The 115,343-nt window shown below is 45.6% G+C and carries 111 protein-coding genes (1 of these 111 running past the window's edge); 76 read left to right on the forward strand and 35 right to left on the reverse strand.

Annotation, left to right across the window (positions count from 1 at the left end; translation table 11 throughout):
• Positions 1-274: the 3' portion of a TatD family hydrolase gene (locus G6R11_RS14300; protein ID WP_163133766.1), read on the forward strand. It extends 509 nt beyond the left edge of the window; 274 of the gene's 783 nt are visible here — the last part of the coding sequence; its start codon lies beyond the left edge, outside the window; its stop codon occupies positions 272-274.
• A gap of 33 nt (positions 275-307) precedes the next feature.
• Here G6R11_RS14300 and G6R11_RS14305 read toward each other — a convergent pair whose 3' ends face one another.
• The gene (locus tag G6R11_RS14305; RefSeq protein ID WP_163133767.1) at positions 308-814 is read right to left on the reverse strand and encodes a hypothetical protein; all 507 of its coding nucleotides are present in this window, start codon (positions 812-814) and stop codon (positions 308-310) included.
• Between the two features lie 293 nt (positions 815-1,107).
• Between G6R11_RS14305 and G6R11_RS14310 the strand changes: the two genes are divergently transcribed.
• The 8 genes from G6R11_RS14310 to G6R11_RS14345 all read left to right on the forward strand — a co-directional run bounded on the left by G6R11_RS14310 (position 1,108) and on the right by G6R11_RS14345 (position 9,183).
• Positions 1,108-2,025, forward strand: a complete 918-nt coding sequence (locus tag G6R11_RS14310; protein ID WP_163133768.1) for a hypothetical protein — start codon at positions 1,108-1,110, stop codon at positions 2,023-2,025.
• Positions 2,022-3,965 (forward strand): methyl-accepting chemotaxis protein, encoded by a 1,944-nt coding sequence (locus tag G6R11_RS14315; protein WP_163133769.1) that lies wholly within the window; start codon positions 2,022-2,024, stop codon positions 3,963-3,965. The genes G6R11_RS14310 and G6R11_RS14315 overlap by 4 nt, the downstream gene beginning before the upstream one ends.
• A gap of 325 nt (positions 3,966-4,290) precedes the next feature.
• Entirely contained in the window at positions 4,291-6,525 is a 2,235-nt protein-coding gene (locus G6R11_RS14320; protein ID WP_163133770.1) for an alkaline phosphatase, read from the forward strand.
• A 46-nt stretch (positions 6,526-6,571) separates the two neighbouring features.
• Positions 6,572-7,048, forward strand: coding sequence for a DUF3299 domain-containing protein (locus G6R11_RS14325; RefSeq protein WP_163133771.1), 477 nt, complete (start codon positions 6,572-6,574; stop codon positions 7,046-7,048).
• 67 nt (positions 7,049-7,115) lie between these two features.
• Entirely contained in the window at positions 7,116-7,772 is a 657-nt protein-coding gene (locus G6R11_RS14330) for an FMN-binding negative transcriptional regulator (RefSeq protein WP_163133772.1), read from the forward strand.
• Positions 7,765-8,406 (forward strand): DUF1294 domain-containing protein, encoded by a 642-nt coding sequence (locus G6R11_RS14335; protein WP_163133773.1) that lies wholly within the window; start codon positions 7,765-7,767, stop codon positions 8,404-8,406. Before G6R11_RS14330 ends, G6R11_RS14335 begins: the two co-directional genes overlap by 8 nt.
• On the forward strand, positions 8,403-8,873 hold the full coding sequence (locus G6R11_RS14340; RefSeq protein ID WP_205472835.1) for a GNAT family N-acetyltransferase: 471 nt from the start codon (positions 8,403-8,405) through the stop codon (positions 8,871-8,873). Before G6R11_RS14335 ends, G6R11_RS14340 begins: the two co-directional genes overlap by 4 nt.
• Positions 8,874-8,973: 100 nt before the next feature.
• Positions 8,974-9,183, forward strand: a complete 210-nt coding sequence (locus tag G6R11_RS14345) for a hypothetical protein (RefSeq protein ID WP_163133774.1) — start codon at positions 8,974-8,976, stop codon at positions 9,181-9,183.
• A gap of 41 nt (positions 9,184-9,224) precedes the next feature.
• On the opposite strand, the gene G6R11_RS14350 is transcribed toward G6R11_RS14345, so the two are convergent.
• Complete coding sequence (locus G6R11_RS14350; protein ID WP_163133775.1) at positions 9,225-9,647, reverse strand: organic hydroperoxide resistance protein; 423 nt, start codon at positions 9,645-9,647, stop codon at positions 9,225-9,227.
• 115 nt (positions 9,648-9,762) lie between these two features.
• Here G6R11_RS14350 and G6R11_RS14355 point away from each other — a divergent pair, with 115 nt between their 5' ends.
• From G6R11_RS14355 to G6R11_RS14365, 3 genes are all read left to right on the forward strand, one after another.
• Entirely contained in the window at positions 9,763-10,209 is a 447-nt protein-coding gene (locus G6R11_RS14355; protein WP_163133776.1) for a MarR family winged helix-turn-helix transcriptional regulator, read from the forward strand.
• A 132-nt stretch (positions 10,210-10,341) separates the two neighbouring features.
• The gene (locus G6R11_RS14360; RefSeq protein ID WP_163133777.1) at positions 10,342-11,679 is read left to right on the forward strand and encodes an MATE family efflux transporter; all 1,338 of its coding nucleotides are present in this window, start codon (positions 10,342-10,344) and stop codon (positions 11,677-11,679) included.
• Positions 11,680-12,018: 339 nt separating this feature from the next.
• Complete coding sequence (locus G6R11_RS14365) at positions 12,019-13,290, forward strand: O-acetylhomoserine aminocarboxypropyltransferase/cysteine synthase family protein (RefSeq protein WP_163133778.1); 1,272 nt, start codon at positions 12,019-12,021, stop codon at positions 13,288-13,290.
• 64 nt (positions 13,291-13,354) lie between these two features.
• Here the strand turns inward: G6R11_RS14365 and G6R11_RS14370 are convergent, their stop codons facing one another.
• Positions 13,355-13,702, reverse strand: coding sequence for a hypothetical protein (locus G6R11_RS14370; protein WP_163133779.1), 348 nt, complete (start codon positions 13,700-13,702; stop codon positions 13,355-13,357).
• Between the two features lie 365 nt (positions 13,703-14,067).
• On the opposite strand from G6R11_RS14370, the gene G6R11_RS14375 reads away from it, so the two are divergent.
• The 5 genes from G6R11_RS14375 to G6R11_RS14395 all read left to right on the forward strand — a co-directional run bounded on the left by G6R11_RS14375 (position 14,068) and on the right by G6R11_RS14395 (position 19,374).
• Positions 14,068-15,735, forward strand: a complete 1,668-nt coding sequence (locus G6R11_RS14375) for a glycoside hydrolase family 5 protein (RefSeq protein ID WP_163133780.1) — start codon at positions 14,068-14,070, stop codon at positions 15,733-15,735.
• A 119-nt stretch (positions 15,736-15,854) separates the two neighbouring features.
• Complete coding sequence (locus G6R11_RS14380) at positions 15,855-16,532, forward strand: ABC transporter substrate-binding protein (protein WP_163133781.1); 678 nt, start codon at positions 15,855-15,857, stop codon at positions 16,530-16,532.
• A gap of 203 nt (positions 16,533-16,735) precedes the next feature.
• Positions 16,736-17,299, forward strand: a complete 564-nt coding sequence (locus tag G6R11_RS14385; RefSeq protein ID WP_163133782.1) for a PepSY domain-containing protein — start codon at positions 16,736-16,738, stop codon at positions 17,297-17,299.
• A gap of 55 nt (positions 17,300-17,354) precedes the next feature.
• The gene (locus tag G6R11_RS14390) at positions 17,355-18,035 is read left to right on the forward strand and encodes a response regulator transcription factor (RefSeq protein ID WP_163133783.1); all 681 of its coding nucleotides are present in this window, start codon (positions 17,355-17,357) and stop codon (positions 18,033-18,035) included.
• A complete protein-coding gene (locus G6R11_RS14395) occupies positions 17,974-19,374 on the forward strand; it encodes a HAMP domain-containing sensor histidine kinase (protein WP_240352478.1) in 1,401 nt (466 codons plus the stop codon). Before G6R11_RS14390 ends, G6R11_RS14395 begins: the two co-directional genes overlap by 62 nt.
• A 483-nt stretch (positions 19,375-19,857) precedes the next feature.
• On the opposite strand, the gene G6R11_RS14400 is transcribed toward G6R11_RS14395, so the two are convergent.
• Genes G6R11_RS14400 through G6R11_RS14415 form a run of 4 tightly spaced genes read right to left on the reverse strand, consistent with a single transcriptional unit; the run spans position 19,858 to position 24,575 of the window.
• Positions 19,858-21,030: an ABC transporter permease gene (locus G6R11_RS14400; protein WP_163133784.1), complete on the reverse strand. Its 1,173-nt coding sequence runs from the start codon at positions 21,028-21,030 to the stop codon at positions 19,858-19,860.
• Complete coding sequence (locus G6R11_RS14405; protein WP_163133785.1) at positions 21,027-22,208, reverse strand: ABC transporter permease; 1,182 nt, start codon at positions 22,206-22,208, stop codon at positions 21,027-21,029. Before G6R11_RS14405 ends, G6R11_RS14400 begins: the two co-directional genes overlap by 4 nt.
• Position 22,209: 1 nt before the next feature.
• Positions 22,210-23,196, reverse strand: coding sequence for an HlyD family secretion protein (locus G6R11_RS14410; RefSeq protein WP_163133786.1), 987 nt, complete (start codon positions 23,194-23,196; stop codon positions 22,210-22,212).
• A gap of 8 nt (positions 23,197-23,204) precedes the next feature.
• Positions 23,205-24,575: a TolC family protein gene (locus tag G6R11_RS14415; protein WP_240352479.1), complete on the reverse strand. Its 1,371-nt coding sequence runs from the start codon at positions 24,573-24,575 to the stop codon at positions 23,205-23,207.
• A 536-nt stretch (positions 24,576-25,111) separates the two neighbouring features.
• Here G6R11_RS14415 and G6R11_RS14420 point away from each other — a divergent pair.
• Positions 25,112-25,465: a DUF805 domain-containing protein gene (locus G6R11_RS14420; RefSeq protein ID WP_163133788.1), complete on the forward strand. Its 354-nt coding sequence runs from the start codon at positions 25,112-25,114 to the stop codon at positions 25,463-25,465.
• Between the two features lie 20 nt (positions 25,466-25,485).
• Here G6R11_RS14420 and G6R11_RS14425 read toward each other — a convergent pair whose 3' ends face one another.
• From G6R11_RS14425 to G6R11_RS14445, 5 genes are all read right to left on the reverse strand, one after another.
• Positions 25,486-25,989, reverse strand: a complete 504-nt coding sequence (locus G6R11_RS14425; protein ID WP_163133789.1) for a M48 family metallopeptidase — start codon at positions 25,987-25,989, stop codon at positions 25,486-25,488.
• Between the two features lie 81 nt (positions 25,990-26,070).
• Positions 26,071-27,012 (reverse strand): DMT family transporter, encoded by a 942-nt coding sequence (locus tag G6R11_RS14430; RefSeq protein ID WP_163133790.1) that lies wholly within the window; start codon positions 27,010-27,012, stop codon positions 26,071-26,073.
• A 315-nt stretch (positions 27,013-27,327) separates the two neighbouring features.
• A complete protein-coding gene (locus tag G6R11_RS14435) occupies positions 27,328-27,957 on the reverse strand; it encodes a PEP-CTERM sorting domain-containing protein (RefSeq protein ID WP_163133791.1) in 630 nt (209 codons plus the stop codon).
• A 167-nt stretch (positions 27,958-28,124) separates the two neighbouring features.
• On the reverse strand, positions 28,125-29,390 hold the full coding sequence (yjeH, locus tag G6R11_RS14440) for an L-methionine/branched-chain amino acid transporter (protein ID WP_163133792.1): 1,266 nt from the start codon (positions 29,388-29,390) through the stop codon (positions 28,125-28,127).
• A 103-nt stretch (positions 29,391-29,493) separates the two neighbouring features.
• On the reverse strand, positions 29,494-30,135 hold the full coding sequence (locus tag G6R11_RS14445; RefSeq protein ID WP_163133793.1) for an ABC transporter substrate-binding protein: 642 nt from the start codon (positions 30,133-30,135) through the stop codon (positions 29,494-29,496).
• A gap of 490 nt (positions 30,136-30,625) precedes the next feature.
• On the opposite strand from G6R11_RS14445, the gene nirB reads away from it, so the two are divergent.
• From nirB to folE, 10 genes are all read left to right on the forward strand, one after another.
• Positions 30,626-33,184, forward strand: a complete 2,559-nt coding sequence (nirB, locus tag G6R11_RS14450; protein ID WP_163133794.1) for a nitrite reductase large subunit NirB — start codon at positions 30,626-30,628, stop codon at positions 33,182-33,184.
• Entirely contained in the window at positions 33,184-33,510 is a 327-nt protein-coding gene (gene nirD, locus G6R11_RS14455) for a nitrite reductase small subunit NirD (protein ID WP_240352489.1), read from the forward strand. Before nirB ends, nirD begins: the two co-directional genes overlap by 1 nt.
• A gap of 32 nt (positions 33,511-33,542) precedes the next feature.
• On the forward strand, positions 33,543-34,355 hold the full coding sequence (locus tag G6R11_RS14460) for a formate/nitrite transporter family protein (RefSeq protein ID WP_163133796.1): 813 nt from the start codon (positions 33,543-33,545) through the stop codon (positions 34,353-34,355).
• 159 nt (positions 34,356-34,514) lie between these two features.
• Positions 34,515-35,291: a uroporphyrinogen-III C-methyltransferase gene (gene cobA, locus G6R11_RS14465; protein ID WP_163133797.1), complete on the forward strand. Its 777-nt coding sequence runs from the start codon at positions 34,515-34,517 to the stop codon at positions 35,289-35,291.
• Positions 35,292-35,488: 197 nt separating this feature from the next.
• Positions 35,489-35,914: an Lrp/AsnC family transcriptional regulator gene (locus tag G6R11_RS14470; protein ID WP_163133798.1), complete on the forward strand. Its 426-nt coding sequence runs from the start codon at positions 35,489-35,491 to the stop codon at positions 35,912-35,914.
• A gap of 8 nt (positions 35,915-35,922) precedes the next feature.
• Positions 35,923-36,129, forward strand: a complete 207-nt coding sequence (locus tag G6R11_RS14475; RefSeq protein WP_163133799.1) for a DUF3565 domain-containing protein — start codon at positions 35,923-35,925, stop codon at positions 36,127-36,129.
• A gap of 78 nt (positions 36,130-36,207) precedes the next feature.
• Positions 36,208-36,753, forward strand: coding sequence for a DUF3833 domain-containing protein (locus G6R11_RS14480; protein ID WP_163133800.1), 546 nt, complete (start codon positions 36,208-36,210; stop codon positions 36,751-36,753).
• Between the two features lie 109 nt (positions 36,754-36,862).
• Complete coding sequence (gene folX, locus G6R11_RS14485) at positions 36,863-37,288, forward strand: dihydroneopterin triphosphate 2'-epimerase (RefSeq protein ID WP_205472843.1); 426 nt, start codon at positions 36,863-36,865, stop codon at positions 37,286-37,288.
• Positions 37,278-38,012, forward strand: a complete 735-nt coding sequence (gene folM / locus G6R11_RS14490) for a dihydromonapterin reductase (protein ID WP_163133801.1) — start codon at positions 37,278-37,280, stop codon at positions 38,010-38,012. The genes folX and folM overlap by 11 nt, the downstream gene beginning before the upstream one ends.
• A 64-nt stretch (positions 38,013-38,076) precedes the next feature.
• The gene (gene folE, locus G6R11_RS14495; protein WP_163133802.1) at positions 38,077-38,757 is read left to right on the forward strand and encodes a GTP cyclohydrolase I FolE; all 681 of its coding nucleotides are present in this window, start codon (positions 38,077-38,079) and stop codon (positions 38,755-38,757) included.
• Positions 38,758-38,800: 43 nt separating this feature from the next.
• On the opposite strand, the gene G6R11_RS14500 is transcribed toward folE, so the two are convergent.
• On the reverse strand, positions 38,801-40,153 hold the full coding sequence (locus G6R11_RS14500) for a DEAD/DEAH box helicase (protein ID WP_163133803.1): 1,353 nt from the start codon (positions 40,151-40,153) through the stop codon (positions 38,801-38,803).
• A 166-nt stretch (positions 40,154-40,319) separates the two neighbouring features.
• Between G6R11_RS14500 and G6R11_RS14505 the strand changes: the two genes are divergently transcribed.
• Genes G6R11_RS14505 through G6R11_RS14520 form a run of 4 tightly spaced genes read left to right on the forward strand, consistent with a single transcriptional unit; the run spans position 40,320 to position 42,203 of the window.
• The gene (locus tag G6R11_RS14505) at positions 40,320-40,781 is read left to right on the forward strand and encodes a RidA family protein (RefSeq protein WP_163133804.1); all 462 of its coding nucleotides are present in this window, start codon (positions 40,320-40,322) and stop codon (positions 40,779-40,781) included.
• Entirely contained in the window at positions 40,781-41,110 is a 330-nt protein-coding gene (locus G6R11_RS14510; RefSeq protein ID WP_163133805.1) for a TfoX/Sxy family protein, read from the forward strand. Before G6R11_RS14505 ends, G6R11_RS14510 begins: the two co-directional genes overlap by 1 nt.
• Before the next feature lie 36 nt (positions 41,111-41,146).
• Positions 41,147-41,695, forward strand: coding sequence for a GNAT family N-acetyltransferase (locus tag G6R11_RS14515; protein ID WP_163133806.1), 549 nt, complete (start codon positions 41,147-41,149; stop codon positions 41,693-41,695).
• 52 nt (positions 41,696-41,747) lie between these two features.
• Complete coding sequence (locus tag G6R11_RS14520) at positions 41,748-42,203, forward strand: YaiI/YqxD family protein (RefSeq protein ID WP_163133807.1); 456 nt, start codon at positions 41,748-41,750, stop codon at positions 42,201-42,203.
• Positions 42,204-42,279: 76 nt separating this feature from the next.
• Here G6R11_RS14520 and G6R11_RS14525 read toward each other — a convergent pair whose 3' ends face one another.
• Both G6R11_RS14525 and G6R11_RS14530 read right to left on the reverse strand, forming a co-directional pair.
• A complete protein-coding gene (locus G6R11_RS14525) occupies positions 42,280-43,758 on the reverse strand; it encodes a methyl-accepting chemotaxis protein (protein WP_163133808.1) in 1,479 nt (492 codons plus the stop codon).
• A gap of 4 nt (positions 43,759-43,762) precedes the next feature.
• Positions 43,763-44,608: an ABC transporter substrate-binding protein gene (locus G6R11_RS14530; RefSeq protein WP_163133809.1), complete on the reverse strand. Its 846-nt coding sequence runs from the start codon at positions 44,606-44,608 to the stop codon at positions 43,763-43,765.
• Between the two features lie 188 nt (positions 44,609-44,796).
• On the opposite strand from G6R11_RS14530, the gene G6R11_RS14535 reads away from it, so the two are divergent.
• On the forward strand, positions 44,797-45,369 hold the full coding sequence (locus G6R11_RS14535) for a pyridoxamine 5'-phosphate oxidase family protein (protein ID WP_163133810.1): 573 nt from the start codon (positions 44,797-44,799) through the stop codon (positions 45,367-45,369).
• A gap of 23 nt (positions 45,370-45,392) precedes the next feature.
• Here the strand turns inward: G6R11_RS14535 and G6R11_RS14540 are convergent, their stop codons facing one another.
• Positions 45,393-45,884 (reverse strand): MarR family winged helix-turn-helix transcriptional regulator, encoded by a 492-nt coding sequence (locus G6R11_RS14540; protein ID WP_163133811.1) that lies wholly within the window; start codon positions 45,882-45,884, stop codon positions 45,393-45,395.
• Between the two features lie 145 nt (positions 45,885-46,029).
• On the opposite strand from G6R11_RS14540, the gene G6R11_RS14545 reads away from it, so the two are divergent.
• From G6R11_RS14545 to G6R11_RS14565, 5 genes are all read left to right on the forward strand, one after another.
• Positions 46,030-47,022 carry an ABC transporter substrate-binding protein gene (locus tag G6R11_RS14545; RefSeq protein ID WP_163133812.1) on the forward strand — a complete coding sequence of 331 codons (993 nt, stop codon included), beginning with the start codon at positions 46,030-46,032 and terminating at the stop codon, positions 47,020-47,022.
• 63 nt (positions 47,023-47,085) lie between these two features.
• The gene (locus G6R11_RS14550; protein WP_163133813.1) at positions 47,086-47,985 is read left to right on the forward strand and encodes a proline/glycine betaine ABC transporter permease; all 900 of its coding nucleotides are present in this window, start codon (positions 47,086-47,088) and stop codon (positions 47,983-47,985) included.
• Positions 47,978-49,195: a glycine betaine/L-proline ABC transporter ATP-binding protein gene (locus G6R11_RS14555; protein ID WP_163133814.1), complete on the forward strand. Its 1,218-nt coding sequence runs from the start codon at positions 47,978-47,980 to the stop codon at positions 49,193-49,195. The genes G6R11_RS14550 and G6R11_RS14555 overlap by 8 nt, the downstream gene beginning before the upstream one ends.
• A 76-nt stretch (positions 49,196-49,271) precedes the next feature.
• A complete protein-coding gene (locus G6R11_RS14560; protein ID WP_163133815.1) occupies positions 49,272-49,757 on the forward strand; it encodes a GNAT family N-acetyltransferase in 486 nt (161 codons plus the stop codon).
• Between the two features lie 20 nt (positions 49,758-49,777).
• Positions 49,778-50,200, forward strand: a complete 423-nt coding sequence (locus G6R11_RS14565; RefSeq protein WP_163133816.1) for a GNAT family N-acetyltransferase — start codon at positions 49,778-49,780, stop codon at positions 50,198-50,200.
• A 65-nt stretch (positions 50,201-50,265) separates the two neighbouring features.
• Here the strand turns inward: G6R11_RS14565 and G6R11_RS14570 are convergent, their stop codons facing one another.
• Together G6R11_RS14570 and G6R11_RS14575 are read right to left on the reverse strand one after the other, a co-directional pair.
• Entirely contained in the window at positions 50,266-50,781 is a 516-nt protein-coding gene (locus tag G6R11_RS14570; protein WP_163133817.1) for a hypothetical protein, read from the reverse strand.
• Positions 50,782-50,903: 122 nt separating this feature from the next.
• Positions 50,904-51,401 (reverse strand): hypothetical protein, encoded by a 498-nt coding sequence (locus G6R11_RS14575; RefSeq protein WP_163133818.1) that lies wholly within the window; start codon positions 51,399-51,401, stop codon positions 50,904-50,906.
• A 205-nt stretch (positions 51,402-51,606) separates the two neighbouring features.
• Here G6R11_RS14575 and G6R11_RS14580 point away from each other — a divergent pair, with 205 nt between their 5' ends.
• The 3 genes from G6R11_RS14580 to G6R11_RS14590 are packed head-to-tail and all read left to right on the forward strand — an operon-like array spanning position 51,607 to position 53,108.
• Positions 51,607-52,146: a GNAT family N-acetyltransferase gene (locus G6R11_RS14580; protein ID WP_240352480.1), complete on the forward strand. Its 540-nt coding sequence runs from the start codon at positions 51,607-51,609 to the stop codon at positions 52,144-52,146.
• A 2-nt stretch (positions 52,147-52,148) separates the two neighbouring features.
• On the forward strand, positions 52,149-52,397 hold the full coding sequence (locus G6R11_RS14585) for a DUF2164 domain-containing protein (RefSeq protein WP_163133819.1): 249 nt from the start codon (positions 52,149-52,151) through the stop codon (positions 52,395-52,397).
• Between the two features lie 18 nt (positions 52,398-52,415).
• Positions 52,416-53,108: an aspartate/glutamate racemase family protein gene (locus tag G6R11_RS14590; protein ID WP_163133820.1), complete on the forward strand. Its 693-nt coding sequence runs from the start codon at positions 52,416-52,418 to the stop codon at positions 53,106-53,108.
• A gap of 116 nt (positions 53,109-53,224) precedes the next feature.
• Here G6R11_RS14590 and G6R11_RS14595 read toward each other — a convergent pair whose 3' ends face one another.
• Positions 53,225-53,425 carry a cold-shock protein gene (locus G6R11_RS14595; protein ID WP_016399963.1) on the reverse strand — a complete coding sequence of 67 codons (201 nt, stop codon included), beginning with the start codon at positions 53,423-53,425 and terminating at the stop codon, positions 53,225-53,227.
• Positions 53,426-53,729: 304 nt separating this feature from the next.
• Here G6R11_RS14595 and G6R11_RS14600 point away from each other — a divergent pair, with 304 nt between their 5' ends.
• From G6R11_RS14600 to G6R11_RS14625, 6 genes are read left to right on the forward strand one after another with little or no spacing between them, the layout of a single operon-like run.
• Positions 53,730-54,521 (forward strand): PhzF family phenazine biosynthesis protein, encoded by a 792-nt coding sequence (locus G6R11_RS14600; protein ID WP_205472847.1) that lies wholly within the window; start codon positions 53,730-53,732, stop codon positions 54,519-54,521.
• Between the two features lie 30 nt (positions 54,522-54,551).
• Positions 54,552-54,908, forward strand: a complete 357-nt coding sequence (locus tag G6R11_RS14605) for a VOC family protein (protein WP_163133821.1) — start codon at positions 54,552-54,554, stop codon at positions 54,906-54,908.
• The gene (locus tag G6R11_RS14610) at positions 54,901-55,785 is read left to right on the forward strand and encodes a DMT family transporter (protein ID WP_240352481.1); all 885 of its coding nucleotides are present in this window, start codon (positions 54,901-54,903) and stop codon (positions 55,783-55,785) included. The genes G6R11_RS14605 and G6R11_RS14610 overlap by 8 nt, the downstream gene beginning before the upstream one ends.
• A gap of 1 nt (position 55,786) precedes the next feature.
• Positions 55,787-56,389, forward strand: coding sequence for a glutathione S-transferase N-terminal domain-containing protein (locus G6R11_RS14615; RefSeq protein ID WP_163133823.1), 603 nt, complete (start codon positions 55,787-55,789; stop codon positions 56,387-56,389).
• Positions 56,389-56,805: a DUF1801 domain-containing protein gene (locus G6R11_RS14620; protein ID WP_163133824.1), complete on the forward strand. Its 417-nt coding sequence runs from the start codon at positions 56,389-56,391 to the stop codon at positions 56,803-56,805. The genes G6R11_RS14615 and G6R11_RS14620 overlap by 1 nt, the downstream gene beginning before the upstream one ends.
• 26 nt (positions 56,806-56,831) lie before the next feature.
• Complete coding sequence (locus tag G6R11_RS14625) at positions 56,832-57,872, forward strand: Solitary outer membrane autotransporter beta-barrel domain (protein ID WP_163133825.1); 1,041 nt, start codon at positions 56,832-56,834, stop codon at positions 57,870-57,872.
• A 45-nt stretch (positions 57,873-57,917) separates the two neighbouring features.
• Here the strand turns inward: G6R11_RS14625 and dbpA are convergent, their stop codons facing one another.
• The 5 genes from dbpA to G6R11_RS14650 all read right to left on the reverse strand — a co-directional run bounded on the left by dbpA (position 57,918) and on the right by G6R11_RS14650 (position 68,890).
• Positions 57,918-59,306 carry an ATP-dependent RNA helicase DbpA gene (dbpA, locus tag G6R11_RS14630; protein WP_163133826.1) on the reverse strand — a complete coding sequence of 463 codons (1,389 nt, stop codon included), beginning with the start codon at positions 59,304-59,306 and terminating at the stop codon, positions 57,918-57,920.
• Positions 59,307-59,512: 206 nt separating this feature from the next.
• Positions 59,513-59,986 carry an NYN domain-containing protein gene (locus G6R11_RS14635; protein WP_163134060.1) on the reverse strand — a complete coding sequence of 158 codons (474 nt, stop codon included), beginning with the start codon at positions 59,984-59,986 and terminating at the stop codon, positions 59,513-59,515.
• A gap of 139 nt (positions 59,987-60,125) precedes the next feature.
• A complete protein-coding gene (locus tag G6R11_RS14640) occupies positions 60,126-65,456 on the reverse strand; it encodes a family 31 carbohydrate-binding protein (protein WP_163133827.1) in 5,331 nt (1,776 codons plus the stop codon).
• Positions 65,457-65,861: 405 nt separating this feature from the next.
• The gene (locus G6R11_RS14645) at positions 65,862-66,488 is read right to left on the reverse strand and encodes a hypothetical protein (RefSeq protein WP_163133828.1); all 627 of its coding nucleotides are present in this window, start codon (positions 66,486-66,488) and stop codon (positions 65,862-65,864) included.
• 344 nt (positions 66,489-66,832) lie between these two features.
• Positions 66,833-68,890 carry a serine/threonine-protein kinase gene (locus tag G6R11_RS14650; RefSeq protein ID WP_163133829.1) on the reverse strand — a complete coding sequence of 686 codons (2,058 nt, stop codon included), beginning with the start codon at positions 68,888-68,890 and terminating at the stop codon, positions 66,833-66,835.
• A 421-nt stretch (positions 68,891-69,311) separates the two neighbouring features.
• Here G6R11_RS14650 and tagH point away from each other — a divergent pair, with 421 nt between their 5' ends.
• From tagH to G6R11_RS14770, 24 genes are all read left to right on the forward strand, one after another.
• Complete coding sequence (gene tagH, locus G6R11_RS14655) at positions 69,312-70,745, forward strand: type VI secretion system-associated FHA domain protein TagH (RefSeq protein ID WP_163133830.1); 1,434 nt, start codon at positions 69,312-69,314, stop codon at positions 70,743-70,745.
• Complete coding sequence (gene tssJ, locus G6R11_RS14660) at positions 70,742-71,206, forward strand: type VI secretion system lipoprotein TssJ (RefSeq protein WP_163133831.1); 465 nt, start codon at positions 70,742-70,744, stop codon at positions 71,204-71,206. Before tagH ends, tssJ begins: the two co-directional genes overlap by 4 nt.
• 21 nt (positions 71,207-71,227) lie before the next feature.
• Positions 71,228-72,553, forward strand: a complete 1,326-nt coding sequence (gene tssK / locus G6R11_RS14665; protein WP_163133832.1) for a type VI secretion system baseplate subunit TssK — start codon at positions 71,228-71,230, stop codon at positions 72,551-72,553.
• Positions 72,554-72,577: 24 nt separating this feature from the next.
• The gene (gene tssL, locus G6R11_RS14670; protein WP_163133833.1) at positions 72,578-73,882 is read left to right on the forward strand and encodes a type VI secretion system protein TssL, long form; all 1,305 of its coding nucleotides are present in this window, start codon (positions 72,578-72,580) and stop codon (positions 73,880-73,882) included.
• A gap of 21 nt (positions 73,883-73,903) precedes the next feature.
• Positions 73,904-77,443: a type VI secretion system membrane subunit TssM gene (tssM, locus tag G6R11_RS14675; protein ID WP_163133834.1), complete on the forward strand. Its 3,540-nt coding sequence runs from the start codon at positions 73,904-73,906 to the stop codon at positions 77,441-77,443.
• The gene (tagF, locus tag G6R11_RS14680; protein ID WP_163133835.1) at positions 77,425-78,111 is read left to right on the forward strand and encodes a type VI secretion system-associated protein TagF; all 687 of its coding nucleotides are present in this window, start codon (positions 77,425-77,427) and stop codon (positions 78,109-78,111) included. Before tssM ends, tagF begins: the two co-directional genes overlap by 19 nt.
• Positions 78,112-78,140: 29 nt before the next feature.
• On the forward strand, positions 78,141-78,929 hold the full coding sequence (locus G6R11_RS14685; RefSeq protein WP_240352482.1) for a PP2C family serine/threonine-protein phosphatase: 789 nt from the start codon (positions 78,141-78,143) through the stop codon (positions 78,927-78,929).
• 4 nt (positions 78,930-78,933) lie between these two features.
• Complete coding sequence (tssA, locus tag G6R11_RS14690; protein ID WP_163133836.1) at positions 78,934-80,043, forward strand: type VI secretion system protein TssA; 1,110 nt, start codon at positions 78,934-78,936, stop codon at positions 80,041-80,043.
• Positions 80,044-80,090: 47 nt separating this feature from the next.
• Positions 80,091-80,606 (forward strand): type VI secretion system contractile sheath small subunit, encoded by a 516-nt coding sequence (tssB, locus tag G6R11_RS14695; RefSeq protein WP_163133837.1) that lies wholly within the window; start codon positions 80,091-80,093, stop codon positions 80,604-80,606.
• Positions 80,603-82,096 carry a type VI secretion system contractile sheath large subunit gene (tssC, locus tag G6R11_RS14700; RefSeq protein WP_163133838.1) on the forward strand — a complete coding sequence of 498 codons (1,494 nt, stop codon included), beginning with the start codon at positions 80,603-80,605 and terminating at the stop codon, positions 82,094-82,096. Before tssB ends, tssC (G6R11_RS14700) begins: the two co-directional genes overlap by 4 nt.
• Before the next feature lie 34 nt (positions 82,097-82,130).
• Positions 82,131-83,687, forward strand: coding sequence for a type VI secretion system contractile sheath large subunit (gene tssC / locus G6R11_RS14705; protein WP_163133839.1), 1,557 nt, complete (start codon positions 82,131-82,133; stop codon positions 83,685-83,687).
• A 4-nt stretch (positions 83,688-83,691) separates the two neighbouring features.
• Positions 83,692-84,501: a type VI secretion system accessory protein TagJ gene (locus G6R11_RS14710; protein ID WP_163133840.1), complete on the forward strand. Its 810-nt coding sequence runs from the start codon at positions 83,692-83,694 to the stop codon at positions 84,499-84,501.
• Positions 84,501-84,980, forward strand: coding sequence for a type VI secretion system baseplate subunit TssE (tssE, locus tag G6R11_RS14715; protein ID WP_163133841.1), 480 nt, complete (start codon positions 84,501-84,503; stop codon positions 84,978-84,980). Before G6R11_RS14710 ends, tssE begins: the two co-directional genes overlap by 1 nt.
• A gap of 3 nt (positions 84,981-84,983) precedes the next feature.
• Positions 84,984-86,813 carry a type VI secretion system baseplate subunit TssF gene (gene tssF / locus G6R11_RS14720; protein ID WP_163133842.1) on the forward strand — a complete coding sequence of 610 codons (1,830 nt, stop codon included), beginning with the start codon at positions 84,984-84,986 and terminating at the stop codon, positions 86,811-86,813.
• Complete coding sequence (gene tssG, locus G6R11_RS14725) at positions 86,810-87,787, forward strand: type VI secretion system baseplate subunit TssG (protein WP_163133843.1); 978 nt, start codon at positions 86,810-86,812, stop codon at positions 87,785-87,787. Before tssF ends, tssG begins: the two co-directional genes overlap by 4 nt.
• A 33-nt stretch (positions 87,788-87,820) precedes the next feature.
• The gene (gene tssH / locus G6R11_RS14730; protein ID WP_163133844.1) at positions 87,821-90,406 is read left to right on the forward strand and encodes a type VI secretion system ATPase TssH; all 2,586 of its coding nucleotides are present in this window, start codon (positions 87,821-87,823) and stop codon (positions 90,404-90,406) included.
• A gap of 197 nt (positions 90,407-90,603) precedes the next feature.
• Positions 90,604-91,083, forward strand: a complete 480-nt coding sequence (locus tag G6R11_RS14735; protein ID WP_016399934.1) for a type VI secretion system tube protein Hcp — start codon at positions 90,604-90,606, stop codon at positions 91,081-91,083.
• Between the two features lie 65 nt (positions 91,084-91,148).
• A complete protein-coding gene (locus tag G6R11_RS14740; RefSeq protein ID WP_163133845.1) occupies positions 91,149-92,963 on the forward strand; it encodes a type VI secretion system Vgr family protein in 1,815 nt (604 codons plus the stop codon).
• Between the two features lie 8 nt (positions 92,964-92,971).
• Positions 92,972-93,259 carry a PAAR domain-containing protein gene (locus G6R11_RS14745; RefSeq protein ID WP_016399932.1) on the forward strand — a complete coding sequence of 96 codons (288 nt, stop codon included), beginning with the start codon at positions 92,972-92,974 and terminating at the stop codon, positions 93,257-93,259.
• Positions 93,260-93,261: 2 nt separating this feature from the next.
• A complete protein-coding gene (locus G6R11_RS14750) occupies positions 93,262-94,134 on the forward strand; it encodes a hypothetical protein (RefSeq protein ID WP_163133846.1) in 873 nt (290 codons plus the stop codon).
• A 17-nt stretch (positions 94,135-94,151) separates the two neighbouring features.
• Positions 94,152-98,312, forward strand: a complete 4,161-nt coding sequence (locus tag G6R11_RS14755; RefSeq protein ID WP_163133847.1) for an RHS repeat-associated core domain-containing protein — start codon at positions 94,152-94,154, stop codon at positions 98,310-98,312.
• An 11-nt stretch (positions 98,313-98,323) separates the two neighbouring features.
• Positions 98,324-98,893: an SMI1/KNR4 family protein gene (locus tag G6R11_RS14760; protein WP_163133848.1), complete on the forward strand. Its 570-nt coding sequence runs from the start codon at positions 98,324-98,326 to the stop codon at positions 98,891-98,893.
• 51 nt (positions 98,894-98,944) lie between these two features.
• On the forward strand, positions 98,945-99,736 hold the full coding sequence (locus G6R11_RS14765; RefSeq protein ID WP_205472849.1) for a glycoside hydrolase family protein: 792 nt from the start codon (positions 98,945-98,947) through the stop codon (positions 99,734-99,736).
• 1 nt (position 99,737) lies between these two features.
• The gene (locus G6R11_RS14770) at positions 99,738-100,187 is read left to right on the forward strand and encodes a lysozyme inhibitor LprI family protein (RefSeq protein ID WP_163133849.1); all 450 of its coding nucleotides are present in this window, start codon (positions 99,738-99,740) and stop codon (positions 100,185-100,187) included.
• Positions 100,188-100,212: 25 nt separating this feature from the next.
• On the opposite strand, the gene G6R11_RS14775 is transcribed toward G6R11_RS14770, so the two are convergent.
• Positions 100,213-100,509, reverse strand: coding sequence for a hypothetical protein (locus tag G6R11_RS14775; protein WP_163133850.1), 297 nt, complete (start codon positions 100,507-100,509; stop codon positions 100,213-100,215).
• Between the two features lie 770 nt (positions 100,510-101,279).
• Positions 101,280-102,566 (reverse strand): hypothetical protein, encoded by a 1,287-nt coding sequence (locus G6R11_RS14780; protein WP_163133851.1) that lies wholly within the window; start codon positions 102,564-102,566, stop codon positions 101,280-101,282.
• 739 nt (positions 102,567-103,305) lie between these two features.
• On the opposite strand from G6R11_RS14780, the gene G6R11_RS14785 reads away from it, so the two are divergent.
• Positions 103,306-104,465 (forward strand): IS3 family transposase gene (locus tag G6R11_RS14785; RefSeq protein WP_163133852.1). Its coding sequence is split into 2 segments (ribosomal slippage): positions 103,306-103,576 and positions 103,576-104,465, totalling 1,161 coding nucleotides; the frame shifts between segments, so codons are not numbered across the junction.
• 524 nt (positions 104,466-104,989) lie between these two features.
• On the opposite strand, the gene G6R11_RS14790 is transcribed toward G6R11_RS14785, so the two are convergent.
• The 5 genes from G6R11_RS14790 to G6R11_RS14810 all read right to left on the reverse strand — a co-directional run bounded on the left by G6R11_RS14790 (position 104,990) and on the right by G6R11_RS14810 (position 110,190).
• The gene (locus G6R11_RS14790; RefSeq protein ID WP_163133853.1) at positions 104,990-106,177 is read right to left on the reverse strand and encodes an NAD(P)/FAD-dependent oxidoreductase; all 1,188 of its coding nucleotides are present in this window, start codon (positions 106,175-106,177) and stop codon (positions 104,990-104,992) included.
• A 62-nt stretch (positions 106,178-106,239) separates the two neighbouring features.
• Positions 106,240-107,766: a hypothetical protein gene (locus tag G6R11_RS14795; protein WP_163133854.1), complete on the reverse strand. Its 1,527-nt coding sequence runs from the start codon at positions 107,764-107,766 to the stop codon at positions 106,240-106,242.
• Between the two features lie 21 nt (positions 107,767-107,787).
• Complete coding sequence (locus tag G6R11_RS14800; RefSeq protein WP_163133855.1) at positions 107,788-108,582, reverse strand: Cof-type HAD-IIB family hydrolase; 795 nt, start codon at positions 108,580-108,582, stop codon at positions 107,788-107,790.
• A gap of 40 nt (positions 108,583-108,622) precedes the next feature.
• A complete protein-coding gene (locus G6R11_RS14805; protein WP_163133856.1) occupies positions 108,623-109,627 on the reverse strand; it encodes an alpha/beta fold hydrolase in 1,005 nt (334 codons plus the stop codon).
• A 107-nt stretch (positions 109,628-109,734) separates the two neighbouring features.
• Positions 109,735-110,190, reverse strand: a complete 456-nt coding sequence (locus tag G6R11_RS14810; protein WP_163133857.1) for a DUF2214 family protein — start codon at positions 110,188-110,190, stop codon at positions 109,735-109,737.
• A 135-nt stretch (positions 110,191-110,325) separates the two neighbouring features.
• Between G6R11_RS14810 and G6R11_RS14815 the strand changes: the two genes are divergently transcribed.
• Positions 110,326-111,246, forward strand: a complete 921-nt coding sequence (locus tag G6R11_RS14815; RefSeq protein WP_163133858.1) for a DMT family transporter — start codon at positions 110,326-110,328, stop codon at positions 111,244-111,246.
• Here the strand turns inward: G6R11_RS14815 and G6R11_RS14820 are convergent.
• Positions 111,193-111,561: a DUF2500 family protein gene (locus tag G6R11_RS14820; RefSeq protein WP_163133859.1), complete on the reverse strand. Its 369-nt coding sequence runs from the start codon at positions 111,559-111,561 to the stop codon at positions 111,193-111,195. The two genes, G6R11_RS14815 and G6R11_RS14820, sit on opposite strands and share 54 nt — an antisense overlap.
• 196 nt (positions 111,562-111,757) lie before the next feature.
• Here G6R11_RS14820 and G6R11_RS14825 point away from each other — a divergent pair, with 196 nt between their 5' ends.
• The 3 genes from G6R11_RS14825 to G6R11_RS14835 are packed head-to-tail and all read left to right on the forward strand — an operon-like array spanning position 111,758 to position 114,003.
• Positions 111,758-113,512 carry a YdbH domain-containing protein gene (locus tag G6R11_RS14825; protein WP_163133860.1) on the forward strand — a complete coding sequence of 585 codons (1,755 nt, stop codon included), beginning with the start codon at positions 111,758-111,760 and terminating at the stop codon, positions 113,510-113,512.
• Positions 113,482-113,670: a YnbE family lipoprotein gene (locus tag G6R11_RS14830; RefSeq protein ID WP_016399913.1), complete on the forward strand. Its 189-nt coding sequence runs from the start codon at positions 113,482-113,484 to the stop codon at positions 113,668-113,670. The genes G6R11_RS14825 and G6R11_RS14830 overlap by 31 nt, the downstream gene beginning before the upstream one ends.
• A gap of 9 nt (positions 113,671-113,679) precedes the next feature.
• Positions 113,680-114,003, forward strand: coding sequence for a YdbL family protein (locus tag G6R11_RS14835; RefSeq protein WP_163133861.1), 324 nt, complete (start codon positions 113,680-113,682; stop codon positions 114,001-114,003).
• A gap of 21 nt (positions 114,004-114,024) precedes the next feature.
• Here the strand turns inward: G6R11_RS14835 and G6R11_RS14840 are convergent, their stop codons facing one another.
• The 3 genes from G6R11_RS14840 to G6R11_RS21715 form a co-directional block, all read right to left on the reverse strand.
• The gene (locus G6R11_RS14840; protein ID WP_163133862.1) at positions 114,025-114,348 is read right to left on the reverse strand and encodes a hypothetical protein; all 324 of its coding nucleotides are present in this window, start codon (positions 114,346-114,348) and stop codon (positions 114,025-114,027) included.
• The gene (locus G6R11_RS14845; RefSeq protein ID WP_163133863.1) at positions 114,345-114,656 is read right to left on the reverse strand and encodes a DUF1820 family protein; all 312 of its coding nucleotides are present in this window, start codon (positions 114,654-114,656) and stop codon (positions 114,345-114,347) included. Before G6R11_RS14845 ends, G6R11_RS14840 begins: the two co-directional genes overlap by 4 nt.
• Positions 114,657-114,917: 261 nt before the next feature.
• A complete protein-coding gene (locus tag G6R11_RS21715) occupies positions 114,918-115,070 on the reverse strand; it encodes a hypothetical protein (RefSeq protein ID WP_205472853.1) in 153 nt (50 codons plus the stop codon).
• Between the last annotated feature and the right edge of the window lie 273 nt (positions 115,071-115,343).

Raw genomic sequence — 115,343 nt, forward strand, 5'->3', positions numbered from 1 at the left:
CTACATTGGCATTACCGGTTGGGTGTGCGATGAACGCCGCGGGCAAGACTTGCAACAACGGGTCACCGAAATTCCTAATGAGCGTTTATTGTTGGAAACTGATGCGCCTTATCTATTGCCGCGAGACCTAAAACCAAAGCCTAAAAGCCGTCGGAACGAACCATGCTATTTGCCGCACATATACAACAAAATTGCAGAGTTGCGTAAACAATCGTTAGTTGAGCTGCAGCAGCAAGTTGGTCAAAACGTCGAGCGTTTATTCCATATCGCTTGAAATGGTTTTAGCTCCGTTGATGTGCTTAAGAAGCTAAGGTTCTAATCGAGGTGGGCGGCCGTATCGCTCTTCATACACGAGGTTAAATCGAGGTGTAGCTTCAATTGGAACACCTAAGACTGCTGCGATTTTTGAGCTATAAAGGTCTATATTCTCTTCGTTTTTTTCAGCGTAGTTACCTTTCAAAGAAACTCTTCCTACTCCGTCGCTCATTTCCGCAGTAAGCGTTATAACGATATTACTTCCACCTCCATCGACGTTTTGAGAGTCGATGCCGAGATTTATGCACCTAACGTTGTTGTATACCTTTGTGCGCTTAAAATAGGGAATTCCAATCTTAGAGGTTATTTTCCCAAAGCTAAGCTCAATCTCCCATGACAGTAGAATGAGAGAGAGCATCAGTCCAAAAAGTACCGCTAGAAATAAAACCTCTCCGGGCTGCAGGTTTTCTGTGAGGATGAATTTAATAGCAATTACTATTGAAAAAAATGTACCCACAACCTTTGGAAACATGAAAGAACGAGAGTTCGATATTTTCAAAATGATTTTCCACCGTAGACTTGTTTTGGAAGCGCTGTGTTTAGATTACATTTATAACACTGATGGGAAATGAAGATGTTATATTTTTTATACTTGTTGATACTTGTTGATACTTGTTGATACTTGGGGAAACTAGATAAAAAACAAATTTCTGTGACTAGGGTGTCTTGTTGGTTTAACTCTTGCTTGGCTTTATTCTTAAAAGCTTTCTATGCTTGAAAGATAAGTCTGAGACTTAACGAAAGCGACTAGCGATTTTGCTATGAATAGCCGTTCAGGGAAGAGAAAAAACTTTGATTAAATTTTCAGCAATGTTAAGGCAATGGCGCTTTTTATGCTGGTGCATACTGCTAGTAAGCCCCAGTAGTTTTGCCGCAATTGTTAATAACAATCACTTATATCAAAAAGCACAGTTTATTAGTCAGCAGTTGCAGGCTATTCGTGCCCAGCAAAAACTTACTGAAGTGCAGCCAGAGCCGCAAATATTTGCTGATAAACTGGCTGTGCATTTGGTTTTTAAAACCCGCCAATTAAGTTCTTTAGCGGCCACCCTGCAAAGCCAACAAGGCTTAAGTGCTAGCGAGCTCGCTCCCGCGGAATATCGGGTGATTCGCCCGCGCAGTGTCATGCCTTATCTCAAAGAGCTAGAACAGCAGCTGCTAGAAATAAGCAAAAAATTAGGCCTGCCAGCAGGCCAGGAAATAGAGCGTCCCTTAGGAAAATCGGTTAACGACGTTTATCAGCAATTAGTGATCATTGAGCACCTGTTTGACGGTTTGGTAGAGCGCCAGCCACAACAGGCTTTAGCCAATAATGTTGCGCGGATTAAAGCTGATTTACAACAAATTAGCCAAGCGCGCGAGCTGCCTTTGCAGTTTGCTGGCGAAACTTCGGTAACTGGCCGAGAGACTACCGACGTAAACATTGTTGCCCTGCAGTGCTTGTACCTATTAGAAAGACTGTTTCGCCAATTGGAGATTGAGCCCAGTAAACCAGGGCGATTGCCTGCGGGAGAGTCTAAAGAGTATCAGGTGGTGGATACCAGTGTGAGTTTGCTTGCTGAGCTGCATCGCGCCAAAACCATTCTGCAAATTGAACAAGATAGCCAGGTTAATCCAAGCTCCGCATTTGCCGACGCTAATCAAGCCTATGCGGCTTGGGTGAGTGTGCGCAGCGGCTTGTTGGTTATGGTAGGAGCGGCGGCCTTATGATGGATAAACTCAGCCTTAGTCAAAAAATTGCACTTATCCCAAGCGGCATAGTGTTGCTACTCGCCTTAATGTTATGGAACAGCCATTACTCTCTCGGCGGTGTTGAGCAGCAAGCAGAAGAGTTTTCTAGCACTGTGGAGCCTAGTGCTCGCTTAGCCGGAGAGTTATCGGTAAATGCTTTGCAGCGTTTGGTTATTCAATCGCGCTATAGCCAAAGTGAAGATCCACGCCTATTGCAGCAATATCAGCAGCTGGCAGAGCAAGCTCAGAGTTTAGCGCAAAGCCCTCATTTAGCTAACTTTGAAAATGCCGAGCAAATCACGGGCAACAGCCAACTCTTAGATCAACATTTTGTTGATGAACTGGTGCCATTATTGGCAGAGGTGAGTGACTTAGAAAACACCGTATTGCGCCAACTAGTGCCACAAGCCTTGGCCAAAACTGCAGATATTCACGCTACCCTAGACTTACTCAATTCTGGGCGTTTGCCTGCTTTAACGGTAAGTTTGGCGAATCATATTCAAGCGGCATCTATTGGCCTAATGAGCCATTTAAATCGCCAAGATAGCCGCAGTAAAGATCAATTCTATTTAGAGCTTTTTGGCGCTGAAAACGACCTTATTGATTTGAAGAAAGGCTTGAATCGAGAGCACCACAAAGCGTGGATTACTGAAGTAGAACAATATGTTAAGCAGCTTTCGTTAGCCGCAAATAGCATTTTTGAGCTCTTAGAAGAGCAACAGCTTCTAATGAACGATTTGCTCAACCCCGCCGCCGAACAAGTGGTGCAAGGTGCCGGCGATAGCCAACAAACCCAGTGGCAAATTTTGGGTGAATCTAGCCATGCGATTGCCCAGCAGCTGCATCAAACCGCAAGTACTAGTTTGGCTTTTGGTGTGTCAATTGTGGTGATCTCCCTTATCTTGGCCTGGGTCATAACCCGGCTGATTCGCCAACCGGTGGTAACCATGGTGCAAGCCATGCAGGCCATCGCTCAAGGGGATGGTGATTTAACTCAGCGCTTGCGGGTAAAAGGTAAAGACGAGCTGGCTCAGTTGGCAGCAGCGTTTAACCAGTTTATTGAGCTGCTGCAAGGCACAGTAACCAGTATCAATCAGCATGTAGCAACCTTAAATGATGCCGCCAGTCAGCTCAATCAGCTGGCGCAACAATCTAAAGGGCAAGTGGGTCAGCAGCAACAAGTGGTTGCGGAAGTGAGTGAGCATATTGGCCAGCTATCGCAGGGTTTTAATGAGGTGGCAAACCATGTGCGTAATGCCGACCAATCGGCAATTGCCATCGACGAAGCCTCGATGCAGGGTAATCAGCTAACTCAGTCTGCAACCAACGAAATAGAAAACTTGGTGACTCAGGTTGATACCGCCTCGGTAGACATGCGCGAGCTGGCGCAAAACAGTAAAGACGCCAGCAAAGTTTTAGAAGTGATTAACGGCATTGCCGAGCAAACTAATTTGTTGGCCTTAAATGCTGCAATTGAATCTGCTCGAGCCGGTGAACATGGCCGAGGCTTTGCAGTAGTGGCCGACGAAGTGCGTAACTTAGCCAAACAAACCCGCGGCTCAACCGATCAAATTGAACAGATGATGAATGATTTGGTCAAGGGCGCCGAGAAAACCGAAGGGCAAATGCAGCAGGGTAAGGCGCAGGCTAGTACCAGTTTTGAGTTAATGTCTGAAATGCAGGTATCGGTAGAGAAAACCCACCAATTAGTCTCTGACATTACTCGCTTGCTGGACGATGTTAGTGCCGCCTGTGACGCTCAGCTGTCTACTTCGGAAACCGTAGTTACCGAGATGCAGGGCATTGAGTCTGCCGCCCAAATGAGCTTAGAAGGCACCGAGCAAACCGCTGAACAAGCTCAAAAGGTGGGCCAACTAAGTAGCCTTATTCAAGCCAGTATTGCTAACTTCAAGGTATAAATAGTCACAAGCCTTATTGGAGTTTAAAGGGAAGTGTTTACTTCCCTTCAAACTTTTCATCTCTCATCGTCACATATAATTCTTATTTTTTATTTCCTACTTTTTGAAAATGCTTTCTATGCCTTGTGAAAAGCCTTTCGCAATTTTTAGCTAGCGTAATCTTTCTCTTTTTGATCTTTAGGTGAGCTAAATTGCCCATTTGTTTGGCTTCTAATCTACTTGTAATTCATAGGCTTAATAAAAGTGTCATGACTCAAGGCTAGCTTTCCCGCGGTATTTATTTCGATGTATCCGCAAGTTAATCAGTACTTAATGAGGAAATGTAATGCGTTTAGGGAAAGTATTAAAAGTAGTAGCGGGAGTGTCTATTGCCTCTGCTGTTGTAGGTTGTAATAGTGATACCGAATATGTGTATCTCGATCCACCTATTGCCGACAGTATCGATCTTGGTCCATTTAAATGTAGTGACGAAGAAATCGCCGCCGATGCTAGCAAAGATTGCCGTTTGTACATTAAAGGCTCGATGAATAGCTGGTCTTCACGTCCAGAAGCGCAGTTGCATTACCAAGGCGACGGTGAATACATTGCTTTGTTTAGCATGCAGCCAGGTGAGTACTCATTCAAAATATCTGACCCAAGTTGGAGCGCCGAGCGTGACCTCGCCATTGGTGAAGATGCTGATGCCGAAGTGGTATTTGATATTCCAATGGAACTGCAACGCAAATACGACGACTTTGGTAACCAAAACATGGATATCACGGTGGCTAGCGATGAAGACCAAGTGTATCGCTTCACCTTAGATTCGTCGGCCACCATTAACAACCCAACCTTGTTAATCGAAAACATCACCGACAGCGACGTTGATAACCTAAGCCAAGCGATGTACCTAGTGGGTACATTCAACGATTGGACGGCCGATGATAGCAGCCAATTTAGCTATGCCGGCGCAGGTAACTACCAATTGCAAATGAACTTTGCCGAAGCTGGAACCATTAGCTTTAACTTACACCAAGGCATGGATTCACCGCTGGTTTATGGCTCTTTAGATAACCAGCCGATTAGCTTAACCGAAGGCGAATCGTCACTAACCACCTACCCAGGCGGAAAAATGTCGGCTCAAGTAGAGGCGGGCAGTTACGTATTTTCACTGTCTACCTTGGGTGATGGCCAGCAAGCGGTTCCACTAACTTTAGCTAAAGTGCGCGCAGTAGTAGGCCACGACACGGTAACAGTGGTCAACTTGCCAACCAGCTTAACCGCTGACGGAAGTACTTTTGCTCAAAGCTACAGTTGGGACACTGAAGGTGACATGACCGTTACCTTGACTGATGATGATAGCCAAACCATTAGCGATGTTCGTAAGTTAGCCAACGCTGATGCGACTGGTCGTTATCAAGTAAACCTCACTACCAACCAAGGTTTAGCAACTCAAGCCAGCGCTAGCCAAGAGATTGATGTCATTGACCTTGAATCAGCTAACAATATTGTGATGATGATTGGCGACGGTATGGGTTATGGCCAAATTGATATTACCCGCGCCTATATGGGTGAAGCGCTATTCCTAGAATCGGGTAAGCACCGCGGCGACATTAAAACCTCCAGTGCCGATACCTTGGGTTACGAGAATTTAGCTGACCTAGGTATGAACTACTACACCGATTCTGCTGCTGCAGCAACGGCCATTTCTACCGGTCGTAAAGCTATCTCAGGCACCATTGCTCAAGCTCGCCCAGGCGATGGTTCTGATTTAGAAACCATTTTGGAATACGCGCAAAAGCAGGGTAAGTCGGTAGGTATTGTTGCCACTTCACACTGTGTTCACGCTACTCCAGCGGCTTTTGCCTCGCACGGTCCTAACCGTAATGACTTTGTTACGCTTGCTACAAGCATGTTTGGTGACGTTCAACCTAACGTGGCGCTATGTGGCAGCAAGCAAGTGGATGGCGTAGATGTGATTAGTCAGCAAGCTGGCTTAGGCGGCTACACCGTGGTTAAAACTAAAACCGATTTAATCCCTGCTGTTGCAGCGTTACCAGCTACAGATCCTGATGCAGAAATTTTGTTTGCCGGTATCTTTGGTGAAGACGAAATCCCTTATGTATTGCCATTGGATGGACAGAAAAGCTATGAAGATCAAGACATTCCTCAGCTGAATGAAATGACTGAAGTGGCTATCGAAATATTGTCGAAAAACCCTAACGGCTTTGTATTGATGGTAGAAGGCTCACAAATTGATTTTGCTGGCCACCTTAACGATGAAGAGCGACTAATTCATGAAACCGTTGCTTTTGATAAGACAGTGGAAGAAGTGGTTAATTGGTCTGATTTGCGCAGCGACAGCATGGTGATTGTAACTGCAGACCATGAAACCGGCGGTTTGGCGCTTGAGAAAACCAACGGTATTGGCGTGATTCCAGAAGTTAGTTGGAAGTGGGGAAGCCACACCAATGTAGACGTACCAATTGCATCTTGGGGTTTAAACTCTCACGCTTTTGTTGGTCGTACTGTTGATAACACGGCTATTTACAATGTAATGCGTGGCGCCTTAGACGCTAACTAACTCTCTACGCTAAGCCCGGCATAAGCCGGGCTTAAAGGTCTTTATTATGTTGCGTATTTTATATTTAAGTTTAGTTGTTTTGGTCAGCCCAAGTGCGCTGGCTGCGGCGAATCCTTGGCAAACACTTATTCCTGAACTGGAACGCGGCCAACAGCTGGCACCGATCAATCATGATGTGCAGCTAGAGGAGCGCGCTCCGCAAATTAAAAGCGGCGGTTTGGTGCATGCTTTGGATGGGCAAGCAATGCGAATGCCGGGCTTTATTGTGCCGCTAGAAAGTGACGGCAATAAAATTACCGAGTTTTTTTTAGTCCCGTTTTTTGGCGCATGTTTGCACCTACCCCCACCGCCGCCGAACCAGATTATTCATGTAAAACACCCTCAAGGCATCGATATGATAGAACCTTGGGAAGTGGTGTGGTTGAGCGGTGAGATGCAGGTAAAAGCCACCGATATTGAAGGCTTGGCCAGTGCAGGTTACGCCATGACACTCTCTAAAGCGCCGGAAAAGTACGCGCCATAAACAAACACTAGTGCAGTGCTCCCATTCCATGAGAACATTGAGTTAATCAACAGGGAGCAATGTAACGGTGCACATTCCAAAGCATTTTAAGCAAGACGATTGGCGTGAAGTTTCGCGGCTAATCCAGCAATATCCGCTGGCCTGCGTAAGCACCTATAGCGATCAGGGTTTAGTGGCCGATCATGTTCCCTTGATACTGGCTAAAAATGCCGATCACCAGTGGTGTTTGCAAGGGCATATCGCGCGCATTAACCCCTTAGCAAAACGCTTAGCTACGCCGCTGGCTGGCTTGGCAGTATTTCAGGGTGAAGATGCCTATGTATCACCCAATTATTATCCGTCTAAGCAAAGCAATCCTAAAGTAGTGCCTACTTGGAATTATCAAGTAGTGCATGTAAATGGCACTTTGCACAAGCGTGATGAACTCGACTTGAAGTTAAGCTTGTTGCAAAGGCTTACCGAGCAAAACGAACAAGCTCAGGCCAAACCTTGGCAAGTGAGTGACGCGCCAGATAAATTTATTGAACAGCTAAATAAGGCCATTGTGGGCTTTGAAATAAGCATCGACAGCTGGCAGGCGCAGTTTAAGCAAAGTCAAAATCATAGCCTAGAAAACCAACTGGGCGTGGCTAAAGGTTTGGCCGACGAGAAGCCGCTGATGGCGCAACAAATTGAGCGCTTTGTCCAAAGCCTGGCGAGCAATGGCCGAGGTGACAATGACTAAAGCAAAATTGGCTTCGTGGAACCGCGCTAAAGGCTTTGGTTTTCTCAGTTTGAGTGGCGAGCCCAAGGCTAAGCAGTTGTTTGTGCATGTCAGTGATTTTTCCGATAAAAAGCTCGACCCAGAAAAACTAGTAGGTCATTGGTTTAACTATACTTTAGCAAAGGATAAGCAAGGTCGACCATGCGCCAAGCGGCTAAGTTTGGTGGGAGCCAAGCCTGTATTTTCTGGCAAAAGTAACGATGCTGGTAAACGGGCTGGCTTATCTGCCTTGGCTTTTTTCGCTTTGTTAGGCGCTTTGGTGCTGCTGCAAAAGCTGCCAATTGCTTTACTGGTGTTCTATTGCGTGGTGAGTGTGGTCACTTTTGCATTATACGCTCTGGATAAATCGGCGGCTCAAGCTGGCCGTTGGCGAGTTCAAGAGGCCAAACTGCATGTGTTTGCGCTAATGGGTGGCTGGCCGGGCGCCATGCTGGCACAACAAGTATTGCGCCATAAAACCCAAAAGCAGTCTTTTCGCTGGGGCTATTATTGTACGGTGCTGGTCAATATAGCGGCTTTGTTATATTTGCTTAGCCCCTATGGCGAGCCAATGCTGTTACAAGTTAATCACGCGTTATCGAGCATATTGCCGTGAACTTAAGTATCGCGACTTATAGCGATGAATATTGCCACGCGGTGGCAGACTTGTTTACTCAATCCGTGCATGCAATTGATAACGCGCTTTATTCCAAGGAGCAAAAAGCTGCCTGGGCACCGCTGGATATTGATTACTCTCGCTGGCAACAGCGCTTGAAAGCCAAGCGCTGTTTTTTGGCTTTGGCCGACAAGCAGTTGTTGGGATTTATAGAGTTAGACGATGACTATATAGATTGCTTTTATGTAGCGCCGCAGCATCAGGGTCAAGCAGTGGGTAGGGAACTTTATCAACACATTGAAAAAATTGCTCGCGAAAAGAAACTAGCAGGTTTGCGGGTTGATGCATCCTTAGCAGCGAAAGACTTCTTTGCTCAGCAAGGCTTTGCAGTGGTTTCGCACAATCAACTATTACGGTTAGGGACAAAGCTTGAGAACATTAGTATGTTCAAAGGTTTTTATACTTAAGTTAATGCAGTGAATTCACTTGCTGACAATTCTCATAAGGAAGCTGTCGACATATTTGCCTAACATTATTGCTTATAGGCAGAGTGGGAGGGATTCAGCCATGCGAAACATACTGATTGTGTTTAGTGTAATGGTAGTCAGTGCTTGTAGTCAGCAGCAGGCTTACCAAGCCATGCAGGGCAACCAGCAACGCCAGTGCGATAAACATACTAACCATCAAGACTATTTAACTTGTATGGATCAGGCTGATGTAAGCTTTGAAGAGTATCAGCGCCAACGCCAAGCCCTGCTAGAGGGTGACGAGCAGTAAAAAAACCAAGCCTTGGCTTGGTTTTTTTATATCTGCAGAACTTAAATGGCAGTGCCGTTTACCGATAGTTTTACATCAATATTGCCACGGGTAGCGTTTGAGTAAGGACATACTTGGTGGGCAACTTTTACCAGCTCTTCTGCCGCAGCTTGCTCTAATTCAAGCTCTACTGCTAGGGCAACGGTTAACGCAAAACCACCATTGTCATTTGGACCAATACCCACAGTAGCAGTGGTTGGCGCAGCATTAATTGCTACCTTGCCTTCACGAGCTACATGTAAAATAGCGTTAGAGAAACAGGCAGCATAACCCGCCGCAAACAGCTGCTCTGGGTTAGTGGCTTCGCCACTGCCGCCCATTTCTTTTGGGTAACTAAGTGCTAGATCTAGTTTTTTGTCATCGGTACTCACTTGACCATTACGACCGGCTAATGCGGTAGCTGATGTTGTGTATAGGGTTGTCATAATATTCACCTTGTGATTTATATTGTGTGCAATTTAATTGTTTGCAACTTTAGTTGAGGTGAAAATGAATTGCAAGTATATTGTGCACAATTTATTTTATAGCGAGAGAATGATGATGTCTGAACAGCCAGAACAAAGTGTTAGCCTGCGTTTGGATAAGCAGTTGTGCTTCTCATTGTATAGCGCATCTAATGCCATGGGACGTGCCTATCGCCCTTTGCTGGATAAACTGGACCTCACTTACTTGCAATACATCGTAATGATGGTGTTGTGGGAGCACGATAGTGTAAGTGTTAAAGCCTTGGGTGAGCGGGTGCACTTAGACTCTGGCACGCTAACCCCATTGCTTAAACGCCTTGAAACTAAGGGCTTAGTGCGCAGAGCGAGAAGTGAGCAAGACGAGCGTGTTCGGGTAATTAGCCTAACGCCGCAGGGCCTAGCGTTACGTGAACCAGCAGAGGCTGTGCCTCAAGCAATGTTGTGCCAAGCTGATTTACCGCTAGAGGAGTTACAAGCCCTTAAAGCAGGCTGCGATCGTTTATTAGCAAAGTTAATGAAATAGCATGCATAAGGTTTAAGGATAATATGTGCTTGGCTACAAACACGATAAAAATAAGCGTTAAACCGAAAAAAGTAAGCTTATTGATACGCCAGCTAGCTACAATGTATTGTTGCCCTCGATTGGAGCTATTGGATGCCGCAAGCCGCTGTAAATAAACTAAAACTATTTAGCTTGGCTTGGCCGATATTAGTTGAGCAGTTAACTGGTGGCATTGTGGTGATGGCCGACATTTACTTTCTTAGTCTATTGGGCGAAGAAGCCGCCGCTACCGCTGGCTTGCTAATGCCCTATTTGTGGATAGGCTTTTTTGTATTGCCCATGCTCTCCACCGGAGGCACTGCAGCCGCCTCTCAATATTACGGCGCTAAAAAGCTCGACAAGGTTGTTCCGGTATTTATGAACAATGTCGCGCTACTAAGTTTAGCTGGCTTGGCCTTTGGGGCATTTACCTACCTTAACTATGACAATATTGGCTTGTGGCTAAACTTCCCTTTGCAGATGCAAGGTTACGCTGAAGAATACCTCGCCATAATGGCTTTTACCTTTGGCTTTTTTGGCCTGCGCTGCGCCTATGGTTCTATCCTTGCCGCCAAAGCAATGACCAACTGGAATATGTTGGCTTCGCTGCTTACCAACGTAATGAACATTTTCCTTAATGCGACCTTCTTTTTTGGCTGGTTTGGCCTAGATCCGATGGGCTTAAAGGGCATCGCCTTAGGCACCGTGCTGTCTTACGCCTTTGCGTGTTTAGCAGTAATGCTAATTGTGCACCGAAAAGCACAAGTGCGTTTTGAGTTTAACTGGACCATTTTGCCGCGTATGCGTGCGGTATTTAAACCCTTAATGAAAATTGCCATCCCCTCGGCCGCAGAGCCGGCTAATTACACCTTGCAACAAATAGTGGTGGCTGGCATTTTGGCCAGCTTGGGCGTATTGGCGGTATCGTCTTACACCTTTGTATTGCGTTTCTTATTTGTTTCCATGGCGGTGAGTTGGGCATTGGCGGTGGCCGGGCAAATTATCATGGCGCATTACATGGGCGCACGAAAGCTGGACGAGGTGGACGCCACCTACCATCGCTGCTTAAAGCTAGCGATGCTATTCGCATTTGTGAATATGAGCCTATTTGCTTGGTTTTACCAGCCACTTATCAGCCTGTTTAGTGACGATCCTCAGGTGGCCTTTTACGCCAAGTGGTTGCTGATTATTTGCATTGTGATGGAGCCGTTTCGCGCCATCAATATTGTTGCTGGCATGGCCTTAAAAGCTGTAGGCGATGGGCGTTTTGCTGCCAGCGTAGGAGTCGCCTTTATTTGGGGCGTGGTACCGGTAATCTACTTGTGCTCCATTTCTTGGCAGTTAGGTATTATTGGTGCCTGGGCCTGCTTTGCGCTTGATGAAGTTATTCGCGGTTTAATTAATCACTGGCGCTGGAAAACCTACCGTTGGCACAACAAAGGAATTACTTAAATTTGCTCTCTTAGCTTACTTAGTGAAGGGTCTTACAAAGCAATCGCGCCAAATGTGTTTTTATTCATCGATAAGCAATACGGCGTAATTGCTAAGCCGCGGTTAAGAAATGCCAGTATTTTTCACAACATGAAAATTATCAAACTGAGCTGACAAAGTTTGCCTAGCGATGGATCACAAAGCGCGATACTTCTATTATCTTTTCAGGCCTAGTTTAGGCTACAACTAACACTTTACGTTGATCCTCGGTTTATTGTTGGTGGCCAGCAATAAATGGAATTGCCAGCTAAGAGCGCTGACAAACAGGGTTGTTATATTCCTTTAGTAGCGAGAACAGTAATGAAATTAGAGTCTTTAGCACTTCACCATGGCTATGAGTCAGAAGCGACCACCAAAGCGGCCGCGGTGCCTATTTATCAAACCACTTCGTATACTTTTGATGATACTCAGCATGGTGCCGACCTGTTTGATTTAAAGGTTCCAGGGAATATTTATACCCGCATCATGAACCCAACAACTGATGTGCTAGAGCAGCGCGTTGCGGCCATGGAAGGAGGCATTGCGGGTTTGGCTTTGGCCTCTGGCATGGCGGCAATTACCTATGCAATTCAGTGTATTTGTGAAGTAGGCACTAACATTGTGAGCACTAGCCAGCTGTATGGCGGAACTTACAACCTGTTTGCTCATAGCTTTCCTAAGCAGGGCATTGATGTGCGCATGGTATCGGCTGATGACTACGCAGGCTTTGAAGCCGCTATTGATGAGAATACTCGAGCAATTTTCTGTGAATCTATCGGTAACCCAGCAGGTAACATCGTAGATTTGGTTAAGCTGGCTGAAATTGCTCACAAGCATGGCTTGCCTTTAATGGTAGATAATACCGTTGCTACGCCGTTTTTATGTCGTCCTATTGAGCTTGGTGCTGACATCGTCATTCACTCGCTAACCAAATACATTGGTGGTCACGGTACCTCGATCGGCGGCATTATCGTTGATTCTGGTAAGTTTGACTGGGTGGCTAATAAAGAGCGTTTCAAAATTCTAAACGAGCCAGATCCTTCCTACCATGGCGTGGTTTACACCGAAGCACTCGGCCCTGCTGCTTATATTGGTCGTTGCCGAGTTGTTCCTCTACGTAATACCGGCGCAGCTATTTCTCCAATGAATGCCTTCCAAATTATGCAAGGTTTAGAAACACTGGGCTTGCGTATGGAACGCCACTGCGAAAACGCCGAAAAACTCGCTGCTTACTTAAAACAGCACCCTAAAGTTGAGTGGGTAAACTATGCTGCTTTACCAAGCAGCCCATACCACGACGCTTGTCAGAAAATCTCTGGTGGCAAGGCCTCAGGCATTCTGAGCTTTGGGATTCAAGGCGGCAAAGAAGCTGGCGGTCGTTTCATCGATGCATTAGAGATGATTTTACGTTTGGTGAATATTGGCGATGCTAAATCATTGGCCTGCCACCCTGCGTCTACTACTCACCGTCAGTTAAATGATGAAGAGCTTGCTAAAGCTGGGGTAAGTGCCGACTTGATTCGCATCTCAGTGGGCATTGAAAACATCGATGATATTATTGCGGATGTTAGCCAGGCGCTAGATAAAGCTTAAATTCTTAGGTTGCTTAAAAGTAGAAAGCCGACGTACTGTCGGCTTTTTTGTAGGCTAATTACCGCTATTTATCGATGCGGAAGTCATACACCTTGCAGTTACTCCAAGATTCTACGCGAGCTGAAACTTGCTTGTTGTTCATGGAAGACGCCAGGAACAAAGTTATTAGGTTTTGATCGTTCTTGTCGATGTAGCAAAAACCGCCATTGGCGTGTCCAGAGATATCTGGCCCACACATCTCACAACTGTTAACTGCTTCACCACTGCTGTTGGTATGCTGAACTTTAAAGTTCAAATACTCATTTCGATAATGAATGTTGCTAATTTCACCTTCTTGGATGGCCTCAGACGCTCCAGCAACAGGAACGATTGATGTACTGAACAGAATTGCGCTGATTAGTAATGACTTCATTTGTTTTCTCTTTTTATAATATATTTCATGGCGTTAGGGATTATTGATGCAAATGAATGTTTGATGCAACGCTGACTAAAAGTTGATATTTTCTCGCTTCGCTTCTGTTTCGTGTTTTTATTTCAATATTGCATTACCTTTCGACTTATTAAGGCTTTCTTGGTGGTGCCTACTAGAGCTTTACGCTTTTTTGGCCATTTCCTGTTTGTTTGTCCGTTCTGTGCTATTGATTGCTATTGTTGGCTTTATTTAACCAAGTCTAACGATTTTTCATATTCTTCAATTAGTTGAACTTGGCTTCAGTTTCTCTTTGTAGTGCTGCTTATAATCGCAATGTGGTTTTGCTAGCCTAAAAAGGAAGAGTCATGCGGCTTGTTTTATCAGTAATAGTTGCAGCGGTACTATTAAACTTGCTGGCCTGCAGTGCAGCAGGGGGTAAGCCGGAGTTGGCACTGGAACAGGTTCAAACCTATCAAGCCGCAAGCCCATATGATGACAACTTACGACTGCGCGTAGATGGCCGTTTTATTGTGAATGGCCAAGGTGAAAAGATACGTTTAAAAGGCGTGGCTTTTGGTAATGAAGTTTGGGCGAATACTCGGATTCCTAGTCAGCATCACAACGAGCAAGATTTTATTCGCCTTAAGCAAATGGGCTTTAATAGCATCCGTTTTTATCTAAATTATCAAACCTTTGAAAGCGATAGCGCGCCTTATGTTTATCATCAGTCGGGTTGGGATTGGTTAGACAAAAATGTGCAATGGGCAGAAAAACATGGCATTTACCTTGTACTTAACATGCATGTTCCTCAGGGCGGATTTCAGTCTAATGGACGTGGAGAAGCACTGTGGGATGAGCCTAGCAATCAGCAGCGTTTAATCAAGTTATGGCAAGCCATTGCCAAGCGTTATAAGGGCCACCCTAATGTCGCCGCATTAGATTTGCTGAATGAGCCAGTGACTACCCAAAGCAAGCAACAATGGGAAAATTTGGCCAGCGAATTGGTAGCCGCTATTCGCCAAGTTAATCAGCAACAGATGATTTTTGTCGAGCGCTTACTGGCCGTTAAGGGGCAGTGGCAAATAGATGAGCAGCAGAACTTCTTTAAGTTAGATGATCCCAACATCGTCTATCAATACCACTTTTATGAGCCCATGGCATTTAGCCATCAGCAAGCTTCATGGTTACGCCAATATCAGGTTCCGGCCACTTACCCAGACCCTAATCGCGTAAAAGTAATTGGTTCGCCCAACTGGTATGGCGCTCAGTTTGATAACCCTTCTATAAGTAGCGATAGCGATTGGCAGTATGTCGAAGGCAAAAAACTGCAACATCAAGACTCAAAAGTAGATCTTATTTATCCGGCTTTAGTTTCTGCAAACAATGCGGGAGATAGCTGGTTTAAACAGGTAGTGATTAAGGAATATGCGCCCGATGGTGAAACCTTGTTACGAGAGATTGAAATCGATCTAAGCCGCCAAGCCGATTGGTATTTGTGGTCTGCTAATCAGCGAGGCCGTTCACAGCATCTTCGCCAAGGTGGTGAAGACATATTGCAGATTAGCGAGACGACTAGCGATGCCAACAATGGTAGTTCGCAGCAATTTGTAGTGCCTAAGCTTGACCATTATTATCAGATTTCAGGTTGGATAAAAACTCGAGGAACAGGAGCGAGCAGCCATGTTCAGCTACGATTAGATTTTCAAAATGGTGTTAGCGATATTGTTGCGTGGGACAAGCCCTTAATCGAGAGAATCATTGCGCCTATAGAGCAATGGGGCGAGCAACAGCAGGTGCCACTCTATTTAGGTGAGTTTGGCTGTATTCGAGGTTGTTTCGAGCAACAACGTGGTGGCTTGCAATGGATGAGCGATGTGCTGGATGTGGTAGACCAGTATCAAACTCACTTTAACTTTCACAGCTACCATGAAGACGCCTTTGCTTTATATTATGGCTATGGACGCTTGCCAACGGAGAGCAATGCAAATCAGCCCTTAATTGAATTGTTTAAGCAGCGTTTGGCTAAGCCCTAATTAACTTAGGTCAATAAATGAACATGTTTATCAATATGGCGGCTTGATTTAGCCAGTAATTAGCTACAATAAAAAGTAGATTGTCAGTTATTACTTCCTTTTTAGGTTAAGGAAATAGCATGCGAACTGCCTGTTTGTTTATGCTAACACTCTGGTGTGCTGGGGTGAGTGCTGAGCCCAGTTTACGCATCTCTACCGCTGAAACCATTGCTGCTTATCCTCAAGTACGTGATACGGTAACAGCTGCCTATTCAGAGCTTGGTTATACAGTGGAAATTGTTCCTATGCCTGCCAAGCGCTCTTTGCATCATGCTAGAGATAATCACCATATTGATGCCGAGCTGGCCAGAACCCGCTACGCTAGCGCCTACCTCCCTAATCATATTTTAATCCCGGTAGCGGTGGGGCATATCACCATTGCTGCTTTTGTTAAAAAAGATAAAGCAGTGGTGACGGATTGGCAAAGTTTGCAGCAATACCGGGTGGCCGGGGTGCGTGGCCATTTGTTTCTAGAAGACAAATTGCACAACCATAGTGATACTCAGTTTTTTAACTCAGCTCACCAAGCTCTCACTATGCTAGGCAGAGAGCGGGTAGATGTTGTGATATTGCCGCTATCTATTGGAGAGTATGTGATTAAAAAGTATTGGCATAAGCAAATAACCACAGTGAGCCCCGCGCTCGACTACGTCCCGCTGTACCACTTCCTTCATAACAAACATCAAGATAAAGCTGAGCAGTTAGCCGAAGTATTACAAAAATTCACTACTGAGCCACTCGCTCAAAGGCAAGAGTAATTAGCCAAGCTCTATTAGAAGTAATTGATTAATCGTTTATTTTATTCCTATAAAGGCTATTATTTGGCGAATAGTTAAGTGCTTTGTTGCGCGGCTTTTTAGTGTTTTTACTAAGATGAACAAAATGTAATGTTGTGGCCACCTTGCGGTAAGGGCGGTTTTAGTAATCTGCTCATGTCGATTACACAACGAGGATTAGCCAAATGAAACTTCCAATTAAATTATCAAAAAAAATCTGTGTTGCAGCTGCGGTTGCATTAACGTCTACCGCAGTAATGGCCGATGACGATGCACTGTCTGCACTAGCGATTAAAAAAGCAGGTTTTAGCCTAGAGCAAGCCATTGAAAAAGTGCATAACACATATCCAGGGCAAATAACCGAGCTAGAGTTAGATGATTACCGTGGCCAAGCTGTTTATGAAGTAGATGTAGTAAACCTAGCTCAAGAGCAAAAGCACAAACTAAAGCTGAGCCTAGCCGATGGCGAAATGTTGAAAAATGAAAGCAGTAAATTAAGCATTCTAGGCGTTAGCAAGTTAGATGAAGATGAGCGTATAGCACTAGAGCAGTTAGCTGAATCAGAGTTGTCTTTGCAACAAACAGTAGCCATGCTGAACAACAAATACCAAGCGCAGGTTATTGAGTTCGAATTAGAAAACGAAAAAGGCATTACTTTTTATAAGTTCAAGCTACTGGGTGAGCAAGGCAAACAGCGAGTGATTGTTGATGTAGCAAGTGGCGAAACCATTCCGGTACTAAAACACTAAGCTGAGTGACAGAGGTAGCCAAGGGCTACCTCTTAGCATTTTTGAGGTAAGCAATGTGCGAATATTAATCGTAGAAGACGACCAGACTACCCAGCAATTTTTGCATCGGGCACTTAGTGAGCAAGGGTATCAAGTAGATGTGGCCAGTGATGGCCAAGAAGGTTTATTTTTAGCCTTAGAGCATGACTATCAGCTGATTGTACTAGACCGCATGTTGCCCAAGCTAGATGGTTTAACGGTGTTGTCTACCTTGCGAAATGCCAATAAACACTTGCCGGTGCTAATACTCAGTGCCCTAGACAGCGTTGATGAGCGAGTCAAGGGTTTGCGCGAAGGCGGTGACGATTACCTAGTAAAACCCTTTGCCTTAGCTGAGCTTTTGGTGCGTATCGAAATATTGCTACAGCGCCAACGGGGCCAAGCCGAACCAAGTTTAAACAAGCTGCAAGTGGCCGATTTAAGCATGGACCTATTAGCTAGGCGAGTATGGCGCGGCCAACAAGAAATACTACTGCAGCCCAAAGAGTTTAAGTTATTACGCTACTTAATGGAGCACGCTGGTCAAGTAGTAACCCGCACCTTATTGTTTGAAGCGGTATGGAATTACGACTTTGATCCACAAACCAATGTTATTGATGTGCACGTGGCACGTTTACGCAAAAAGGTAGAGCTAGATGGCCATAGTGCCTTACTTGAAACCGTACGTGGCGTCGGTTACCGCATGGTGGAAAAATAAACGTCAAACGGGCTACGCGTGGCGGTTAACCCGCAATAGTTCAATTTGGCGTTTAACTCGAATGTATACCGCACTGCTGATGTTAGTAGTGGGGATTTTGCTGTGGGTGCTGTATCAGCTCAGCATTGGTCAATTAAGTCGTAGCCAAGCTCAGCAGCTCGATCAACTGGTTCAACAGCAAACCCTGTTGGCCGAAGAGTTAAACCCTCAAGATTTCATCAATCAGTTTCTATTACAAGCCGAGCAGTCTCGCCAGTTTGTATTGGCTTATGACGATGGAAGCAAGACTTACGGGCGCTTAGATAGCATTCCTAAGCGCTTGGCTCAGTGCCCTGTGCTAGCGCGCTTTCCGGTGTATAACTACAACAAAATCCGTCTTTATTCAGGCTGCGTGCAAACCTTGGATAGCGGCCGTTTATTGGTGGCCAGTGATGATGAAGCGCTGTTTGATTTACGCGAGCACTTCATTCAGGCAAGCATTGTTGCACTGAGTTTAGCGCTAGCCTTAGGCTTAGTAACAGGCTGGTTTTTCTCCGCCCAGGTTCTGCGACGGGTAAACGGCATTAATCAGATCGCTCAACAAGTAGAGGCAGGGGAGCTAAGCGCTCGCGTTGCTTTAAGTCCGCGCAATGATGAGTTCGATCATATGGCGACGCACATTAACAAGATGCTAGCGCAAGTGGAGCATTCTTTTGATGCCATCGCTGGCGTAACCGATGCGATTGCTCATGATCTTCGCACGCCTTTAGGTCGCCTACGTTTACGCTTAGAACAAGCCCTGCTCGATAGTGAACAGCAAGCGGTGAGCGCGGAACAACTGGCCAGTATGCTGCAGGAGCTAGATGGAATATTAGCGACCTTTAGTTCCATGTTGGAGCTAACGCGCTTAGAGCATCAGCAGCAGTCTAATTTTAGCCAGTTACAACTGGAAAACATTGCCGAAGACGCCGTTGAATTAATTCAGCCACTTTGTGCAGAGCGCCAACAGGATATTTCATTAACGCTTGAGCAGCCGTGTAAGCTACAAGGTGACGCCACTTTATTGTTCCGCGCCATTTATAACTTACTGGAAAATGCCAGTAAATACGCTGGTGAACAGGCGCAAATTCAATTAACTGTTAAGGCCAATGGCTTTGAGCTAAGTGACACTGGCCCTGGCATCCCCGAGGAAGAATTGGATAAGGTATTCCAGCGTTTGTACCGTTTAGAGAGTAGTCGCCACAGCCCCGGTTATGGTCTTGGCTTGCCATTGGTTCGGGCGATTGTTCGACTACATGGTGGCGAGATAAAATTGCTCAATCAGCAAAGCGGTTTACAGGTTATTGTAGTGTTTAGCTAAGCGGGAAAAAGTAAAAACCAGCCTTGCAAGCAAGGCTGGTTTTTAAGGTCTTATCAATTCTGGCAACAGATAATACAGAGAAGGCCTGTGTTACAAAGAGCAACTTATGAATGTACTTTTGCCTTCTTTAGCTTGTTAGCTTTTCGTGCAAAGTAGTTTACGTAATAAGTAAAATAAAACTGTTCCATAGTATTCCCCACCATCCAATGTTAATCACTGATGCGTCAGGCAAACGGCCTAATCGCACGCACAACCGGCCTAAACCAAGGTTGCAAGGTGCGAGCAAATTGCTCTACTTCACCAACTTAGCACTGCACAAATTTGTTTACAGAATGGACAGATAAAATTGTGACTAATGTTGATGACTTGTTGCTTTTGTGTTTAAAGATGTGAGCTATCCGAAGTTATGAAAATTGTTTTTCTGTTTTCTAATTAAAGTAATGATTTCGTTAATGTTTGATAAGGACTGCTTTATTGAGCTTATTAAAGCAGCTTTTCAGCACGGTGAAGAGAGCGGAAAACTGTCGCTTTTTGCCGATAAAGTAAAGCCAATGCTAAACCGCTAAAAGTAATGGCGAGCAGCCATAGATGAGTAAAATGAGCTTGTATTTCACTAAAGCTGGCACCCATTTGGTTGACCTTTAACATGGCTAAGACCATGGGTTTGGCCGGGATCAGGTCTGCCAAAATATTAATGGCTGGTGGAATAGAGCTCAACGGCCAGATAAAACCACACACAAACACCGTAGGTAATGAGGTCATTAAACCAACAATGGTGGCGTAATCGCGTTTAGGTAATAACACCGCTATGCACTGAGCTAAGCCGGCAGTCGCGATTAAAAACGGTAGCAGCAACTGGCATATCTGAGAAACACTCGCCCAGTGATGCACTCCATAGAAATTAAGCACCACGCCAAAATAAAAGCTGCTCATTACACTGTACATAGCAGCAAAAATCACACTACGGCATAGCACTAGCTGCCACGGGGCAGCATAGCGCAAGAGCTTAGCTTGTGAGCTAGAGGCTGCTGGCGCTGCGTGTAATCCGACTGCAATCAGTAGCGTTTGGTGCAAAATCACCACAAATACCGCCGGAATAACATAGTCCAAGTAACCTTGGTGGGCGTTAAAGGCCGCATTAGCACTTAGTTGGATTGGCGAATGCAAGGTGCTAGCAAGTGCTAGTGGGATGCCATCGGCTACCATTTTTGCCACTTTTACTTGAGCGGCTAAGGTGCCAGAGGTGCTGGCTAAACCTTGCACAATAGTGCCATAAACCAAAAAGTATGAGGCATCTCCTGCGTAAGACAGCGTCGGCGATCTACCCATTAATACATCGCGATAAAAATGCTCGGGGATAACTAACAAACCGCCCACTTTCCTTTCGATTAACTGTTGTTGGGCTTGTTCTATACTGGCTACTTGGCTGGTCACTTGCAGCAAAGGGCTAGCGTCGACCATGCGAATTAATTGCCGACTTAGTTGACTGCCATCGGCATTAATCACTGCAATGGGTTGCTGAAGGGGAGTTTGGTTTAAATAAGGTTGGGGGTACAAAAATGCGTAAAGTAGCAAACCGCCAAACACCGTTAATAGCAGGGCGCGATTGCCCATTATTCGGCGAAGTTCCAAGCGCATCACTAAGGCTGTTTTCATGTGTTATGCCCTAGTTGTGCTGGCTTAGCAAAGCGCATTTTTACCAAAAAGGCAGCACTAATAAAGGCCAATCCAAATACTAACAAAGCTGATAAGTTGGGCAGTGATTGCGCGACACTAGCCCCGTAGTTGGCTTGGGCTATTTGCACTTCTATATAATGGGTGATTGGGATGAGTTGACGCCAAAACTGAGCAAACCAAGGCATGTCGCTCACCGGGAAGGTCACTCCCATAAAGGCAAAACTGGGCGCAGTAAGTGCGCCAGCAAAACTGAGTGCCCGGGCGACGTCTTGAAACAACAACATAAAGATCAACGCTATCGCTTGTGAAGCTAGCACGCACAGCAGCAAAGCTAGCAATAATACACTCCAAGAACCTCGCATTGGCCAGTCAAAGCCGTGGAACATCAGGGTACAAAGCAGTACGCCTTGCAGCCATAACAAGCCTCCAAAAAAGCTGAGTTTTATCGCCAGCTTTTGCCATGCTTGGCTTGCTAACCAATCTTTAAAGCTATTGTTTTTTAGCTCTGCACCTAGCGCCAAAATCATTACCGCCATGATCAAAATTTGCCAAAAAGCTGGCAGGGCAGCAGACACAATAAACTGGGCGTAGTTGCTATTACCGTTATATAAGGCACTGATTTGATTGCGAATAGGAACCGCATTGCCCAAAGCTTGTAAGGTTTGGGTATTGCCATGGCTAAGCGCTTTTGCCACCGCAACTTTGGCACTAAAAGTACCATGAGCCTGCTGCAGCGCAGAGTTGACTTGCTTGCCTATTACCATGAATTGGCTGTTGTAGTAGGCAGCAACCGTAGGTGTTTGTGCCAACTTAGTGTGTTTTTCTAGATTGGCTGGAATAATCACTAACGCAGACACATCGCCAGTGCGTAGCAGCGATCGAGCTTGTGGTTCACTATAAACGCTGCGCACTTGCAGTGTTGGGCTGGCGTCATAGTGGCCAATTAGGCTGCGCGATAATTGGCTGTGGTCATGGTCGACTACCGCAATAGGGAGCTCGCGAGTTAAGCCCGACGAAAATACCCACCACACAGCTAAAAAAGCCAGTAGTGGCAACCAAGTGAGCATAGCCATTAACCAAGCGTTATCGCGCAGTAGTAAGCACTGTTGAATAAACAGTTGCCTTAAGCTGAGCGATGGCTCGCTGGTGGCATTCATCTTAAGGTTGCTCAAGCTCAACAATGGCGCTCATGCCTACGCGTAGTTGCTCAATTTGTTGCAAAGGGCGTGCTTCTACTTCAAAGGTGCGTAAATCAAAGCCAGTGCGGCTATCGGTGGCGCGCCAAGTGGCAAAATCGCCCATCACGGCCACATGGGCTACTTCAAACTTATAGCTTTGATTATCTAGCGCTGGAAGATTGGCACTAAACTGCTGCCCTTTTTGAAATTGACTTAGTTGGTCTTCACGAACATGTAAAACCAACCAGGCATCTTGCATGTCAATAATCGACACCACTGGGAAGCCAGTAGGAGCCAATTCACCGCTTTGTAACAGCAGTTGGCTTACCTCGCCCGAATGCCAGCTTGTCACTAAGGTGTCGCTGGTAAATGCTTCAACTTCTGCCACTACGCCAGCTGCCGCGCGGGCTTGTTCAGAGGCGGCGCGTTTGGTTTCATCACGCGCGCCTTCTTTTGCCAGTTGATACATTTGTGACGCGGCGTTTTCGGTATAACGAGCTGCTTGCCATTGGGTGTAGGCTTCGTCGCGTTTTTGTTCGGCTACTACGCCATCTTTATAAAGATTATCGACTCGCTGATAGGTTTTTTCGGCTAAGTTAGCGGCGGCTAGAGCCTTTTGCCATTGGTCTTTGGCGGCGGCAATTTCTTGTGCTCGAGCGCCGTTTTCGGCTTGCTCTGCCATGGCTGTTGCCGCTTGCTGTCCTGCTTTAGCTTGCTCTAACTTTGCATCAAGCTCGGGGCTGGTGATTGAAAATATCAGTTGCCCTGGTTCTACTTGGTCGCCTTTGCGCACTAATACCTGATCAATCCGCCCAGCTACTTTGGAGGAAATGTTGTATTGCTGAGCCTCTATCTGGCCTTGTAATGTGTAAGGCTGAGGCTGGTATGCTTGCCAAAATGAATAGCCAACCCAAGCAATAATCGCCACCAAGGGCAAAATGGGTAACACAGCAGAAAATTTACGCATAATAGACCCTAGTTAAATCGGTAATATTGAGAAAAGTTAGCCATTTCACCACTTAAGGCGGTGAGTTTAGCCAGTGCGATTACATGGCTGTACGCGGCAGATTGACGCTGAGTTTTTACGCTAGCTTGGTACATCTCGGCATCCACAACATCTAAAGAGGTCGCCAAACCTTGGCTAAAAGCCTTAAGCCGAATACGCAGATTCTCTTTAGCCAACGCAAGGGTAGATTCTAAGCCTTGGTATTCTTCTAAGGCTAACTCGGCTTCTCGGTAGGTTTTTTCTACCAGTAATCCTAGATCTCGCTCGGCTTGGGCGCGTATATAAGAGATTTGCACCACCGTGCTATTGGCTGCATTAACTTTGCCGGAACGACCGGAGTTATCAATAATAGGCACCGATACACCCACTCCAACCATCCAATCTGGGGCGTATTTAGCCGCTAAACTATCACCCTTATAAATGTCGTAGTTACCAAACATGTATACCTCGGGCATGTAACTGCCTTTGGCAATAGTGACTAACTTTTTCGCTTGCTCAGACTTGCTGTCTAGTATCGCCAAACCCGGGTAACTATTAAGGGTATGCGACATAAAGCTTTCAAGTTCTGGGATCTCGGGATGGGTGAACAGGCTGGTACTGGGTTGAATGGCTTGATTGCTGTGCAATAGTTCTTTTAAAGCCAGTTGAGCAATTTGGTAGTTGCGTAGAGCCTTTTTGGTATCCACCTTGGCTTTGTCATAAGAGGCGTCGGCTTGCAGTCGCTCAACAAACGCTATTTGTCCCTGTTGCTCTAGTTTCAATGCATTACGTTGATGTTTCTTAAGTCCATCTTCTACGTCTTTGTAGGTTTCAGCTACCTGTGCAGCCAATACCACGCCAAAGTAGATCTTGGCTAAATCTTCAAACTTGGCCTGCTGCTGCATGGCCAATACTTTTCCCGCTTCAATATTTTGTTCTCTGGCAATATCGATGGCGGCACCGCGGCGGCCACCGGTGTAGAGTGGCCAAATGGCTCTAATTGAACTGGTGGTAATGTCTTGTTCGGTGAAGTTAGTTACCGTGGGTAGGTTTAACAGTGGCGCTAAAATTTGCCCTAGGGCTGGATCTAGCCCACTTAAATCTAGGGAGGCGAGAGGTTCTAGGTCTTTTAAATCCAGCGATACTGGCTTTTCTAAGCGAGTGTAGTTACCGGTTAAATCTACTTTGGGGTAGTACAAGTCTTTTGCGGCTTCGCGCAGGGCTTCGCTGCGGGCAACGCTTTCTTTGTTAGCAGCTAGGCTTTGGTTTTTCTCAAGTACTTCTTGCCAAGCTTGTTCAAAGCTAATGGCATTGGCCGTTACTGGCTGTAATAGGCTCAGCAAGCAGCTCAGGCCAGCCACCTTTATACTCCAAAAGTGTCTTATCACTTTCCCACAGTCCTTATGAAATTAGAGTAAATACTCTACAGCATGCTGGCGGTATTATTCAAGTGCTTTGCAGCGAGCATTTTTAGTATTTGTTAAGCCTAGAACAGTTTGTAGCAAGATGTTGTGTTTCCCAGTAATTACTTTGCTAAACAAACTGTTGAAGTAAGTTTCTATGATTCTAGAAGGGCTTTATTGGGTGGCTAAACACCGCCAATGTAGCCGCTTTACAGAGCTGAAGTTTTTGCTTTAAAGAACTGGCCTACTGGTATTTTAGCGGTGAGGAACTAACAAATGTTGGTTATCACGCCATCTCGAGAGCTTAATCAATGCAAGAGGGTTTGCTTGCCAGTGGCAATTAGCCAATAGTTGAACACTTAACCTAGCTTATTAATCTCCTACTGATTTATATCATAGTTTCTTTTATAACAATGGCTTAACTTTATTTCGTGCTGGCGCAGTTTACGCCGGTTTTGGATTGGTTTAGTAAAAAAGAATATATAAGGAATACAATGGAATACTTTATTGGCGCATTAAAAAAATACGCAGATTTTTCGGGACGCGCTCGTAGAAAAGAGTACTGGATGTTCATCTTGTTCTACTTCATTTTTAGCATTGTAGCTAACATCATTGATGCGCTAATTGGCTTGCCACTACTTTCATTAATACTAACAATTGGTTTAATTGTGCCTAGCTTAAGTATTGCAGCGAGACGCTTGCATGATACTGGGCGCACTGGTTGGTGGCAGCTTATTGCACTTATCCCACTGGTTGGCGTTATTATCTTACTGATTTTCTTAGCTTCAGATAGTCACGACGATAATAACTATGGCGCGAACCCTAAAGCTGAAGGCGCGATGGCTTAGCCTTTGCTTTGATCGTTGGGCTAGTAGATTGGCCCAACTTCTTCTAATTGAGTTAGATAAACCCGCATATCAAATTCTAGTTGGTGATAGTTAGGCAACATGTGCTGGCAAAGCTGATAAAAAGCTTTGTTATGTTGTTTTTCTTTTAGGTGGGCCAGTTCGTGCACCACAATCATATTTAAAAAGTCTTCCGGCACTTTTTGAAACAAGCTACTGATTATTATCTCATTTTTACTTTTAAGTTTGCTTCCCTGCACCCTCGACACATAGCTGTGTAAGCCTAGGGCATGGTTCACCACATGGATCTTCTTGTCGTAAATCACCTTACTGAGAGGGGCCGATTTACGCATATATTGGCTTTTAAGGGCTAAGCAATAGTCGCGTAACGCTTTATCGCTGTAGATCTCATGAGTTGTTGGGTATTTGTTTAAGATAAACTCGGCCAAGCGTTGCTGCGTGAGCAAGTCTTCAATCCTGCTCGTGAGTGCTTCAGGGTAAGCGGCTAGATATTTAAGTGTAGTCATGAGATTAGCAGTAATAAGCAGATGCGGCAGTGTAACCTGAGAGTAAAACCAGGCATAGCCTAAGGCCATGCCCGGTTTGGTTTATTTTTTGTTTAACAGGGTAACGGCTACCACCACTAGGCTAATGCCAAGTAGTTGTAGTAAGCCAATGCTGTCACCTAGTATCCAGGCCGCCATAATTAAGGTAAACACTGGGCCAGCGCTGCCACTTATCGCGGTGCGTTGTGAGCCGATACGATTGATTGCCTCACTAAACAGAAATGAAGGGATCACCGTAGAAAACAGCGCCATGTAGCCAGCATACCAATACACTTGTGTTGGATAAGAAGCCAAAGAGGTAAAATCTCCCTGCAAGGCGAAATGGATGAAGATGGCTAGGCTTGCTGCAATCATCGCGATAAGCGTAAAGGCTTGGCTGCCAATTTTGGCCACAATGTTTTTGCTAAATACCAAGTAAAAAGCAAAACTAAATGCGCTCGCAACCACAAGGCTTGTGCCCCACAGGAGTTGCTGCCTATCATGTTGCCGGCCCATTTCACTCCACATCATTAAGCCTACACCGATCCAGCTTAGGGGAAGGGCCAGCACAACAATCAACTGCGGCTTTTGACGGTACACCCACCACGCCAACAAAATGGTAAAGCCAGGGTAGGCGTACAATACCACTCGCTCAAGCGGCGCCGATATGTACTGCAAACCGCTTAAATCTAGGAAGCTCGCGAGGTAGTACCCGACTATGCCTACAATTGACGCAAGCAATATATTCCCTTTTAGCTTTTGGTGCTCTAGTCGGCCTTGCTTCCACCAAAACATTGCCAGCAACAAGTAAATTGGCAGGCTAAAGGCCATTCGCAGGGTCATTAAGCTGGCGGGATCGATACCAAATTGGTAGGCAAGCTTGATCCAAATGCCTTTGAGAGAAAACAGCGCGGTGGCGATTAACGCTAAACTGAGCCCTTTGGCAGTTGCAGAAAGTTGGGGCATAGACGCGATGAAGCGAGAACCAGATTTACTAATATTCATATCCTTGCGTGCCTTGTATTAAGAGTTGCATAAGGCTACGAAGGGCAAAAGAGTCTGGCTGCGCTTCGCAGCCAGTGAAAAATATAACTAATCTTCACCGCTGCTAATAATAAGCAGCAGCCACAGCTTCGCCAAGGCAATAGCAGCGCCAAGTGGGCTTACATTGCTTGTTTGAGCAGGCTTGATGAAGATGAGTGTCATATCATTTCCTTGATGGTGAATCTTTAGCCTAGGGCAATTGCATGTTCGCCGCAAGCTGGAATTGAAACAAAAAAGCACCACGCTGAGGTGATGCTTTTTGTTTATCAATTTGAACTATTTTTTGACGCGGCGAGCGCTTAAGCCAAGTAATGCTAAAGCAAATATGGCCAAGCTTGAAGGCTCTGGCACTGTAGCTGGCGCTTGACCTAAGCTGTACTCAAAACCAATAGCACCAATATCGCTGGTGCCTGCTTCAGAGCTTACAGCATCGTTGTTGTTTAAGGTTTGGCGGATTAGTCGCGTAAAACTAATGTCATTGGCGCCAATAGTATGAGTGCTGTCTTGTGAATAAGGCGTTTCATTTAAGTCGTTATCATAGGCTAGGAAGCCCAAAATGGTGCCAGCAGCAATGTTTAGATTTAAATCAATCTTTGAACTTTGGTTTTCGAATAAACCAAGCTGAGTGAAGTCGGTAGTTGAGGCGCCAAACTCTGGAGGAGCTGCAGAAAACTGTAGAATTTGTAAATCGTAGTTTTGCGATACGCCAGAGCTGTTTAATAGCCAAATTGATTCAAAAGTCATGTCTTCTAAGGTTTCAAACCAGTAGCCGCGCTCACCAAAACCACAGCAACCGCCGCCGGTAGGGGTTGGCTCTACAATTACTCCTGCGCTTGCTGTACTTACAAAGGCAGACGACAGTAGCAGTATCGATGCAGCAAAAAAGCTTAAAAACCTGTTTAACATGTTGATTATATTCCTATTTGATATTGTGTCGCATAACTAAAGTCGACCAATAAAGCAGGAACTGCGCCAATTTATAATATTGTTTATTATCAATGTGTTACTTTTGCTTGTGAGTATATTGTATTAAGTTATGTAAAAACTTCTGACACTTTGAGCATGGGTGGCTTTTAATGCGGCTTTGCTGGCTTTAGGCGCCTTTGCAGTAGCTTAACTAGTTGCTGTATCGCTAAAAATACACAACATAATACTAATACGTAGATACTTTGCTGGCCTAAGGCCACTAACAATAGGCCACATAGCAGCATGCCTATAAGGGCTAGCACCCTAAAAAATCCACGAAGTAGAATCACGCCAGCCACCATGCTCAGTAGGTAGACCACGATGAAATTGCCATTGGCATAGCGAATTAACTCATCCAGTGGTAACTCAAATAACCAAGCCAGCACACAGCTTATCGCGCAAGCTGCAACAATGGTGCTTAGCGCATTCAGGGGTATTTTGTTTTTGGACAGACCCGCCAATGGCTTAAATACTTGCCCCTCATCAGCCATGCTCCAAAGTAGCCTCGCAAAACCTTGGATATAAATGTTAATGCTAGCGTAACAGGCTAAATAGCCAACAATGGCGGCAAGCCACTTGGCTTTTTGACCAAAGATAATCGCTACCAAATGCGGCAAAGATTGGGTATTGGCCAGCTGATCGCCATAGCTTGCGTATTTAAGCACTACTACTGATGTCGCCCAGTACACAGCGCCAGCAACAAATACGCCGAGCAATAAAGCGATGGGGAAGTCGCGCTCCGGCCGGCGAAACTCTTCGCCCATATGGGCAAAGGCCTCAATACCTACAAAGCACCAAAACATTACCGCTAAGGCAGGCACAATACTGGGAATGTCGATCTGCTCGGGCAAATGATAGTCGCTGGCTTCAACGCCACCTTGCCACCACAGCGCTGCCACTAAAAGCACGATGGCAATCGCAATTAAACTTTGAATATTGCCAGAGAGTTTAGCGCCACCCATGCCTAGCAACCACATGCTGAACAGTGTGCTTAGTTGAATTAACAGGGCCGTAGTGGGCGTGATGGTAAACACCGCCTGCCAAAAGCCCGTGGCCATTAGCAAGGCCGCGGGTAAACCCACTGGTAATACCGATATGAATAGAAAAGCCGTGAGTTTTTCTGCGCTAGGCCCCAACGCTTTAGCAACAAAATGTGCGGCTCCGCCGGCATGGGGGTAGCGCCTACCTAATGCTGCAAAGGTGAAGGCGATGGGCAGGACTAAGCTAATCAGCAATAACCATGCAAATAATGAGCTACGCCCAGCGATGCTGGCTGAAATGGCGGGAATTACAAATATGCCAGTGCCGAGTAAAGAGGTGGCAAGTAGTGCGATACCTTGGCTAATGCCAAGTTGTTTATTTAAGCGGCTCATGAATCTTCACTGCTAATAGATAAAGTGAAAGCATAACGCCAATCAAAGTATATTTAAGCAGTAAAAGTAGCGGAAAGTTACGGCAAATAGTCGGTGTTTGCCGTTAATTTAACGGTTTGGCCGAGTGTGATTTAAGCTGCAGTAATAGCTCGGCATAGCGCCCGCTAGCTTTAAGCTTTGCGAGACCTCGGTTAAATTGCAGCAAATAGTGCTGGTTTTCTGGATGTTGCTTCGAGAGCATCAAGCGGTAGTGACGCTGCTCCAATAGGGTTTCGGAATAGGTAATTTGATGAAATTCTGCGTCAGTTAAGTGATGAGTCATGTAGTGCAGGGCAACGGTTTTAGTTAGGGCTACGGCGTCGATACGTTTATACAATAAACGCTCAAACAGGCTCTGATAATCGCCAACCTTTTCTAAGGCAATGATATTGTTTTTTGTGGCTTCTTCTAAGCTTGGGTAAACAGAGAACATGGTGCCACCAATCCTAAGTCCGCCTAAGTCTTCTATTTTTTGCCAATTTACAGGTTTCGACTTTAAGGAAAACAATATCTCTTTATCGCTCACTATCGGGTCACTAAACCAAAAATGTTGATCACGTTGCTCGGTTTCAATCCACGCTAAGCTGCCGTGCCACTTAAAGCTTGCCGCGCCAAATCCGCGTCGAGCATACTCAAAGGAACGCTTCCAGGGGTAGTAACCGTAATAGGTATTTATGCCTTGCTGGGCGAAAGCTTCGCTAACCATTTGCGCGGCTATACCGCCTTTAGGCAAATTGATGGATAGATAAGGAGGCCACTCACCACTGGTTAAATTGATATTTCTAACAGCAAAAGCAGAAGTTGAAAACAGCCCTAATACACAAGCGAGCGTGCAAAATAAGCTGCAATAACATTTACTTAACCTTTTTATCATTCCCATTGTTGTTTGTTAACGTTTGCCTTTTCCAAGTGTAGCTGAGTGCTAAAAAACAGTGCTCAATTTTCAAACCAACTACCTATTTTGAGTAGCTTTGTAAAAAATATTTTGTTTATTTCACAAAATCAAGTTCGCCGACGAACGTGAATTTTGGCGTCATTTTATTACCCTAATGAAATTAAATTACAGAATTTGATGGCTTTATGTGCTCTATACCTCTTTAGGGTAGTTTAAAGTTGTTATTGATCTACATCATTCTTTTATTTTTGTTACATCCTATTATCCGCGCATTAATCTTACTTTTGTCGCTGGGAAATATATGAGCAAGTTGAAGCTAGTCGTTGTTGGTAACGGTATGGTAGGTCACCGTTATTTAGAAGATTTGGTCGACAAGGCTGACTTAAGCCAATTCGACGTAACAGTTTTCTGTGAAGAGCCTCGCGTTGCTTATGATCGTGTGCACTTGTCTTCGTACTTTTCTCACCATACCGCTGAAGAATTGTCACTGGTTAAACATGGCTTCTATGAAAAACACGGTATTGAAGTATTGCTTGGCGAGCGCGCGATCAACATTAACCGTGAGCAAAAAGTGGTTTACTCAAGCACCGGCCGTGAGATTGCTTACGATAAGCTGGTAATGGCCACGGGCTCTTATCCTTGGGTTCCACCCATTAAAGGTAGCGAAAATAAAGACTGTTTTGTTTATCGCACCATTGAAGATCTAAAAGCCATCGAAGCATCTGCCAAGAAAAGTAAAAGCGGTGCAGTAGTAGGCGGCGGTTTATTAGGCTTAGAAGCTGCTGGTGCCTTAAAAGCGCTAGGAGTAGAGACTCACGTTATTGAGTTTGCTCCAGTATTAATGGCCGAGCAGCTTGACCAACAGGGCGGCTTGTTATTACGCAACAAAATTGAGCGCATGGGTGTGCAGGTTCATACCAGCAAAAACACCTTAGAGATCCAAGCGCAAGGCGAAACGGCTCGCAACACCATGCAGTTTGCCGACGAGACCAAGCTAGAAGTTGATTTCATCGTATTCTCTACCGGTATTCGCCCACAAGATAAGTTAGCTCGTCAATCGGAACTAAACATTGCGCCACGTGGCGGCATTGCAATTAACGACCAGTGCTTAACGTCTGATGAGAACATCTACGCCATTGGTGAGTGTGCTTCTTGGAACGAAAGCTTCTTTGGTTTGGTTGCGCCGGGTTACAAAATGGCCCAAGTAGCGGTTGACCATCTGTTAGGTAACAACAGCGCTTTTGAAGGCGCAGACATGAGCGCCAAACTTAAGTTACTGGGCGTAAAGGTAGGCAGTATTGGCGACGCCAATGGTCGCACACCTAACTGTAAGAGCTTTGTTTACCAAAACGATGAAGAAGGTGTCTACAAGCGCCTTATCGTATCTGAAGATGGCAAGAAATTATTAGGTGCAGTATTGGTGGGTGACACCGCTGACTATGGCAACCTATTGCAACTTAAGCTGAATGACATCGACTTACCCGAGCATCCCGATACGCTAATTTTGCCTGCCCACGCTGGCGCAGAAAAACCAGCAATGGGTGCCGACTCGTTACCTGATTCAGCAGTAATTTGTTCTTGCTTCGATGTTACCAAGGGTAAGATCGCCGCTGCTGTAGCCGATGGCCAAACAACTATGGCTGAGATTAAAGCCTCTACCAACGCAGGTACTGGCTGTGGCGGTTGTTTACCACTGATTGGCCAAGTACTAAATGCTGAGTTAGCTAAAGCAGGCGTAGAAGTTAATAACCACTTGTGTGAGCACTTTGAATACTCGCGCCAAGAGTTGTTCCACCTCGTTCGAATTGAAGGTCATAAGAGCTTTGAGCAAGTATTAAATAAACACGGTAAAGGCTACGGATGTGAAGTATGTAAGCCAGCGGTTGGTTCAATCTTGGCATCTTGTTGGGGTGACCACGTATTAGCGCCAGAGCTAGTAAGCCTGCAAGATACCAACGATAACTTCCTTGGCAACATGCAAAAAGATGGCACTTATTCGGTGATTCCACGCATGGCTGGTGGTGAAGTAACTCCTAAAGCACTTGGCGTACTGGCTGAAGTGGCCGAAGAATATGCCCTTTATACCAAAGTGACCGGCGCTCAGCGCATTGGTTTATTTGGTGCGCAAAAAGACGACCTTCCTAATATTTGGCGCAAGCTAATTGCCGCGGGTTACGAAACCGGCCAAGCCTACGGTAAAGCCCTACGCATGGCTAAAACCTGTGTGGGCAGCACTTGGTGTCGCTTTGGTGTGCAAGACAGTGTTGGCTTGGGCGTAATGCTAGAGAACCGCTACAAGGGCATTCGTACTCCGCACAAAATGAAGTTTGGTGTGTCTGGCTGTACTCGCGAATGTGCCGAAGCCCAAGGTAAAGATTTAGGCATTATTGCCACCGATGCAGGCTGGAATATGTACGTAGGCGGAAACGGCGGTATGAAACCTCGCCACGGCGACCTACTGGCTGCCGATCTAGATCAAGAAACCCTAATCAAATACGTAGATCGCTTCATGATGTTCTACATTCGCACCGCCGACAAATTACAACGTACTTCGGTGTGGTTAGAGAACCTAGAAGGCGGCGTTGATTACCTACGCGAAGTAGTGGTTAACGACAAGCTTGGCATTAACCAACAACTTGAAGTCGACGTGGCTAAATTGGTTGAGAGCTACAGCTGTGAGTGGAGCGACACCCTAAACGACGAAGCTCAACTTAAACGTTTTGCACACTTCATTAACAGTGAGCAACGTGATGAAAACGTCGTGTTTGTTAGCGAGCGCGAACAGCATCGCCCGGCGACCTTTGCCGAGAAACACCCACAGGCAAAAGGCGACATTCTACACGTTGAGTTGGAGGCATAATTATGAGTTTCGAAACCGTTTGTAAGCTAAACGATATTACCCCAGGTACCGGCATTTGCGCGCTAGTTAATGGCCAGCAAGTTGCCCTTTTTCGCCCACGTAACGATGAGCAAGTTTTTGCCATCAATAATATGGACCCTTTTGCTAATTCGAACGTATTGTCGCGCGGATTGATTTGTGAGCATCAAGGCCAACTTTGGGTAGCAAGCCCACTTAAGAAGCAACGTTTTAATCTTGAAACTGGCGCCTGCCTAGAGAACCCAACGGTCTCGGTAGCTAGCTATAAAGTGCAGATTAAAGCAGGCAGTGTTGCGGTGAGTGCATAACAGATTTTATTTTGGAAAATTAAGGAAGCTTTATGTCTTACGTAAAACCCGCTGAATTCGTTCAAACCATGATCGATGCTGGCGAAAGCAAAGTGTTTATGTCTACCCGCGATACCATTGTGCGCGGCATTATGGCTGGTGCAATTTTAGCGATTGCGGTAGCCGTAGCCATTACCGCAGCGGTACAAACCGGTATACCCATTGTGGGCGCTTTAGTCTTCCCTGTTGGTTTCTGTATTTTAAACCTAATGGGCTTTGACTTGCTGACTGGCGTATTTGCTTTAGCGCCTTTGTCACTGTTTGAAAAACGCAAAGGTGTAACCGCTAAAGGTGTATTGCGCAACTGGCTATTAGTTGGCTTAGGCAACTTGATTGGTGCGGTAGCAGTCGCCTTTTTGGTAGCTTTAACCTTCACCATGAACTTCAGTGTTGAGCCAGGTGCAGTGGGCCAAGCATTTGTTAAGGCTTCAACCGCACGTACCTTAGGCTTTGCAGAGCACGGCCTAAACGGTTGGATTACTGTGTTTGTAAAAGGCATCTTGTGTAACTGGATGGTGTGTTTAGGTGTTGTTGGCGCAATGACCTCTAAAACCGTAGGCGGTAAAGTATTGGCGATGTGGTTCCCAATCTTCATCTTCTTCGGTTTGGTATTTGAACACGCCGTTGTAAACATGTACCTATTCCCATTAGGTATGATGTTAGGTGCTGAGTTCACCATCACTGATTGGTTAGTATGGAACCAAATCCCAGTTACTCTTGGTAACTTGGTGGGTGGTTTGTTAGTGACAGGTTTAAGCCTTTACGTTACTCACGGTAAAACCTTACCGCAACGCAAGGCGGCTTAAGCTCTACTCGTCCTAAGATTTACGCTAAAATTTTAACCCCTTGCTCAGGCTAGGGGTTTTTTTGTATTTGGGCCCTATGAACTGATACTCTACGGTTTTGGCTTAAGGCCACTGCACTTAGCAAATTGTTCGCTCTACCATGTAATAAGGAAACAGACGATGTCCCACTCTTCATTTACCCCTGATAACGAGCTGGGTTTTGTTTCACTGGTGGGTGCCGGTCCTGGCGACCCCGATTTACTTACCGTAAAGGCAGTTAAGCGGATCCGCACCGCCGACGTGATTGTGTTTGACCGTTTGGTATCGCAAGAGATCCTCGATTTAGCCTCGCCTACCGCAGAGTTGGTCTACGTAGGTAAAAAGCTCGACCACCACTTTGTGCCGCAAGACGAGATTAACCAGATATTGGTCGACCAAGCCAAGCTAGGAAAACACGTTGTTAGGTTAAAGGGTGGTGACCCGTTTATTTTTGGCCGTGGCGGTGAAGAGTTGCAATCGCTGGCTGTCGAAAACCTGCCCTTTGAAGTCGTTCCTGGCATTACCGCAGCAGTGGGCTGTACCGCTTATGCTGGCATACCGCTTACTCATCGCGACCACGCCCAGAGCGTGCAATTTATTACTGGGCATTTAAAGCAGCATGGTGAAGATATTGATTGGCCATCTTTAGCGCATTCTAATCACACCTTAGTGTTCTATATGGGCCTTAAGCAGTGCCCTACCATTCAAGCTAAGTTAATTAGCAATGGCTTAGCCGACACAACGCCTTGTGCCATTATCGAACGTGGTGCTACGCCGCAACAACGGGTATCAAGTGGTAGCTTACAAGAGCTACCCGCCTTGGCAGAGCAAGCCGAAAGCCCTTCACTGATTGTTGTTGGCAGCGTTACTGAGCTGCATCAACAGTTAGCATGGTTTAAGCCAGAGCTAGACGTTTAATACCAATCACACTAAGTCAGTGATCGGAAATTGCGCAGGAAAAATGCTCGAGAATAAGGCAGGGTTTTCGATAAGTAGTTATTCTACAATCAAAAATCCTAACCCAGTTATCGAGTATTTTAACCAGATAGAATGAACAGTTATTTAGTACGATTGGTGTAAAGACCAGCCGAAAGGCAATAAAAGGAAGTGCTAACTTGGACAAGTTTGACCAAAAGATCCTTGCTATTTTGGTGGGCAATGCGCGTACTCCAGTGAGCCAAATAGCGCGACAAGTAAATCTTTCGCGCTCGGCCACGGCGGAGCGCATCGCCAACCTAGAGAACAACGGCAAGATAAGCGGTTACCACGCTAGCTTAGGCAGTAACAATGGCCAGGCTCCCATTGCTGCCCATTTAGAGTTACGCTACAAAGAGCATAACTGTGAAGCCTATGCCGAGATTATGCGTGGCATTCCAGAAATAAAGCGTTGTCAGGCTATTTCTGGTGACGTTGACATGCTGTTGTACATCGAAGTTGCTTCAATGACACGGCTAGAAGAGATTCGCCTTCAGCTCGAGCAAATGGAAAAGATGGTCATGGTGCGCACGCACATGGTTCTAAGGGAAATGTTTAGTCGCTAAGGGTGGCAATGGATCAAGTTATTATCGGCTTTCAATTAGACGAAGAGCGCCATTGGGTAGCTCGATTAGCTTGTGGCCATTACCAGCATGTACGTCATCAACCGCCTTGGCAAAACCGCCCTTGGGTAACTAGCTACCAAGGTCGTGCTAGCATGTTAGGTAAAGAGCTCACTTGTGTAAAATGCCTCGAAAACGCCCCCCGCGATTGGAATTAACAAATAATTCAAGCCTGTAGATCCATTTTTATTCGCCGCCCGTTTTATTAGTACTGTTTAAAACTGGCGTGGGTAGATATGCAACTAGCCTCTAGTGTACATCGTAGATATCTGTTTTTACTTAGCCTTCTGGCTGGCATGTGGGGCTGTTCGAGCGCAGATGTGTCCAGTTACGCAAGTAACCAACCGGCCCTAGTGCTGGAAGACTTTTTTGACGGCCAGCTTAGTGCTCATGGCATAGTGAAAAACCGCAGTGGCGAGCTCACTCGCTACTTTAATGTTGAGATCACTGCTAGCTGGGACGAACAAGGCGTAGGCACCCTTGATGAACACTTCGTGTTTGACGATGGCGAAAAGCAGCAACGCATTTGGACTCTTACCAAACAAGCTGATGGCAGCTTTCTGGCTCGTGCTAATGACGTTAGCCAACCGGCACAAATGCACCTAGCTGGGAATGCCTTGTTTATGGACTATGTGCTCACTTTGCAATATAAAGGCAAACCGCTAGATGTGGTGGTAGAAGATAAAATGTATTTAGTGAACCCAAACACTATTGTGAACGAGTCAGTGATGCGAAAATTCGGCTTTAAAGTGGGCTCAGTAAGCTTAGTGATTCAAAAGTAGTCTTAGTTTGTCTTCACACAAACGTAAGCTAAACAGCGCTTCAGCTGTTAAAGCCCGGCAAACTGGGCTAGGTATGTAGTAAGCAATTTAAATATTAAGAGAGAGCTCTATGAGCAATGTGTCTAAAACGAACGTCTCTAACTTAGCGCCATTGGCCAATAGTTTTAAGCTAGAGCCTGCGTTAATTACCATCACCAATTTACGTTTGCGTACTTATATTGGTTTTAACGAAGAAGAGCTCAGTAAGCAGCAAGATGTAGTCATTAATGCCGAAATTCGCTACCAAGCGACTCAAGCTTGTGAAGCCGATAGCGAAGATTTAGCACTCAATTACAAAGTGATTACCAAGGCGATGATTGCCCATGTAGAGCAAGGTCATTTTCGTTTACTGGAAAAATTATGTGCCGACTTGCTAACTCTCGCGATGGATGAGCCACGGGTGATTAATGCCAGCATTGCCGTAGATAAACCCCATGCCTTGCGATTTGCTGACTCGGTATCGGTGACCTTATCGGGCTCGCGTGATGCCGAGTAAATCAGTCAAGAGCAATGCGCCGGTATTGATTACCGGAGGTACTCAGCGTTTAGGTTTGGCGATTGCCGAAGATTTACTGCAGCAAGGCTATCCGGTGATTGTTACTTACCGTCGCGACAAACCTGCGGTACAGGCCTTGCGTGACAAAGGCGCAGATTGTGTAAAAGCCGATTTCAGTGATGAACAGGGCATCAGCCAGTTTATTGGCTATGTCTTAGCCAATTACCAAGCATTGCGAGCGCTGATTCATAATGCTTCGCAGTGGTTAAATAATACGGCTTTAGACAATCAACATCAGCTGATGCAAACAATGTGGAGTGTGCATGTGAGCGCGCCTTACCAAATGAACCTGGCCTTTGAAGAGTTATTAAAGAACCAAGCAGAGCAGCAAGCCGGCGACATTATTCACATGACAGATTATGTCGCAGATAAAGGCAGTAGCAAGCATATTGCTTATGCTGCGAGTAAAGCTGGATTGGCCAATTTAACCCATTCTTTTGCCGCTAAGCTTGCACCCGCGGTAAAAGTGAATAGTATTGCGCCCTCGTTGTTAATGTTTAACCAAGATGATCAGCCTGAATATCGGGCCAAAGCCTTGGCTAAATCCTTGATGGCGCTTGAGCCGGGAGCGGGTGAAGCAGTAGCCGCAGTGAACTACTTGCTGGCTAGCCAATACATAACCGGTCGCACCATCGGCTTAGACGGTGGTCGCCATCTGGTCTAGGGTTAATAGTGTTGTTAACTAAACCGTAGCGGGTGAACCAAGAAACTATCTAAAGGAAGTGATTATGAAAGTAGCGTTAGCTGAAAAACAATTTAGAAAAGACGCTTGCTTGTCACCAGAGGCAATTCAAGTACGCCAAGCGTTGATTGATAAAGGGATTGAGACTCCCTTAGTGGATAATCAATTAAGCAATGAGCAGAAGTACAATAAGATTAAAGCCTCTTTGACTGATGTAGTGGCTACCTTGGGTTTAGATTTAAGCGATGATAGCTTGGCCGAAACTCCGCATCGTATTGCAAAAATGTTTGTCGATGAGGTGTTCTCGGGCTTAGATTATTCGCGTTTCCCGAAAATCAGCATCATTGAAAATAAAATGGCAGTAGAGGAAATGGTGAAGATTTCAGACATTGCCTTTACCAGTACCTGTGAGCACCATTTTGTGACCATTGATGGCTTAGCTAAAGTGGCTTACATCCCTAAAGATAACATTATTGGCTTATCTAAAATTAACCGCATAGTGAGGTTCTTTGCGCAGCGGCCACAGGTGCAAGAGCGATTAACTCAGCAAATCTTAGTCGCCTTGCAAAGCCTGCTTGGTACAGACGACGTAGCCGTTACTATGGATGCCACTCACTTTTGCGTAAAAGCACGCGGAGTGATGGATGCGAGCTCAAGCACCCAAACATCGGCTTATGGTGGCAAGTTCAAATCGAGTAAGTCTGCTCGCAGAGAGTTTATAGGTTAATAAAAAGCCCAGCATGTAGCTGGGCTTCTTGATTGATTATCGCTTATCTATTACCCGATGATGCGGGTTTCGGTTTCGCGAAACGGCGGCTGGTTTTATTGGTTCCACCTTCGGTATGGCGACGGTTTTTACCCACCGGTTTATTGCCCCGTGAATTTTCGCTTGAGCGTTGACCATCGCGATGTCCGTTGCGGTGCTGCTTTGGTTTCTTCGGCTTTTTCGGTTTAATTGGCTTACCACTTAGCGTAGTTGCAGGCAAAAGCGTTGCAGGCTCAAACCCTTCCATTTCCTTACGCTCTAATAGCTTGCCAGTTAAGTGTTCAATACCGCTTAAATCAGCAATTTCATCGGCACAAACTAATGAAATAGCTTGGCCAGTAGAGCCCGCGCGACCGGTTCGGCCGATGCGGTGAACATAGTCTTCAGCTACGTTAGGTAAATCAAAGTTAACCACTTGTGGTAGTTGATCAATATCTAAACCACGCGCTGCGATGTCGGTGGCGACTAGTACGCGTACTTCACCACTTTTAAAGTTTGCCAGTGCACGGGTTCGAGCGCCTTGGCTTTTATTGCCATGGATAGCTGCCGCTGTAATTTGGCTATGTTCGAGGTGTTTAGCCAAACGGTTGGCACCGTGTTTGGTGCGGCTAAATACCAATACTTGTTGCCACTTATTGTCATGAATAAGGCGGGTTAATAAGGCCGATTTTTTTGATTTATCGACCGGTACAATCCATTGGTCTACCGTAGGTGCGGCAGCGTTGGGTGGTGTAACGGAGACTTCTACAGGGTTATTCACCAAGCTTTTAGCTAATGTGCGGATCTCGTTAGAGAAAGTGGCCGAGAACATCAATGTTTGACGCTGTTTTGGCAGCAAAGCCAAAATCTTTTTAATGTCGTGGATAAAGCCCATGTCTAACATGCGGTCGGCTTCATCAAATACAATCACTTCTAACTGCTGAAAACGAAAGGCATTTTGCTGGTAGAGATCTAGCAAGCGGCCAGGCGTTGCCACTAGTACATCTGCCCCGCGACGCAGCTTTTGCATTTGCGGATTAATCTTCACCCCACCAAATACTACCGTAGAGCTAAGTGCCATGTTTTTGCCATAGGTAGTTACGCTTTCGCCCACTTGAGCCGCTAATTCACGGGTTGGGGTAAGCACTAAGGCGCGTACTTGGTTGGCGCGCACTTTTTTCCCCCTACTTAGCAACTCTAGCAGTGGCAAGGTAAAGCCAGCAGTTTTACCGGTGCCAGTTTGCGCGGCGGCCATGATGTCTTTGCCTTCTAGGATCACAGGAATGGCTTTGGCTTGAATAGGTGAGGGCGTGTCGTAACCTTGTGCTGCTACGGCGTCTAATAAAGGTTTAGATAAACCCAGGGAGTCAAAGCTCATAGTTGGTCTCTTGTGATAATAAGTATGGCCGCTAGGTGGCGGGCGTGCAGCTTACAGTAAGTTAGGGTTAAGCGCCAATCTTGAGCAAGCAAAAGCGAGCTGCTGAAATCATGCTAGTCTGAAGGCAACCAAGGGCGTTAACGACATTTAATCAGGGAGCAACTCAATGAGTATAGCCGAGCGTTTAGTAGAGCTAGGGATTAGTTTACCTAAACCCACTGGTCCGGCAGCCAGCTATAGTAATTGCGTGCAAACCGGCAACTTACTGTATGTCTCGGGTAAAGGACCGGTTGCCGGCTTAAGTGAAATACCTAAAGGTAAGTTAGGTAACGAGTTTACTAGCCAACAGGGGGCCCAGTTTGCCCGTTTGGCAGGCTTAGATATTCTAGCGGCGGTAGAGCAACACTTAGGATCATTAGACCGTGTGAACCAAGTGGTGAAGCTACAGGGGTTCATTAATGCCACCGAGCAGTTTGAGCAACACCCCGAAGTGCTAGATGGCTGCTCTAAATTGATGGTGGAAGTGTTTGGCGATAAGGGCTTACATGCTCGCTCGGTATTTGGCGCTATGTCACTGCGCGCCAATCTGCCTCTGGTGATTGATTCAATTTTCGAGGTAAGTGAGTAATGGCCTACGATTTGACCTTGGCAGAGATGATTCGTCAGGCTCTGGCGGATAAAGTTGAGTTTAGCGAGCGCAAAATGTTTGGTGGTTTGTGTTTTATGGTCGCCGGCCATATGTGTTGTGGCATTGTGGACAAGCAATTAATGGCGCGGGTAGGGCCGAATCAATACCAAGATTGTCTGGCCTTAGAGTTTGCCTCGGAGATGACCTTTACCGGCAAACCAATGAAAGGCATGATTTATGTTGCCCCAGAAGGCTTAATAAGCGCAGAGCAACGTGAGCAGTGGCTACAATACTGCCTTAACTTTGTGCATAGTTTGCCGCCAAAGTAGCCCTATTCTGTTCATTTTTAGCTAAGAAGAGATGATATGCTGCAATTCCCAATTAAAGCCAAAGATGGTCGAGACTTTTTGCTTAGGCCGCTTAATCAACAAGATGCATTCGCCCTAGGCGCTTTTTTTGTCGCGCTAAGTGATGCCACTCGCAGCCGCTTTGGCCCTCACCCTCTGACTAACGAATATGCTCAGCACTTGTGTGGGGCACTTGCCAGTGATAGTGCAAAGCGTTGGATAATTTGTGATGACAGCTTGGTGGTGGGTTATTTCATTTTTGAGCAGCAAATATTAGAGCCCGAATACCAGCGCTTTTATGGACAGGGCGTTAGCCTACAAGCTGGGCTGGATGTGATTCTTGCACCATGCATTGCCGATGACTACCAAAACGCAGGGTTGGCCATGGCGGCTATGCAAGCTTTGATGGCAGAGTTTAAGCGCCAAGGTGCGCGTAGTTTGGTATTAATGGGTGGAACCCAACAAAGCAACCATCGCGCGCGGCACTTTTATCAGCGCTGTGGATTTGATGAGTATGGTGGTTTTCAAACCGAGGTGTACAACATTGATATGCGCCTTATCTTGTAATTAGCAGCCACTTGGGCATAGTAGCGGCATTATTGTTGGAAGAGAGAATACCATGAAGATTTGGGTAGATGCCGACGCCTGTCCGGTGGTGATTAAAGAGATTTTGTTTCGCGCTGCCGAACGAACCCAAATACCTTTAATCTTGGTGGCGAATCAGTACATTAAAACGCCGCCCTCTAAGGTGATTAGTAGCCTGCAGGTAAGTGCGGGTTTTGATGTGGCGGATAACGAGATTGTGGCGCGAGTTGCGGTTGGCGATTTAGTGATTACCTCGGATATTCCCTTAGCCGACGAGGTGATTACCAAGCAGGCTCAAGCATTAAGCCCAAGGGGCGAGCTATATACCAAAAGTAATATTAAGTCGCGACTCAACATGCGTGATTTTATGGATACTATGCGCTCTAGTGGGGTGCATACTGGCGGCCCTGCAGCGCTAAGCCAAGCCGACCGCAAAGCCTTTGCTAGCCACTTAGATTCAATTCTCGCTAAACATCAATCAGCCAAATGAGGCTAAGCTGGTCTACTTAAAAATGAAAAAAGCTTAAGCACTGGCTTAAGCTTTTTTATTTGAATTGAGCTGCGCACTAATACTTAAAGCGATTTACTTGAGTCACCATTTGATGGCCTACTTCTAGTAGGTCTTCGGTGGCTTGTTGCAGTTGTTTACTGTCTTCACTGAGTGATTGCGCGCCAAGACTCAGCGATTCCATATCTGCGGTCACCGCACTAGTCACATTAGATTGCTCTTCACTGGCGCTGGCTATCATGGTGATCATGTCATTGACCGAGTTCATCTCTTGGTTTATTTGCACTAACGATTCACCGGTGCCTTCGGCTGATGAAATAGTCTGGCTGACCATTTCTTTACCCGCTTGAGTGGCTTGGTAAGAGGTCTCAGCCTGGCTTTGTAAATCTCCAATAATGGACTCAATTTCTGAGGTAGATTCATGGGTTTTACTGGCGAGAGCGCGTACTTCGTCGGCAACTACCGCAAAACCTCTGCCTGATTCACCTGCTCGAGCCGCTTCAATGGCGGCATTTAGGGCGAGTAAGTTAGTTTGCTCGGCAATACCCTTAATCACATCTAATACGCTGCCAATGTTGTCGCTCACTTGCTTGAGGCTAGTAACTTCATCAGCGGTGCGGTCAAGGTTTTTCACAAGCTCACTCACCTGTGCAATGTTGTCATCAATGGCTTGGTGTCCATCCATGGAAAGCTGGTAAGCCTGCTGAGTGCGAGAGGCGGTGCTTTCGGCATTGCCTGCAATCTCTTTAGTCGCAATGCCAAGTTGCTGTAAGTTGGTTAAAGACGTAGAGGTTAGTTCGGTTTGTTCAAAGGTATTGGCGGTGTTTTTGTCGTTAATTACGCGGACACTTTCAGATACCAACTCTAGCTGAGTCGCAGCCTCTGCCATGTCTTGCACAATGCTTTGTACTGTTTCGATAAAGCTGTTGAAGTTGTGGCCAAGTTGGCCTATTTCATCTTCGCTAGTTACCGGAATGCGCGCAGTTAAATCGCCATCGCCTTGAGCGATGCCCGCCAGTACGCTATTCACGTTAGCGAGTGGTGCGATAATCACTTTACGCAGTGCGAGAATCAGCAGCACGATAATCAGCGCCGTCATTAAAATGATGGTTAGGATGTCTTCGCTTAACTCACTGCTTAGGGCGCTGTTAATCGCCTGTTTGGTGACGCTAATTTCGATAGTGCCTAGCGGTTTGCCATCCCAGTCTAGTTCAATGTTAATGGTTTCATCTGGACTAGAGCCCGAATCGTGGTTTTCGGCCATTAGTTTGCCACGCTGATCGCTTACCTTTATGCCTGCAATCATCGGTTCATCGATAAAGGCATCAATGGTGGCTTTGATTACGTCAAAGTCATAAACAAACACTGGCTCTTTTAGAATGATGCTCATTTGTTTGGTGAGCGCCTGCTTATCGCTTTCGTATTGCTGGTTTAATGAGGCGCTGCTAAGCCAATATAGTGCGCTGACGACAATGACCCCAGACACCAGAATAACGATAACGAGTAGGGAGGCGAGTTTTGCGGTAATTGTTTTCATATAATTATTGTCCAGCCAGTGGGTCAAACCAAATCTTCTGCGGAATGGCATTCACTTTATCGGTGAGGTAGGGGTTTTCTAGATCAAATATGGTGCGCTTTTCTAGCTTGCCTAAGGCCAAGGCATTCTTTACGTCTGGGTCATTAAGAAACAGTTTTTGGTAACTGCCTTCTTCAAACATTTGATAAAGAATATCGCTGAGGTGTTTGGCTAAGCTTTGATTATCTTTTTTCACAAAAAAGAAAAATGGCATCTTGTAGCGCAGCATGACATAGCTATCAATGGTGAGATTGTATTTTGCTTCGCGCTTCACTTCGCTCCAAGGCTCGAAAATGCCGCGAGGGAAGTAGTCACAGCGATCTCCCTCTAACATGGCGAATATATTGCTATAACCTAAGCTTTTAGCCACTTTTATACCGTTGGCTTCAAGAATGGCGGTATCGGCCCATAACTTACCTTGGCAGGGAATGTATTGGCGCATTTGTGCAAAACTGCTTACGTTTTTGAAGGTGTCGCTTTTGTCTTGTTCAACAATGCCTAGGCGCATACCCAAGGTGCCGCGATAGAGAGGAAAGTAAACTGCTGTTTGTTTCTGCTCTCGTTCAGCCGAGGTGGCTGTCCAAAATAGATCGAGTACGCCCTCATTTAAATCGGCCACGGTTTTGGAAAAGGAGGTTTCGCCAGCATCGCCATATGGATAACCCACCGAGTCATAAATATCGCTGCGCTTAACGATTTCTTTAGCGAGAGCAAACGGCAAGGTTTCGCCCTTGGGCGAGCCCGGAATGTTTAAGGTTTTGGCAGAACATATTGATGATAAAAAAATCAACAGAAAGAGAGTCTTTTGCATATAGCCTCCATGCTTTTATATAGCTTAGATAGGGCTGCTGAAGAGGTATATGATTAGATTTTAAAGCGTGATTTAGATCAAATTTATAATTCTTTGATGACTATTTGCTAAGCAATGTAGTGAGAATTAATCATTGCTTGTTACTTTGGTAAGTAGTTGAGGATTTTAGTGATTATTGAGGTAAGTAAATGGGCAAGCAATTTAGTGCAATGATTCCGCCGCACATCGAGTTTATCGCAGAGCAAAAAATGTTTTTTGTGGCAACCGCAGCGGCCGAGGGAAAAGTGAATCTGTCGCCAAAGGGTATGGACTCATTTCGAGTGCTTAATCAGCAGCAAGTGGTTTGGCTCAACTTAACCGGCAGTGGCAACGAAACCGCTGCACATCTAAAACAAAACTCACGCATGACCATTATGTTTTGTGCCTTTGAGGGCAAACCGGTGATACTACGATTATATGGTCAAGCCAAAGCCATCCATCGTGGCGATGCAGAGTGGCAGCAATACATTGAATTATTTCCCGAGCAACAAGGCGCACGGCAACTGTATCTGCTAGACATTGATATGGTGCAAAGCTCCTGCGGCATGTCGGTCCCTTTGTTCGACTTTGTGTCACAGCGCGATGAATTGGCCAACTGGGCTAGCAAACAAGGGGAGCAAGGTATCCATCAATATTGGGCGAAGAAAAATCAACATAGTTTAGATGGCGTCGCCACTGATATATTGAGCCGCTCTGGTCTGGCCGAGGAAACTGAAAATTAGTTTGAGCTATAACTATTATCTAACTACTTATTTAGATCTTTATGAGGTGCATTAATATCTAGTAGTGGTGAGGCGTCGATGGATTGGGCGTCCATCATTGAGGCAATATGCTGCAAAGACGACAAAATTTGTGTTTTTTCCCAGTCTTGCAAGCTTTCAAAACGCTGAATAAATTCTTCGTGAAGCAGTGGCGGTACGGTGGTGAGGATGCTTATCCCCTTCTCGGTTAGCCTTGGGTTCACAATACGTCGGTCGCTTGCGCTGCGGATCCGCTCAATTAGCTGGCGTTCCTCTAAACGGTTCAAAATAGTGGTTACCGTGGCTTGGCTTAGCGATACCTCGTCCGATAAGTGCTTCACTGTTACGGTACCTAGTTCTTCAATTGCTCGCAGCACCATTACTTGAGGAATGGTTAATCCACAAGCTTTCACAATCCGTTTAGATTGCAGATCTGTAGCGCGAATGATTTTGCGCAAAGAGATGAGTACGTCTTGCCAGTAAGCCGATTTTTGCATTGGTGGTTGCGGGTCAAATTGGTTTTTTCGGGAGTATATCCCATACTTAAGGCACAGGGTATACACCGCAGTTAATTTGAACTCTAATTATTTGAAGTGTATGATCCTAGGCGCTATGAAAGCACACAAAGGGAAGGATAGGGATATGAAGCTAAGATACGCAGCACTGCTTTTGGTGAGCGGATTTGCTCAAGCAGAAGACAGCTGTGGCAGTGTTACCATTGCCGACATGAACTGGAGCTCTGCAACAGTTATTGCCAATGTAGACAAATTTATTTTAGAACATGGCTACGGCTGTGACGCTGAACTGGTGCCAGGGGACACTATGCCAACCACCGTCTCTATGATGGAAAAAGGCGAACCAGACATTGCCCCTGAGTTATGGACTAACTCTGCCAAAGAAACCCTAGAGCGTGGCGTAGCCGAAAAACGCTTACGTTTTGCCGGTAAGTCATTATCTGACGGCGGTGAAGAAGGTTTTTGGGTTCCTCAGTACTTGGTTGACCAATACCCAGAAATCGCCACCATCGAAGGTGTTAAAAAACACGCCAAATTATTTGTTCATCCAGAAAGCAAAGAACTTTCAGGTTTCTTCGGCTGTCCAGCTGGCTGGAACTGTCAAATCTCTGCAAACAACTTATTTGAAGCTTTAGAGCTTGAGAAATCAGGTTTTGAACTAATTGATCCAGGCTCAGGTGCTGGTTTATCTGGTTCTATTGCTAAAGCTTATACTCGCGAGCAAGGCTGGTTTGGTTACTACTGGGCGCCAACCGCGGTGCTAGGTAAATACAAAATGGTAAAAGTAGATACCGGTAATGGTATCGACGAGCAAGAATTCTTAACTTGTACTACTCAAGAAGATTGTGAAAATCCAAAAGTAACCATGTACCCACCTTCAGCTGTGCATTCAGTAACAACTGAAAGCTTTGCTAGCAAAGCACCAGCTGCTTATGAATACATCACAAAGCGTTCATTTACCAATGCGCAAATGAACGAGTTATTAGCTTGGATGGAAGACAACCAAGCCGATGGTGATGCAGCCATGTACCACTACTTAAGTGAAAATCCAGATAGCTGGAAAGCTTGGGTGCCGGAAGATGTTGCCGCTAAGGTAAGTAAAGCCTTAGCCAGTATGTAGTTTGAGTAAAAAAAGGCCAACCTTAGGTTGGCCTTTCGCGTTTTTATATAGAGGTAGTTAGTTATGGCGGATTCGTCATGGTTGGAACGTTTTCCACAAATGAGTCGAGCCGATCTCACCGTTATTCGTAAAGCTTTAGATGGTGCATATCGTGATTTTTCCCGAGAGTATGGCGAAGCCATCGAATCGTTTTTTGATCCCCTTCTGCAATTTTTAGTTTGGTTTGAAAAACTGCTGATCACCACACCTTGGTGGTTGGTATTGATTGTATGTGCAGGCTTAGTGTATTTGGCTAGTCGTTCTTGGAAGTTAGTCATTGGCTCCGTAGTCTCGCTGCTATTAGTGGGCTACTTTGGTATGTGGGAAGACATGATGCGAACCATGAGCATCATTACCGTGTGTACCATGTTGGCGATTGCCTTAGGCATACCCATTGGCATCATCATGGCGCGCTCCAATCGCGCTCAAGCCATTATTACCCCTATGCTCGACGTTATGCAGACGCTGCCAGCATTTGTATATTTGATTCCGGTAGTAATGTTGTTAGGTATTGGCAAGATACCTGGCGTAATTGCGGTAGTTATTTACGGCATACCACCGGTAATTCGTTTGACCAACCTAGGTATTCGTTTAGTTGACAAAGAAGTACTCGAAGCGGCTACGGCTTATGGTGCTAGCGCCTGGCAACGTTTGTTTGGAGTGCAAATGCCGCTGGCAATGCCAACCATTATGGCAGGCATTAACCAAACCATTATGATGGCTTTGTCGATGGTGGTTATTGCCTCGATGATCGGCGTTAAAGGTTTAGGCCAGCCGGTGTTAAAATCAATTACCAACCAATATTTCACTTTGGGTTTGCTTAACGGTTTAGCCATTGTTGCTTTAGCTATTATTTTTGACCGTGTGTCGCAAGCTTATGCCAAGCGCACCCAAGCTCACCTTCAAGGATTAAAGCATGACTGAGCCGCTAGTTAAAATTCAGGGCTTGTACAAGCTATTTGGTGAGAACCCTAAACAGGTAATGTCGCGGGTGAAAGCTGGAGAAAGCAAAGATAAAATCTTAGCTGATACTGGCCATACACTGGGCCTAAAAGACATTAATCTTGAGATTCAACAGGGTGAGATTTACGTAATTATGGGCTTGTCGGGCTCTGGTAAATCAACCCTTATTCGTCACTTCAATCGCTTAATTGACCCTACCGAAGGGGTGATTAGTATTGAAGGCACCGACGTGATGAAGTTAAGCCCTAAAGAGCTACAAGACTTTCGTCGTCATAAAATGTCGATGGTATTCCAGCGCTTTGGCCTAATGCCACATCGCACGGTAATTGAAAACGTGGCCTATGGTCTCACCGTGCAAGGTGTGGCAAAAGAGCAGCGTTTAGCCAAAGCTCAAGAATGGTTAGATACTGTAGGCTTAAATGGCTACGAGCAGCAATACCCAGCGCAATTATCTGGTGGGCAACAACAGCGTGTTGGTTTAGCCCGTGCCTTGGCTACCGATGCTGAGATTCTGTTGATGGATGAAGCCTTTTCAGCTCTGGATCCACTGATTCGCAGTGAAATGCAGGATCAGCTGATTGAGTTGCAAGAAACCTTGCACAAAACCATTATCTTCATTACTCACGATTTAGATGAAGCTCTACGTTTGGGTGACAAAATTGCCATTCTTAAAGATGGTGAGGTCGTTCAGCAAGGTACGCCAGATGATATTCTGCTGCATCCTGCCACCGATTATGTAGAAGCCTTTGTTAAAGACGTAAACCGCGCTCGCGCCTTAACGGTTGAAACAGTAATGCAACCGCCTGCTCGCCGGATTACTGCTGACACCATTTGCGAAGCCTTGCAGCAGATGAAGAAAATTAAAGGTGATTATGCCTATCACGTTACCGATGATGGCTATCAAGGTATCGTCACTCAAGATGCCTTGGAAGAAGCTTCAATCCATAAAGCGGGTGAGCAGCTTGAATCTTGTGAGTATCAAGATGTGCCAACGGTTTCTCCTGATGCGATCATTGAAAGTGTGCTTACCGAAAGTTTAGAAACGGAGTTTTCTCTGCCGGTGGTAGATGAAGATGGCAACCTTAAGGGTGAGTTAACCCGCAGCTCTGTGGCGGAAGTATTCGCCGAACCAGAGACTGAAGAGGAAACAGCAAACGCTGCCTCGAAATAATAATGTCAAACAGCCTTGTTAGAGTCCTTCTAACAAGGCTTTGATTTTTCTACTATATAGAGCTTATTACTAGGAGATGGTTTTGAGTTTTATTATTTGTCCTATCGATGCTTCACACAACCAAGCGGTAAAACAGATCATTCAGCATGGTGGCCGTGAGTTTGGTGCTATTGGTGATGGTTTTGGCCCTTCGGACACTGAAGTAGAGGCGATGAGTCTTCACTACAATCAGCCTCAACGGGGTTATTGGGTGGCGCTGCAAAACGACATTGTAGTGGGCTGCGGCGGCATCGCAGAACTTGACGATGCTTCCAAGACTTGTGAATTACGTAAGCTGTTTGTTAACCCGCAATGCCGAGGTCAAGGCCTTGGTAAAGCTCTGGCTGAGCATTGTTTACAAGAGGCTAAAAGGCGAGCTTATAAGCAGTGTTACCTAGATACTTTGAGCAGCATGCACTCAGCTATTGCCTTGTATCAAGCCTTGGGTTTCTATCATTTGCCAGAGCCTTTTTCTGCCAGCATTCATAGCGGCTGCGATGTATGGATGATGAAGGCATTGTGATTTTATAACTGAGAGTAGCTATGCAGATTAAATTGTTCGATCCTCAGGATGATATAGCAAAGCTTGCCGAGGTAATGCTAGTGCTGCGCCCAAGCTTTACTAAAGAACAGTTGATGGAACAAATAAGCCTGCAACAGCAACAGGGCTATCAATTGGCTTATTTAGTCGCAGATCAGCAAGTTGTTGCGGTAGCGGGTTTTGTAATTGGCTGGAAGTTGTCTTGGGGTAAGCATTTATACTTAGATGATTTAGTCACTGTGGAAAATGTGCGTTCAAAGGGCTTTGGTTTGCAGTTGCTACAGTGGTTGGAGAATTACGCTAAACAACAGGACTGTGGGCAATTTCACTTGGGCTCAGGAGTACAGCGTTTTGGCGCTCATCGATTTTATCTGCGTAATGGCTTTGATATTAAGAGTCATCACTTTACCAAACACCTAGGCTAGACGGCGTATAACACAAGAGTAATCAAAATATACAAAAAGAGCAGCCACTGGCTGCTCTTTTTTACTTAGCGCATTGCTAAATCAACATGGCCTACAGAGCAGAGTTGTTGCATGCGGTCATAGGTTGTAGCAAAACCTTTTAGAGATATTGAATTTCTATCTAGTTTTACATTACCCGTTGTAATAGCTTGATCGCTAAATAATAAATACCTACCGCGCTTTAGCTGTTCAACTTGTTCCATTGAACTTAAGCTATAGTTCACTTGGCTAAGTGTGGTTTTTAGTGCTTGGTTATCAACAGATACGTGCTGGCTTGGGCCATTTAGTAAGTTGTGTTTAACCGAAACGCTACCATCATTGGCACAGCTTAGTTTTAGTACAGCGTATCCGTCGATGATACCAACTAAACCTCGAATTCCTGCTGGGCGCTTACCTTTGCTAGTGGTATAGCTTTGATAGTTAATTTGAGCATTGGCATTGATAAATTCCGCAGGAGTGGTTTCTACCAAATGACTGTTAAATGCCCATGATTGAAAAGACAGCGTGCTAAGCAATCCAATCATTGTTGCTAATGTTCTCACGAAAGTTCCTTGATAAATATCTTTATAATTCGTTTACTTATTAGCCTGTTTTTCCGTTTTGATTTGAATATACAGATGCAAAAAAGTGGATACAAGTTTGTATGACAAATTGCGCGGTTTTTTCATAAATTTGTGTTAACGCTAACGTTTTTCTGCTCCAAGCAGAGCTCATTGACTCGTAAATAAGTTTGCCTAAAACCCTGTAGCGAGATTGTTGATCGAGTAATGTTATGGTTGGCTAAGGTTGTTGTGGCTTGTATAAGTCGAATATGATCTTGGTTTTTTAGTTGATTGGTTTGTTGCGGACTAAGTGGCAGGCCGAATGTTGGCAGGTGTTGCTGGTCATCCAGTATCGCATTGTTATTGTTCATCAGGTTGTGGTGAACATTAACTTCGCCGTTTGCCGCGCAGTTAAGTTTTAAGGTGGCGTAATTATCAACCAAGCCTACTAGACCCTCTATCCGAACCTTTATTGGCCCCTTGCTGGTTTGGTGAAACAAGTAGTTTACTTGCGCGTTAGGGGTTATTTGTTCGCTGGGAGTTGAATGAATTTTATAACTATTGAAGGCAAAGCAAAGGCTTGAGCTCAAGCTCAGGCTAAGCAATAGTAGTAATCGCACGTTTAATCCTTAAGTCGATGCTAAACATTACTAAGCCCTCGCTGGGCGATTAAGGGCAGTATTAAAGCAGACTAATGTGACAATTTACGCGGTGTGATTGGTAGTGTTTTAAAACACATCATAGGATGTTGATTTTTATTGAAATCAATTCATATTTGTTTAATGACTTGCTTGAAATTTCAATTAAAACATAGGGCTAAGTGGGATGTTTAAAGTGGGACAGTTGATTAGGGACGCTCAAGAGGGTGACAGCCTGCAAATTTGCCAAATCTATAATTACTATATCGAAAACAGTGCAACGACCTTTGAAGAGCAGAGGGTTGAGCAATGTACCATGGCGAAGCGCATTGCCTCGATTCAAACTAGCTTGCCTTGGTTAGTATATGAAGAGGCTGGTGAGATTCTTGGGTACGCTTATGTTAGCCCATGGAAAGAACGCAGTGCTTATCGCTTTGCGGTCGAAAGCTCAATCTATATTGCCAATAGTGCAGCAGGTAAAGGCATTGGTAAGCGTTTGTATCAAGCCTTGTTAGAACGATTGGCCGACTATTCTATAAGCACGGTCATTGCTGGCATTACTTTGCCAAATCCCGCTAGCATCGTATTGCATGAGCGCTTGGGTTTTAACAAAGTAGCAGAGTTCGAGCGAGTGGGCTTTAAGTTTGGCAATTGGATGAACGTGGGTTATTGGCAGCGGCAGATAAAAACAGAAGAGCAGCTCAATCACTTGTCGAATAGGGACTAGTTATGTCGAAAATTGAATTTTCTAGTGAACAAAAAAACGCCTTGGTCAGCAAAATTCAAGATTATTGTGAGCAGCAATTAGATCTTGAAGTAGGCCAGTTTGATGCTGAGTTCTTGTTAGATTTCTTTTCTGAAGAAGTGGGCGCTTATTACTACAATCAAGGCTTACAAGATGCTCAAACAGTGGTGCAGAATCGTATTGATAGCATTGCTGATGAGCTTTATGAAATAGAGAAACCCACCAAATGGTAATCGGAGAGAAGGCTAGCGATGAAAACAATAGGCATTATTGGTGGCATGAGCTGGGAATCCAGTCTTAGCTACTATCAACAGTTAAATATTGCGATTAAACAGGCCAAGGGTGGCTTGCACTCGGCAAAAGTTAACTTGGTGAGCGTTGATTTTGCAGAGATAGAAGCCTTGCAACACCAAGGTGACTGGCCTGCTTTGGCCGACAAAATGGTAGCTGCGGGTTTATCGGTGCAAGCCTCCGGCGCTGATTTTTTACTCATTGCTACTAATACTATGCACAAAGTGGCAGCAGAGGTAGAGCAGGCTTTGCAGATCCCTTTGTTGCATATTGCCGATGCCACAGCCGATAAATTGCTGGAGCAAGGAGTAAACCGAGTTGGCTTGCTAGGTACCCGTTTCACTATGGAGCAGGATTTCTATAAAGGGCGACTAGAGCAACGCGGCTTGCAAGTATTGGTTCCACAAGAAAAGGGTATTGAAACAGTTCATCAGATTATTTATCAAGAGCTGTGTTTAGGTGACATTAAGGCTGAGTCTCGAGAACTTTATCTTACAGAAATTGCTGAGTTAGCGGCGCGAGGTGCCGAGGCGGTGATCTTGGGGTGTACTGAGATTGGTTTATTAGTCCAGCAAAGTCATTGTGATTTGCCGCTGTTTGATACCACTGCCATTCATGTTGCAGCTGCTGCGGCTGAGTCTTTAGCGGATTAAAGCGTTAACGCTAGGGTTTAAAAACAAAAAACGGTCCGTAGGGACCGTTTTTTTAGCTTAAAGCTAGTGTCTAATTAATCTAAGACCAATTAGATACTTATGCCTTAAAAAGCAGCTTAAGCAACTTTTACGTTAGCAGCTTGAGGGCCTTTAGGACCTTCTTCTACTTCAAAAGTAACTTCTTGGCCTTCAGCTAAAGTTTTGTAACCTTCGCTTTGAATAGCACGGAAGTGTACGAATACATCTTTACCGTCTGGACGCTCGATGAAACCAAAACCTTTTTGCTCGTCGAACCATTTTACGCGACCTGTAGCCATGAGTAATCTCCAAAAATAATAAATAAAACTTGCCCAAAAATAGACAAATTAGGGTGCCGAAAGATGCAGAAATTACTTACGAACAAACAGGGTGAAATCGCGAAAAATCAACGTATTTGTATGGGGCATAAATATCCGCTGTAACCTTTACCAGCGAGCGAAGTGTAACGTATATTGGGGTAATGTAAAGGTGTATTCGTGATCTTTCGTCAACTGTTCAGAGCAGTGGGGTCACTTCTCTTGAATCAAGCATACCCGCGGGCTAGCTAGCCATTAGACTTTAGTTTAAGCAACAAGGACTGTTATGAACTTAAAAATGCACCAAGTAGATAGCTTTACTCGTGATCTTTTCAAGGGCAATCCTGCTGCGATTATTGTCTTAGAGGCCTGGTTAGAAGATAGCGTAATGCAGGCGATTGCTATTGAAAACAACCTTTCTGAAACTGCCTTTCTAGTTGCTAGCGAACCTGGTCAATATTTTATCCGTTGGTTTTCGCCGATCTGCGAAATTGACTTCTGTGGTCATGCTACGCTGGCTGCCGCTCATATTTTGTTTGGCCAACAGCCAGCATTGCAAGAGTTACATTTTACCACCTTGCAGGTGGGTGAGTTAAAAGCTCGTCGTGGTGATGGCGGTTTAATTGCTATGGACTTCCCAAGTTGCCCACCACACATGGAATTTGAAACGCCTTCCGCTTTGCTGGATGGTGTATCTGTTAAACCCAATGAAGTATGGCGAAATCAACAGGCCTATTTTCTGGTCTATGAACAACAATCGCAAATTGAAGCCTTAGAGGTGGATCTTGAATTGCTAGAAACGCTGGCCCCGTATGATGTGGTGGTAACCGCACCGGGAGAGCAGTTTGACTTTGTCTCTCGCTATTTTTGGCCGGCTAATGGTGGCGCCGAGGACCCAGTTACTGGCTCGATTCACGCTGGCTTAACGCCGTTTTGGGCTAAGCACTTAGGCAAAGACCAGTTGTTGGCCTATCAGGCTTCTCAACGTGGTGGGATCTTACATTGCCAACAAGTTGGCGAGCGGGTAACTATTGCCGGGCATGCCAAAACCTATTTTGAAGGCACGGTGTTTTTATAAGCCAGTATTTTAGTAGCCAAGGACAGAACTATGAACCAGCACGAAAAATTAAACTATGTGGAATTTCCCAGTAGTAATTTAGCGGCCACTAAGCAGTTTTTTAGCCAGGCTTTTGGTTGGCAGTTTGAGGACTTTGGTGAGCAATACAGCGCTTTTTCTGGTCAAGGTTTAGATGGCGGTTTTTTCCAAGCCCCTTTGTCGTCTAATACCGAAAATGGCGCCGCCTTATTGGTTTTTTACAGCGAAAAACTTGAAAACACCTTAAGTAAAGTAGAAGCCGCCGGTGGGCGAATTGTAAAAGATATTTTTAGTTTTCCTGGTGGGCGACGCTTCCATTTTTGCGAACCTAGCGGCAATGAATTCGCAGTGTGGTCAGACAGTGAATAAGACTAGCTCCTACACAACTTGGCTAGCTACTGTTACAGCTTTAATTGCCTTTGCCGGTAACTCGGTGCTGTGCCGATTAGCCTTAGGCGAGCCACAAATTGATGCCGCGAGCTTTACGGCGGTGCGATTATTGGCTGGCGCAATTACCTTGGCGATATTGCTGAGCTTAAAGCCCTCTTCTGGCTCTACTCAAAGTAAAGGCAGTTGGTGGTCTGGCTTGATGCTATTTAGTTATGCAGCTTGTTTCTCCTTTGCTTATCTTTACTTAGACACAGGAATTGGCGCATTGATATTGTTTGCCGCGGTGCAGCTGAGCATGGTGGGGATTTCTGTCTTTAAGGGCGTTCGTTTAGGCCTAGGCGAGCTTGCCGGTATTTTGTTGGCCTTTAGTGGTTTAATTGTTTTACTGACGCCTAGTGAGCAAGCCTCGGTGTCGCTGCTAGGTTTTGTTCTTATGTTAGTTGCCGGCTGCGCTTGGGGAGTTTATACCTTGAATGGTCGAGGCTCCTTAAGCCCTAGCAGAGATACCTGTTTTAACTTCTGGCGCAGCCTACCATTTCTGGTGCTATTGCTGCCTTGGCTGGCCATGCAATCTTCTATTAGCACATACGGCTTAATCTTGGCAGTGAACTCGGGCGCGCTGGCTTCTGGGCTAGGGTATTGGATTTGGTATATTGCCTTGGGCGGATTATCGGCGAGCCAAGCTGCAGTGCTGCAATTGCTGGTACCATTGATTGCCGCACTAGGAGGGTGGGTATTTGCTAGTGAGCCGCTTGGTTTAGGTTTTTTACTATCGGCAGGGTTGGTATTAGGCGGCATTTTACTCACCATCTATAGTCGTCAACGACTTGCAAAAATAGCAGTGCAGGGAGGCTGATATGGCGCAAGTGCTTCAATTAATAGTGGGACGAGACTCAACCTGGTCATTGCGGGCTTATCTTTGTATGCAGTTGGCAGAGCTCGAGTTTAGCTGCAGCGCAATTGCACTGGGTGAAGCAAACTATCAGCAACAACTCGCAAAGTTGTCACCCAGTAAACTAGTGCCAGTATTGCATGTAGACGACTTGGTAATTCATGACTCTTTAGCCATTAGCGAGTATCTAAATGAACAATCTTCAGGCAAGCTTTACCCGGTTCAAATTCACATGCGCGCTCAAGCTCGTAGCTATTTAGCAGAGTTGCATGCAGGTTTTATGGCTATTCGCCAAGGCTTGCCTTTTCATTTTGAAGAACAAGGCAAACCCACTGATTTATCGGCCGAGATAAGGGCTGAGCTAGAACGCTTGAGCACTATTTGGCAACAGTTTGACGGCTGCTTTGCCTTCAATAAAGCTGGAGCTGTTGATGCTTTTTATGCAGTAATGGCGTTGCGTTTAGCCAATTACGGTATCGAGTTTGATGGTGCAGCGGGGCGTTATCAGCAGCATCTTATTTCTTGGCCGCTATTTCAACGCGCCATAGACATAGCGAAGCAATGGTAATGGATAAGCCCTTAAAAGCGGAATTGCAGGCAGCTATTGCAAGCTACCCTGCAGCTGTGCAGCAACAAGTATTAAGGCTTCGAGCTGAAATTCAGGCAGTTGCTGCTAGTTCTGAAGGCGTAGGAGAGCTGTTAGAAACGCTAAAATGGGGCGAACTGTCCTTTGTGACTGAACAAAGTAAATCGGGCAGCACCTTGCGGGTTGCATGGCAAACTAAGCAGCCTGAGTATTTGGGTTTGTACGTAAACTGTAAAACCAGTTTGGTTGATAGCTATCAAACCTTGTTTCCGGGCTTATTTGTTTATCAAAAACAGCGCGCTTTGTTGCTTCCTTTAGACCAAGTTTGGCCTTTAGCCGAATTGCGGATCTGCATTGCCATGGCCTTGCGCTATCATTTAGATAAACGAAAACACTAATAACTACCGTTAAGCAGGAGAAGTCGTTGCGGTTTACTTCATGGATGAATGTTATTAACGCTTGTCGCTATTGGCTGGCTGCTAGCTTGTTATTATGCGCGACCTATAGCCAAGCTGCATTGGTAGACGGGCACTTAGAAGATGAAATATTGCCGGTGCTACAGCGTAATTTAGCGGGTACCTTTGCTGCCGATGCAGTGATTCACGACCGCGAAACGGTAACCATTGGTTTTGTAAACTTTGACCCTTCTGGCTTTATCCCCATTGACGATGACAACTTAGGTGGTGATGACGCTAACCGACTGAAAAACGAGTTAAAAACCATCACCTTACCATTAACCTTGGCTTTGCCTTGGTATGGTAAGGGCTGGGAAACTTATGCCACCGGACGCTTGGGTTATACCCAACGTTTTCACGATATTACCCTGTACGAAGAATTGGACCCTACGCGCGACCATGAAAAGCTTAGGGTGTATTCGGGCTTCTTAGCTGGTGGTGCCCACTGGGATGGCATTGATCATTGGCGCTTAAGTGCTGAGCTGGGCGGTAGTGTTCGGCGTTTAAAACAAGAGTACATTTATAACAATTCAATTAGTCAGGCTTTCCAGCCATTGTTTGATGGTGTGCTAACCAATTTTTCTCTTAACGCTTGGATGCTACAACCCAGCCTAGCTGTGCAGTATCAAAAACGTTGGAGTCACCACAAACTTAAATACCGCTCGCGCTTTGCCTATATGTACGGAGAGAGTTTTGGTTCCGATGTGCCGTCACATCAGGTGGATATTGCAGCCAGCTCTTGGCGAAATACCCTATTTTACTCGCATCCTATTGGCCGAATGTTGGACATTTCTTTTGCCGGGCAGCTTTCTGCTTCCCGTGTTGACCTAGGTGGGAATACTAACGAGGCCTTTCAAACGCCACATTACTACGAGTTTGGCTTTGATTTGTTAATGGGAACTGGCGCCTATGGTGAGGGCTGGATTGATAATGTAAGCATCGGATTATTGTTTAATTACGGCAGCGTGCTTAAAGGCGGCAGTTTAGTATTTAACTACAATACCTATTAAAACTCGCCAGCATCAGCCAGCGAGTGAATGTTTGATTCCCTTAAACTAGCAAGGTAAGTGACGCACTCTAAAGGAGCGTCCCTTCATTTTTCCGTGCTCTAGCTTTTTGCGAGCGTGCTTTAAGGCATCGCGTTCTACCGCTACATAGGCACGGTTATCAAACAGGTTAATTTTACCTACTTGGCTACCAGAAATACCGTTTTCGCCAGTCAGTGCACCAAGAATATCTCCGGCACGTACTTTTTGCTTTTTACCACCATCAATTTGCAGAGTCGCCATTAGCGGTGCAGTGGGCTTTTTGTTAAGTAAAGCCATCGACGGTAGTTCTTCGTCGTTAATGCTGCGACCAAGGTAGTCTTCTAATAAAGCTACTTTGTAGTGCTCTTTATCGCTAAAGAAAGAGCAGGCAATGCCTTTGCTGCCCGCACGACCTGTACGGCCAATGCGATGCACATGCACCTCGGTATCGCGGGCAAGGTGGTAGTTAAACACGGCATCTAAGGAATCTATGTCTAGGCCACGTGCTGCTACATCGGTAGCCACTAGAATAGCAGCGCTGTTATTGGCAAATTGCACCAAAGTTTGGTCGCGTTCACGTTGCTCTAAATCACCGTGCAGTGCTAAGGCGCTAAAGCCTAGTAGGCTAAGTTCATCAGCTACTTCTTGAGCTTCTCGCTTGGTATTACAAAACACTACGCTGGATTTAGGGCGGTGTTGCAGAAGCAGTAGGCGCAAAGCCAACATGCGCTGTTCATTGTCATCCACTTTGAAAAAGTGCTGTGAGATAGACGAGTTGTCGTGAGTGCTGGCCACTTCCACTCGCACAGGCTGCTGCATAATGTTGTTAGCGATGCTTTCAATTTGTTCAGGAAAAGTGGCACTAAACAGCAGCGTTTGGCGCTGTTTCGGGGCTAAGTCGATAATGGCATCAATGGCCGATTGAAAGCCCATTTCTAGCATGCGGTCGGCTTCATCTAAGATCAGGTTCTTCACGTTATCTAAACGCAGTGTTCCTTTACGTAGGTGCTCTTCAATTCTCCCTGGTGTGCCTACCACAATATGCGCGCCGTGTTCTAATGAGCCAATTTGTGGGCCAAAGGGCATGCCGCCGCACAAGGTAAGAACCTTAATGTTGTGAATGCTGCGCGCCAGTTTGCGAATTTCTTTAGCTACTTGGTCAGCCAGTTCGCGAGTAGGGCACAATACTAGGGTTTGAATGCGGAAGCGTTTCACTTCTAGAGCATTTAGCAAGCCTAAGCCAAAAGCCGCAGTTTTCCCCGAGCCGGTTTTACCCTGAGCGATAACATCTTTACCGGCTAAAATTAGCGGCAAGCTTTGCGCTTGAATTGGCGTCATTGAGCTGTAACCCAGGGTCTCTAAGTTTTTGAGCAAGTCTGGATGTAGGTCTAAGGTAGAAAAGTCTGTTTGGCTCACAATGGCGTCCTCTTCGAGGGAAAATTAGGGTATTACCGCAGCTGCTTTAGCATCGGGGGCGCGATAATAGCCGAAAACGTCTCGCAATTGGGTAAAAAATAGCAAGTTTTTCACTTTAATGGAGCCGAATAGCCAAAGTGTTTGTTAAAAAGGACTAAATAGACGCCGGTATTAGCCTACTGTGGGGTAGGGATTTTTTGCTCGGCTTATTGCAATAAAGGTTGTTCGATGGCTTGGTAGGCACTGGCAGAGTTAATTAAAGCATGGGCAGTAAGAGTAGGTACGCCATAAACTAGGGTTTCTACATCGTAATCTTGGTTTATTTTGTCGAGAAGAATGGCGAAGTCACCATCGCCAGACAGTAGCACAACCATATCCACTTCGCGGGCAGCTTCTAATACGTCGATAGTAATACCCACATCCCAGTCGCCTTTGGCAGAGCCATCGCTGCGCTGAATAAAGGGTTTAAGTTTTACCTCAAAACCAATGTGCTTTAAGGCATCTTGAAATTTGAGTTGCTGATTATCGCCACGATCAATCGCATAGGCGTAGGCTGCAACAACGCTGCCTTGCTCTTGCAATTGTTGCCATAACCTACGGTAGTTAAATTGTTTAGCGTAGGCCTCTCGGCAGGTGTAATAGATGTTTTGAACATCGGCGAATACGGCAATTTTTTTCACTAGGCGCTCTCTTAGCGGTTGGCTATGAAATGGCTGGCGGCTATTAGATGTTGCAAGCATTATTACATGCTCCTATTAAAAAGCCCCGCTCTTGCTGATTTGGATAAGCAAAAACGGGGGCTAGCTTAAATTATGCTCACTATAAAGAGCGTAAGAACTTCAGTAATTGCTCTTGTTCAGAAGGTGTTGCCGTTTCATAGGCTTCTCGTGCTGCACTGGCTTCACCATTGTGTGCACGCACTGCTGCGTCTAAACCTTTGGCCCGACCATCGTGCATAAACAATACAGTGCTCTCGTCGGCTGGGCGAGATTCGCGCTGGGCGACGGCGTGGGCAGCATTTTTCTGGCCATTTACGATCATGTCCATACTAAAGGCTGCTACGTCGGCGGTGCGACCTAAACCCCACAGTGGCGCGGTTCTAAACAAGCCGTCACCTAAATCGTGAGTTAGCAAGTCGGAGTATGGGCGAATCACATTCCCTTGTTGGGTTATCTGGGTTTCGGTATGACAGCTGCTACATTGCATGGCGTTGTTAAATAGTTCTTCACCGGCCAAAACGTCTGCATCAAACAGTAAACTTTTATCTCGCTGCGGTACCCCAACAAATTGGCTGTAGTTGGTAAGGCGTTCCACCATGGTGGTGTCTGGATTGTTTAGGCCAAAGTCTGTTGCAAGGGCAAAGCGCACAGAATCTTCAATGTCGAGGCGATTACCTTCCCAGCCAAAGCCTGCTTTACCGGCGAAGCTAACTTGTTCTAGCAAACCTAGGCCAATCAGCGGCGGAGCAATGCGTGGTCCAACATTTGGCACGTCAAAGATCACTTGGCTGCGGCCATCGTTAATATGACAGCTTTCACAGGTATTAAAGCCCGGATTTACGTCATCACCAATGTTTACCCGTAGGTCTTCATGTTGCTCTACAAAGTCACGAACCACTTTTAACGATGAAGTGTGTTCGTGCTGCATAAATGCTGCGGCACGTTCAAACTCATTGGCGCCAAAGGCATCGATACTGGCATCACCGCCTAACAAGGCGCGTGGATCGCTCGACTCTTTTGCCCAACCATGGCCTTTCACGTAGTAAAGCATTTGTGTGTAAAGGTTGAAGTCGGCACTGTCTTTGGGAATAACCCGCAATTCCCAATCGATGTTTTGCCCATAAGACAAGCCTTGACCGAGATTACAAACAGCGATGTTGCCACTGGCGTCGCTAGGCGCACATTGGTTGCTCAGTGAATGACGAGGGCTACCGCCACCGGCACGCTCTTCGCTGCCTTCAATACCCGACCAGGTAATATCGATGGTTGAATCAAGTGTCGAATAAGACTCGTAGGTTAAGTCTACTTGGAATAACAAGTCTTTACCCGGCTCATCTTGTAACAAGCTAATGGTGAAACGAGGAACGTTTTTAAAGTGACCAGCACTTTGGTTTACTGGGTCGATACGCTCGTTAAATACGTTGTGGTCGTTAAAGAAGCCCTGCGGGTGCTGGAAGCGTAGCCAACCGGCAAAGTCTTCAGACTCACCGGTGTAGGCACCGTTTACACAACCCTTGTTAAGTCCATACAAGGCACTATCGTGATAAGCCAATGCATCACCCAGTTCATTGACTAATGGAGTGACTAAGCGCTCGAAGGACACGTAGTAAACGCTATTTCCGTCTAACCAATCGCTCGGTACGGTCATGGTTGCTCTGTCACCATTACGGGTGGCATCTACGCTACCAAGTAGTTTTAGGCGGCCTTCGCTGTTGTTGCGGAAGAATACCGTACGTGCATTGGTTCCCCATACTTTACTCGCAAGCTCAGAGCCTGCTTGAAACACAACTTGGTTGTTTTCGGTATAAATGTGATAGCCATAAATTGGCAACGTTGTGCCGTTGTACATATCTCCACAGGCTGGTACTACCGACTTCTCCCAAGTGTTGTCAGCAAAGCTTGCACTTGGTAGATCGGCGACCCACCACACGCTGTTAACACTGTGGCCAGTGGTGTCGCCAGGGTTGCTGTCGCCAGCGAAGTAATAAAGAGGTTCATTATTTAAAGTGAGTTGCAGGCTGCCATCCTCACGGGCGCTTACACCCAAGCCGCTAACCCCACTAGGCGCTAGAATATCGCTGGCCGAGTCAACAATAAATGGTGGCCAAGTGGTGGCACAATTTCCGTTACATTGGCTAGGACCGGCATTATCTATATCAAAGGTATATAGGGTGAATCCCGGCTGACTCGCATCATTTCCGGCACTTAAGAAGCTACCTAATACAGGGTCGTTTGAGATGTTCACGGTGTCACTGATAACAGCTTCAACGTTTACATTTAAACTCGCTTCTACACCCGTAAAGCTATGGTCTGCGTTGGCTAGTTTGGCGACGGCGGTATGCAGACCAATTTCTAGATTGCTAAGGCTGATTGCAGTGTTTGAATATTGCGGCCCTAAGTCTTCTCCGTCCACAATCAAGTGGAAGTGTTGTTCGCCTTCGGCGATCGGCCAGTTGGCGAGCGCTGGGGTAATAACCCAGTCTTCACCTTGTTTAATAGTAGCTGGGCCACTTAAGTTAATGCTTGGCTGGCTGCCCGCTTGTACATCTACTGTTGCCGAGTCTTCAGCTGTTGCACCTTGGTTGTCGCTTGCTACTACACGAATTTGATAGTTGCCAGCAATCACATTGTTAATGGAGGTGGTGAATGGAGCGCTATTTACTTCGGCAATTAAGTTCTCTGTGGCATTGGGCGCTGTAGCATAAAAACGCACATTACTAATGCTGCCATCGCTGTCTTCTGCTGACGCATTTAAAGTAAGGGTTTCGCCAGCGACCACAGCGCTTGGGCTAGTACTCAAACTTACACTGGGGGCTTGATTACTCGGCGGGGTATCGCCCGCCAAAAATACTACGCCTGTTCGCTCCGCAATAAACTGGCTTAGGCTGTTGTCTTGAACTTTAAACTCTAAATCGTAGCTTTGGCCTAATTGAGCCCTTACATCACGATAGTAGATACCGTTGTCTAAGGTTGCTGCGCGACAATCACCATTAATACATAGATAGTTCCAGTTAGCCGTCCAGCCCTGATCGAGATGATAAACCCGCATGGTATTGTCATCGATGTAACTAATGCCGAACTCTTCGCTAGGTGCAACAGGTTGCTCCGGTTGTTCACTCGCCTTCACTGTAAAACTGGTACTATCACTTGCAGTAGCTGCTTGGTTATCGCTAGCCACTACGCGCAGTTGATAAGTACCTGCTAGCAAATTAGCTACGTTTGCTTGGTAAGGAGCGGCGGTGTCGCTGGCTAGTAACTGCTCGCTCGCGCCCGGTGCTGTTAAGTAAAAGTTCACCGAGTTAATAGAACCGTCGCTGTCGCTAGCAGTTGCAGTGATGCTAAGGTCATCTCCCTCGCTTAAGCTATTACCCACCGATGAAATAGCCACGCTGGGCAGCTGATTACTCGGCTGTTCACCACCCCCAGTACCTTGTTCAAAGGCAAAAGTATCGTTAACGATATATTGGCTAAGCACCGCGTCTTGAACTTTAAACTCAATGGCGTAGCTTTGACCTAACGTGGCGCTTACTTCACGATAGTATTCGCCATTGGCTAGAGTAGCGGGGCGACAATCACCATTAATACATAAGTAGTTCCAGTCAGCTGTCCAACCCTCATCGAGGTGATAAACACGCATGGTGCTGTCGTCTACATAGCTAATACCGAAGTCTGGCTTAGGCCCTACCACTGGTGCGTCAGTTATCACCACGTTAACCGGCTCACTTAGGGTGGTTTCACCAGTCGTGTCAGTGGCTAGCGCTTGAATGCTACTTACATCGTTGCCATCAATTTGGCTGGCAAGAGTAAAAATATAAGGCGCATTGTTCGCTACCAAATCTGCTTGGTTTTGACCATTTACCAGCAAGCTAACTGAAGCAATGCCATCGCTGTCACTGGCATTCACTGTGACTTGTGTAGATTGGCCACGGACAATTTCGATGCTGCCATTGGCTTGAATGCTTACTTGGGTATTGGCGCTAATTACTTCAAGTTTAACACTGTGATTGCTGCTAGAGCCCGCTGCATCAACCGCAGTAATGTTTAGGCTGTTGCTGCCTGCCTGCAAGTCGCTAGCGGCGATAGCCCAGCTGTAAACGGCATTGCCAAGGCTTTGGCTAGGGTAGGCGATACCGTTAATGCTTAGGTCAACTATATTCACCCCTTCTGGGCTATCGACAACGGTGCAGCTGTAGCTGAGATCTTGTCCTTCACTAATTGGGCTGCTTGGCTCGGTTGAACAATTTGAAAATACCGGCCCGTTGTTTTGTTCTCCGGCCAAGATAAAGCCATTTTCTGGGCTGACTAAATCAATAAAGTGCTGCTTTATTTCGGGGTTTTGCTGCACTCGCGAATCAGTATATTTAAAGAAGTTAGCGCCAGCTTGATCAGCTGCGCTCTCCCATTGTGGTTGGGCTGTCCAGTCTGCATTAATGTAATGCCAAGCTTTGTTTACCGTGCGCATGATTTCGGCATTTTTTTCGGTAAACCAATCTAGATTGTTGACGATGGTTACTGGGTTAGCACTGCCTTGGGCAACTTGCTGGCTGCTATTAAATGGCAGTTTGTAGTCGTACTGAACACCTAAATCACCATGCGGAGTAACTTCAGCGATAAACAGCGGCAAGCCTTCAATTTCGGCGATCTCGGCTTCTTCGTTTATGTCGCTATTAAATTGTGAAACTCCTACCCAATCTACATATTGCTTACCTGGCCAATATCCTTGCTCGGTATTGCCTAAGGCTTGATTACTAGGGCGACCGGTGCCGTGGTAAGCATCCGATTGCCAAACGTGAGCAACGTTAGTTACTCCTTGCGCGTCTAAGAAACTACGAACATGTTTAAAGATACCCCGAAAATGTTCAAAGCTTAAACCGTGAGCATCGCCGTTAAATTCATAACAAGTTCGTAAAAAGAAACCGGTTTCATTGTGGAGTTTGAAAAAATCCGCTAACTCAATCAACAGATCGTCATGCGCGCCGTCGTTGTATAAGCTAGGGGCTTGAGCATTGCCAGGACAAAACATCCCCAGCGCTACTACTTCGGGCTGATAGTTCTCAATCACCCATTGCGCGTTTTGCACTCCGGAACCCCATTGGTTGCGGCGTTCGCTATCCGCACAGCCTTGTGCTTGGTTGGAGTTGTAGTTGTCGAGGTTTTTAAGGCCATCTAAACCCTTAAAGCAGTAGTCGGTAACGTCTTCGGTCGCACCGCGGGTAAGGGTGGTGTACATAGTAAACCCATGGGGGCGGGGTAAGGATGGATCGGCCATGTATTGTTCAATAGATACTTGGTCCTGACCCAAGATAAATAAGCGTTCTCCATCAACGGGAATGGCGGGTTTTCCTGCGCCATACGCGTTGCTGGTTATTAAGCCAGCACCTGCAATTATTGCGTAGCGTAACAGGCTGAGCTGCGGTTTTTGTATGTCCATATATCTCTCGCATTTAGTTTGGTTAGCACTGCCAACTTGGATTGAGAAGTTGACATATTGTTTGCTAGAAAGTTAGCTTTCTTATTAGTTTCAGTGACTTAATATATAATTCTAGATTTTTGTATCTATATAATTTTCTAGTGGTGGTCGCAAAATCACCAGTTAAGGTTAACTGTATGTGATATAGATCGGTGTGATTGTTAATGGCCTGTGAGCGAGATCTTGCAAACGAGGGTTTTTAAATGGCAAAAACATAAGGTGATGTGAAAAAACGTTTGTAACCGGTTTCATTTTTGGGATAAAAAGTTGTAAATATGACCTTTGTTAGCTTTGTTGGGAAAGTGGTGGCTCTGCATGGCGGCTCTAAGCGATAGCCAACGGCCACCATGTTTAGCAAAAGTGAGGTTATTTTTTCTCTATCGCAAATTCATCAACTCGAACTTCAAGTTCTTTATCTAAGCTGAGCTCTTGGCTAGTGTTAACTTCTAACAAACTAAAGATTTCTACTTGGGTATTGTTGCCAGTATTAAAATCAATAGACACTTGTTTAAAGCACTTTTTGTTTTCACCTTGAGGAGCTTGAGCCAAGTCTTTTACGTGAACTTTGGTATCTGCCAGCACTGTACCTGCCAATGGCGCATTGGTGATCACTTCGCGAACGCCAAAGTGTAATTGGGTTGGAGAATTAGCGCCTTTTTTATCACAGTAGTAAAGCGAGTAGCTCATGTCGGTATTGGCAGGTAAACCACTAACTACTTGGCTTAAACCCGGTTTAGAATTGAAATCGTGATTTGAAACATCTCGTTTAAAGCGAAAGCGTGAAGAGCCTACTTCGCCAAAAGCACTATCTTTAGAACTACCCACATCGCCTAAGCCGCCGCTAGAATCTTCATGAGACAACCAAACAGCACTTTTTCCTTTGTCTGCACGGTACTCTGTTAATTGATGATCTTGAACGTAAGCATGAGCAGAAAATGCTAAACAGGCGGTGAACATGGTGGCACTTAAAGCTAGGTTTTTTTGAATGTGCATAGGAAGTCCCTTTAATTACGAATAACGTCTCTCCAGATTAATTGTATTATTATATAATTTAACGACTGTGTGCTGTGAGCATTCTCGCGTTTTTGAACACCTTTCATACAGGTTGCAAGATTTGAATATCTGTTCTTTTCAGGAGGAACTCTTAGCGAGTCATAGTGTTAAAAGCGACTAAATGGCGATGATTTTGATACTTAGCTGGCCTTTTCCCAGCTAAGTATCAATGCAACTTGGCTAAGCGTTTATTTAGAGCTGGAGGAGTATTGATACTGGTTAAGCGGAATGAAAAAGGCCGATTACTCGGCCTTGTTATGATGAACTATTACCTACAAACCTAGCTAGGCATTGTCTGCTACTCGAGCATCCTGCACCTTCGTCATCAGGTCTTGGGCTTTTTTCATTACTGCACCAGCTTCTTTGGTGCGGCGTTTTTTCAGCAAGTAATCAGAGAAGCGAAGGTATTTGTTTGCCATTGTCTGACGGGTTTCTACTAAGTGAGAAAAATCGTCCGGCAAGTCTTTAGCCATGCTGTCCACTTCTTTAGCCATTTTATCTAGGGTTTTCACCCGAGTAAGGCCGTTGATGCGCTCTTGCAATTGACTAAAGTGGTTTTGGTAAAACACTTCAGCTGCTTGATAGGGAAACTCTGCTTCTTGCTCATCGGCAATCGCTTGCTTGTAGTTAGCCATGGCAGCAATCGCAGTTTTAAGCTCTAGTGCGCGAGCGATCCGCCCTTGTTGTTGCTCACTATTGGCAAAGAAGGTTTCGCCTGTTTCAATCATTTGCGCTAAGGCAACCACATCAAGTTGGTCGGCTGCTTTATCAAATAGCTGGGTAAATACTTGTTCAGATTTTTCATTCGGAACAAATTGATAATCGGTTCTTACTTGCAGCAAATCTTGGTAGATGGTGTAAACATCATCGCCATCTTCACTGTGCTGATAACGACCCTGCTCTAAGTGTAAGTCGAGTCGCTGAACCAGTGCTTCAACCGTGCCCATCCACCCTTGGTTAACGTCTTCAGCAATTAAGGCCAGGCTGTATGAATCTGGGTAAATGCGGTTTACTTCCTGCAGTAAAGATTGAATAGCGTAATAATCTGGATAGGCGTTTTGGCGATTGTTCAGTAAGTCGTCGATTTGTTTTTCATAAAAATCGATCACTAAACGCTGTTTGTCTCTTAACAAGGCTTGTTTTGGCACATGCTGTTTTGCCGGAATAGTACTTAACATGGGCAAAAACTGTTGCGGGCTTAAGCTTACTAAATCTTGGTTGGCAGAGTTCTCTCGCTGCAAACGGCTTAGCTCTTGTTGGTTATGTTTTAGCTGACCATCAAGTTGCTGGAAGCCGTAACTTAGTGCGCCGGCAACGCCAACTATGGCAATTACACTTAAACTGGGCTTGATAAAGCTTTGAGTTAAGCTTTTTTCTATTTGATCTAAATCGGTAACGCGTTGTTTAATATCGATATTTAGACCGCGCTTAAGCTTACCCCAACGCAGCAACGGTGCGTGTTTAGGTTTGCTAGGCGTAATGTTTTCTTTAGCTGCTTGATTAGCCGTTTTACGGTTAAAAGGATGTTTACTCGACAGTAACTCGTAGGCAATACAGCTAAAAGCAAATACGTCGTCGGCAATGCTAGGTGCGGCGCCGTCCAATAGCTCAGGCGAGGCATAGGTAGGAGTAAAGCCACTGACTGGCGAGGTTTCTTCTGGTTTGTCGGCAGCATACTGGTCGGCATTAAGATTAAGTGCGCGAGATACACCAAAGTCAAAAATCTTAATGGTGCCATCGCGAGACAACATGATGTTGCCAGGCTTTAAATCGGCATGTACTACGCCATTTTGATGGGCATAGCGAAGTGCAGAAGTTAACTGAGTGAGTAATGCTAAGCTGCTTTTGAAAGGGAGGCCATTTGGACGATGACTCTTAATCACTTCGTCTAGGGTTTGCCCATCGAGCCACTCCATAACCAGGTAGTAATCTTCTTGGTCGACCCCAAAATCATGCACTCGAATAATATTGGGGTGACTTAAGCGCTGAGTTTTGCGTGCCTCTCTAATCAGAATCCGGGCAGCATCTGGCTGATCATGAAACTCTTTTTGCAGTAATTTAATTGCCACATAAGGCTGGCTATCACCGGCTGCCTCTAGCAGTAAATCTTTGGCTCGGTAAACGTCACACATACCACCATGACCCACTAGGTCTTCTATTTGGTAGCGCTTTTTAATTACCCGATTGATCACCTGCTCTTTGTTGGAGCGCGCATTGGTTTTTTTGCTGCTTGGTGTTTCAGTGTTGTTTACAACGGTTTTATCTGTAGCCGTTGAGCTTGCAGCTTTTTTCTCAGCCTTAGTCTTTGGCGAAGCAGCCTGATCTTTGTTTGCATCATCCATGAGTACTACCCTAATTCGCTAGCCATGGACATTAATTTAATAATGCATGACAAATATATTATTTGGTTTTTACCGTTTGTTTATAACTTTTTTTTGCTATTTAATAAATTTATTTACAAATATATTTTGCCATTATCAAGTTATTTAATATGACATTTAAATTTGTTCAAATTTTGTCCAGTGTAAAGAAGTCCGACACTCAAACCAGCTAAAACAAAGGCTTGGATGCTAACAATAAAAATATCAAAATACAAAGCTAGTCGACAAAATTTTATTGCTTAAAATATTATTTTGTCTATTGATTGGTTTATTTATTAAGTGTAATAATAACGGCTCTTTTTCTGATGATATCTAAATCATTAGTATTTTTGAGGGAATGGGTTCTTCTCAAAATAAAAAGACTTCTAAGGGACGGAAGATTATGAATTTGTGTTTATCTGTGATTAGTTATCACAGATTTACCTCTGGTGTGGAAGAGAAGAAGATGCTCTCCACAACGTCAGGGGAATCAGTTATTACCATTGGTAGGGCAAGCCAGTGCTCTTGGTGTTTGCTTGATCCGGAAAGAGTTATCTCTAGCCGCCACGCACGTATTGAGTCAAACAACGGGCAGTTTTGGTTATACGATACCTCGACTAACGGCGTATTTGTTAATCGTTCGGTTGAGGCATTGGCAAAAGATCAACCTTACCAGCTCAATGATGGCGATACCTTAGCCATTGGCGACTACGAAATTGAGGTGGCAATATCCTCTCAAGCAATTACTGAGTCAGCTCTAGCCACTGCCAATACCGCTGCTGTTGCACCGCCTACTCATGTGCCAGCTCCTGCTTCTACACCAGCCGCAGCCCCTAAGCTTGAAGAAGACTTTGGCGTTTTAGCTGAGCCCGAGCCAATGGCAACTAGCAGCTTAGACGCTAAGCTAAACGCCAATCTTGATGATGCATTTGCCTTACCGCAATCGATGAATGATGAGCAATCAAATATTCCAGAAGATTGGAATGCTTTGTTTTCAAGTTCCGCCCCTCAACAAGCCACTGCTCCTGCTCCGCAGGCTTCCTCTGCACCAAGTGCTGTTGTTGCTAGCGCTACTCAAACAGCAGTAGCCGAGCCTATTATTACTGCAGAGCCGACGGCTGCGCCAGCGATGCCAAAGGCCAACGATCCTTTTGCAGCTCCAGCTCCTCGAGCACCAGCGCCTGCAGCTACACCGGCTACCCCAGTAGCCGCCCAAACACAATATTCAAGCGCCGATGAGCAAGCTCATCTCGCTGCATTTTTAGAAGGTATGGGCATATCTCCCGAGCTAGTTTCTCAGGAGAACCCAGTACGGTGGTGGCATCAGCTAGGCGTGATAACTCGCGACTCTCTCGATGGCATCATGAATACCTTGCACAACCGAGCAGCCTTTAAAGAGAACAGTCGAATCAACCAAACGACTTTTAGAAGGAATGAAAACAACCCGCTTAAGTTTTCTACTAATGCCGAAGATGCCATTCATAACTTATTACAACGCAAAACGGCTGGGTTTTTGCCGCCAGAGCGAGCCGTTAAAGAAGCGTTTATCGATTTAGAGCGTCATGAATATGCGCTGTTGTCTGGGGTTGAAGGAGCCGTTGCAGGCGTTATGCAGCTGCTCGACCCTAAATCGATAGAGTCCAAAGATCAGAACGCTAAAGGAATTGCCAAGGTGTATTCGGCAATTGAAAAGCACAAAAGCTGGAACCGTTACTGTTCGATCTACAGTGATTTGGAAAATGAGTTTGGCCAAAACAGCAATGCCTTCTACATGGAAGACTTTGCTAAGGCTTATGAATCAACCTTAAAAAGCATAGAGCAAAAGGGACAACGATGAGCAAAGTAGGGAAATTAGTACTTAGTGTGCTGCTGAGTATGTCAATGTTGGGCTGTACTGTAGCCAACTACGTAGTAGAACCATATTCAAAGCTGCAATTTCATGTGGCCAATAATGTTAACCCAGATATCACAGGCCGCGCCTCGCCAGTGGTAGTGAAGGTGTTTGAGCTATCTTCTCGCACCTTGTTTGATAGCCAGGACTTTTTCGCCTTGTATGACGATGCATCGCAGGTGCTTGGCCCGGATTTAATTAACCGCACCGAGTTTGAATTTGAACCCGGTAGCCAGTTTGAATACAAGCTGTCTTTATCACCTGGCGTTCGTTATGCCGGGGTGCTTGTTGCCTACCGAGACATTGACACCGCCAGCTGGCGTGAAGTGGTCACTGTCGACCCTACCACTTACAAAACCTTTGATGTTCACGTAGGTGAACTCGCTGTATTTGTTGGCAATCCATAAGCAGTATTTTCGGGATTAAACATGAGTGACTTTTGTCGTGTCGCGTGGAGCGAGGGGATGTTTTTGCGTCCTCAACACTTTCAGCAGCAAGAACGCAGCTTAAATTTTCAGCTCCAGCAAAACTTGTTGCAGCAATCCTGCTACTACTGGGGAGTCACTGAGCTTAGTGTAGACCGTGCCTTGTTAAGCAATGCTAAGTTTGGTTTAAGCAATATTAGTGCTTGTTTGCAAGATGGTGCGACGATGGTTAGCCCCACTCGCGACCCGTTGCCAGAGCCGCTGTCCTTAGATAGCAGCATTCGCGATCAGTTAGTGTATTTGGCTTTGCCAACCGAGAAATCCAATGGCTTGAATGTATCAGCTCAGGGACGCAGCGTAACACGCTACCGCTTTGTTGATCATGAAGTAGTGGATACCAATATTGGTAACGACGCAGTAGAAGTATTGCAGCTAGCACAAGCAGGTTTTGAACTTAAGCTGGAAAGCGACAACCTATCTGGCTACGACACCTTAGCCATTGCTAAGGTGATAGAAGTGTCTGATGAAGGCCAAGTTAGCCTTGATGAAAAGTTCATTCCCGCCAGTTTAAATGCGCAGGCTAATAGCGTGCTTAAGCAGCAGCTAGCCGAAGTACATGGCATGTTGCGTCAACGCGCTGAAGCCTTAGCGGCACGCATTGGTGCAGGCCAAGGCAGCGCCAGCTCTATTGCCGACTTTTTAATGCTGCAATTACTCAATCGCTACGATGCCTTGATTGCTCATGTTTTGGCGACCAATGGCCTACACCCAGAGCGTTTGTTTCAAGAATTAGCCAGTTTAGCGGGCGAGTTAGCAACCTTCTCAAGTAAAGATAAGCGGGCTCCTCAGCTTCCGGCTTATCAGCATGATGAACTTACTCGTGTATTTGGCGATGTGATGGTGGTGCTTAATCAGTTTATGAGCATGGTGCTGGAGCAAACGGCTGTGCAAATTGCTTTAGATGAAACCAACTACGGCATTCGCATTGCTCAAGTACAAGATAAAGGCTTATTAGAGCGCGCCGAATTTGTGTTAGCGGTAAACGCCAACATTAGCCCCGACGAACTGCGTAAGCGTTTCCCTGCTCAGGTGAAAATTGGCCCGGTTGAGCACATTCGAGACCTAGTGAACAACCAGCTACCAGGGATTTCGGCTATTGGCTTGCCGGTGGCGCCGCGACAAATTCCTTATCACGCCGGCTATCACTATTTCAAATTGGATAAAAGCAACGATTACTGGTCGCGACTTAGCGCTAGTGGCGGCGTAGCCATCCACCTGTCGGGTAACTATCCCGAGCTTGAAATGCAAATTTGGGCGATTAGCCAGTAATCAATGTTCCAAGGATGAAATAAGATGTCAGAAGCGACAGTCATGAAGCCTCGACCAGGGAGTCGCGGCGGCAACAAGCCGGTAAGCGACTTAGGTAAAATTGCAGCATCTGCAGCAGAGGCAGAGTGCACCGTGGTGATTACGCCCTCTAAAAACAAAGAGCGTGGCGTGCAATTGCCAAAGTTTGGCGACAATCCTCTTATCGATGAAGCCAGTGCGCTGTTATCGATGGTGGGGCAAATTCGTTGCACCGTAAAACACGGTGATATCGCTTCGTTACGTCAAGTATGCATCGACAAAATTCGTGATTACGAGGCTAACTTACGCCATCAGCAAGTGAGTGCCGAAATCATTGAAGCATCGCGCTACTGCGTATGTTGTTTCATTGATGAAACGGTATTGAACACCAACTGGGGCGGGCAATCTGTTTGGGCCAGCGACAGTTTACTATCTACCTTTCACTCGCAAACTTGGGGAGGCGAACACTTCTTCACCTTGCTAGATGAAAACCTAGCCGCGCCTCATGCTAAGCCTCAATTACTCGAATTACAGTACCTGTGTTTGTCTTTGGGCTTTGTTGGCAAAATGCGCGTTGAAGAACGTGGCCAAGACAAACTTGAAGAGTATCGCCAGCAAGCGTTTGAACGCTTGCAAGCTATTCATGGTGAAGCAGAGATTGAGCTTTCACCAAAAAGCCAAGCCAGCGCTAGCATTGGCAGTGAGGCCAATGGCGGCTTACCTCTGTGGGTTATCGCAGCCATATTTGGGGTTCTACTGTTATCAATTTATATGGCGTGTAGCTATTTCATAAATAGCTATTCAGACCAAGTGTTTAATCAAATTAACGCCTTAGCCCGCTGGGAAAGCACTACCACCAATACAGCTGAAGTTGATGAACAACAAGTATTGATGTTACAGCAGCGCCTGCAAACTGAAGTGGACCGAGAGTTACTAGAGATAGCGCCGCTTAGCGATCGCATCCGTATCACCATTAACTCTAGCGAATTGTTTAGCCCAGGCAGCGCCGAAGTGAAGTCTTCAGTAGTACCGGTACTGCAAAAATTATCACGGGCGCTTGAGTCTACCACTGGCCGAGTATTAATTACCGGACACACCGACAACCAGCCTATTTTCACTAGCCGTTATCCGTCCAACTGGCACCTTTCTTTGGCGCGTGCTACTGCCGTTGCCAACAGTATGTCGATAGGCACCTTGCTGCAAGGACGCTTATGGCCAGAAGGTCGAGGAGATTCAGATCCTCGAGCAAGTAACAACACCGAATCAGAACGTGCGTTGAACCGTCGAGTAGAGATTGATTTGCTTTATTAAGCAAACTTAAAGGATTGAGAAATGTTTAACAGTTTGTTTTTTCAACGCTTAGTGCAAATGCTTAAATCTAAATGGGCAATTACCTTGCTGGGATTTTTAGCACTGGCTTTTCTAATTTGGTTTGGCGGCCCCTTAATCGCAATTGCTGGCGCCGAGCCTTTAGGCAGCGCAAGTGCTCGCTGGTTTACCATTATTACTTTGGCACTGGTTTGCATTATTTATCAGTTTTGGCAGCACGTTCGTAGCACCAAGCAAAACCAAGAAGCCGTGCAATCATTATTAGATGGTCAAGATGAACACGGCGATGATGAAGAAAGCCGCCGAGAAGTAGAAACTTTGCGTGAGCGAGTAGTTACTGCTCTGGATGTGTTAAAAAATTCGAGCTTAGCCAAAGGCCAAGGGGTTTATCAGTTACCTTGGTACATCATGATCGGCCCTCCAGGTACCGGTAAAACAACCGCGCTGCAAAACTCTGGTTTAGAGTTTCCGCTTAAAGACAAATTGGGTGACGATCCCTTAGCCGGTGTTGGCGGAACTCGTCATTGTGATTGGTGGTTTACTAACAAAGCAGTACTGATTGATACAGCCGGCCGTTATACCACTCAAGATAGTAACAGTGCGAAAGATTCTCGCGCATGGTTAGGCTTTTTAGGACTACTTAAAAAATACCGTACCAAACGCCCAATTAACGGCGCCATTGTTACCGTAAGTTTGGCGAGCCTTATTCAGCAAACTCGCACCGAACGCAACCTACATGCTCGTGCTATTAAGCAACGTATTCAAGAGCTTAAAAACCAACTTGGGATGCAATTTCCGGTTTATGTAGTGCTGACCAAGGCAGACTTAATCGCTGGTTTTAGTGAGTTTTTTGCCGATTTAAATGCTAACGAACGTGAGCAAATTTGGGGTATCACTTTCCCACTAACCGCTGAAAATGCCGACACTGGTGTGGTGGGTTTATTCAATCGTGAATTCCATGGTTTGCTGAAGCGTATTCAAACTCGCTTAAACATTCGCTTACAGCAGGAGCGCGATATTGATAAGCGCACCTTGATGTACGAATTTCCGAAACAAATGCACTTACTGCAATCGAGCATTGATGATTTCTTAAAGGAAATTTTCTCGCCAAATGCATTTGAAGAAGCACCAATGTTGCGTGGTTTATACATTGCTAGTGCCACTCAAGAAGGCAAACCGATTGACCGAGTAATGGCTGAAACCTCCAACGGTTTAGGCTTGGGCCAAGTGCCACTTAAACAGCAAGGTGGAGAAACCAAAGGCTACTTCATTAAACGTTTGCTCGAAGACGTTATTTTCCCAGAGAAGTTTGTGGGTTCGGTGAATCGTCACCACCAGAAACACTCAATGTGGACCCGCCGTATAGTCGCTGGTGGCTGTGTAGTGAGTCTGCTTACTTGTAGCTTACTTTGGTACAACAGCTACAGTTGGAACAAACAATTGGTTGATACCAGCGAAGCAGCTGTTGATCAATATAAAGCCATTGTTAAGCCAGGTTTATCCACCGATACCGATGTAATTACCTTAGTACAGGCGCTTAATGCTCTGCGCGATTTGCCGGCTGGTTTCAGTCAACAGTTAGTGGACGAAGATGTTCATCGCATGGGGCTTTATCAAGGCGAAAAGATTGGCCAACCGGCGCAAATGGCTTATCAGCGTGCGCTACAAGGTTTCTTTGCTACTTACTTAACTGAAGCCCTTACCCATGAGTTGGCTGAGAACGAAGAGTACCTAGAGTACTTGTATGAAACCCTTAAAACCTACTTGATGATTTACGATGCTGAGCACCGTGAAATCGAGCAGATTTATAGCTGGTTTGAGATTTTCTACGAGCGCCGCCTGCCGGGTGAAATCAACCAAGGTTTACGCCAAGACTTAATGGCACACACCCGTAACCTGTTTACCGAAGGGATTAACCTTATACCGGTTAATGACAATGCCATTGCCCAAGCGCGCAGCGTGTTAACCCGCATGCCTTTAGCTGAGCGAGCTTATCAACGTTTGCGCATTGAATTTTTGTCTAGCCATGTTGCTGACTTTAGATTGAGCGATGTATTTGGTCGCCAAGGCCGCCAAGTATTCATGCGCAACAGTGGCGAGCCACTGCATGAGGGCATCCCAGGTCTTTATACCTATAGCGGCTTCCATGGTTTGTTCCGCATCGAGAATAACCGCATAGTTAAGCGACTAATGGAAGACAGTTGGGTATACGGCGATAGCTTATCAATTGATGAAGCGACCCGAGACGAAGTAGTGAAAGCGGTAAGTGAACGTTACTTCCGTGACTACATCTTTGAATGGGAACAATTGCTAGCAGATGTTCAACTACGCCCTTATGCATCAGCTGCTGATGGAGCGGTACTGGCCAAAAACCTCACCAGTTCAGAGCGTCCTCTACAAAGCTTTATTTTAGCGGTACAAAAAGAACTTCGCTTAACCGAAGTGGCAATGAGCGACAACACCAAGATGGCTGGTGAAGTAGCTGGAAACGTTGCCGATGTTGCACTGAAAAATCAGAAAGCTCGAATCAACCGTTTCTTACCTAACGATATGTCTAAGGCCAAGCTAGCGCTGCCGGGCGCAGAGGTAGAAGCTGAGTTTGAAGATCTATTGAACATTAGCGAAGCCGATCTAGAAGGCATGCATGTATCGCTACTACAGCTACGCGATTACCTAGAGCTTTTGTCTGAGTCTAACAATAAGCGTGCTTACACCAGCTTGATGGATGATAACAGCCAATCAGCCGTGACTAGCGCTTTGCGCCGCTCGCGCAAAGATTTACCTGCGCCGTTTTCAACCATGATGGGTGAGCTATCAGGTCAAACCTCATCTTTGGCTAAACGCGGTGCGCAAGTGCATGTTAATGCGATTTGGAAAGACAGTGTTTACAAAGAATACCGCGCCGCAATTCGCGGTAAATATCCCTTTGATAGCAAGGCCTCAGACGAAGTGCGGCTAAAAGATTTCGGCCGTTTCTTTGGCTACGGTGGCACCATGGATACCTTCTTTGAGCGTTACCTCAAGTCATCGGTAGATACGAGTAAACGCAATTGGAAGTTAGAGCGCTCGGTGGGTATTGACCCAGGCTCGCTAAAAGTATTCCAGCAAGCTCGTCGTATTCGTGATGTATTTTTTGAGCCTGGTTCGCAAACGCCACGGGTAGAGTTTGGTCTTAAGCCGCTATACCTCGATGGGCATATTAATAACTTCCGCGTGGAGTTGGGTGAGCAAGAACTGGTTTATCGCCATGGCCCGCAGCGAACTTCTCACTTTATCTGGCCAACTGATTCTAGTCGCAGTACCCGTTTAGCCTTTGTACCGCCTAAGTCTGGTCACTCAATCTCTGAGACCTACCCTGGTCATTGGGGCTTGTTCCGCATGTTAGATGGCTTAGCCAAACAGCGCCCTGACTCACGTAAAGACAATGTGCTGGATATTGAATTTAAGGGTAACAAAGTGCAGTTGGAGTTAATTCCAACCACAGCGATGCACCCATTCTGGTCTAGAGATTTAGCGAGGTTCTCATGTCCAGTAACCCTGTAAACGGTTTTGGTTATTTTGGCAAAGTGCCAGCCCGAGGTGACTTTATCCAAAGTCACTTACCGAGTGACTTTGTGGCTGGCTGGAGTGAGTGGTTGCAAGCGGTTATCGCAGTGAGCCGTGAGCAACAAGGCGAGCGCTGGTTAGATTGTTACCTCACCAGCCCTATTTGGCACTTTGCACTTTCAGCTGGAGTATGTGGTGAATCTGCCATTGCTGGCACGTTGATGCCAAGTGTTGACCAAGTTGGTCGCCATTTTTACTTCACCATGGCAAAGCCAATTAACCAAGTACCGGTTGATGTATGGCAGCAACGTGAGTGGAGCGAGCTCACTGAGCAAAAAGTATTAAAGCTGCTGGATGATGATACCGACGTGGTTCGCTGGGCAGAAAGTGTGACAGATCTTGATTGGTTAGACGGAATCAAAACCGCTAACCCTTTGCTTAATCATGCAAAGCAGAGTGAACAGTTAGTTTTACAAAGCGAGCAAGCCATCACCGCTGAACATTTACTGCATAAGCAATTGCGCAAACGTTTAGACCGTTACTGCATTTGGTGGACCAACGGTTCTGAGTTGGTACCAGAGTGTAGTTTGGTGAGCGAAAGCTTGCCCTTAGTGAGCCAATTTTCAGCCATGTTAGATGGTCAATGGGAGCAATGGGGATGGTAGCTAGTCCAACACTAATGAATGGTTTTTTTGTGAGTTTCGCACAAACCCATCCTGGCAAGGTTCGTCCTTACAACGAAGATGCGGTACTAGATCTGCGCGAAGAAGGCGTATGGGTAGTCGCCGACGGCATGGGCGGACACGCAGCCGGTGATGTTGCCAGCCAGATGGTAATTGATAGCGTTAAACAATGTGTTGAACAAACCCCCGCAGCTATCCTAAGCATTGATTGTTTACGTAAAGCTTTGCTGCAGGCTAATCAGCAGATAATCCAGTTTTCGCAGCAACATCTCGACGGAAAAACCGCCGGTAGTACCGCTGTTTTACTGCATGTTCGCGATGGTTTTTATCATTGCTTGTGGGTGGGTGATAGCCGTATTTACTTGATGCGCCAAAATCATTTACAGCGTAAAACTCGCGATCACAGCCAAGTAATGGACATGGTTGAGCAAGGGCTTATTCCAGAATCAGAAGCAGAAGACCACCCACTATCAAATGTTATCACCCGTGCCATTGGCGTAAGTGATGAACTTACGGTTGATCAAAACTCTGGTCAGCTATTGCCCGGCGACCAATTTTTACTGTGTTCAGATGGTTTAACCAAAGAGCTTAACGACACCGACTTAGCCATGTGCATGCAGGCTAATAGCGTATCGGATATTGGCCTAGCGTTGATGCATTCAGCCTTAGTAAAAGGTGCTAGCGACAACGTGAGTTGTGTATTGGTAAAGGTAAGTCAAAGCGATGCAGACAATCAAGAAGAGCATTGTGACGACACCGTGCCAGTGTTTTTTAATCGTCGTAGTTCGGTAAGAGGCTAAGCAGATGTTTCAAGAATTGACCGAGATAGATTTTGAAAAACTTGCTCAGCCAGTGTCTGAGGACTTACCTACCGGTGAGGACCCGCGCTTAGACGCCTCACCACTATCTACTTATTTCACCCTTAAAGATGTTCGCAATACTGCACGCGCGGCAGAGCGTAATGCCTTAGTAGATAACGAACCCTTACTGAGCTTTGCCAACGAATGGGACCCGATCATCAATCAAGTACCCGAAGTACTGGTTGAGAATTGTAAAGACCTAGAGTTAGCCGCTTGGCTTATCGAAGGTTTAGTTCGTCGTAAAGGTTTTAAAGGCCTTCGCCAAGGCTTTGATATTGCGCGAACACTGATTGAAAACCATTGGGAGTACTTGTACCCAAGCCCCGATGAAGACGGGCTAGTAACTCGAGTAGCGCCGCTGGTTGGCTTAAATGGCTACGACGGCGAAGGCACTTTATTGATGCCAATCGCCTGTGTGCCATTAACCGATTTAATCGAAGAGCAGCCTTATTCGCTATGGGAATTTGAGCAAGCCAGTGAAGTAGAGCGTTTAGAAGAAACTAAACGTGGCCAACGCCATGCTGCCGGCGCAGTAAAGCTAGAAGACATCACTCTCACAGTTAAAGCTACCAGTACGGCATTTTTCACTGAGTTATTGCAAGACATTGAAGCGGCTTCTACTGCCTATTTGCAGCTTTCTGCCGCCATGGATGAAGCGGTAGGTGAGCCGCAACCTAGTTCTCACATAGTTAAGCGTTTAACCGATTGCATGGAGGCGGTGCGTTACTTGGCTGCCGACAAACTTAGCGCGGTTGAGCTTGAAACGGTAACTGAAGAAACACTAACAGAATTTGATGAAGAGTCCGGCACGTCAGCGCCAGAAGGACCTAGTAATCAACTAAGAAATCGCGCAGACGCGATCCAACAACTTGGCAACATTGCTGAGTTTTTTAAGCAAACCGAGCCCCACTCTCCAATGGCCTATGCCATTGAGCAAGTGGTTCGTTGGAGTGGAATGAGCTTGCCAGATTTACTGCAAGAACTGATTTCTGACAACGATGCTCGAACCGGTTATTTCCGATTGACTGGTATTACATCGGAATCACAGGACTAACGTGGTGCTTAGCGCTCTGCGTGTTAATCAAGAACAAGGAGATTGATATGGACAGTATCCACGGCAAGTTGTCTCGGGTACGCAAGCCACGAGTTCACATCACTTATGATGTAGAAACTGAAGGGGCTGCAGTTAAAAAGGAATTGCCTTTTGTAGTAGGCGTAATGGGCGATTTTGCGGGCGACAACACCGCAGCCTTAAAGCCGCTAAAAGATCGTCGTTTTATCCAAATTGACCGTGATAACTTTGACGATGTACTTAAGCGCATGAATCCTAAACTAGAATTCAAAGTTGATAACAAGTTGGCTGATGATGATTCTCAAATGTCAGTGTCGCTTGAGTTCAGCTCAATGAAAGACTTCGATCCAGCTGCGGTTGTTAACCAAGTTGAGCCATTACGTAAGCTAATGGATACGCGTAATAAATTACGTGACTTGATGACTAAGGTTGACCGCTCAGAAGACTTAGAAAACATTCTGGAAGAAGTGCTTAACAACACCGACTCTCTGCAAAAACTTAAAGGCGAACTTGAAAAAGAGCCTAGTGCGGAGGGTTCAGAATGAGCGTAGAAAGCCAAACCACTCTTGACCCAAGTGTAGAAGAAGCACAAGGCTCAATTTTAGATCAAGCCATTGGCGCGACTAAGCAAACCGATAGCTCTCGTTCAGAAGAGTTATTGCGCACGCTTACTGAAGAAGCATTAAAAGGCACTGTTAGTTGGAACAAAAACTTAACAGTAACCTTTAGAGAAGCGATTGCCGGCATCGACGAGCTTATTTCTAAGCAGTTAGCTGAAGTTATGCACCACGAAAGCTTCCAAAAATTGGAAGGTTCTTGGCGCGGTCTTAACTATTTGGTGATGAACTCAGAAACTAGCCAAACGCTTAAGATCCGTGTGCTTAGCATGAGCAAAAAAGAGCTACACAAAGACTTAAGCAAAGCGGTTGAGTTTGACCAAAGCCAAATCTTCAAGAAGGTGTACGAATCAGAATTTGGTACACCTGGTGGCGAACCTTACGGTGCCCTAGTTGGTGACTACGAGTTTACCAACCACCCAGAAGATATCGAGTCACTAAGCTTAATGTCTAACGTTGCTGCCGCTGGTTTTGCACCGTTCTTATCAGCATCTTCGCCAGCCTTGTTTGGTTTTGATAACTGGACAGAGTTAAGCAAGCCACGTGATTTAGAAAAAGTATTTGAGTCACTTGAATACACTAAATGGCGTTCTTTCCGCGAAAGTGATGACTCACGTTTTGTTACTTTGGCAATGCCACGTGTATTGGCTCGTTTACCTTACGGTGAAGCGACTACGCCAATTGAAGAGTTCAACTACGAAGAGTTTGAAGTAGATGCTCAAACGGGCATGGCTCAAACCACCGAGCACGACGAATACTGTTGGATGAATGCATCCTACGTATTGGGTGTTCGTATGACCGAGGCCTTTGCTAAATACGGTTTCTGTACCGCTATTCGCGGTGCTGAAGGTGGCGGTAAAGTTGAAAACTTACCTTCTCACCTGTTTGTTTCTGACGATGGTGACCCAGATCTTAAGTGTCCTACTGAGATTGGTATTACTGACCGTCGCGAAGCAGAACTTAGCAAGCTAGGTTTCTTGCCGCTTTGTCACTACAAAAACACTGATTACGCGGTGTTCTTTGGCTCGCAAACCTGTCAGAAGCCAAAGAAATACGATAACCCAGATGCCACGGCTAACGCCGCTATCTCTTCGCGCCTACCTTACATGATGGCTACTTCACGCTTTGCTCATTACCTAAAAGTAATGGCTCGCGACAAAATTGGTAGCTTTATGGAAGCCGAAGACGTTGAGAACTGGTTAAACCGTTGGATCCTCAACTACGTAAATGCCTCTGAGGGCGGCGGTCAAGAGATCCGTGCAAAATACCCATTGGCTGACGCTAAGGTGCAAGTTAAAGAAATTCCAGGTGCTCCTGGTTCGTACAACGCGGTTGCGTGGTTACGTCCTTGGTTGCAAATGGAAGAGCTGACTACCTCTTTGCGTTTAGTTGCAAAAATCCCAGAAATCGGCGGATAACAAAAATGCGGGCCGCAAGGCCCGCTTTATTACTATGACCATGACCCAAACTTTACCACCACTGAGTTTTGTGGATAGCCAAAGCCTGCATCAAGTTGAGTTAGACGCTCAACATGTTGATGTGGATTGGTGTGCCCAGAGCCAAGTGGTGGACAAGTTTTTAGCCGCAGAAGATGCCTATTTGGCGCTGCGCATTTGGTTAGAGCGCGATAATCAGCAGTATGACTCAGCGTGGACGGCAGAATCGCTTCGGCCGATTTTGCTGCGTGCTATTCGTGATATTGATGAGCGCTTGAACGACCAGGTGAACGCGATTATTCATCATCAGCGTTTTCAGCAATTAGAAGCTAGTTGGCGTGGCGTTAAATACCTTACTGAACACTCTGGCACCCAAGACCACAGTTTGGTGGCCAAGGTGAAGCTAATCAGCCTGAATTGGCGTGAGCTGTGCCGCGACGTTTCACGAGCTATCGAGTTTGACCAAAGTGAGTTATTTAAGCTCATTTATACCAATGAATTTAGCATGCCGGGCGGCGAACCCTTCGGCATGATTGTCGGCGATTACCAAGTTTCGCATAAACCCAAGCGGGGAATGCCTACCAACGATATAGATGCCTTGCGCGCCATTAGCCATGCGGCTGCCGCAGCGTTTGCGCCTTTTGTGACCGGTGCTGCCCCGTCTATGTTTGGTGTCGACTTCTTTAGCGAACTGGCATCGGTGAGCGATATTAGTGCCCAGTTTTCGCAAGCTGAATACATTAATTGGCGTAAGTTACGCAGCCAAGAAGACTCACGCTTTTTAGGCATTACTGCTCCTAACATTTTAATGCGCGAACCTTATCAGCAAGATGGCCGCCGCCAAGAAGGCTTCATGTTTGTTGAGCAAGTAAACGATGCCGAAGGCGATTATTTGTGGGGCAATGCCGCATACGGAGTCGCCGCTGTTGCCTTGCGTGCCTTTAAAGAATCTGGCTGGTTTAGCCAAATTCGTGGTTTGCAGCCAGGCCAGTTCAAACACGGTTTGGTATTTGATTTACCTAGCTCGCGCTTTAAGTTTTCTCGACATGTTCGCTCGGCCAAACCGTCGGTTAATTTGCAAGTTGGCGACCGACTAGAAAAGCAGTTATCCGACAGTGGATTTATTCCGGTGTCGACAGTACCGCACACTGAACACTTAGTGCTGTACAGCAACGCTTCGGTGAATATGCCGCAACATTACGACAGTTTATCAGTGGCAGTAAATGCGCGCTTGTCGTCAATGCTGCAATACGTGCTGTGTGTTTCTCGTTTTGCCCATTACTTAAAAGTAATGGGGCGCGATCGGGTGGGCTCTTTTGATAGCGCAGACATCGTTGAGCGAGATTTGCAGTCGTGGTTAATGAAATACACCACTGCCTCTGATGAAGCTTCTGATGAAATACGCGCGCGCTACCCGCTCAACGAAGCCAAGATTCAAGTGAAAGAACAAGCCGGAAAGCCTGGCCACTATTACTCCATTATCCATTTGCGTCCGCATTTTCAGCTCGACCAAATGATTTCCAGTATACGCCTGATAACAGAGTTATCTCCAAGCTATAACAAAGCAGGATAAACAGATGCAACAAACTATTAAGCAGTTGATTCAACAAGGACAGTTAAGTGAAGCAATCGCCCAAACCATTGCTCACCTTAAAGTCATGCCTAAAGACTTAGATACCCGCAGCAGCTTTATTGAGTTGTTATGTATCGACGGCCAACTGGAGCGTGCCGACCAACAACTGGATTTGTTAGTTAAGCAGCATCCCCAATGTGTACCTGGCGCCTTAAACATGCGCCAAATAGTGCATGCGGCGCAATCGCGTGTCGATTTTGCAGCTGGTGGCGATACCGCAAGCTTAGTGACTGGCGCTTCGCAAAGCTTGGCGCCTTTAGTTGAAGTACGTTTGGCCCAGTTAAACCAAAATAAAGATGAGTTTGAGCAAGCGGCGCAACAGCTAGAAAGTTTGCGTGAATCCGCTGAATTGGAAATTAACGGTAAAGCTTGTAAGGATCTGCGTGATTTAGACGACAGCTTAGCCGGTTACTTAGAAGTATTTGGCTCTAACGGCCTTTACTACTTTGTTCCGTTTTCCGACATTACATGGTTAAAACTATTGCCTGAGACCACCATGTTTGAACATATCTGGCGCCGCGCAGAGCTGGATATTAAAGATGGCCCATCTGGCGAAGTATTCTTGCCAATGACTTACCTAAACAGCGAAACCGATGCTGAAAAACTTGGGCGTGAAACAGACTGGCAAGCGATTTTAGGCGGTGAGTTCTACCAAGGCCGCGGCCAAAAAATGTGGTTGGTGAATGACGATGCCCTAGCGGTTTCTCAATTAGAGTCTTTCTCTGCAGAAACCACTACCGAGGTTGCTGAGTAATGAGCAGCGTTCAACCCGCCTTGCAGCTGTCGCTACTTGATCGTTTAAGTAATAACTTAGATGACAATGAAGCGACTAGCGACATCTATTCAAGCTACGGCCGACAAGCCTATCGGCGCAGTATTCGCCGTGACTTAGAAGCCTTGCTTAATGCCAAGTTGCATTGGCATACCTGGCCTGAATGGTACAGCGAGTTGGACCTTTCACTATTTAGTTATGGTTTGCCCGATTTTTCCTCAATGCCTTTAAGTAGCCAAGATGGCCGCGAGATGTTGTGCAGAATTGTTGAACAAACCATTCGCAAATTTGAACCGCGTTTTATCGATTTATCGGTCACCACCGTTAGTGACGAGCAGCCATTAGACAGGGTATTGCGCCTGCGTATTCATGCACTTTGCCATGCCGACCCAGAGCCTGAAGAAATGACTTTTGATTCAGAAGTAGAACCGGTATGCCTTGGCATAAAAATAGTTGAGTAGAGCATGAGTGACGAGCTATTAAAGTACTATAACCGCGAGCTAGCTTACTTACGCCACATGGGCGCAGAGTTTGCTGAGCGTTACCCTAAGGTAGCGGGGCGTTTGCGCATGAGCGAAGAGAACGTTGAAGACCCGCATGTGTCTCGCTTGCTCGAAGGGGTTTCTTTATTAACCGCCCAAGTGAGACAAAAACTGGATGACAGTTTTCCAGAACTCACCGAGGCTTTGTTAGGCCAGCTTTACCCCGATTATCACGCGCCGATCCCGTCGATGTCGGTGATCAAAATGAGCACCCAAAACGTCACTGACTATAGCTTGATGATCCCCAAGGGCACTGAGTTAGAAACCCAAGTGCCGGGCTACAAAAGCTGCCGTTTTAATACTTGTTACGATACCGAAATGTGGCCAGTTGAGGTGACGCAGGCAAGTTTTGAAGGCGCGCCATTTAAAGCACCTCGACCTAATTTTCAAAAGAATGCCGCCGCGGTAATAAAACTGCGTTTAAGCTGCGAATTTGATGACGTGGCCTTTAGTGATGTGGGCGTGCAAAAGATGCGCTTTTACATCCATGGTCAACCGCAGCTTAGCTACAAGCTTTATCAACTTATTTTCCAATCTAGTGTTGGCTTGGCCTTTGCCTCTCCGGGTAGCTTACAAGCCAACCATTACTTGCAGGCTCGCCACATCAGTGCGGTGGGTTTTTCCGACGATGAGAAAGTCGTGCCTTACGATCAGCGTAGTTTTAATGGCTATCGTTTGTTGGTAGAGCATTTTCTCTGCCCCGAAAAATTCATGTTTTTTGAGCTGCAGGATCTCGACCCAAGTTGGTTTGGCGACCAGCATGAGGTTGATTTATACATTTATCTCGACAGCGATTCAGACATTCTGGCGAAGCAGCTTACTGCCGACAACATCCTATTGGGCTGTGTGCCGGTGATAAACTTATTTGAAGATGAACTGGAACCACTGCGCCTAGACCCGGCTCGCTTCGAGCATCGCTTAGTGCCTCGTTATCGCGATGCCGATATTTCTGAAGTGGTACGGGTGACCAAAGTAGAAGCCTTCGACCAACACGATAATAGTGTAGATGTAACGCCGTTTTATGGCAGCCAATTGCCGCATTATCCGCAAGCGGGCAACTTATTCTGGACCTTGCGCCGCGAGCTAAATAAGTGGGCTGGTGGTCATGATGAGCCAGGTGTCGAAAGCTATTTAGCGGTGGTAGACGGCGATGCTAAAGCTTTGGATATTGAAGAGCATGAGCAGTGGTTAGTATCAGCCAAAGCCTTGTGTAGTAACCGTAATTTACCAGCACGCTTGCCCTTTGGTGGCGGTCAGCCATCTATCGTGGTGCCAAGTCGCGCCGATTCACTAAAAAATGTGCGTTGTTTGTTGCCGTTTAGCGAACCGGTTCGTCCAGCTATGTTTGACGCCTCTCGCTGGCAGTTAGCTAGTCATTTAACCCTTAATCACTTTGCTCAGCCTAATGCGGTCAAGTTACTGCAAGAGCTATTGCAGCTGTACGATTTTAAACAATCACCGCAAACCAAAGTGCTGATTGAAGCGATTGCCAAGGTCAATATTGAACGGGCCACCGCGCGGGTTGTGCAAAATGGCCGAGTAGGTTTTTGCCATGGCTCAGACATTATTCTTGAGTTTGTTAACCAGGAACTCTCTGGTATCAACCTGTTTTTCTTTGGCAACGTATTGGCGCACTTTTTTGCCCAATACACCACCATTAATAGCTTTACGCGCTTAACCATTAAACAGCTTGGTGCCAGTGATGTATTGCACCGTTGGCCAGCAATGGCCGGTGACAAGGAGCTGATATGAAGCTGTTTGATACCTTAAATAGCGGTAGCGAGCAGGACTTCCACCATAGTGTGGTTGCCATTCAAGCCAGTCGTGGTGCTCAGCACAACGGCGTGGGTTCGGATACTCTGCCAAAAAATGAAGCACTGCGTTTTAAAGTTCCGCAAAACCTCGGTTTTCCTGGTAAGGCTTTAGAGCGTGTTGAAGTGCCTCATTCTGATGAGCAGCCCTATTCGGTATTTGTTAACTTTTTTGGATTAACCGGACCCAGCGGTGTGATGCCTCGTCATTACAGCGAATGGGTTATGGATCGCTGTAAACAGAAAGATGAGTCGACGCGCGATTTTCTGGATATCTTCCATCATCGACTGATTTCTTTGTATCACCGCGCTTGGGAAAAATACCAATTTCCGCTGCAATATCAGCGTCAGCAGCAAACCAACAAAAAAGACCCTATTTCTAGTGCTTTGCACTCTTTATCGGGCACTTCAAATCATACTCAGCAATACCTTGGTGGTTTGTTTGCTCAATCGATTCGCAGTGCCCAAGGCTTAAAGCAAATCGTGGAATTGATTTCTGGTTGCAAGGTGGTGGTTAACGAGCGCTTAGGCCAATGGTTATCGCTCAGTGAAGAAGAGCAAAGCAGCTTGGCCAGCCGAGTAAATCCAGAAGGGCAGCACGCTCAACTGGGGCGCAGTGCCACGCTTGGTAGCAAGGTATGGGATGTGGGCTCAGCGTTAGAAATCGAGATTCATGCAGAAAATGCAAAAGGAGCTCAGCAACTTTTGCCCGGCAGTAAAACACTTTCATTATTACAAGAAACCGTCGCCGAATATCTACCTGCGCATGTGCGTCCTCGTTGGAGCCTTATGGCTCGTTATCGAGATATGCCAAGTTCGCGTTTAGGTAACAGCGGTTTGGGCTTAGGCCAAGGTAGCGCGCTAACCATTAACAGTAAGCGAATGGACGAACAAACCAAGATTCCCATCGCGTAGTAGATTTTGTTTAAAGGATTATAGGAAATACAGATGTCGACAATGACTTTAAAATCAATGGTTGAGAAGCTATCGCCAGCAGCCAAGCAGAGCCTAGAAGCGGCCGCTGCGCTGTCTAATAGTCGTAGCCATTTTAGTGTAGAAATCCAACATTGGTTATTGGCGATGTGTGAAGGCCAAACCGAAGATCTCATGTTGGTTGCAGAGCATTTTTCAGTAGATTTGGACGCCTTAGCGGCCGACCTTAACCGTAATTTAGAGCGCGCAAAAACCGGTAACCAACAAACCCCGGGCTTGTCTCCGCAAATTGTTAGTCTGTTAAGTGCTGCTTGGATGGCCGCCACTATTGAATACAGCACCGACAATATCGCGCCAATTCATATTATTCATGCCTTGCTCAACGACGATACGCTTAGCTTCAGCACCATGCATTTCTTAAAGCAGCTTGAAAGTGTAGACCCAAGCCAATTGGCGCAAGTGTGGCCGAGCTTGAGCCAAAATGCTGAAGCCGCGCCTGCCAGTCAAAATAAAGGCTCGGGCAAAACGCCAAGCCTGGACCAATTTACTATCGACCTCACCGAGCAAGCGTGCTCTGGCAAGCTTGATCCAATTCTTGGCCGCGATGAAGAAATTCGTCAGATGATTGATATTTTAACCCGTCGTCGCCAAAACAACCCGATCCTTACTGGTGAAGCGGGTGTAGGTAAAACTGCGGTAGTTGAAGGCTTAGCGCAACGTATCGCCGATAATGATGTGCCGGAATCACTGCAAAACGTAAAAATTCATGTATTAGATTTGGCGCTACTGCAAGCTGGTGCAGGTATGAAGGGTGAGTTTGAAAACCGCCTTAAATCGGTGATTAGCGAAGTGAAGAACTCTGCTACACCGATCATCGTGTTTATCGACGAAGCGCATACCTTGATTGGCAGTGGTGGCCAAGCGGGTCAAAACGATGCGGCAAACTTACTTAAGCCTGCGTTAGCACGTGGCGAGTTACGCACTATCGCAGCGACTACTTGGGCGGAATACAAAAAGTACTTTGAAAAAGACGCTGCGCTTACCCGTCGTTTCCAAGTGGTTAAAGTTGAAGAGCCAGGCGAAGAAAAAGCCATTGTTATGCTGCGTGGTTTGTTGCCAGTAATGGAAAAACACCACCGCGTATCAATAAGCGACCAAGCCTTGCAAGCGGCAGTCCGCTTGTCTAATCGTTACATTAATGCGCGCCAACTACCTGATAAAGCAGTCGCTTTACTTGATACAGCTTGTGCGCGTGTTGCCATGAGCCAAGCGGCTACACCTAGCCAAGTAGAGCGATTACAACGCAAGCAACAGCAGCTTGTAGCGCAAATAGAACAGCTAGAGCGCGAGCAACTTACCGGTTCAGAGCATCAAGAATTGCTGCAGCAACTCAATGCCGAACTAGTAGACACCCAAAGGGCTTTTGAGCAAGCAGAAGTAACTTGGCGAGACGAGCAGGGCATGGTGCTTCAAGCCAAGCAGCACGCCGATAGCATATTAAACACCGAGGAAGAAACAGCAGAGGATGCTCGCGACCAACTGGTAGCAATTAAAGCCAACTTGGCCGAAGTGGCTCAACCCATGGTGTTTTTAGAAGTGGATGAAGTGCTGGTGGCAGAAGTGATCGCCGACTGGACAGGCATTCCACTAGGTCGCATGCAATCAGACGAAGTTGAAACCATTTTAAGTTTGCCTCAAAAAATGGGCGAGCGAATTGTTGGTCAAGACCACGCCTTAGAGCTAATTAGCAAAGTGGTGCAAACCGCGCGTGCTCAACTCAGTGATGAGCGCAAACCTAATGGGGTATTTTTGCTTACTGGCCCAAGCGGAACCGGTAAAACCGAAACGGCATTAACCCTAGCAGAGCAGGTTTATGGCAGCGAAGATAACTTAACCGTTATTAATATGTCAGAATTTAAAGAAGAGCATAAAGTCTCTTTGTTAGTGGGCTCACCGCCAGGTTACGTTGGTTATGGTGAGGGTGGTGTACTTACCGAAGCGGTGCGTCGCAAACCCTATAGTGTAGTGCTGCTTGATGAGATGGAAAAAGCCCACCCGGGCGTGCAAGACATTTTTTATCAAGTGTTCGACAAAGGCACCATTAAAGATGGTGAAGGTCGAGACATTGATTTTAAAAACACCATCATCATTATGACCTCAAACGTAGGTACCGAAACGACCACCGGCTTGTTTGAAGATGAAGAAACGGCTCCAGACATCGAAGGTTTGAAACAAGCTTTAAGTGATGACTTGCTGGCAGTATTTAAGCCTGCCTTTATTGGTCGTTTAAACCTAATCCCATTTGTGCCGCTTAATCGCGAAACGCTTAGCCAAATTGTTCGCTTACAGTTGGGCAGAGTAGAGCAACGTTTTGCTCGAAATTACCAAGCAGAATTGTGCTTTTCTGAAGCGGTGGTCGAGCACTTAAACGATCAATCTCAAAATGCTGATGTAGGCGCGAGAGCGATTCAAAATAATATTCAAAATGAACTGTTGCCAGTGATCTCTAATAAGGTCTTGGAAGCAGTGTCTCAGCGCTTGAATATAGAGAAAATTAGCGTTGATTTAGTTGAAGATACTTATTCTGTAGAAATGTTGTAATTTGTGTTTTCACTATTGATCAAAATATTTATAATGTACCACTTAATTGGGTTGTGATTGTTATTCAGTTTTTTACTTGAATTGACATTTATTAAATTGTTTTACGGTTGTAACTAATAAAAATTGCGCGTGTTAAAACGCTGCATTAAAACTACCCATTAGGGTTATTTTTACTTAATTAGCTAAAGGAAATTAGCATGCAAGCGAATACTTATTTGAAGTACGGCGATATCAAAGGTGAAGCGACAGCTGAACAGTACAAAGACTTAATTACTCTTTTGTCTGTAGACTGGTCAGTAGCACGTGAAATCTCTTCACACACTGGTACTGCTCAAGATCGTGAAGCGAGTGCAACGCGTTTATGTGATATCAACATTACTAAAATGCAAGACAAAGCTTCTCCAGATCTTTTCAAAGAAGCCACTATTGGTAAGGGTAAGCCAGCGGTTTTCCACATTACTAAGCAAGGTGAGAAAATTGAAGAAATCATGAAAATTGAATTGACTGACGCAATGATTTCTAGCTACTCAGTATCTATTCAAGATGATCGCCCAGTTGAAAACATCACTATTTCTTACACAGAAATGATGATGACTGTTACACCTACCGATGACCAAAACAATGTTCAAGCTCCGCTTGTTTACGGTTACAGCGGTGTTAAAGGCCAACAAATGTAATTGGCTTTCTGCGGGATAGATAATCTATCCCGCTTATTTTTTTAACTAGCGTGAACATGAAGCATATGGAAAAGGCAAGTCAAAGTAAGAATATCATTCAAATAGAAACGCCATTGGGTAAGGATGTATTGCATCTCACTCAGTTTGATATTCAGGAAGGTATATCTTCACCTTTCTCTATTAATGTTTCTTGTTATACAAATGGGCAGATAATATCTGATTCCGACGTTATTGGAAAACCGGTTACCATTAATTTAGATTATCTAAAAGGTAAAGCCAGTGTTACCCGTTTTTTTAATGGCGTTGTTGCCAGTGTCACTTCCTTAGGTAGTCGCATACCTAGTGAAGCGGAAGGCGAAAAATACCAAGATTACCAGCTACAAATTGTATCGAATTTGCACTTTCTTAAGCAGCGCAGCAACTGCCGTATTTTTCAAGGCTTAAGTGCCGACGAAATAGTCAAAAAGATTTTTGCTGAGCACGGTGTGCAAGTAAAAAGTGAATTGAAAGGCAGTTACCCAACCTTAGGTTACAAGGTTCAATATAACGAAAGTGACTTTGACTTTGTGCATCGCTTGCTAGAAGAAGCGGGCATTTTCTACCTTATTGAACACAGCAAGGCCAAGCATAGTGTGGTATTGGCTGACGCTTTAAGCGCTTACCGAGAAGCGGAAGAAAGCAAAGTGGCATTTACCACGGGTTCGTTATCCGAATCTCACGTTTTCTCATGGAGCGGTAATCTTAACATCACCCCAGGGCGCTCTAGTAAAGGTGGCTACGACTTTATTAAGCCAAGTGCAAAACCCAAGGGTGAACAAGCCAATACTAGCCTAAGTAAGCAGCAGCAAAATGCCGAGGTGTTTGAATACTATGCCGGCTCGGAGTTTAATCCAGCTTTACAAGATGCCGCCAATGTCGCTTTAGAAGCAATGCAGCGTGACTCAGTGGTATGCCGTGCTGGCAGTACTTGCGCCACGTTTAGTGCAGGTCAGTACTTTGGTTTTAAATCCCATGAAGATCCTGCTCAGGTAGGTAAAAGCTACCTAATTACTCAATTAAGCTTAAGTGTGGCTATTACCAGCCAAACCGGCGCGGCCAAAAATAGCGGCCAAGTATTGCACAATCAGTTCTCTTGCATCCCGGCTGACGTATTGTTCAGACCATCCCAAACCACTGCTCGACCGGTGATTCATGGCGCCCAAACAGCGTTGGTGACGGGTGACCCGGGTGAAGAGATCCACGTGGATAAATACGGCCGAATTAAGGTGTTATTTCACTGGGATCGCGAAGGTAAAACCGACAGCAATAGTTCTTGTTGGATACGGGTTTCGCAAAACTGGGCGGGTAGTCGTTATGGTGCCTTCTTCTTGCCTCGTGTCGGCCAAGAAGTATTGGTGAGCTTTTTAGAAGGTGACCCAGACCAGCCTGTCATTACCGGGGCACTATATAACGGCGATCAAATGCCACCTTATGGCTTGCCAAGTAAGAAATCGCAATCGGGGATTAAAACTCGCTCCACTAAGGGTGGCGGCGAAAGCAACTTTAACGAGATCCGTTTTGATGATGACGCCGGCAAAGAGCTACTTTACATGCAGGCCGAGAAAGATCTGCAAACTGAAATTAAGCAAAGCCAAACCGAAAAGATTGGCAAAGACCTAAGCATTGATGTTGCTGAAAATCAGTCAGAAAAAGTCGGTAAAAATCTAGTGATTGATGTGGGTAAAAACATTGACCTAGTGGCTGGCAGCAAAATCACCATTAAAGCTGGTGGCGCGTCCATCACCTTATCTAGCGGCGGAAACATTGATATTAAAGGAACCTCGGTTTCTATCAATGGCACCTCCATTGCGCTTAAAGCGCCAGCTATTTCACTCAACTAAGGGACACCATGGGTAAGCCAGTAGCAATGCTTGGGTCATTTCACGTGTGTCCTAAAGTGCAAAATAAAGTACCTCACGTAGGTGGCCCAGTTGTGGGCGGCAATGGCACGGTGACCGCCGGTGGAATGCCGGTTGCCTGCGTGGGCGATAAGTTAGTCTGTATTGGCCCACCAGATACTATTAAGTCGGGCTCATCATCGGTGACCGTTGGCGGTAAAGCGGTGGCGCGTTTAGGTGATTCAACCGCTCATGGCGGCAAAATTGTAGTTGGTAATCCTACGGTGTTAATAGGCTAAGCATGAACTTGCAGCTAGACATTGAGGCGCTACAGCTAGGTGAATATAGCGATGTGAATGCTATTTTTGGCTTAGCTGACGAAGAGATAGCCGCAACCGTAAGTATTAAAGGTGAGCAAGCGCTACGACACTTTAGCTTTACCGAGGCAGACCAAGCCGAAATAGCGAAGTTGAAAGTGAATGCCGATGCGGTGTTTGTATTGTTGCCAGAAGCCCCTCTTGAACAGGCGAAAAGCCAAGTGTATCAAGATACCTTGGCGCTGGTTCCCGGCTTGGCACAGAGCAAAAAAGTGTATTTGTTTCCCTATGGTCGCTGCGCTATGCAATTAGCGCTGCGCCAAGCATTAAAGTTGTTCACCCAACAGGCGGCAAGTTCTATTCAAGTATTGGCTTATCATCAGGATCAGCGTTTACAAGCAGAGCAGCCGCTTGAGCAAACCGCTAGTATCGCAAGCCAGTGTTTTATAGCTGCTCGGCTAATGCCTGCCAAACAGGGTTTTTCGGTGCCATGGGCCAGCTATGAAGTGCAAACCTCTGATAAAAGCATTGCTGCAACTGTCGCTGCGCTGATTCAGCGTTATCGCAGTCAATGCGGGCAGGAGCTCACTCAGTGTTATATGCCAAGCGCTTTAGGCAGTGAATTGATGGACGCGTGGTTAGCGGCTTTTCAGTGTTTTGAAAACAGCGTTGGTTCGCGTAGCCAAGTGATTTTTGCCGATGCCAGAGTAGGTGATTTAGCCGCCTGCACTGGCTTGTTTAATTTGTGTCATTTATTTACTCACTATCAGCGGCAGAAACATGCTGGTTTGAGTTTTCAACTAGATATTTCTGATCAGACCTATCGCAGTGCAATGATGCTTGCGTGGGTCGCCTAGTGGTGTAAAGCAGCAGTATGGATGGAACCCAAAAAGAAGTAGTCACCGGAATTGACGGTTTTGCGTATGATTTTTTTGCTGGCAAAAAAGGCCTTAGCAAAACGCCTGCGTTTAACTCTTCGGCTAAAGCAGAGAGCTTTTTAGCCAACTTTGCCGGTGCTGCTGATAGCAACGGGAAAGGTTTACGCCGTTTATATCGCTTGGTGGCTAAAGCGCCAGCAGGAGATCCCCATCAGAATCTAATTACCGCATTAACGAATGGTGAGGTGTGGTTTCAGCGCCAAGCTGAAAAAGTTATCCCTCAACATTCTCCAGCTTCGAGACCCTCTTGGAGTTCATCCGTCCCGAATGAACCCAAAACTCCAGGAGGGCACTCGAAGACCCAACAACAGGGAAAAGACCTAAATAGCAGTGATGAAGTGACTCAAGCTGTCGATCATCCCGATACTCAAACCTGTGGTGACCCTATTGTAATGAGCAGTGGCGAAGAAGTGCTACAGCTCGACGATGTAAGCCTGCAAGGGCATCACCCTCTGGTTTGGCAGCGAACTTATCGTTCTAGCCTTTCTGATCAAGATATAGGCATGGGTTTAGGTTGGCGTAGTAATTTTCATTACAGCTTGGAAGAGTTGCAAGGTGAGCAAGCGGGTTGGGTGTTTACCGATGCGCTTGGTCATCAACAGCAATTCTCTTACGTAGTGGTTGGGGCTAAAAGTAGCCAGCTTAAATCGGGCATGGTGTTGCAGCACCAACTAGAGAGCATTGTGATAAGCAGCGCTAATGGCAAAGTGCTGCAGTTTTCTAAACAACAAGGCCAGTTGCTACTAACAAAAATTAGTGATGGCGTAGATGTTCATTATCGACTTAGTTACTCGGTAGCGCCGCGCTTAACCCATATTGAGATTAACCATAGCCAGCAATTCTTTTTACGCTACGACCTTGATGGCCGATTGGTGGAATTGCTCAGCGATAAATCGAGCACCGCGCAAAGTTTCGCCAGTTATAACTATGATCAATACGGGCATTTAAGCACTGCTACCAATCGATTAGGCCAGCAAGAGCAGTACCGTTATCAGCAGGGTTTGTTAACTCAGCGAACCCGTGCGTCGGGTTTCTCTCACTACTTTTCTTGGGACGGCAGTAGTCCAAGTGCCCGCTGTATAGAGCAGTGGGGTGACAATCAGCATTACCACTACCGTTTTGAATATGACTTAGATGAAGGTCTTAGCCGCAGTTTCGACAGCTACGGTAATTGCTGGACCTACTTGCACAATCCACAGGGGCAGATTCTCAAAAAAACGGCGCCCGACGGCGCGGTTTGGCTCTATGAATATGATGAGCTACAACGCAAAGTTAGCGAAACAGACCCAAATGGTGCTACCACCCGTTATCACTACAACGGTTATGGCCAGTTAGATGCCGAATTAGCGCCTAATCAACAGCTTACTCGCTATAGCTTTAATCGATTAGGGTTTGTTACTCAAGTTGATTACGGCGATGGAACTTCGCTTACCCGTGAATACAACAGCTTAGGTTTGTTAACCACCGAAACCGATGTGCAAGGCGTGGTGAGCGAATACCGCTACGACGCGCAAAGCCGTTTAGTGAGTAAAACCGCCAGCAACCAACCTAATCAGCAATTTTGGTGGAACGAGCAAGGCTTATTGAGTGCCAAGCAAGTGGGCGATGCCTTAACCCGTTATAGCTATAACGCCATTGGCGAGTGTAATGGTGAAGTAGATGGAAAGGGCTGGGTTGGCCAATACAAACGCGACGAACGTGGCAATATTATTGAGGTAGTGTCTTACCATCAAGACTCGCCAGAGCAAAGCCAACTCAGAGCTTACAGCTACGATGATGCTGGCCTAGTGACTCAGTTTACTGACCCACTAGGGCGGATTACCCGCTACGAATACCAAGGCTTATCCCAACCGGCTAAACAAATAAACCCCGATAATTCATGGCTAGCATTTTCATACGATAAAGAACGCAACCTTACTAGTATTACGCGCAGTGACGACCAAGTGTATTCGCTGGAATACGACAGTTGTGAGCGCATTAGTAAAACCATGGGTTTTGATGGCCGCGAGCAACACTATCAATACAACTTGGCCGGGCAGCTAACCCAAGTTGCTGAGAACAGTGAGCGGTTGGTTCAGCTTAAACGCAATAGCTTGGGCCAAGTGACCGAGCAGCGCAGCACCGCCAATGGCATTACCTTAATTAACGATTTTGCCTATAATCCGCAGGGCAAGCTTAGCCAAGCCAATAATGCGGCCCGCAAACTGCGTTTTAACTATTTTGCTAATGGCCAGTTACAAGAATACTGGCAAGACGATTGGCAAATTAGCCATCAACTCAACCAGCAAGGCTTGCGTAGCCACAGCCTCTTGCCCGATGGCAATAGCTTAACTTACCGCTACGACGAGCAAGGCCGCCTATCTGCACTGTGGTTTAACCAGCAAGCAATCATGAGCCGCAGCTTTAATGCCTCCGGTGAAGAAGTCTCGCGAGAGTTAAGTGCTCGCCATCAGCTGCATTCTCATTACGACGCCCAAGGCCGTTTGCAAACTCAACAATGGCAGTTAGAGCAAAACCCGCAAGTGCCAAGCACTATTGAGCGCCATTACCGTTTTGACGCCGGTGACCAATTGCTGGGCGTGAGCGATAGCGAGCTAGGTGATAATAACTATAGTTACGACAAACTCAGCCAGCTAAGTAAAGCCACTAGCCACAATGCCAGCAACCAAGTCTTTGAATTAGACAGCTTCGCCAACCCTAAAACTGCTGAGCTAAGCGGTGACAAACTGCTGGCAGATGAGCAAAGCAGCTATCGCTACGACCGCTATGGCAACCAGGTTCTCACTAGCCATAGCAATGGCCGCCAACAGCGGGTATTTAATGGCTTAAACCAACTAGTAAGGCTAAGCCAAGGCAATAGCAATACCGTATATCACTACGATGCGTTAGGCCGCCGCAGCAGCAAAATTACCGCACAAGGGCAAACCGATTACCTATGGGAAGGCAATCAACTAATTGGTGAACACAGCCAAGGCCAGTTTACTTGGTACTTATACGAGCCCGATAGCCACCGCCCATTAGCGATGATTAAACAGGGCCAAATCTATCATTACCACCTAGACCACATCGGCACACCGATTCGTCTAAGCGACGAGCAAGGCAAGATAGTATGGCAGGCTAATTACCAAGCCTATGGCGCGATCGAGCAGTTAAGCGTTAACCAAGTAGACAACCCGCTACGCTTTCAAGGTCAATACTATGATGATGAAAGCGGCCTGCATTACAACTTCCACCGCTATTATTGTCCGAGGCAAGGGCGGTTTATTCACCAGGACCCTATTGGCTTAGCGGGGGGCATTAATAACTACCAGTATGCGCCAAACCCTACCACCTGGGTAGACCCGCTGGGATTGTTGTGTGAGGACGGAGTAGATAAGCTAAACCGTATGCTCAGTGCGCTTATCTCTCCTAATGGATTAGATGAAGGTACGGTAACTAAAATTTTAAATACCGCGGCTGCTAGCGCAGGTATAGATGGCGATGCTGATAAAGGTAGCTTACCTCTAAAAGCTGAAGGTTTTACTAATCGCAAGCTTCATGAATATGATGTTCATTCAATAGACGAAGAAAATAACTTAGTTACCCTTAAGAAAGTAAATAAGTCAGGTGAATATACCGAGACAATTGGCATTGATGAATTTGCAGAGCAGCATATTGTTAATGGCCAAAAGGTTAAGGTTGATCCAAACTCGAAACCCACTAAGTACCATAAGCGGACGGTTGGTGAAGTTGCCGAAGCTAGAGCAGCTTTTGATAAAGAACGTAAGAAGTTTGTTCGAAATTATGCAAAGGAAGTGTCCGCTGACGAAAATCATGCCTTCAGAAAACAGTTTCAAGATAAGAGCTATGATGAAGTTGAAGATATGCTTTATGTTATGGAAAGTGACGGTACGGTCCCAGACGGCTTTAATGTACATCACAAACAGCCGATATTCAGATGTGAGCCAAATATAGACCCTAACCAGCAAAGTAACTTGGAGCTACTACCTGAAAGCTTCCACTGCCAACAAAATAGAGAGTTGCATTGGTATGATGACGGAGAGTGTCCCTATGATGAAAATGGAAATGGCCCTAGTTTAAGTAATTTAGTGATTTAAGGTAAGTGCAAATGTGTAAGAGTTCCGTTGGATTAGATATCGATAAAATTTTAGAGAAAGCTGCTGGTATTGAAAACTATAGATATAGGCAAGGAGGCGCTCTTGAATCTGAAATAGCTTTGCTAGAAAAATACTTAGGCGCTAGCTTACCAGATGAATATCGTTCTTTTTTAGAGAGATATGGTTTTGCAGCATGGTTTGGGGATGCTGTCGAGGGACTACCTGAAAACGGAACTAGAGATTACCGAATGAGAAACGCATTGAAAACTACTAAGTACTATCGAGAGAAATTTGATGCACCTGATTACCAACCAGTACCGCAATATGGTTTGGTGGTTAATCGATATGGCGGCGGCGGCTATTATTTCCTGTTTTCAAAAGAATCTGAGCGTGCGGGTGAGGTTGGCTTATTTTTAACTGAAACTTTCGGCCAAGAGGTATCGACTTATGACAACTTCACCGATTTTTTACTCTACTTAGTCGCGAAAGATGCTGATGAAGTGCACCCTGAGCTTGAAGCTTTGGTTAAGGAACCATCATTGGTCGAAGTCGACTATTCATTCTTAGACAACACAAAGTAATGTAGCAATGCTAAGTAATATTCGAATTAGCTTGAAGTGAAAGGAACAACAATGGCTAAGTTACAAATCACCCAGTCTGTGGGCTTGGGTGGCGTTAATAAACCTAACGATATAAAAGCTGTGCAAGCTGCACTAAATAAATTGCTGGGACTAATCCCGCCGACTAAGAAATTAGTGGAAGACGGCAAGTTAGGCTCAAAACCAGAAAATGCTAAAACCGTAGCGGCAATAAAGGCCTTTCAAAAGAAAGTCGTGGGTATGGTTCGCCCTGATGGAAGAATTGATGCTAATGGCGGTAGCCATCGGAAAATTAACGAAAAATTAGCAGTAATTACGCTTACCAAGTCTACTCAGCAACTTAGCGTAAAAGGAGTGACTTTACTTCAAGGAATAGAGCAGCTCAGACTAAAACCATATGATGATCAAAATGGGCTCGATATAACCACTTGGGTAGAAGGGGCGACCATTGGGTATGGGCACTTGATCAGTCAGGTAGAATGGCCAAAGTATCAGAATGGGACGACAAAAGCGGAAGCTGATATTTTGTTTAAAGCAGATCTCAAGCCCTTTGTGGATAGTGTAAAAGCTTGTATAAAAGTCTCTATTACGCAATGGGAATTTGATGCCTTAGTTATTCTTGCATTCAATATAGGGACGAACGGATTCAAAAAATCTAGTGTCGTTAAATTGATTAACGACCCCAAAGCAACTACTTCTTACGTAAATTTAGAAGGTGCTTGGAAAGCTTGGAACAAGTCTCAGGGAAAAGTTAACAAGGGACTCACAAACCGCAGAAATGCTGAGTGGAACATATTTAGTAATAATGTTTATAAAGGTTGGTAGTATGAAGAATTGTAACTGGCTCAAAATTATCCCTGTTTGTGTAGCGCTATTCTCAGGGAGCGCCTTTTCTATTGATAATCCCGACGCCCCTAATTACTTAGGTGAGTTTGAGAGAGCAGCCGGAAAATATGAAATTACATTGTCGAGTAGTGACAGCAAAAATGTAGACTTTATTTCAGAATACGCAGACTACCATGCCTTCCTCGATGAGGAACTAAATAAGGCTTATTCACTATTAAAGACTGCACTTAATGAAGAAGATTTTAAGCCGCTAAAGGCTTCCCAGCGCAAGTGGATTGCTTTTAGGGATTCTGAGCTTCAATTTATCAATGAAAATTGGAATAGAGTCAATTTTGGTAGTTCTTACAATCTTTCGAGAAACGCCTATAAGGCCGAGCTAGTTAAAGCGAGAATTACTCAGCTGTACCAATACGCAAAAAACTATAATTAGATCCATGCGTTCATCTAGTTAGCGTTTATAAGCGTTCTATTGTTGGAATATTAAAATAGGCCTCAAGATCGCTTTCTTTTAGTTGCTTAAGCTGGGTCTTTCGCTTGAGCCTTTCGCTAACGCTTTCGCCAAATACTGCTTGGTGTTCAGATTCAATAATGGCGCTTGCTTGCTCAGTGCTGAGTATACCTAGTAGCTTGGCTGCATGAAACAAGCCTTCAACTCGATACTTGAGTTTGTCATCTGGCTTACCTGCTTTGGTATTTTCAAACACGCTGCGCAGCTCTGCTTTACAAAATACTAAGTAGCTCTCGTTATCCATGTGTGACTACTCTCCAAGTTAGTTATGTATTCGTGGAAAAATAACGAAGACAAAGTGCTGTTGTAAATCCACGTATTAGAGCCCGCCAAGGACTCTAATAATGGAATTAAAACGAAGACAATTCTAACTCGCTGAATACTAGGGTTTAATCCCCGCAATAATCATTTTAGGCCTTCCGTTACGAAATGCCGCTTTTACTTCCAATTCAGTAACGCAGGGAAACAGCATGGTTTCCAGTGTAGGAATCAAAGACTCATCAAAAACATAGTTTTTTCTTCGTAACAACTGCTTGAGTGAACTGTGTAATTGTTAGAGCAACTCCCTGATTCCATTGAGATCCATCAATCATGTATCGGTTTGTTTTAAACGGGAAAATATTCTAAGTGGTTGAAAAAGAACATTAATAGTATTATGTCGCTTAGATTTTTGAGCGAAGAAATCCTATCGAAGTAGTATATTTTTGTCCGAAAATGAGTTACAACTCAAGCAAAATTGAAACACATTTTCTGTTTGATTTTTTAGCTGATAAGCAAATAGTGTTTCTGCTAAGGCTAATTACATTTCAAAACGAAGATTTTTGTAAGATTATGATTTTCTTTACCTATTGCTACGGGCGAAAGCGTCGCGGCTCAGTTACCTCGTTTAGCTAAAGCCGCCCGATTCAACTGCTTTACCACATGCTGGGCAACCAAATAAGTAGTGAATATTTTTCATAGGCTTTAGAGTAAAATCATTCGGCTTTTACTCTATTTTTGATTGCTGTTATTAAGTTAGTTTATCTGATCAATGAATAGAGTTTTTAGTTGTTCGAAAAAATCAAGGTTGAAAATACCAAACAGAAAATAGCTAGAGACAGATAGCACCAACAGACCTATAGTTATCAAGCCAGCCCCTAATACTCTTTGCTTGATATAGATAAATAGTCGAACAAAATCTTTAAACTCTTTGCGAGAACTTAACAAGTCGCTATGAACGAATAACGTGAGAACTGCGGATAATGTTATGGATAACGAGAGTACTGTTATTGGTTCTTTGTAGATAAATTTAAGTAACGGCCCTAGGTAGTCATTACTCGCATCAGTAGTTAACTGTAAATTGAATACTTGCCCCATTCCAGACATAGAGATGACTAATGCAATTAACAGGAAAAACAAATTGGCTGTAGAAAGCTTGAGTGAACGGCGGTTATCGTGTTGATAGTGAAGTCGTTCTTTGTTGATTAAAATCGATTTTTCAATATTATCATTATCGAGGATCAAGCTTCGCCTTGCTTCTTCTTTACTATTTTCTTCATTAAAATGTTTAGAAATGAAAGTTTTCAGATACGCGAGTACGCCAAGAGCAGATGTGTATGATTCGATTGAAGGGTTTCTTTTAAAGCTAAGCACGTGTCGGTACAAAGCTCTTATGGTTTCTTCTCTCCAGGGCGTTTCACTATCATTTCGATAAAGGTCGACCATTGTGTCCGTCTGAGAATGATGGTGTTGATGCACATGACACAGGTCTTTTAGAAAGAAAAAAGATTGAGCGGCAAGAGAGTCATATTCTTCTGGTGTTATCTCCAATCCGTCTTTAGATTCTGGATTGCTGATCGATACCTTGCCGTCCCTTTGAAGGCTGAAATCGAACTTAGCTATGGCAGCTTGTTTGACTTGGTAGCTAATTATGTTTTCAATGTCCTTTTGAATCGTTTCTAAGGAGTCATCGGACAGTTGAATTCGGTGTTGCCTTTTATTCAGCTCACTCTCAAAATCACTGATTCCATCATCACCGTTATCGAAAACGACTATCCGACCTTCTAAGGGAGCCTCTAGGGAAGAAGGAGCGTTTGAGGCAGTACCACTACAAACGAATGTAAACTTACTAGACTTATTGAAGAACGGCCAAATAAAGTCAGGTAGCAGTGCAGAATCAGAGAGAGACTTGGATTGATATGAAAGAATGTACCGTTTAGAGCAGTCGGATCTGTTTGCAGTGGCGGTGTATGAGTTGCCGATAATACTAAATGATAAGCGGCCTCCTACCGTGGGAACCCAACCCACATAGCTGTTTGACATCCTTGACCTTATTTTTAGCGAAAGAGGCTACTGATTGATTCGTTGGACAATTTGCCCTGATCAATAACTCGATTTCTCTTGCGGTCCCAAAGAATCCCCGCATCAACTCGGTAGTCTCGACTACCATCAGACGACGTTGGAACAGTGCCAAGTATAGGGTTTTTGAATCCACGAGTTAACACCTGACAGCTCTTGTAAGTAACTTTGTCAGCTTTGAGAACTAGAACGCCAGCCACAATAAAAAGTGCTGAGACAATCAGCGATATGCAGGCGAAAAAAATTGCCATTTGGATAGTCCTTACGAGGTTGATAACTGCTAGATTCAGGTCTAACTAAAATTAGCTGATTATTATACATCTGTAATGGCAGCCAAACAAGATGTTCTAGCTCATTATTCATACTTGTTGATGTATCTATAACTTAATCACTCTAATATACCTAGAATAGGCCAACTCTAGGCTAATGTCACACATTAATATTCTCAACACTTAATAACGAGCATGGCTGATGTAATTTATTTGTCATAATCACCCTTATGCGTAATAGCTGATGCGGTGTCGTTTTTCAGACATATCCTCCACAGATAAGTCTGATGAGCGGCGATGTTTGACATTCGAATCTGCTTAGTCGTCTTCCCGAAGCCGATCTTGGTTGGGCATTTTTTCCAGGGCTGCTTGTTCTGCTTTAATTAAACCGGACACTTTGATAATGGAATATAATCCAATTATTGAGGTGTAAAATGACAAAAAGAAAAATAAGAAGCTACACGGCTGAGTTTAAACAAGAAGCCGTAGCATTAGTTGTCGAGCAAGGTTATAGCGTAGCCAAAGCAGCGGCATCTTTAGGGATCACAGACAAAGTACTTTATAACTGGAAAGCCAAATTTGAGGCTGAGCAATCCGGCACCACTCTTACGGGAGATGAACGTGCTGAGTTACTAAGGTTACGCAAGGAAAATAAAGAGCTTAGGGTGGAAAAGGACATTTTAAAAAAGGCCAGCGCCCTCCTGCTCAAGGAAACCAAGTAATCTATCAAACGATTAAGCAATTATCGGTGACGTTTCCCGTTTTAAAGCTGTGTAAGGCATTCGGTGTGAGTCGCTCCGCTTATTACGGATGGCTGAAGCGTCCCGCCAAGGTCATTAGTGCTGAGCTGTTGCATTTATATCGTAGAACGAAAACGATTTTTAAAGAGAGTCGTCAAAGTTTAGGTTATCGAGAATTGCAAAAACGGTTATGCAGAGAGGGCTTTCATGTCAGCACTTATAAAACCCGTAAGCTCATGAATCAGCTTGGTTTAGTGGTGACTCAACGCCTTGCTTATAAAGTAACAACGAAGCGTAAACACAGTGATGCTGTAGCCGATAATTTATTAAATCAGAACTTTAACCCTGTAGCTCCTAATCAAGTCTGGGCTGGAGATGTGACCTATTTAAAGACCAGTGAAGGCTGGATGTATTTAGCAGTAGTCATGGATCTGTATTCACGTCGCATAGTGGGTTGGCATTTAGATAAGCGTATGACAACGGATTTAGTGAGCAAAGCTCTAATCAAAGCCTATAATTTGCGTCAGCCACCTAAAGGCTTGGTTTTTCATAGTGATAGAGGCTCACAATATACCAGTAAATCTTATCGTCAACTGCTATGGCGTAAGGGGATTCGAGCGAGCATGGGTGATGTCGGTGCGTGTTGGGATAATGCTGTGGTTGAGCGTTTCTTTGGCAGTTTGAAACACGATTGGCTGTTCAAAATTCCGCAGCTAACGCGTGAGCACATGAGAGATGATGTGAATCGATACATGAGGTATTACAACTTGGTTAGGTTGCATACGGCTAACGATGATATGTCGCCAGTGGAATATGAAATTAACTATCAAAGTTCTTTAAGAAAAGTGTCCTAATTTAGTTGCGCAGAACAATTTGGTGCTAAAGCATTAAGTAGTACAGATATTAAAAATCAAGCTGAAGGACGAGACGGGGTTATATCACGAACTAGGAGGCTCTTTTATGTGATATGTAGCAGGGCTCAAAAAAGTTTGGCCGTAGTTGCCTACACTCAAGACCCTGAAGCTGTGAAGAGTAAGAGTCTAACGTCTAAATGGTTTATGGAAGATGAAATTGAAATAGTGTAGGTAGAGAGAACACTGCTCTTTAAAAGAGCAGTAGGTTGTTTTGGTTAATATTAGAAAATCTGAGTCGCTTTCTATGTCTCTATGGAATAGTTCATACGACAAGTACTTACTTTATCCTATTGAACTTTTCCACATTGAGTTAATTTGTTTCTTGCTAACTATCAAAGTCACAAAACGAAGACAATCTTAAGTGATTATAAATCAGGTGATTAAGTGTGTTCGCGTATGAAAATTAACCAACTTTGTCTTCGTTATAATTTCAATTGTCTTCGTTTTAATTTCATCAAAACAAATCAACAATCTAAGCCGCAGGCCACGCCGCTGGCCCATGCCCATTGGAAATTAAATCCGCCTAGCCAACCACTTACGTCCATTACCTCACCAATAAAGTAGAGACCTTTGACTTTGTTGGCTTGCATGGTTTTGGAGCTTAGTTCGTTGGTATCTACTCCGCCTAAGGTGACTTCCGCGGTGCGGTAGCCCTCGGTGCCATTCATGGTGATTTGCCAGCTGTTGAGCTTAGCCGCAATGCTGTCACGCTCGCCGTGGCCAAGTTGGTTAAGCGCTTTAGCTAGTGTGGCTTCATCAAATAAGGCTTCGACTAAACGTTTGGGCAACCATTGGCTCAAGGTGTTTTTTAGGCTTTGTTTTGGGTGTTGCGACAAGACCTGCTCAATTAGCGAAGCGGCATCTTGTTTGGGTAATAGGTCTATGCTGATTGCTTCACCGGGTTGCCAGTAGTTAGATATTTGCAGAATAGCTGGGCCAGAGAGGCCGCGGTGGGTAAACAATAAGGCTTCGCTAAACTGTTTGCCGTTAGCGGCAGTAATGCAGCTTGGCACTGCGATACCCGAGAGTGCTTCAAAGCGCTCTTTTTGTTCACTATGCCAGGTAAAAGGCACTAAGCCTGCACGGGTAGGCAGCACTTGTAAGCCAAACTGTTCAGCCAGTTTATAACCAAAGGGCGTCGCACCTAACTTGGGCATGGAAAGCCCGCCTGTTGCTATCACCAATGAATTGGCTTGGTAGCTTTGGCCGCCAGCGTGCACTTCAAAAAGTTGTTCATCTAACTGTTTTACGTATTTTATTTCACTACGCAGGCTAATAGTGACACCTGCCCAATCGCACTCGGTGAGCAGCATGTCTACGATCTCTTTGGCGCTGTCGTTGCAAAACAATTGGCCGTGGTCGCGCTCGTGGTACTCAATACCGTGGCGCTCTACCAGTTCAATAAAATTACTGGAAGGGTAGCGCGCTAGGGCAGATTTAACGAAATGAGGATTGCCACATAAAAAGTTGTCTGGGCTAACACTTTGATTGGTGAAATTACAACGGCCACCACCGCTGATGAGGATTTTTCGGCCAGCTTTTTTTGCGTTATCAATTACCAACACCGAACGACCACGATAGCCTGCGGTGGCTGCGCACATTAAACCTGCGGCGCCTGCGCCAATAATGATTACGTCGAATTGCTGTGTCATAACTTGCCCCTGAAAAATCAGGGGCATTGTACCGTTAGCTAAAGCTGTGGGCTAGCAAAAGGCTAATTAAGCGCTCGGCCGGCTCCTTTGCTAAAAGCTTCGGCATGGAAGGTGATGCCGCTAACGGGTGCTGGCTGTGGAGCCTCTGGTTGCATGCTTGGATTAAGTGGGTAACTTAGGCCATCAAAACGCAATAGTCGCAAGCCAGGTGTTGCTCCGCCGCCAGATACTTCTAGTAGTAAGTCTTGCCAGCGGGCATGGCTAGAAGTGGCAAGGTAAAATGGGGTATGCACCAACGTAGTTTTGCTTAAAAAGCGATGATTGTTATCTTTGCCTTCAAATACCAGCAGGCTACAGCCGCCGCTGCCACACCAGTCTACGTAGGTAATAATTTCGTCTTTACCATCGCCATTCAAATCAAACTTCCACCATTGGTATTTAGTGCCGTTCAATTCGGTACGATGTAACTTAAAGTACTGTTTTAACGCTGCTTCTACCTCTGGGTCGTAGTCGCTACTGGCCATTAAAGTGGCGGGTTCGAAGCTGCGCTGGTGGTAGGTTGTTTTACTTGAAGCTAAGGCCACTGCTGGGCCGTCCATTTTCATCATGTTTAAGCCAGCGCTGCCTTGGCTTTGCGATTCAGGATTACGCAAGCGCAATAGGCGGCCGTCCCAATCAAACAGCATGTCACTCTTTACTTGCTGGTGGTCACTTTGGCTTAAGGTAAGGGCGAGGCTTGAATCATTTAGCGGATACCAATAGCCTTTTTCGCTAAAAGTTTTCTCTTCTTCTAGGTAGGTATTTTGTAGCTCGGCGCTAAAGTCTGGGTTTAGGCTAAGATCAACCACTCGACCAGTGCCTGAAGCCGTTGCTAGCTTCACTTTATAATAGCCCGCTAGCTGTTGAATATTTTGCTGAAAGGGGCGTCGTGCGCAGCCTTGGTAAATTTTACCTTTGTAGGTGAGTTCAGCTTTATAGGGGTAAACACTGTCGGCCATAGTATCTAAACATTGCTGTTTAGAAACGCTAAGGTAGAGCTCGCTGCCAGCTTGCCAATAGTGAAGACCCTTATCAATACCACTGCGAGTAATGGTTTTATTGGCAGCACCCGATAAGGTGCTTAGCAGTATTTTGTTATCTTCAATATCTATTCGCCAACCTGGCTCGTTACCCCAGGCACTAAGTTCGGCAATATCAAATTTACAACCGGGCCCCTCTGAGGCTAGATACTGCCACTCTTCAGGGGTGATTTTAGCGATGTAGTCGGCTTGAGGTGCTTGTTTGCTGACATTGGCAAAACGGCCCATTAACTCTACGTATAATTGGGCTTTATCGGGAAAACGACTCAATACTTGTTTGTCGGCTGACGAAAGCTCAACCCAGTATTGTTTGTCACCTTGGCAAGGAGTGAAGATAGCGCCTGGAGCGCTAAGGCTGAGTTGCCCTTTTAGTGGCGTAAGCGGGTTGAGTTTCACCGCAACCTTGGCGGGTTCTACCTTTTTGGGTGGTACCGGTGGAGGCGTTTGGGAGCACGCTAACAAGGTGATACTACTAAAAATCGCTAAACCAAGAGTGTTAACAAGCCTCATTACCTTTCCTTAAGATGACAGCTACAACTTAAAAGTGCCGATTAAATATTCAGCTACTCCATTTTCTTTGTTGCTAAGTGTTTGTTCTAAATGAGGTAAAGTCAACTTTAAACGGTCATGCGCATTGGCCATGATCACACCTTTTCCTACTAGGCTAAGCATTTCTTTATCATTTAGGCCGTCGCCAAAGGCGATGCACTGCTCTGGCGCTATGGATTTTTGGGCTAATACTGCTTTTAATGCTTCGCCTTTATTGGCTTTTTGCGCCATTACTTCAAGACAATCGGGCAGGGAAAAAGTAATGTTTAGGCTATCACCAAAGGCTTCAATGAAGTCTTTCTCTAACTTGAGCAATACCTCGTGGTCTGCCACAAAAAATAGCTTACAAATGTGTTGGTGTTCCAGTGTGGAAAAGTCGGTCAATTGATAGTTAAAGCCGGAGTGTTGGTTAAATGAGCGTACATATTCGTTTTCTTCTTCTACATACCAATTGTCCTCGTGGTAGATATTTCGATGTAGCGTGTAATGAGAAGAAATCTCCAAGATACGATCAATTTCTTGCGAACTTAAGTCTGCTCTAAATAATACTTCACCTTGCTTATTGTGCACTCTGGCGCCGTTAGAGGTGATTAAGTACATTGGAAAATCAAACTGGTCGGCAATTGGGCGCACATCGATGTAATGACGGCCGGTGGCAATTAAAAACTTAACGTTTTGCTGATACAAACGGGCAATGGTTTGCAGGGTATATTCCGAGATTTGGTGCTCGCCGTTAAGCAATGTGCCGTCGAGATCGGTAGCGATAAGTTGATACATGGTATGGCTCCTTAGCTGGCCCGCTTTAGCGCACCAGCCCTTAATTAGCGTGCTGTTCGAAGAAGTCGAGAATACTGCTTAAGGCGGGGTTTCGCATTGAATCGCTTTCGAACAGTATTTCGTGCTTGGCACCAGCAATAATCTTGAATTGTGAGGCGGCCGCGCTAGTAGGGCTAAGGCCTTGGAAAAAAGCGCGTTGGCCGGCTGCAGTAACAATTTCGTCTTGTTCTGCTTGTAATAATAGTAGTGGAACGCTGATCGTGTTGGCGCGCTCAATGATTTGTTGCATAGCGGTAAAACTTTGATGTAACCAGCGGTTAGTTGGCCCACCCAGCTGAATTTTGGGGTGCGCTAAGTAAACCGCCTGCATTTGCTTGAAGCGCTGCTGGCTGTGAGTTAGGTGGTTACTCTTAAAACTGCAGTGTTTGTAATCTGATTGGCCCACCGCATAGTAGGGGCCGCGCTTAAACTGCTGCTCTAGCTTACTCATACAAGCCGCTAGGCTGGTGGCAATGGCTTTAGGCAGCAGGCCGAGATTAATGCCAAACATGGGGGCAGACAGCGCCGCAGCAGTAAAAGTATCGGGGAATTGTTGCAAGTAATGAGCAGCAATAGCACCACCCATGGAGTGCGCTAAGATAAACCGTTGTTGGTATTGGTTTAACAAGTCTTGTTGTTCGATGAGCTTGGCTAAATCATCAATATAGTATTGAAAGCTTGCTACGTCGCCGGGCTGCCAGCGATGGCTTTCGCGGTCCGATAAACCTTGGCCTCGGTGATCAATAATCAGCACATCGTAGCCTTGTTGGGTGAGGTCGTAAGCCAGTTCATCGTATTTGAGATAAGCTTCGGTACGCCCTGGTGAAACCACAATGACTTTATCGCTAGGGGACGGAGCAGGTAGCTTTAGGTACTTAATGTTTAAGCCGAGTGCACCAACAAAGCTTGCTTCGCTGGCGTGTTGATTCCAGTAGCTTTGAATTTTTTCTGGGTACACTGTATCTAGCTCATGCTCTTGGCTGAGTTGATAAGTTGACATACTCATAGGGCTACCTCTGCAGGCTTAACATCAGCCTTGATCTATACAACAAGCGTATGAATAAGAACAGAAATATCTAAGGATATTGCTTGATAGTCTAGCTTAAGTAAGGCTTAGCTACCAAAACCAGCACGAGCAAGTGTAACCAGCATTGGGATCAGTAATAGTACACCTAGCTCTAAGCGAATTAGCCAAATTACCGAGGAGTGCTGACGGTAACTAATCATCGAAGGTTTGCCTTGCTTTAAGGCTCTGCGCCAGCGATAAAAGGTGGCTGAAGGATAGAGTGACAGTAATACCACCACAAAAAACAACAGCATTTTCAGGGCGAAAAAGGGGTTGTCGAGATAGGTATGGCTAGTACTGTGGAACAAAAACAGGCGTAAAGAGCCGGTGATAAAAATCAATACCGTAGAAAAAGCATGAGTGGCGTCGGCCAGCAGCAGCTTTTTAACGTCATCTTGGTTCATTCCGCGGCGGAACAAAAAGGCTTCAGAGTACAGCGCGCCTGCCAGCAAAATAATTGCTGTTACATGCAGTCCTGCATTAATCGCCTCTATTAGACTCATTGATCGTTATCCGTGAATTAGTATTGATTTAGAAAGCGCTACCGCGCGATGGCGGATAGTACTGCAAAACCCTGCCTGATGCTATACCCTAACAGCCCTAAGTCGCTGACGTCTAGAGTAGAAAAGGAAGGTTTTATGCAAGGAAAGCTACTGGCCTATGGCTTGCTGGTTCTACCGCCTCTATTCTGGGCCGGAAATTTTGTAACCGGTCGCTATATTTCTGATCAAGTCCCAGCCATGTCTTTGTCCTATTGGCGCTGGACTTTAGCGATGTTGATTGCCATGCCCTTGCTCTATCGCAGTATGTGGCGCCAGCGAGAAGTAATTAGCCAACATTGGTTACGTATTTCCGTATTAGCCTGCCTTGGAATAGCCGGGTTTAACTCTTGTGTTTACATTGGCTTGCAAAATACTACAGCCACCAATGCCCTGATTATTAACTCAATGATCCCAATATTTATCTTGCTGGTGAGTTGGGTGTGGCTGAAACAGAAAATTACGCTTCGGCAAATGGCCGGTATTGTGCTGTCTTTTATTGGCGTATTAGCCTTGCTAGTAAAAGGGCAGTGGCAGCACCTAGCCACGTTTAGCATTAACCAAGGTGACGGTTGGATTATCTTGTCTTCGCTGGTGTGGGCGCTTTACTCCGTTGGCTTACGTTTTAAACCTGCCGAGCTGGGCGGTGCAGCATTCTTGGGGTGCACTTTAGTGGTGGGGTCTTTAGTGCTAAGCCCGTTTTATTGGCTGAACTTACCAGAGGCCGCGTTTGAGGTATCAAATGATGCCATAGCAGCATTGGCCTACGTGGCTATTTTCCCCTCACTGCTAGCTTATTTAGCTTGGAACTATGGCGTTAAAAGCGTGGGAGCTAATATCGCTGGCCAATATATTCACTTAATGCCCTTATTTGGCGCGGTGCTTGGCGTAAGCTTTTTGGGAGAGCAGCTAGCGGCTTATCATGCTTTGGGGGCACTGCTTATTGCCGCTGGCTTGCTGGTGGCCTTATTGCCCTTCGCTGCTATCCGCGGGCGGTTCACCAGCTTCAAAGCTGACTAAACGGCTTCCTTGAATGGTGAGCTTGCCAGTTAAGTCTTGGGTAAGATCTTGAAACTGTTGCCGTTTAATCTGAAAACGACGCGATTCGCCACCCTCTAGTGGAGTAAATTCGATGAAGTAGCGATACCGCTTATGCCTATCTTCATTTTCTTTTCCGGGGCGAGTGATGGGGATTTCATCACGCTTTGACACTGTTACCCAAAGGCTGTGCAGCGGTTGCGCAGAGTCCCAGCGACGTTGTTGAACGTTACGCCATAATTGATACACCACCATACCCACGATGATGAGCATGACTAAAAACCACCACCAAGGCATTAGCGCTTCCTCCTGCTTTGTTGTGTAATCATAGTTGCTTCCTATTTTGCAGTCTTAGCTGCTGGTTTTACTAAGTTTTTGTCGGATAGCGCCGATTCGTCAAGCCCAAATGCTTATTGTGTTGTTTGTTTACTCGTTATTCCGAGCAAAAGCGCTTAGTATTCCTGCTAGAGAAATAGCAAAAAAGGAATCTAGCTTGGGAGGCGCTTACCTAAAGCCCCTGTTCTTGGGCTTCACTGCACGGCTTAAGTTGAGCATTTGGCTTTGCTTGCTGGTGGCGAGTGCCTGTTATGCGAATCCTAAATTGGAAGCTGCACTTGCCAATGGTGCATGGGGAGCTTGCCCACAGTTAACTGTAGAGGGGCTTAGCGTTAGTAGCTTCCCCTTGTTACTGAATGTTGAAAGCTTGGATATCGACATAAGCTGCCTGTTTAAACAAACGGAGCAACAGAACACAGGCTTTGAGTCAGCCCAATGGCGAGCCCCCCTTAAGCAACTCTTCCAGCAACTTCAAAACATTCCAGCCGCCTTTAATGGCAGTCATATAGCGGTTAAGCGGCTGAACATAAAACACGGCAAGCAGCTGGTTGCGCAGGGAGAGCTAAGCCTTAGTCAACGTGGCCAACAGTGGCAGCTGAACTTTAGCGAAGACCAGGGCAGCAATGTTGAGCTGTTAGTGGTGGCGCAAGCGCAGACCTTGCAGCTTAAAGGCCTATTAACGCCGCTTCTGCTCAACACCTTAGCGCAGCAGTTTAAGCAAACTTGGTTAGCCGATGAGCGCTTGGCAAATCTGCAGTTTTCATTATTGGCTAATGCACAGAACGACCTCTCAGTGAGCAGCAATTTTAAATTACCGGCTTTAGCAGCAAGCCTTGATGCTCAGTTCAAAGGCTCGGAAAACTGGCAGTTAAGTGCTACTCATTCAGGCTTTGATCTGGATGGTTGGACAATTCCCACTGCTAATTGGCAGTTTCACCAAAAGTCTTGGAACGTAAATGTTGAAGAGTGGCAACTTAGTGGCTCTGGTACTTGGCAGCTGCAGCCAAAGTTAGTGATTCAAGGTAGCCTGAATAGTGATGATTTAATTGCCCTTCAACAGCATTTTTATACCTTGCCTAAACCAGCCAATCTCTTGTCGGCTGTGGCAGACTTACAATTTACTTGGCAAGATAATCTCTTAAGCGGCAAGCTCAAGGCGCAAGACATCCATGCCTTGTGGGGAGAGTTACGTTTTGACGATGGTGCATTAAACAGTGAGTTTAGCTTTAAGCCAGAGCAGGGATTACAACATTCGGGAAGCCTAGCCTTAGCCCAATGGGATATTGGTATTCCGTTAACTCAGCTCGCACTCAACTGGCAGCAAGCTGAATTTGCACCCCTAGCGCAGTGGCAAAGCTTAGTGCTGCAAGATATTAATTTTAAGGTATTGGGCGGCGCGGCACATATTAAACAGTTGCCTCTGGCTTTGCCAAATGTGGCTATGCTCGAGCTAGATAAAGTGCAGCTAGCTGAGCTGGTTAAGCTCCACCCCGAATTGGGGTTAACAATGCAAGGTTCGGTATCGGGTAATCTACCGGTGCATTTTGGTGAAGCTGGCATTGCCATCGCTGATGGCCGTTTGGCGGTAGAAGAGCCAAGTGGCCATATCGCACTTACTCATCAATCCTTAGTCGCGATAAAGGCGCAGCACCCATCGCTAGATTTTGCGTTAAGCTTATTAGAAGACTTTGATTATGAAACACTTGCAGCTGAGGTCGATTTTGCCGAAGATGGGCAACTCGACATGCAGGTAAAACTTATTGGGCGCAATCAGCGAGTTAGCCCACGGTTGGTGACACTGAACTATCGTCACCAAGAAAACATTTATCAGCTATTACGTAGTTTACGTATTGGCGAACAACTGTCAGGACAACTGCAGCAATGGATAGACGATACTTCTTCTTCCCCCTAGTTTTGGTGTTAGGCCTTGCGGCTTGCACACCCAAAGTAGAGGTAGCGGTAGATAAGCCGATTACGGTCAATCTAAATGTAAAAATTGATCATGAAATTCGAGTGCGCGTAGATAAGCAACTTGATGATTTATTTAGCGATGAAAGCGGACTGTTTTAGGAGAGCATGATGAAAAGGAATAGTTGGATACTGGCCTTACTGTTAAGCCTTAGCTTTTCTGTAGCGGCCTTGGACCTTGGCGAAGCTAAGAGTAATGGTTGGGTGGGTGAGCAAACTAACGGCTTGCTTGGCGTTGTTAGTCATAACGCAGAAGTAAAAGCGCTTGTTGATGGCATTAATCAAAAACGCTTGGCCAAATATAAGCAAATTGCTAAAGAGAATGGTTTAAGCGAACAACAAGTAGCAGCGCTGGCGGGTAAAAAGGCCATTGAACGCAGTGACAGTGGAGCCTATATTCAATCCCCTTCGGGCGATTGGTTGAAGAAGCCTTAATGGCGAATAAGCGAAAGTGATTTATTGTTGCTTGAGGTAGTGAGAAATTTCGCTTACTACCTCAAGGTAGCAAGTTAAGCATTGTTCCAGATCGGCTTGCGGTTGCTCACTGTGTTTTAAGCGCTTTACCCAAGTGCTTAGTGCAGGACTACATACCAAGGCAGCTACGCCCTGTAGCTGTTGTAATAAGCCATTATTTATTTCGCCATCTGCAATGGCTTGTCTAATCAGTTGAGCTTCTTGTTCACTGCCATCAACAACATCAGCTAACCACACCTTAAGCAAATGCTCGTTGCCAAATTGCGCTTTTAGCTTAAACCAGTCTATGGTGCTTTGTAGGTTCATGGTTTGGGTGTGTAAATGGCCGAGGGGAAGGGCGTTACATTGCAGGTTTCATGGATTTTCGAGGTGCCAAGTTTATCCACTTCATCAATTCGCAAAATATTGTGCATTGGTACCATGGTGCGATTTACTCCGGAAAACTCTGTTTTTAGCTTTTCTTCGCTGGGGTCAACGACCAACTGGGCACGGGCATCAAATACAAAATCACCCACTTCAATAAAGCCAAACAAACTGGCTTGATTTACCTGTTTAGCATACAGCTCGTAGGTTTTGCCGTTACAGATGAAATTCACTCGATACAGGTGCGACATGGGATACCCGTTTTAATCCATTATAAAATCGAAGCATTGTTAAACATACCTATAAATAGGCATAAGTCTGATTGATTGTACCTGTAAAAATGAAAGCAAAGCTAGTGAAGGGGTGGGCTATTTACACTTTTTTGCAAATAAAGCTAAGGCCATGTTGTTAAAGCCTTTTAACTGAGTTTTTATTTAGTGATTGCTGACATGTTTCGTATAAAGTCATCCAGAGAAGGCAATTAAAAAAGGCAGCTAATGCTGCCTTTTTTGCTAATTTTCTTGTGAGTCTATTGGGTCTGCGGAACCAATTTCAGCCATTTCGTTAGGGTCTACGCCTAATTCTTGGCATGCATCTAAAAACGAGGCTCCTGTATGACACATTAATATGTCGATGGCAGGTAGCATATTGGGTGCTTCTGACATGGCCAGCTCCGGCATTTGTTAATAAAAAGATAAGATAGTGGCGACACTCTCCCACAGTTTAGCAGATCCCCCAAGAGAGCCAGATCACGTTATTTGTGATGAATTGCTGAATAAAACAGCAGTATTGCCAATATGGTGTGACAACTATCCGTTTATTCTTTTGTTAATCAGCTACCTAGCTAATGTTGTTGAATTGTTATTTAAGAAAAAGGTTTGTGGTATTAAATGCAAGTTAATACACTGGTCGGACTAAAATTTGCGAATACACAAAGG

This window comes from Agarivorans sp. Alg241-V36 (assembly GCF_900537085.1).
Taxonomy (GTDB): Bacteria; Pseudomonadota; Gammaproteobacteria; order Enterobacterales; family Celerinatantimonadaceae; genus Agarivorans.

What these genes read in the sequence shown, in the direction of transcription:
- G6R11_RS14810 (WP_163133857.1), bottom strand. Translation starts at nt 110,190, where the DNA reads ATGAGTCTAATAGAGGCGATTAATGCAGGACTGCATGTAACAGCAATT.
- folE (WP_163133802.1), top strand. Translation starts at nt 38,077, where the DNA reads ATGAAAGTAGCGTTAGCTGAAAAACAATTTAGAAAAGACGCTTGCTTG.
- G6R11_RS14365 (WP_163133778.1), top strand. Translation starts at nt 12,019, where the DNA reads ATGAAATTAGAGTCTTTAGCACTTCACCATGGCTATGAGTCAGAAGCG.
- G6R11_RS14585 (WP_163133819.1), top strand. Translation starts at nt 52,149, where the DNA reads ATGTCGAAAATTGAATTTTCTAGTGAACAAAAAAACGCCTTGGTCAGC.
- G6R11_RS14375 (WP_163133780.1), top strand. Translation starts at nt 14,068, where the DNA reads ATGCGGCTTGTTTTATCAGTAATAGTTGCAGCGGTACTATTAAACTTG.
- G6R11_RS14790 (WP_163133853.1), bottom strand. Translation starts at nt 106,177, where the DNA reads ATGACACAGCAATTCGACGTAATCATTATTGGCGCAGGCGCCGCAGGT.
- G6R11_RS14345 (WP_163133774.1), top strand. Translation starts at nt 8,974, where the DNA reads ATGCGAAACATACTGATTGTGTTTAGTGTAATGGTAGTCAGTGCTTGT.
- G6R11_RS14545 (WP_163133812.1), top strand. Translation starts at nt 46,030, where the DNA reads ATGAAGCTAAGATACGCAGCACTGCTTTTGGTGAGCGGATTTGCTCAA.
- tssB (WP_163133837.1), top strand. Translation starts at nt 80,091, where the DNA reads ATGGACAGTATCCACGGCAAGTTGTCTCGGGTACGCAAGCCACGAGTT.
- G6R11_RS14760 (WP_163133848.1), top strand. Translation starts at nt 98,324, where the DNA reads ATGTGTAAGAGTTCCGTTGGATTAGATATCGATAAAATTTTAGAGAAA.
- tssF (WP_163133842.1), top strand. Translation starts at nt 84,984, where the DNA reads ATGAGTGACGAGCTATTAAAGTACTATAACCGCGAGCTAGCTTACTTA.
- tssC (WP_163133838.1), top strand. Translation starts at nt 80,603, where the DNA reads ATGAGCGTAGAAAGCCAAACCACTCTTGACCCAAGTGTAGAAGAAGCA.
- G6R11_RS14800 (WP_163133855.1), bottom strand. Translation starts at nt 108,582, where the DNA reads ATGTATCAACTTATCGCTACCGATCTCGACGGCACATTGCTTAACGGC.
- G6R11_RS14815 (WP_163133858.1), top strand. Translation starts at nt 110,326, where the DNA reads ATGCAAGGAAAGCTACTGGCCTATGGCTTGCTGGTTCTACCGCCTCTA.
- tssM (WP_163133834.1), top strand. Translation starts at nt 73,904, where the DNA reads ATGTTTAACAGTTTGTTTTTTCAACGCTTAGTGCAAATGCTTAAATCT.
- G6R11_RS14320 (WP_163133770.1), top strand. Translation starts at nt 4,291, where the DNA reads ATGCGTTTAGGGAAAGTATTAAAAGTAGTAGCGGGAGTGTCTATTGCC.
- G6R11_RS14765 (WP_205472849.1), top strand. Translation starts at nt 98,945, where the DNA reads ATGGCTAAGTTACAAATCACCCAGTCTGTGGGCTTGGGTGGCGTTAAT.
- G6R11_RS14620 (WP_163133824.1), top strand. Translation starts at nt 56,389, where the DNA reads ATGGATAAGCCCTTAAAAGCGGAATTGCAGGCAGCTATTGCAAGCTAC.
- G6R11_RS14395 (WP_240352478.1), top strand. Translation starts at nt 17,974, where the DNA reads ATGGCCATAGTGCCTTACTTGAAACCGTACGTGGCGTCGGTTACCGCA.
- G6R11_RS14840 (WP_163133862.1), bottom strand. Translation starts at nt 114,348, where the DNA reads ATGAACCTACAAAGCACCATAGACTGGTTTAAGCTAAAAGCGCAATTT.
- G6R11_RS14315 (WP_163133769.1), top strand. Translation starts at nt 2,022, where the DNA reads ATGATGGATAAACTCAGCCTTAGTCAAAAAATTGCACTTATCCCAAGC.
- G6R11_RS14505 (WP_163133804.1), top strand. Translation starts at nt 40,320, where the DNA reads ATGAGTATAGCCGAGCGTTTAGTAGAGCTAGGGATTAGTTTACCTAAA.
- G6R11_RS14560 (WP_163133815.1), top strand. Translation starts at nt 49,272, where the DNA reads ATGGTTTTGAGTTTTATTATTTGTCCTATCGATGCTTCACACAACCAA.
- nirB (WP_163133794.1), top strand. Translation starts at nt 30,626, where the DNA reads ATGAGCAAGTTGAAGCTAGTCGTTGTTGGTAACGGTATGGTAGGTCAC.
- G6R11_RS14770 (WP_163133849.1), top strand. Translation starts at nt 99,738, where the DNA reads ATGAAGAATTGTAACTGGCTCAAAATTATCCCTGTTTGTGTAGCGCTA.
- G6R11_RS14845 (WP_163133863.1), bottom strand. Translation starts at nt 114,656, where the DNA reads ATGTCGCACCTGTATCGAGTGAATTTCATCTGTAACGGCAAAACCTAC.
- tssE (WP_163133841.1), top strand. Translation starts at nt 84,501, where the DNA reads ATGAGCAGCGTTCAACCCGCCTTGCAGCTGTCGCTACTTGATCGTTTA.
- G6R11_RS14535 (WP_163133810.1), top strand. Translation starts at nt 44,797, where the DNA reads ATGGGCAAGCAATTTAGTGCAATGATTCCGCCGCACATCGAGTTTATC.
- tssJ (WP_163133831.1), top strand. Translation starts at nt 70,742, where the DNA reads ATGAGCAAAGTAGGGAAATTAGTACTTAGTGTGCTGCTGAGTATGTCA.
- G6R11_RS14460 (WP_163133796.1), top strand. Translation starts at nt 33,543, where the DNA reads ATGTCTTACGTAAAACCCGCTGAATTCGTTCAAACCATGATCGATGCT.
- G6R11_RS14540 (WP_163133811.1), bottom strand. Translation starts at nt 45,884, where the DNA reads ATGCAAAAATCGGCTTACTGGCAAGACGTACTCATCTCTTTGCGCAAA.
- G6R11_RS14525 (WP_163133808.1), bottom strand. Translation starts at nt 43,758, where the DNA reads ATGAAAACAATTACCGCAAAACTCGCCTCCCTACTCGTTATCGTTATT.
- G6R11_RS14780 (WP_163133851.1), bottom strand. Translation starts at nt 102,566, where the DNA reads ATGTCAAACAGCTATGTGGGTTGGGTTCCCACGGTAGGAGGCCGCTTA.
- G6R11_RS14820 (WP_163133859.1), bottom strand. Translation starts at nt 111,561, where the DNA reads ATGCCTTGGTGGTGGTTTTTAGTCATGCTCATCATCGTGGGTATGGTG.
- G6R11_RS14710 (WP_163133840.1), top strand. Translation starts at nt 83,692, where the DNA reads ATGCAACAAACTATTAAGCAGTTGATTCAACAAGGACAGTTAAGTGAA.
- tssA (WP_163133836.1), top strand. Translation starts at nt 78,934, where the DNA reads ATGTTTCAAGAATTGACCGAGATAGATTTTGAAAAACTTGCTCAGCCA.
- tssH (WP_163133844.1), top strand. Translation starts at nt 87,821, where the DNA reads ATGTCGACAATGACTTTAAAATCAATGGTTGAGAAGCTATCGCCAGCA.
- G6R11_RS14755 (WP_163133847.1), top strand. Translation starts at nt 94,152, where the DNA reads ATGGATGGAACCCAAAAAGAAGTAGTCACCGGAATTGACGGTTTTGCG.
- tssL (WP_163133833.1), top strand. Translation starts at nt 72,578, where the DNA reads ATGTCAGAAGCGACAGTCATGAAGCCTCGACCAGGGAGTCGCGGCGGC.
- G6R11_RS14615 (WP_163133823.1), top strand. Translation starts at nt 55,787, where the DNA reads ATGGCGCAAGTGCTTCAATTAATAGTGGGACGAGACTCAACCTGGTCA.
- G6R11_RS14520 (WP_163133807.1), top strand. Translation starts at nt 41,748, where the DNA reads ATGAAGATTTGGGTAGATGCCGACGCCTGTCCGGTGGTGATTAAAGAG.
- G6R11_RS14795 (WP_163133854.1), bottom strand. Translation starts at nt 107,766, where the DNA reads ATGAGGCTTGTTAACACTCTTGGTTTAGCGATTTTTAGTAGTATCACC.
- G6R11_RS14370 (WP_163133779.1), bottom strand. Translation starts at nt 13,702, where the DNA reads ATGAAGTCATTACTAATCAGCGCAATTCTGTTCAGTACATCAATCGTT.
- G6R11_RS14740 (WP_163133845.1), top strand. Translation starts at nt 91,149, where the DNA reads ATGGAAAAGGCAAGTCAAAGTAAGAATATCATTCAAATAGAAACGCCA.
- tssC (WP_163133839.1), top strand. Translation starts at nt 82,131, where the DNA reads ATGACCATGACCCAAACTTTACCACCACTGAGTTTTGTGGATAGCCAA.
- folX (WP_205472843.1), top strand. Translation starts at nt 36,863, where the DNA reads ATGAGCAATGTGTCTAAAACGAACGTCTCTAACTTAGCGCCATTGGCC.
- G6R11_RS14595 (WP_016399963.1), bottom strand. Translation starts at nt 53,425, where the DNA reads ATGGCTACAGGTCGCGTAAAATGGTTCGACGAGCAAAAAGGTTTTGGT.
- tssK (WP_163133832.1), top strand. Translation starts at nt 71,228, where the DNA reads ATGAGTGACTTTTGTCGTGTCGCGTGGAGCGAGGGGATGTTTTTGCGT.
- G6R11_RS14735 (WP_016399934.1), top strand. Translation starts at nt 90,604, where the DNA reads ATGCAAGCGAATACTTATTTGAAGTACGGCGATATCAAAGGTGAAGCG.
- G6R11_RS14480 (WP_163133800.1), top strand. Translation starts at nt 36,208, where the DNA reads ATGCAACTAGCCTCTAGTGTACATCGTAGATATCTGTTTTTACTTAGC.
- G6R11_RS14400 (WP_163133784.1), bottom strand. Translation starts at nt 21,030, where the DNA reads ATGAAAACAGCCTTAGTGATGCGCTTGGAACTTCGCCGAATAATGGGC.
- G6R11_RS14805 (WP_163133856.1), bottom strand. Translation starts at nt 109,627, where the DNA reads ATGAGTATGTCAACTTATCAACTCAGCCAAGAGCATGAGCTAGATACA.
- G6R11_RS14745 (WP_016399932.1), top strand. Translation starts at nt 92,972, where the DNA reads ATGGGTAAGCCAGTAGCAATGCTTGGGTCATTTCACGTGTGTCCTAAA.
- tagH (WP_163133830.1), top strand. Translation starts at nt 69,312, where the DNA reads ATGAATTTGTGTTTATCTGTGATTAGTTATCACAGATTTACCTCTGGT.
- cobA (WP_163133797.1), top strand. Translation starts at nt 34,515, where the DNA reads ATGTCCCACTCTTCATTTACCCCTGATAACGAGCTGGGTTTTGTTTCA.
- G6R11_RS14435 (WP_163133791.1), bottom strand. Translation starts at nt 27,957, where the DNA reads ATGTTAAACAGGTTTTTAAGCTTTTTTGCTGCATCGATACTGCTACTG.
- G6R11_RS21715 (WP_205472853.1), bottom strand. Translation starts at nt 115,070, where the DNA reads ATGTCAGAAGCACCCAATATGCTACCTGCCATCGACATATTAATGTGT.
- G6R11_RS14410 (WP_163133786.1), bottom strand. Translation starts at nt 23,196, where the DNA reads ATGCGTAAATTTTCTGCTGTGTTACCCATTTTGCCCTTGGTGGCGATT.
- folM (WP_163133801.1), top strand. Translation starts at nt 37,278, where the DNA reads ATGCCGAGTAAATCAGTCAAGAGCAATGCGCCGGTATTGATTACCGGA.
- G6R11_RS14580 (WP_240352480.1), top strand. Translation starts at nt 51,607, where the DNA reads ATGTTTAAAGTGGGACAGTTGATTAGGGACGCTCAAGAGGGTGACAGC.
- tagF (WP_163133835.1), top strand. Translation starts at nt 77,425, where the DNA reads ATGTCCAGTAACCCTGTAAACGGTTTTGGTTATTTTGGCAAAGTGCCA.
- G6R11_RS14430 (WP_163133790.1), bottom strand. Translation starts at nt 27,012, where the DNA reads ATGAATATTAGTAAATCTGGTTCTCGCTTCATCGCGTCTATGCCCCAA.
- G6R11_RS14645 (WP_163133828.1), bottom strand. Translation starts at nt 66,488, where the DNA reads ATGCACATTCAAAAAAACCTAGCTTTAAGTGCCACCATGTTCACCGCC.
- G6R11_RS14600 (WP_205472847.1), top strand. Translation starts at nt 53,730, where the DNA reads ATGAACTTAAAAATGCACCAAGTAGATAGCTTTACTCGTGATCTTTTC.
- G6R11_RS14555 (WP_163133814.1), top strand. Translation starts at nt 47,978, where the DNA reads ATGACTGAGCCGCTAGTTAAAATTCAGGGCTTGTACAAGCTATTTGGT.
- G6R11_RS14350 (WP_163133775.1), bottom strand. Translation starts at nt 9,647, where the DNA reads ATGACAACCCTATACACAACATCAGCTACCGCATTAGCCGGTCGTAAT.
- G6R11_RS14650 (WP_163133829.1), bottom strand. Translation starts at nt 68,890, where the DNA reads ATGGATGATGCAAACAAAGATCAGGCTGCTTCGCCAAAGACTAAGGCT.
- G6R11_RS14445 (WP_163133793.1), bottom strand. Translation starts at nt 30,135, where the DNA reads ATGGTTAGCGAAGCTTTCGCCCAGCAAGGCATAAATACCTATTACGGT.
- G6R11_RS14335 (WP_163133773.1), top strand. Translation starts at nt 7,765, where the DNA reads ATGACTAAAGCAAAATTGGCTTCGTGGAACCGCGCTAAAGGCTTTGGT.
- G6R11_RS14420 (WP_163133788.1), top strand. Translation starts at nt 25,112, where the DNA reads ATGGAATACTTTATTGGCGCATTAAAAAAATACGCAGATTTTTCGGGA.
- G6R11_RS14590 (WP_163133820.1), top strand. Translation starts at nt 52,416, where the DNA reads ATGAAAACAATAGGCATTATTGGTGGCATGAGCTGGGAATCCAGTCTT.
- G6R11_RS14550 (WP_163133813.1), top strand. Translation starts at nt 47,086, where the DNA reads ATGGCGGATTCGTCATGGTTGGAACGTTTTCCACAAATGAGTCGAGCC.
- G6R11_RS14750 (WP_163133846.1), top strand. Translation starts at nt 93,262, where the DNA reads ATGAACTTGCAGCTAGACATTGAGGCGCTACAGCTAGGTGAATATAGC.
- G6R11_RS14405 (WP_163133785.1), bottom strand. Translation starts at nt 22,208, where the DNA reads ATGAATGCCACCAGCGAGCCATCGCTCAGCTTAAGGCAACTGTTTATT.
- G6R11_RS14355 (WP_163133776.1), top strand. Translation starts at nt 9,763, where the DNA reads ATGTCTGAACAGCCAGAACAAAGTGTTAGCCTGCGTTTGGATAAGCAG.
- G6R11_RS14385 (WP_163133782.1), top strand. Translation starts at nt 16,736, where the DNA reads ATGAAACTTCCAATTAAATTATCAAAAAAAATCTGTGTTGCAGCTGCG.
- G6R11_RS14565 (WP_163133816.1), top strand. Translation starts at nt 49,778, where the DNA reads ATGCAGATTAAATTGTTCGATCCTCAGGATGATATAGCAAAGCTTGCC.
- G6R11_RS14475 (WP_163133799.1), top strand. Translation starts at nt 35,923, where the DNA reads ATGGATCAAGTTATTATCGGCTTTCAATTAGACGAAGAGCGCCATTGG.
- G6R11_RS14360 (WP_163133777.1), top strand. Translation starts at nt 10,342, where the DNA reads ATGCCGCAAGCCGCTGTAAATAAACTAAAACTATTTAGCTTGGCTTGG.
- G6R11_RS14510 (WP_163133805.1), top strand. Translation starts at nt 40,781, where the DNA reads ATGGCCTACGATTTGACCTTGGCAGAGATGATTCGTCAGGCTCTGGCG.
- G6R11_RS14515 (WP_163133806.1), top strand. Translation starts at nt 41,147, where the DNA reads ATGCTGCAATTCCCAATTAAAGCCAAAGATGGTCGAGACTTTTTGCTT.
- G6R11_RS14380 (WP_163133781.1), top strand. Translation starts at nt 15,855, where the DNA reads ATGCGAACTGCCTGTTTGTTTATGCTAACACTCTGGTGTGCTGGGGTG.
- G6R11_RS14530 (WP_163133809.1), bottom strand. Translation starts at nt 44,608, where the DNA reads ATGCAAAAGACTCTCTTTCTGTTGATTTTTTTATCATCAATATGTTCT.
- G6R11_RS14605 (WP_163133821.1), top strand. Translation starts at nt 54,552, where the DNA reads ATGAACCAGCACGAAAAATTAAACTATGTGGAATTTCCCAGTAGTAAT.
- tssG (WP_163133843.1), top strand. Translation starts at nt 86,810, where the DNA reads ATGAAGCTGTTTGATACCTTAAATAGCGGTAGCGAGCAGGACTTCCAC.
- G6R11_RS14830 (WP_016399913.1), top strand. Translation starts at nt 113,482, where the DNA reads ATGGATAGACGATACTTCTTCTTCCCCCTAGTTTTGGTGTTAGGCCTT.
- G6R11_RS14640 (WP_163133827.1), bottom strand. Translation starts at nt 65,456, where the DNA reads ATGGACATACAAAAACCGCAGCTCAGCCTGTTACGCTACGCAATAATT.
- G6R11_RS14835 (WP_163133861.1), top strand. Translation starts at nt 113,680, where the DNA reads ATGAAAAGGAATAGTTGGATACTGGCCTTACTGTTAAGCCTTAGCTTT.
- yjeH (WP_163133792.1), bottom strand. Translation starts at nt 29,390, where the DNA reads ATGAGCCGCTTAAATAAACAACTTGGCATTAGCCAAGGTATCGCACTA.
- G6R11_RS14425 (WP_163133789.1), bottom strand. Translation starts at nt 25,989, where the DNA reads ATGACTACACTTAAATATCTAGCCGCTTACCCTGAAGCACTCACGAGC.
- G6R11_RS14775 (WP_163133850.1), bottom strand. Translation starts at nt 100,509, where the DNA reads ATGGATAACGAGAGCTACTTAGTATTTTGTAAAGCAGAGCTGCGCAGC.
- G6R11_RS14325 (WP_163133771.1), top strand. Translation starts at nt 6,572, where the DNA reads ATGTTGCGTATTTTATATTTAAGTTTAGTTGTTTTGGTCAGCCCAAGT.
- G6R11_RS14500 (WP_163133803.1), bottom strand. Translation starts at nt 40,153, where the DNA reads ATGAGCTTTGACTCCCTGGGTTTATCTAAACCTTTATTAGACGCCGTA.